Raw genomic sequence first — 113,404 nt, 5'->3', positions numbered from 1 at the left:
TCACAAAATTGATAACAGAATGTCTGCCCGCCGCTATATTGCCATCTTTTTTCGCAAATTGTGAAATAAAACAAATCACATACATGAATACATAATAACAAATATATTCACCATAAATATATGCGTTTCCGATAGTAACTTTTGTATTAATTAATAACATATAAGAAAAGTTAGCATTTGCTGAAATAATATTATTCAGATTAGGATGCCTTTGATTCAACGAATCTGTAGAAGTTCAATCTTTTGCAAATAAGTTAAGTTTTTAAGGATAAAAAAATGAAAAGAAAAGTATTGGCACTTGTCATCCCGGCTCTGCTGGCTGCTGGCGCAGCACACGCCGCTGAAATTTATAACAAAGACGGCAACAAACTGGACCTTTACGGGAAAGTAGACGGCCTGCACTATTTCTCTGATGACTCTTCTAAAGATGGCGATCAGACCTATATGCGTGTCGGCTTTAAAGGCGAAACGCAGATTAACGACCAACTGACCGGTTACGGCCAGTGGGAATATAACGTTCAGGCTAACACTACCGAAGGCGAAGGCGCTAATTCCTGGACTCGTCTGGCATTCGCCGGCCTGAAATTCGGCGACTACGGCTCATTCGACTATGGTCGTAACTACGGCGTCCTGTACGACGTAGAAGGCTGGACCGATATGCTGCCTGAGTTCGGCGGCGACTCCTATACTTACGCTGACAACTACATGACCGGTCGTGCTAACGGCGTGGCCACCTACCGTAACACTGATTTCTTCGGTCTGGTAGACGGTCTGAACTTCGCGTTGCAATATCAGGGTAAAAATGAAAGCCAAAGCGCTGACGATGTAAATATCGGTACCAATAACCGTAATAATGGCGACGATATTCGTTACGATAACGGTGATGGCTTCGGTATTTCTACTACCTATGATATTGGCATGGGCTTCAGCGCAGGCGCTGCGTATACCACTTCCGATCGTACTAATGAGCAAGTCAATGCTGGCGGCACGATTGCTGGCGGCGACAAAGCGGATGCATGGACAGCTGGCTTGAAATATGATGCCAACAACATCTATTTAGCGACTATGTATTCTGAAACCCGTAATATGACGCCTTATGGTAAAACGGATGCGGGTTATGCTGGCGGCGTAGCAAACAAAACGCAAAACTTCGAAGTTACAGCCCAATATCAATTTGATTTCGGTCTGCGCCCGGCGGTTTCTTTCCTGATGTCTAAAGGTAAAGATCTGACCTATAACAACGTTAATGGCGATGATAAAGACCTGGTTAAATATGCTGATGTAGGTGCTACCTACTATTTCAACAAAAACTTCTCCACCTATGTTGATTATAAAATCAACCTGCTGGATGATGACGACCAGTTCTATAAAGATGCCGGTATCAGCACTGATGATATCGTCGCGCTGGGTATGGTTTACCAGTTCTAATTATTCATTAATTCTTCTCAAGCCCGCCGTTTCGGCGGGCTTTTCTTTTTTTATCACCACCGTTCTAAAAACAGAACGCACTGTTCCCTGGGCACAGATTGAACAATTCTTGTTCGCTCTCTATGGTTTGCTTATCGCCCGACAAAAGGAACATGCTAATGATCAGTCTCGTCCCGCCTCTGCTTTCCAGAACCGCGCTTCTCTTTCTGCTCACGGCCACAGGCGCAGCCACCGCCGCCCGCCCGGCAGCGGATATTATTTTGCATAACGGTAATATCATCACTCTGAATGATGCCCAGCCGCAGGCCAGCGCGCTGGTGATTTCCGGCTCGCGGATTGTGGCGATTGGCGATGATACGGCGACAGATGAATGGCGCGGCGACCATACCCGTACCATCGATTTACAGGGTAAAACCGTGATACCCGGCCTGACCGATACCCACATCCACGCCATTCGCGGCGGACAAACCTGGACATTCGAAACCTACTGGTACGACAGCCCTTCGCTTAAAGACGCGCTGGATAAATTACGCGCCGACGCTAACCGTCGTCCCCACGATCAATGGGTAGCCGTAGTGGGATCGTGGATACCGGCGCAATTTGCAGAAAACCGGGCGCCGACGGTAGCCGAATTGAGCCACGCCCTTCCCGATCATCCGGCTTATATTCAGTATCTTTACGACTATGCGTTAGTGAATCAGCGCGGTATAGACGTACTTGGCCTTAACGACACCCCTCCTCCTGATTTAGCGGGAATCCGCGTAGAGCGCGACGCAAAAGGTAGCGCCACGGGGAAATTATTTGGTGACATCGCCGCGTTTAACCAGCTTTTTGCCAGCATAAGTAGTAACGCCGATCGCGAGGGCGGTCTGCGACAATTTTTCGCTGATATGAACGCTCGCGGCGTGACCGGCATCATTGACCCCTCTGCCGGGCCTGCCGCCGCTTATGAGCCTTTATTTGCAATGCGAAACCAGGGGGATTTACCGCTGCGCGTGGGGTATCGCATTCCGGTACAGCCAGAAGCGAAAGGTCATGAAGCGCAGTGGTTCAGCAACCTGATGGCCTTTCGCCCGGCGCGTGCCGATGACGGGCAACTGGCTTTTCTTGGCCTGGGGGAAAGCCTGGTGGCCGGAATGAATGACGGCGTGCGGATGGCCCCAGGGTTTTCTTCCTCAGAGCAGGACAAAACCGCGCTTCGCCAGGTCGCGACATTTGCGGCAAAACGGGGAATACCGCTTGAGATCCACGCCTATACCGATGACAGCGCCGACGCGATATTGACGATTTTTGAGCAGGTAGCGCAGCAGTACGATCTGCGCCCTCTCCGCTGGTCTATTGCGCATCTGAATACCGGTTCGCCACAGACGCTTGAGCGAATGCGTAAGCTGGGTCTGGCATACACTGTGCAAATGGGGCCTTACTTTGAGGGGCTTGCCATCCGTGACGCCAATCCACCCGGCGCGACGGACAATTCGCCGCCGGTTCGACTGGCGCTGGATAAAGGGCTTGTCGTAGCTGGCGGTACCGATTCGACGCGTATTGGCATTGCCGGTGTCTGGCACGCTATCGAATATCATATCACCGGTATAGCGTCAGGCGGTTCCGTGCGTAAACCCGCCAGCGAGCGGCTCACGCGTCTGGAAGCGCTAGCGTTATATACACGTCATGCCGCCTGGCTCGCCTTTGCCGAACAACACCGGGGCCAGCTTCGCGTCGGAAAACAGGCCGATCTGGCGGTACTCAATCAGCCATTTATGACGATGCCGGAAGACAGAATTGATACCATTCGCGCTGTTTTGACGCTTGTCGATGGACGCATTGTTCACGAAAGTCCGGACCTTAACGCCGGACAATGAGGTTGTCAGTTGACGCAAAGCCTGCTTTTATAACCCACCAGCGGCGCTGACGGGAAATCTTTTTCGTCAGCGCGCGATAGAGCTAATGTATTGAGATCCGGTGGGCGTTGATGAAAAAGCTGTTTGTGCAGTTTTACCTTTTGCTGTTCGTCTGTTTTCTGGTCATGACCTTATTGGTCGGACTGGTGTACAAATTCACCGCCGAACGCGCGGGCAGGCAATCGCTCGACGATCTGATGAAAAGTTCGCTCTATCTGATGCGCAGCGAACTGCGGGAAATTCCGCCGCGTGAATGGGGGAAAACGTTAAAAGAGATGGACCTGAACCTCTCTTTCGATTTACGCGTTGAACCGTTAAATCACTATAAGCTTGATGCCGCCACCACGCAGCGACTGCGTGAAGGCGATATTGTCGCGCTTGACGATCAATACACCTTTATTCAGCGTATCCCGCGCAGCCATTACGTCCTGGCGGTTGGCCCGGTTCCCTATCTCTATTTCCTGCATCAAATGCGACTGCTGGATATCGCCTTAATGGCGCTCATTGCCTTTTCTCTCGCCTTTCCTGTGTTTATCTGGATGCGCCCGCACTGGCAAGAAATGCTCAGGCTCGAATCCGCCGCGCAGCGCTTTGGCGAGGGTCATTTGACTGAACGCCTGCACTTCGATAATGGCTCCAGTTTCGAACGTCTGGGCGTCGCGTTCAACCAGATGGCGGATAACATTAATGCCCTGATCGCCAGTAAAAAACAGCTGATTGACGGTATCGCCCATGAGCTTCGCACGCCGCTGGTACGTTTACGCTATCGGCTTGAAATGAGTGAAAATCTGACACCGCCGGAATCACAGGCGCTCAATCGCGATATTGGTCAACTGGAAGCGCTGATTGAAGAACTGCTCACCTATGCGCGCCTTGACCGACCACAAAATGAACTGATGTTGACCGAACCCGACCTCCCCGCATGGTTGCTCGCGCATTTGCAGGATGTGCAGAGCGTGACCCCGGAACGTGCCGTAAACCTTCTCACATGTGTAATCGGCGATTATGGCGCGCTTGATATGCGGTTAATGTCGCGAGTGCTGGATAACCTGCTGAATAATGCGTTGCGCTACAGTCGTACCACCGTTCAGGTCAGCCTGTTACTCGACGGCAGTCAGGCAACGTTGATAGTCGAAGATGATGGCCCCGGCATTGAAGCGGATGCGCGTGAGCGCATATTTGAACCTTTTGTCAGACTCGACCCCAGTAGAGACCGGGCGACAGGCGGCTGCGGGCTTGGACTCGCCATCGTACACTCTATCGCCCTGGCGATGGGCGGTAGCGTCGTCTGTGACGAGAGCGAACTGGGCGGCGCAAAATTTAGTTTTCGCTGGCCGGTCTGGCACGCGATGCCCGACATGACCGCTGCCTGACGCATTTTGCACGCTGGTTGAGCGGCGGGAACTGTGCTATATAGATAGTATGTTGTAACTAAAGTGAGTGATACCATGTCCCGCTACGATCTCGTTGAACGCCTGAATGGCACTTTTCGCCAGATAGAACAACACCTGGCGGCGCTGACGGATAATCTACAGCAGCATTCGCTACTTATCGCCCGTGTCTTTTCACTGCCGCAGGTGACCAAAGAGGCGGAACATGCGCCGCTGGATACTATCGAGGTAACGCAACATCTGGGGAAAGAGGCCGAAACGCTGGCGCTACGTCACTATCGCCATTTGTTTATTCAACAGCAGTCCGAAAACCGCAGCAGTAAAGCCGCCGTCCGCCTGCCTGGCGTTTTATGCTATCAAGTGGATAATGCGACACAGCTAGATCTGGAAAATCAGGTACAGCGCATTAACCAGTTGAAAACCACCTTCGAGCAGATGGTTACGGTAGAGTCCGGTCTTCCCTCAGCGGCACGTTTTGAGTGGGTGCATCGGCATCTACCCGGCTTAATTACGCTGAACGCTTACCGCACGCTGACGCTTATCAATAACCCCGCCACCATACGTTTCGGTTGGGCAAATAAACATATTATTAAAAATTTAAGCCGGGATGAGGTTCTGAGCCAGTTGAAAAAAAGCCTCGCGTCGCCGCGCAGCGTCCCGCCGTGGACGCGCGAACAATGGCAATTCAAGCTGGAACGGGAATATCAGGATATCGCTGCCTTACCGCAGCAGGCCCGACTCAAGATTAAGCGTCCGGTTAAAGTACAGCCGATCGCCCGCATCTGGTATAAAGGCCAGCAAAAACAGGTGCAACACGCCTGCCCCACGCCGATTATCGCATTAATCAACACGGACAACGGCGCTGGCGTGCCGGATATTGGCGGGCTGGAAAACTATGACGCCGACAATATTCAGCACCGTTTTAAACCACAGGCGCAGCCGCTGCGACTGATTATTCCGCGACTGCACCTGTATGTGGCGGATTAACGTCCCGGCGTCATACTGCCAACCATCAACTCCGGACGTACCCAGGCGTCGAACTCCTCGTCGCTAAGGTATCCTAATGCCACGGCTGAGGCTTTGAGCGTCAGCCCTTCTTTATGCGCCTTCTTCGCAATCTCCGCCGCTTTATCGTAACCGATGTGCGTATTGAGCGCAGTGACCAGCATCAGCGACTCATTCAGCAACTGCGTAATACGCTCGCGGTTTGGCTCGATTCCTGACGCACAGTGTTGATTGAAACTCGCCATGCCATCGGCCAGCAGGCGCACCGTTTGCAGAAAATTATGAATAACCATCGGACGATAGACGTTGAGCTCAAAGTTGCCCGATGCGCCCCCCATATTGATGGCCACATCGTTACCCATCACCTGGCAACATAGCATCGTTACCGCTTCACACTGGGTCGGATTCACTTTACCAGGCATAATGGAACTGCCTGGCTCATTCTCCGGGATAGCAATCTCGCCAATGCCGCAGCGCGGGCCGGACGCCAGCCAGCGAACATCGTTGGCGATTTTCATCAGCGAGGCCGCCAGTCCTTTTAATGCGCCATGCGCCTGTACCAACGCGTCACAGGTCGCCAGCGCTTCGAATTTATTCGGGGCGGTAACAAACGGCGCCGCGGTAATCGTCGCCAGTTCCTCGGCCACGCGCCGGGCATATTCCGGGTGGGTATTAAGCCCTGTCCCTACTGCGGTTCCGCCGAGCGCCAGTTCCGCGACGTGCGGTAAACTGTGCTCAATATGCCTGAGGTTATGTTCCAGCATGGCTACCCAACCGGAAATCTCCTGGCCTAAGGTGAGCGGCGTCGCGTCCTGCAGGTGAGTACGGCCAATTTTGACAATATCGGCGAAAGCGTGGGATTTATCGCGAAGCGTATCCGTTAATGCGGATAATTGCGGGATAAGGTGTTCGCGTAACGCCAGTAACGCCGCCACGTGCATGGCGGTTGGGAACACATCGTTTGAGCTTTGACTCTTATTGACGTCATCATTGGGATGCACCTTGCGTTCCATACCGCGAACGCCGCCCAAAATTTCACTGGCGCGGTTCGCTAACACCTCATTCATATTCATGTTGCTTTGCGTACCGGACCCGGTCTGCCAAATCGCCAGCGGAAACTCATCAGCATGTTTTCCCGCCAGCACTTCATCAGCCGCCTGGATAATCGCGCTGGCTTTTTCCGCCGCCAACAACCCTAAGTCCTGGTTGACCTTCGCAGCGGCGCGCTTGGTCAACGCCAGAGCGTGAATGAGCGAGACGGGCATTTTCTCCGTGGAAATCCGAAAATGCTCCAGCGAACGTTGAGTCTGCGCCCCCCACAGTTTATCTGCCGGGACTTCAATCGCGCCCATTGAATCTTTCTCGCGGCGTACCGTTACCATTACCTGCTCCTTACTCAAGTTGATGAGATCATGTGTCGACATTGCTCACATGTTTGCGGTCTTATGAGTATTAACGATAACAACACAACGGTGTAGACCGGATAAGGCGCTTGCGCCGTTCTCCGGCAAAATAGCGAATCATGTTACCGCCCCGCAGGGCGGCGACATTACTTAACGCAGCGTGCGCACTGCGATGACTGAATCTGCTGGAAGAAATCGTTGCCTTTATCATCCACCAGAATAAAGGCCGGAAAATCCTCCACTTCAATTTTCCAGATAGCCTCCATACCCAGTTCAGGATATTCCACGCACTCCAGGCGCTTGATACTGCCCTGCGCCAGAACGGCTGCCGGGCCGCCGATACTGCCCAGGTAGAAGCCGCCATGTTTCTTACAGGCATCGGTCACCTGCTGGCTGCGGTTGCCTTTCGCCAACATGATCATACTGCCGCCCTGCGACTGGAGCTGATCAACATAAGAGTCCATCCGTCCTGCGGTAGTCGGCCCAAGCGACCCGGAGGCGTACCCTTCCGGCGTTTTTGCCGGCCCCGCATAATAGATAGGATGATCTTTGATGTACTGCGGCAAACCTTCGCCGCTGTCCATCCGTTCTTTCAGTTTAGCGTGCGCGATGTCGCGGCCCACAATAATTGTGCCGTTCAGCGACAGGCGCGTTGATACCGGATACTGCGACAATTGTTGCAGTATCTCGCTCATGGGACGGTTAAGATCAACGCGCACCGCCTCGCCCTCTCCCGCCTGGCGCAGCGCCTCAGGAATATATTTACCGGGATTGCGCTCCAGCTTCTCGATCCAGATCCCTTCCCGGTTGATCTTCGCTTTAATGTTTCGATCCGCGGAGCAGGACACGCCCATACCTACCGGACACGATGCCCCGTGACGCGGCAATCGGATGACACGAATATCGTGAGCGAAATATTTGCCGCCGAACTGCGCGCCTAAGCCAAGATTTTGCGCCTCAAGCAACAATTCTTTTTCCAGCTCAATATCGCGGAAGGCCTGCCCGTGTTCATTGCCTTCGGTTGGTAGCGCATCATAGTATTTTGCCGAGGCCAGCTTAACGGTCTTCAGGTTCGCTTCCGCCGAGGTGCCGCCAATGACAAACGCAATGTGATACGGCGGACAGGCGGCGGTGCCCAGCGTACGCATCTTATCGACGAGATAATTTTTGAGCTTACCCGGCGTCAGAAGCGCTTTTGTCTCCTGATAGAGGTAGGTTTTATTCGCCGAACCGCCGCCTTTAGCAATACAAAGGAATTTATATTCATCGCCATCGACGCTGTAGAGATCGATCTGCGCCGGCAGGTTAGTACCGGTATTGACCTCTTTGTACATATCCAGCGCCGCGTTCTGCGAATAGCGCAGGTTATCTTCGATATAGGTGTTATATACGCCGCGAGCCAGCGCCGCTTCATCACCTCCACCAGTCCAGACGCGTTGGCCTTTTTTGCCGACAATAATGGCCGTACCGGTATCCTGGCAGGTGGGCAACACGCCCTTGGCCGCGATATCGGAGTTTCGCAGGAATTGCAGCGCGACATATTTGTCGTTTTCACTGGCCTGCGGATCGCGCAGAATATCCGCCACCTGCTGCTGATGCGCGGGACGTAGCATAAAAGACGCATCGTGGAAGGCCTGACGCGCCAACAGCGTTAGCGCTTCCGGCGCGACTTTCAGGATCTCTTGTCCTTCGAATTCGGCGACGGAAACATGTTCGCTGGTCAACAAGTAGTACTCGGTATCGTCCTTTTTGAGGGGAAAAGGGTCTTGATAAAAGAAGGGTTTGTTTGACATTGTGCTCTCACTTACCGCTCGGTATGGTTATTCTCTGGGCAGGTGTTCCATTGCCCGACTCAAAGCGAGTAACACTATCCTACACAATTTTTTAACAAAAACTGAGACAAGTACGACTTTTTACGCCCGGAGGTTACTTCATGCGGGTTTCTTGGTTTAATACCTCCCATTGATCTCCACATTGAAACAGGGCTTGATAATGCAAAAACTCATTAACTCAGTGCAAAACTATGCCTGGGGAAGTAAAACTGCGTTAACGGAACTTTATGGCATCGCCAATCCGCAGCAGCAGCCAATGGCTGAACTCTGGATGGGCGCGCATCCCAAAAGCAGCTCGCGAATCACCACCGCCAACGGCGAAACCGTCTCCCTGCGTGACGCCATCGAAAAGAATAAAACCGCCATGCTGGGCGAAGCGGTAGCCAACCGTTTCGGCGAACTGCCGTTTCTGTTTAAAGTACTGTGCGCCGCGCAGCCGCTCTCTATTCAAGTGCACCCGAATAAGCGCAATTCCGAAATCGGTTTCGCGAAAGAAAATGCGGCGGGTATCCCCATGGATGCCGCAGAGCGGAACTATAAAGATCCTAACCATAAACCAGAGCTGGTTTTTGCCCTGACGCCTTTCCTGGCGATGAACGCGTTCCGCGAATTTTCTGACATTGTCTCTTTACTGCAACCTGTCGCCGGCGCGCATTCCGCTATCGCCCACTTTTTGCAGGCGCCGAATGCTGAACGTCTGAGCCAGCTTTTCGCCAGCCTGTTGAATATGCAAGGCGAAGAAAAATCCCGCGCGTTAGCCGTACTCAAAGCGGCGCTTAACAGCCAGCAAGGCGAACCGTGGCAAACGATCCGCGTGATTTCAGAGTATTATCCTGACGACAGCGGGCTTTTCTCTCCTTTGTTGCTGAATGTGGTCAAACTGAATCCCGGCGAGGCGATGTTCCTGTTTGCCGAAACGCCTCATGCTTATCTGCAGGGCGTTGCGCTGGAAGTCATGGCGAACTCCGATAACGTTCTGCGCGCTGGCCTTACGCCAAAATATATCGACATCCCTGAGCTGGTCGCGAACGTGAAGTTCGAACCTAAACCTGCCGGCGAGTTGCTGACTGCCCCGGTGAAAAGCGGCGCGGAGCTGGACTTCCCAATTCCGGTTGACGATTTTGCTTTTTCACTGCACGACCTGGCGCTTCAGGAGACGAGCATCGGCCAACACAGCGCCGCGATTCTGTTCTGCGTTGAGGGTGAGGCGGTGTTACGTAAAGATGAACAGCGTCTGGTACTGAAGCCGGGTGAATCGGCCTTTATCGGCGCGGATGAGTCTCCGGTTAACGCCAGCGGCACAGGCCGTTTAGCGCGTGTTTATAACAAGCTGTAGCAACGTACTGAATTTTTTAACAACTCTTGCTAAGCTTATAACAGACGTAAAACTCCTCCAGGCGGTTTAATCCGCCTGGTTTCATTTTTATGGACAATTGATATGAAAAAAACACTGGTAGCTGCAGGTGTAGTGATTGCACTTGGCATCGTCTGGACAGGCGGCGCCTGGTATACGGGGAAAAAGCTGGAGAACCATCTTTCAGAAATGGTGACTCAGGCCAATGAACAGCTCAAGCGTACTGCGCCGGAGGCCGGTGTCGAATTAAGTTATCAAAACTACCAGCGTGGCGTGTTCAGTAGCCATCTGCAACTGGTTGTCAAACCGGTTGCCGGCGCAGACACTACCTGGTTGAAGCCCGGGCAAAGCATTGTGCTGGACGAGTCCGTTTCACATGGCCCCTTCCCGCTCGCCCAGCTCAAAACGCTCAATCTGATCCCTTCTATGGCGTCGGTAAAAACCACGCTGGTGAATAACGATGCGGCAAAACCCCTCTTTGATATCGCGAAAGGCGACACGCCCTTTGTTATCAATACCCGCATTGGTTATGGCGGCGATACCCGCTCCGATATCTCTCTCAAGCCGTTAAACTACGAGAATGCCGGTGAAAAGGTCGCCTTTAGCGGCGGCGAGTTCCAGCTTAACGCCGATAAAGACGGTAATGTGGTTTCGCTGTCGGGCGAAGCGCAGAGCGGCCTGGTCGATGCCGTTAACGAATATAACCAGAAGGTCCAACTCACCTTTAATAATTTGAAAACCGACGGTACCAGTAAACTGGCAAGCTTTGGCGAACGTGTGGGCGACCAAAAGTTAACGCTGGATAAACTGTCCATCGCCATTGAGGGTAAAGAGATGGCGGTGCTGGAAGGGATGGAAATTGCCGGCAAGTCCGATCTCGTCAACGACGGAAAAACCATTAACAGCCAGTTGGATTACTCGCTTAACAGCCTGAAAGTGCAGAATCAGGATTTGGGCAGCGGTAAATTAACGCTGAAAGTCGGTCAAATCGACGGCGAAGCCTGGCACCAGTTTAGTCAGCAATATCATGCACAAACGCAGGCGCTGCTGAATCAGCCGGACGTGGCGCAGAATCCTGAGCTTTATCAGCAAAAAGTCACTGAAGCGTTCTTTAGCGCTCTCCCCGTGCTGTTAAAAGGCGATCCGGTACTGACCCTGGCGCCGCTTAGCTGGAAAAACGCCAAAGGGGAAACCACGCTGAATCTGTCGCTGTTCCTCAAAGATCCGGCAACCACAACGGCACAACCGCAAACGCTGGCGCAGGAAGTCGACCGCTCCGTGAAATCGCTGGATGCGAAACTGGCAATTCCGATGGACATGGCGGTCGAGTTTATGACGCAGATAGCAAAGCTGGAAGGCTATCAGCAGGATGATGCGGAAAAACTGGCAAAACAGCAGGTGCAGGGGCTGTCCGCAATGGGTCAGATGTTCCGACTGACAACGCTGAAGGATAATACTATCGCCTCCAGTTTGCAGTACGCCAATGGCCAGATCACGCTCAACGGACAAAAAATGCCGTTGGAAGACTTTGTCGGCCTGTTTGGGATGCCGGCGCTTTCCGTACCGGACGTTCCGGCGCTGCCTCAACAATAATCGCCTTGCCGGGTGTCGCGACGCTGCACCCGGTCTGCGCCGAACGACGCGCAGCCTCTACTTTTGCGTTACCAGGCGAGCGGCTATCGTTTGACTCCGCACATGGTGCTCGTCGTGAGCATTAGGCGGCACGGAAAACATCGTGAGTCTGGACAACTGCATCCCCCCCTACGCCTGTCAGTGAAAGATATGTCGTTTGTCGATGTCCAGGCATTGAAGGACAATCACGCGACAGGCATCGTACAGCTCAATCAGCATAATTTGCAGGTAATTATCGGCCCGCAGGTTCAGTCGGTAAAAGATGAAATGGTTGGCCTGATGAATACCGTTCAGGCATAAAGAAGGGATATGTTCGATTTTTCACAGGAAGTTGACCGACGCGGGACATGGTGTACGTAGTGGGATTATGTCGCCGATCGTTTTGGCGAAGCCGATCTGCTCCCCTTTACGATCTCGGATATGGATTTTGCCACCGCACCGTTCGCTGATACTGTCTACAAGCGGGGGGTTGACCCTTTATCCTGAGAGGCGATAACAGAGACGGCCCCCGTGAGCTGACTGGGGGCGCGTTAAAGAGAATGATACAAAATTTCTCCCGCGCTCTCGCGAAGTTGCAACGTAATGACTCCGTTTTTGCAAAATTTCCAGAGCATTATCAATCTGTAGTATAATGGTGCGCACTTTTATTAAAAATTGAGTGCGCCCATGATTGATATTACGCTTCCTTTGACTGACATCCACCGCCACCTTGATGGCAACATTCGCGCCCAAACAATTCTGGATCTTGGTCGGCAGTTCAACATCGCCCTTCCCGCCCAAACGCTGGAAACGCTGATTCCGCATGTCCAGGTCACCTCAACCGAACCCGATTTAGTGAGCTTTCTCACGAAGCTCGATTGGGGGGTAAAAGTCCTGGCATCGCTTGACGCCTGCCGCCGTGTGGCCTTTGAAAATATTGAAGATGCCGCACGTAACGGCCTGCATTACGTCGAGCTTCGCTTTTCGCCCGGCTATATGGCGATGGCGCATCAGTTACCGATAGCAGGCGTGGTTGAAGCCGTTATCGACGGCGTACGCGACGGCTGTAACACGTTTGGCGTCGAGGCGCGACTCATTGGCATTATGAGCCGTACCTTCGGCGAGGCGGCATGTTTACAGGAGCTTGATGCGCTGCTGGCGCACAGAGAGAACATCACCGCGCTGGATTTAGCCGGTGATGAGCTGGGCTTTCCCGGCAGTCTGTTTTTGTCGCACTTTAATCGGGCGCGCGATGCGGGCTGGCATATTACCGTTCACGCTGGCGAAGCCGCAGGGCCGGAAAGTATCTGGCAGGCGATTCGCGAACTGGGGGCCGAGCGTATCGGACATGGCGTAAAAGCTGTCGAAGATCGCGCGTTAATGGATTTTCTTGTACAACAGCGTATCGGTATTGAATCCTGTCTGACCTCGAATATTCAGACCAGTACCGTCGCATCGCTGGCAGATCATCCGCTCAAAACCTTCCTTGAGCATGGCGTTCTCGCCAGTCTTAATACGGACGATCCGGCTGTTCAGGGCGTAGATATTATCCATGAATATCACGTTGCCGCGCCAGCGGCAGGATTGAGCCGCGAACAGATTCGCCAGGCGCAGATTAACGGTCTGGAAATCGCCTTTTTGAGCGATGGCGAAAAACGTGCGCTGCGCGAAAAAGTGGCCGCGGCGTAAGATTGCTTTATTGATGCTAACGCCCTCTCTCCGCCTGCGATTTAATGCTATCCCAGGCGGAGAAATGCGACATCTCAGGCAAGACACAGCGTCGCGCGATGTTTTGCCGATTCCATGCCCAGTTCAATCAACTCCATAATTTGAATCGCCTGGCTTGCCGGCACGGGATTTTCACCGTTACCGTTTAACGCATCGCGGATGGCGGCATAATATGCCGGGTAGTTACCCGGCAACGTAAGCCAGTTCTCTTCTTTGCGCGTCTCTCCCTCAACCAGGGTCAATACGCCGTCACGCATGTCGTATCCCCAGTCTTCCTGCGGTAAACGCTCGCCGTTTTTTAACCGTTCTTCCTGGGGATCGAGGCCATATTTAACATAGCTACCGCGCGAACCATGAACGATGTATCGCGCGGATTCCGCCGCGGCCAGCATCGTACCGTGCAAAATCACGCGGCGCTGGGGGTAGGATAAAATCGCGTGGAAATAATCTGTAGATTGCGCGCCCGGACGCAGTTGCGCTAAATCCACCGTCATGCTGACCGGCAGGCCAAAAAGCTGAATGGCCTGATCCAACAAGTGCGGCGCCAGATCGTACCAGATACCACTTCCCGGCCCGCCTTGCTCGCGCCAGCGGTCGCGCACCTGGGGACGGAAGCGATCAAAGTGGGATTCAAACAAGGACACCTCGCCGAGCACGCCATCCGCCAGCAAGGCTTTCAGCGTCAAAAAATCGCTGTCCCAGCGTCGGTTGTGGAAGACGGAAAGTACCCGGCCAGTGCTCCGCGCAAGCGCATCCAATTCTCGCGCCTGTGACAGTGTCACGGTAAAGGGTTTATCAACCACCACATGTTTACCGGCTTCCAGCGCAGCTTTCGCCAGCGGGAAATGGGTATCGTTGGGCGTCGGGATCACGATAAGGTCGATATGCGGATCGTTAAATAAATGTCGGGGCTCAGAGACCACGGAAACCGCCGGCCAATCTGCTTTCACTTTTGTTTCATCGCTGCTGGATACCGCCGCAAGCTCTAGCCCTGGCGTTCCCATAATTAAGGGCGCATGAAAGGTTTTACTGGCGTAGCCATAACCGATTAACCCAACGCGGATTTTGTCATTCATCTCACTGCCTCCGGTTTTAGATATCGCTATTCCACACCATCGTGCGATTAGCCGCAATAGCGTCCTGACCATCAACGTAGCATCAAATGATTAACTTGTTACAGAACAGAGGCTGAAAACGTTTCCCTCCCTCTTGCCGACCGTTCGCCAGGAAAGTAACATTTACCCCCTGTGTTTATGGATAAATCAAAGCAAATGTCGTCAATAATGAATCGTCTTATTGAATTAACTGGGTGGATAGTTCTCGTTATCTCAGTCATTCTTTTAGGTATTGCCAACCATATTGACAATTACCAACCACCAGAGCCCACGGCTTCCGTTCAGAAGAAGTAAGCGTCAGATAATGTAAAGGCATTTTCGCGTGGCACGGTAAGCGGCGCCCCGGGGGGGCAAAGAAAAGTCAAAAACCGGCAAAAAAAACGAAAGTATGTCCTATCTGGTCTGACGTTTATTGCCTGTTGTAGGAAAGCGCGTTAACCTTTCGCCCCAGGCGCCATGTGGCGCCTGACTCTTTACCGGTAAGAATATTCCCTTTTTACCTGCACCCCTGACCTCTCACTGGTGCGGTTTTGTTTATTTTTTATCAGTGACTACTCCGTTGGCATTATATTTAATATGGATCAACTTTATATGACTGTTCAGGATTATCTATTAAAATTCCGCAAAATTAGTTCGCTCGAAAGTCTGGAAAAACTGTTCGACCACCTTAACTATACCCTTACTGATGACATGGACATTGTTAATATGTATCGCGCTGCAGATCACCGCCGTGCCGAACTGGTTTCCGGAGGACGCCTGTTTGATGTAGGTCAGGTTCCGCAATCCGTCTGGCGCTATGTGCAATAAAGAAAGTAGCGTTTAACATCAAAAACCTTATAATATTTGCCCCAAAATGAGCGGCATGACCGTTAATGCGCGTAACCCCGGAGAAGATATGACTACAACACCGCCACAACGAATTGGAGGCTGGCTTCTTGGCCCGTTAGCCTGGCTGTTAGTCGCGTTGTTGAGCGCCTCGCTGGCGTTATTACTCTACGTTATGGCGCTTGCCACACCGCAAACGTTCAAGACGCTTAGCGGACAGGAAACCGGTAATTTACTGCTATGGGGCATTTCATTTATTACCGCTATCGCCATGTGGTACTATACCCTGTGGTTGACGATCGCATTCTTCAAGCGCAGACGCTGCGTGCCGAAGCATTACATTATCTGGCTGCTGGTGTCGGTGTTACTGGCGGTTAAAGCATTTGCCTTTTCGCCCGTCTCAGATGCCTTTGCCGTGCGTCAGTTACTCTTCCCACTGTTGGCGACGGCGCTCATTGTGCCTTATCTCAAACGTTCAGCGCGCGTTAAAACAACGTTTGTTAATCCGTAATAACCCTACAGTTAACCTGTTGTCGCCTGTGGTAGTTTGACAGATAATAGGCGGCTTTTTTATTTCAGGCCGAAACATGACTGATTACCTGCTGCTCTTTGTCGGAACTGTACTGGTCAATAACTTTGTACTGGTCAAATTCCTGGGCCTTTGTCCCTTTATGGGCGTATCCAAAAAACTGGAAACCGCCATGGGGATGGGCCTCGCGACGACCTTTGTCATGACGCTGGCGTCGATATGCGCCTGGCTTATCGACACCTGGATACTTATTCCGCTGGATCTGATTTATCTGCGGACGCTGGCCTTTATCCTCGTCATTGCTGTGGTCGTGCAATTTACCGAAATGGTTGTACGGAAAACCAGCCCGGCGTTATACCGCTTGTTAGGCATCTTCTTACCACTGATTACCACTAACTGTGCGGTTCTGGGCGTAGCGTTACTGAATATTAATCTCGGTCATCACTTTCTTCAGTCGGCGCTGTACGGATTTTCCGCCGCCGTCGGTTTTTCATTAGTGATGGTTCTGTTTGCCGCCATCCGCGAACGCCTTGCCGTGGCGGATGTGCCCGCCCCTTTTCGTGGTAACGCGATAGCATTGATTACCGCAGGATTAATGTCTTTGGCCTTTATGGGCTTTAGTGGTTTGGTGAAGTTGTAATGAATACTATCTGGATTGCCGTTGGCGCCCTGACCCTTCTGGGCCTGGTGTTCGGCGCCATTCTGGGTTATGCCTCCCGCCGATTCGCGGTTGAAGATGATCCGGTTGTTGAAAAAATCGATGCGATTTTGCCGCAGAGCCAGTGTGGTCAGTGCGGCTATCCCGGCTGTCGCCCCTACGCTGAAGCCGTGGGTCTCCAGGGCGAGAAAATCAATCGTTGCGCGCCCGGCGGCGAAGCCGTCATGCTGAAAATGGCAGAGCTGCTAAACGTAGAGCCGCAGCCATGCGATGGTGAAGAACAGCAGGCCGCGCCAGTACGTATGCTGGCAGTTATTGATGAAAATAACTGCATTGGCTGCACAAAATGTATTCAGGCCTGCCCGGTTGACGCCATTGTTGGCGCAACGCGCGCCATGCACACGGTCATGAGCGATCTCTGTACTGGCTGTAATCTGTGCGTCGATCCGTGTCCGACGCACTGCATCGAATTACGTCCGGTGAATGAGACGCCCGACAGTTGGAAATGGGATTTGAACACCATTCCCGTTCGCATCATTCCCGTGGAACAACATGCTTAAACTATTTTCCGCTTTCAGAAAAGATAAAATCTGGGATTTCGACGGTGGTATTCATCCGCCCGAAATGAAGACCCAGTCAAACGGCACGCCGCTGCGTCAGGTGCCTTTAGCGCCGCGCTTCGTTATCCCCTTAAAACAGCACATTGGCGCTGAGGGCGAGTTGTGCGTTAGCGTCGGCGATCGCGTGCTGCGCGGCCAGGCGCTGACCCGTGGACGTGGGAGAATGCTGCCGGTACACGCGCCCACCTCCGGGACGGTTATCGCTATTGCCCCCCACTCGACGGCACATCCTTCGGCGCTGGCGGAGTTAAGCGTCATCATTGATGCCGACGGCGAGGACCGCTGGATTGAACGCGAGGGCTGGTCTGATTACCGCGCCCACAGCCGTGAAGCGCTCATTGAACGCATTCATCAGTATGGCGTTGCCGGGCTTGGCGGCGCAGGGTTTCCCACCGGCGTTAAATTGCAGGGCGGCGGCGATAAAATCACCACGCTTATTATCAATGCCGCAGAGTGCGAACCTTACATTACGGCGGACGATCGTCTGATGCAGGACTGCGCCGCGCAGATTGTGGAAGGTATTCGCATCCTGGCGCATATTCTGCAACCGCGTGAGGTATTAATCGGCATTGAAGATAACAAACCGCAGGCTATTTCCATGCTGCGCGCCGTACTGGCTGACGCTCACGACATTTCGTTACGTGTGATCCCAACCAAATACCCTTCCGGCGGCGCAAAACAACTCACCCAAATACTGACGGGAAAACAGGTTCCCCACGGCGGGCGCTCCTCTGATATTGGCGTGCTGATGCAAAACGTCGGTACGGCTTATGCCGTTAAACGCGCCGTGGTTGACGGCGAACCGATCACAGAACGCGTCGTCACCTTAACGGGTGAAGCGGTAAGCCGTCCGGGTAACGTCTGGGCGCGGCTCGGCACTCCCGTTCGTCATTTGCTTAACGATGCCGGATTCTGCCCTTCTGCTGACCAGATGGTCATCATGGGCGGCCCGTTGATGGGATTCCCCCTTCCCTGGCTTGACGTACCGGTCGTAAAAATCACCAACTGCCTGCTGGCGCCATCCGTGACTGAAATGGGAGCGCCTCAGGAAGAGAAAAGCTGTATTCGTTGCAGCGCTTGCGCTGACGCTTGCCCTGCCGACCTTTTACCGCAGCAGCTTTATTGGTTCAGCAAAGGGCAGCAGCATGACAAGGCTACCGCTCACCATATTGCTGATTGTATAGAATGCGGCGCCTGCGCCTGGGTCTGCCCCAGTAATATTCCGCTCGTCCAATATTTCCGTCAGGAAAAAGCGGAGATTAATGCGATCAGGCTTGAAGAAAAACGCGCCGCCGAAGCCAAAGCGCGTTTTGAGGCTCGTCAGGCAAGACTGGAGCGCGAAAAAGCCGCCCGCCTTGCACGTCATAAGAGCGCAGCGGTACAACCAGCGGCAAAAGATCAGGATGCCATTGCCGCTGCGCTGGCGCGGGTAAAAGAGAAACAGGCGCAGGCCACGCAACCGGTGGTTATTCAGGCGGGTAGTCTGCCAGACAATAGCGCCGTCATCGCGGCCCGTGAAGCGCGTAAAGCGCAAGCGCGCGCTAAACAAGCCGCTCATCCGGTGGCTGACAGCGCGATATCCGGCGGCGACCCGCGTAAAGCCGCAGTGGAGGCGGCTATCGCTCGCGCCAAAGCCCGCAAACAGGAGCAGCAGGCCGGAAGCGAACCTGCCGAACCGGTCGATCCGCGCAAAGCCGCGGTGGAGGCGGCCATCGCCCGCGCCAAAGCCCGCAAACAGGAGCAGCAGGCCGGAAGCGAACCTGCCGAACCGGTCGACCCGCGCAAAGCCGCGGTGGAAGCGGCTATCGCCCGCGCCAAAGCCCGCAAGCAGGAGCAGCAGGCCGGAGGCGAACCTGCCGAACCGGTCGATCCGCGTAAAGCCGCGGTGGAAGCGGCCATCGCCCGCGCCAAAGCCCGTAAGCAGGAGCAGCAGGCCGGAAGCGAACCTGCCGAACCGGCCGACCCGCGTAAAGCCGCGGTTGCTGCGGCTATCGCCCGCGTTCAGGCAAAAAAAGCAGCACAGCAGCAGGTTGTTAACGAGGATTAAATGGTATTCAGAATCGCAAGCTCGCCTTATACCCATAACCAGCGCCAGACATCGCGAATCATGTTGCTGGTAGTAATCGCCGCTCTGCCGGGGATTGCCGCGCAGACGTGGTTTTTTGGTTGGGGAACGCTTTTCCAGATCGTTCTGGCTGCTATCACGGCGCTCGTCGCAGAAGCCATTGTCCTCAGGCTGCGCAAACAATCGGTCGCCAGTCACCTGCAGGATTATTCCGCGTTATTGACGGGGCTTTTGCTGGCGGTCAGCATCCCTCCGCTTGCGCCCTGGTGGATGGTCGTGCTGGGAACCGGATTCGCCATTATTATCGCTAAACAGTTATATGGCGGGCTGGGACAAAACCCCTTTAATCCGGCAATGATCGGTTACGTGGTGCTATTAATTTCCTTTCCGGTACAAATGACAAGCTGGTTGCCGCCTTATGAAATAGCCGCAACAACGCCCGATATGCTGGACACGTTACGGATGATTTTTAGCGGGCATACCGCCAGCGGCGGCGATATGACGCTGCTACGTATCGGTATTGACGGTATCAGCCAGGCGACGCCGCTGGATACGTTTAAAACGTCCTTGCGCGCCGGACATTCCGTTGAGCAAATTATGCAGTACCCGATATACAGCGGCGCGCTGGCCGGCGTGGGCTGGCAGTGGGTTAACCTCGCCTGGCTTGTCGGCGGCGTATTCCTGCTGTGGCAAAAAGCTATCCGCTGGCATATCCCGGTCAGTTTTCTGCTGACGCTGGCGCTATGCGCCGCGTTAGGTTGGCTTTTCTCGCCCGCTACGCTGGCCTCGCCGCAGCTTCATCTGCTGTCAGGCGCCACCATGCTGGGTGCATTTTTTATCTTAACGGATCCGGTTACCGCCTCCACGACCAACCATGGACGTTTAATTTTCGGCGCGCTGGCTGGGGTATTAGTGTGGCTGATTCGTAGCTTCGGCGGCTATCCGGACGGCGTTGCTTTTGCTGTCCTGTTGGCGAATATCACGGTTCCTCTGATCGACTACTACACGCGCCCCCGCGTCTATGGACATCGCAAAGGATAAACCATGCTGAAAACGATTCGTAAACACGGTATTACGCTGGCGCTTTTTGCCGCAGGCTCTACGGGATTGACCGCGGTGATTAATCAGATGACAAAATCAACCATCCACGAACAAGCGCTGCAACAACAACATGCCCTGTTCGATCAGGTATTGCCGCCAGATCGTTACAATAATAATCTGCAAGAGAGTTGTTATCTGGTCGATGCGCCCGCCCTCGGCAAAGGCACACACCGTGTTTTTATCGCTCGCAAGGATGATAAACCCGTAGCGGCCATCATTGAGGCCACCGCGCCAGATGGCTATTCCGGCGCTATCCAGCTTATTGTTGGCGCAGATTTCAACGGTACCGTCCTGGGGACGCGTGTGACGGAACATCATGAGACGCCAGGGTTAGGTGATAAAATTGAGCGCCGTTTGTCTGACTGGATTACCCACTTTAGCGGTAAAACCATCAGCGGTGAAAATGATACGCACTGGGCGGTGAAAAAAGATGGCGGTGATTTTGATCAATTTACCGGGGCGACAATAACGCCGCGTGCCGTAGTGAATGCGGTTAAACGCGCCGGGCTGTACGCCGAATCACTGCCCGCTCAGCTCCCCCATTTAACCGCCTGTGGAGAATAGCCATGAGCGAAATAAAAGACATTGTTGTTCAGGGGTTATGGAAAAATAACTCTGCTCTGGTGCAGCTACTTGGCCTGTGCCCTTTACTGGCAGTGACGTCTACGGCAACCAACGCTCTGGGGCTGGGTCTGGCCACAACGCTGGTATTAACGCTGACCAACCTTACGGTGTCCGCACTACGTCGCTGGACGCCGGCAGAAATCCGTATCCCGATTTACGTTATGATCATTGCCTCGGTGGTAAGCGCAGTACAGATGCTGATCAATGCGTATGCGTTCGGTTTGTATCAGTCTTTAGGGATTTTTATTCCGCTGATTGTAACGAACTGCATTGTTGTTGGTCGCGCCGAAGCGTTTGCCGCGAAAAAAGGACCGTGGCTTTCCGCGTTGGACGGTTTTTCTATCGGCATGGGCGCGACAGGCGCGATGTTCGTGCTGGGTTCGCTGCGCGAGATCCTCGGGAATGGTACGCTTTTCGATGGCGCGGATAGCCTGCTGGGAGGCTGGGCAAAAGTATTACGGGTCGAGATATTTCACACCGACTCGCCTTTCCTGCTGGCGATGCTGCCGCCAGGCGCGTTTATCGGCCTGGGGCTCATGCTGGCGGTAAAATATCTTATTGATGAAAAAATGAAGAAACGCCGCGCCGAAACCGCGCCTTCCGCTGTTCCGGCAGGTGAAACAGGGAAAGTCTGATGAACAAAGCAAAAAGGCTGGAAATTCTGACGCGCCTGCGCGACAACAATCCGCACCCCACAACGGAACTCAATTTCACGTCGCCGTTTGAGTTGCTGATTGCCGTGTTGCTTTCCGCGCAGGCAACCGACGTCAGCGTGAACAAGGCTACCGCCAAACTTTACCCGGTCGCCAATACGCCAGCCGCGATGCTGGAACTGGGCGTAGAAGGCGTGAAATCCTATATCAAAACCATCGGTTTATTTAACAGTAAAGCGGAAAACGTGATTAAGACCTGCCGTATTTTACTGGACAAGCATAATGGCGAAGTGCCGGAGGATCGGGCGGCGCTGGAAGCGCTTCCCGGCGTGGGGCGAAAAACCGCTAACGTAGTACTAAATACCGCCTTCGGCTGGCCGACCATCGCCGTTGATACGCATATATTTCGTGTATGCAACCGAACACAGTTCGCGCCGGGTAAAAATGTCGAACAGGTAGAAGAGAAGTTGCTGAAAGTGGTGCCGAATGAGTTCAAAGTGGACTGCCATCACTGGTTAATTTTGCATGGCCGCTATACCTGTATCGCCCGAAAACCCCGCTGCGGCTCCTGCCTCATTGAAGACCTTTGCGAATACAAAGAAAAAGTCGATATTTGATATGGTCGGAGTGCGTCCGTCACACCAGCGCGCTCCCACCTTCGGCCTGGATCTATTTTAGCCATCAATCATTCCAGTCTCTGTCCTTTTTCTGATGTAATGTGCTTTCGTTTTCCCTCCACGTCAGGTTAATCATTTTTTAATCGCAAAAATTTCTATCTATCCGTGATCAGGATCACTTTGATAACTTCATGTGAAATTTAATGACATCTAAGGTTACATTTACAACCGGATAGACTGACGCCCCATTTTCACTACAAAACATTACTCTGCCATTTTTTCAGATAATGGCCTATATCACTGCTTTTTACCTTAAATAGCAGAAGATATCGCCTTTCACCCAAACTAATGGCCTTTTTGCAGTGTAAAAATCTGCCATTCTTCAAATGAAGAAATTTAACGCTGGATAACATTTCTGACATCGGACGATTCAACCAGAAGAGTTATATGTAACAGATTATTACAAAGCTCTTGTCTGGAGAGGAAAGATAGTGAACATTACCTGCCGTTTCCCCTCCAATATAACAATCGGACGGATGAGTCTGACTCATCACGCGCCAGACAATCCCTGTTAATACGGGGCGTAAAAAAGAGGTAAAAGTGTCTACTGCAAACAAAAAACCAACTGAAAGCGTCAGTTTGAACGCTTTCAAACAACCGAAGGCGTTCTATCTCATCTTCTCGATAGAGTTATGGGAGCGTTTTGGTTATTACGGCCTGCAAGGCATTATGGCCGTCTACCTGGTAAAACAACTGGGTATGTCAGAAGCGGATTCCATCACCCTTTTCTCTTCCTTCAGTGCGCTGGTGTACGGCCTGGTCGCCATTGGCGGTTGGTTAGGTGATAAAATTCTGGGCACCAAACGCGTTATTATGTTGGGTGCCGTGGTGCTGGCTATCGGTTATGCGCTGGTCGCATGGTCTGGTCATGACGCTGGCATCGTCTATATGGGCATGGCGGCTATCGCTGTGGGTAACGGTCTGTTTAAAGCTAACCCGTCCTCCCTGCTGTCTACCTGCTACGCGAAGGATGATCCGCGTCTCGACGGCGCATTTACGATGTATTATATGTCCGTCAACATCGGCTCCTTCTTCTCTATGCTGGCGACGCCGTGGCTGGCGGCGCGTTATGGCTGGAGCACCGCGTTTGCGCTTAGCGTCGTCGGTATGCTGATAACCGTCGTTAACTTTGCTTTCTGCCAGCGCTGGGTGAAAAGCTACGGTTCCAAACCCGACTTTGAACCGATCAACTTCCGTAATCTGCTGCTGACAATCGTGGGTATTGTCGTTCTGATTGCGGTCGCCACCTGGCTGCTGCACAACCAGGATATCGCGCGTATGGTGCTGGGCGTAATCGCTCTTGGCATCGTCATTATCTTCGGTAAAGAAGCGTTTTCCATGCACGGCGCGGCTCGCCGTAAAATGATCGTCGCCTTTATTTTGATGCTGCAGGCGATTATCTTCTTCGTACTGTACAGCCAGATGCCGACGTCGCTGAACTTCTTTGCCATTCGTAACGTCGAGCACTCTATTCTCGGTATCGCGTTCGAACCGGAACAGTATCAGGCGCTGAACCCATTCTGGATCATTATCGGCAGCCCGATTCTGGCCGCTATCTATAACAGGATGGGCGATACGCTGCCGATGCCGATGAAATTCGCCATTGGTATGGTGCTGTGTTCCGGCGCGTTCCTGATTCTGCCGCTGGGCGCCAAATTTGCGAACGATGCCGGCATCGTATCCGTAAACTGGCTGATCGCAAGCTACGGCCTGCAAAGTATCGGTGAGCTGATGATCTCCGGTCTGGGACTGGCAATGGTCGCACAGTTGGTTCCGCAGCGTCTGATGGGTTTCATCATGGGTAGCTGGTTCCTGACAACGGCAGGCGCTAACATCATCGGCGGTTATGTCGCCAACCTGATGGCTGTGCCGAGCGACGTGACTGACCCACTGATGTCCCTGGAAGTCTATGGTCGCGTATTTATGCAGATTGGCATAGCAACCGCCGTTATCGCCGTCCTGATGCTGCTGACAGCGCCTAAGCTGAACCGTATGACCCAGGACGATGATACCGCTGAAAAAGGCTCTAAAGCCGCTACAGTTTAATTTTCCAGGAAACAACATTCAGGCCGCTAACTGTGCGTTAGCGGCTTTTTTTTTGCTCGTCCCCGCACTACCATACTTTAAACCTCAGCAAAAAGGAGTTACCGATGAAACTGTTCTACAAACCGGGTGCCTGCTCTCTTGCTTCCCACATTACCCTGCGCGAAATTGGCAAAGACTTTACGCTTGATGGCGTCGATCTCGCAAAAAAACGCCTGGAAAACGGTGATGATTACCTGGCAGTCAACCCTAAAGGACAGGTTCCGGCTCTGCTGCTGGATGACGGCACACTGTTGACTGAAGGCGTCGCCATTATGCAGTACCTCGCCGACAGCGTTCCCGACCGCCAGCTTCTGGCGCCGGTAAGTAGTCTTGCTCGCTATCATACGCTGGAATGGCTCAACTATATTGCAACGGAACTGCATAAAGGCTTTACCCCGCTGTTCCGCCCTGACACGCCGGAAACTCTTAAACCCGCCGTTCGCGCCGCTCTGGAAAAGAAATTTCAGTATGTGGATGAATCGCTTTCAGACGACCAGTGGATTTGCGGCCAGCGTTTTACCATCGCAGACGCTTATCTGTTTACCGTATTGCGTTGGGCCTATGGCGTAAAACTGAATATGGACGGGTTAACGCATATTGAAAGTTATATGCAGCGTGTCGCAAAAAGACCGACCGTTGCGGCAGCGCTTAAAGCGGAAGGACTGAATTAATGTCATGTTGCCGGATAGCTCGCTGTACCGCCATCCGGCCTCTTTTTAGCAGCAATAATTACAGCCGCGTTGCGCTGAAGTAATGTTCAGGGTTAGCGATCCTGTCCTGGGCCGCCACGACCTGCAGTTCGTACTCCTGCATCGTTTTGGTGGCGATCATAATCTCATAGACTGCCGCCGTAACGTGCTCCAGCGCCTGCTGCAACGTCGCGCCCTGCAAAAGTTTGACCAGCAATAAACCACTGGTGACATCGCCAACGCCAACCGGCTGACGTGAACCGAAATCCACCAGCGGACGGCTAATATGCCAGGCTTCCTGCGCTGTCACCAGCAGCATTTCAAAGCGTTCTGAACTGTAACCGGCGCGGGCGAGATGTTTTACCAGTACAATTTCTGGCCCCTGAGCAATCAGTTCTCGCGCCGCCTGCACGGCGTCATTCACATTATTCACGCTATGTTTGCTGAGAATTTCCAGTTCAATCAGGTTAGGCGCGATAATATCGCTGGCGGGTAGCGCATAACGCACATGGAACTCTGCGACGCCAGGCGCCACGATACAACCCTTTTCCGGATGCCCCATCACGGGATCGCAGAAATATTTTGCCTGCGGATTTGCTGCTTTAACCTGGCGCACAATACCGAGAATGTGTTCTCCCTGCTCGGCAGATCCCAGGTAACCGCTAAGTACGGCGTCGCAGTGCGCTAACTGGCCAATGTCCGCAATCCCCTGGACAATCTCAGTCAGATGGCTGGGCGGCATGACACAGCCGGTCCATTTACCATATTGCGTGTGGTTAGAAAACTGAACGGTATTCAGCGGCCAAACATTCGCGCCAAGACGGCGCATGGGAAATTCGGCGGCGCTGTTGCCCGCATGTCCGAAAACAACATGGGACTGGATAGCGAGGATATTCTTCATTTTTTTACCTGAACATCAAAAATAAGGGAGTGATTTCTCACTCCCTGTTACTTAATGCCTTATTTCCAGCAAATCAGACAATAGTTCTTTTTGCCGCGACGTAATAAGGTATAGCGGCCAAACAGACGGTCCTCATCGTTAAAGATGTATTCAGGATCGGATTGTTTTTCACCATTGATAGTGACAGCGTTGGAGGCGATAGTCTTACGCGCCTGACCACGCGACGGCTGGAGTTCGGCGTCTACCAGCGCCTGCATCAGGTCGGCGCCTTTTTCCATTTCAACCATCGGTACGCCGTCCTGCGCCAACTGCTCAAAGTCAGCTTCGCTCAGCGCGCTCAGTGAACCGCTGAACAGGCATTCAGTGATCCGTTTCGCCGCGACCAGCCCCTCTTCACCATGAACCAGGCGCGTCACCTGCTCGGCCAGTACATACTGCGCGCGCGGCGCTTTACCGCTGTTTTTATCTTCTTCTTCCAGGGCATTGATCTCCTCAATGTCCATAAAAGTGAAGAATTTCAGGAAGCGATAAACATCGGCATCTGCGGTGTTAATCCAGAACTGGTAGAATTTGTACGGACTGGTTTTCTTCGGATCCAGCCAGACAGCGCCGCCTTCGGTTTTACCGAATTTCGTGCCGTCAGCTTTGGTGATCAGCGGAACGGTCAAACCAAATACCTGATTCTGGTGCAGGCGACGGGTCAGGTCGATACCGGAAGTGATGTTCCCCCACTGGTCAGAACCGCCAATCTGTAAGGCAACGCCGTGCAGTTTATTCAGACAAGCGAAGTCGTACCCCTGTAGCAGGTTATAAGAGAACTCCGTGAAAGAGATACCCTGATCGTCACGGTTCAGACGCTGCTTCACCGCTTCTTTGTTGATCATCTGATTAACGGAAAAATGTTTACCGATATCGCGCAGGAAAGTCAGCACATTCATGCTGCCGAACCAGTCATAGTTATTGGCCGCGATGGCGGAGTTTTCGCCGCAATCAAAGTCCAGGAATGGGGCAACCTGTTTACGAATTTTCGCCACCCACTCCTGAACGGTCTCTTCAGTGTTCAGTTTACGCTCGGCGGCTTTAAAGCTCGGGTCGCCAATCAGACCGGTCGCGCCGCCTACCAGCGCAACAGGTTTGTGCCCTGCCTGCTGGAAGCGTTTCAGGCATAACAATGGAACCAGATGCCCCAAATGCAAGCTGTCAGCGGTAGGATCGAAGCCGCAATAGAGCGCGACCGGGCCTTGCGCCAGTCGCTCTGCCAACGCGTCTTCGTCCGTCACCTGGGCTACCAGTCCCCGCTCTTGCAATTGTTTAATCAAGTTACTGCTTGCCATCAAAATCTCCATGTATAAAACGACTGCACCTTTGCCGGTACACGACTTTTCGCCAGACGCGAAAGAGACATAGCATAAAACGGCGGATTCATCCGCACCAGTGCTTAAAACAAGATTTTTGCATCTTTAGGGCGCAAGACGGTCGATTTTCCATGCGCCGTCGTCGCGTTGGTATAAAAAGCGATCGTGCAGACGATGTTCACCGCCCTGCCAGAACTCCATCTGTTCGATACTCACGCGAAAACCACCCCAAAAGCTGGGTAACGGCACTTCGCCCTGTTGAAACTTCTGCTTGAGCTCCAGGAATTTGCTTTCGAGGATACCGCGCGCGGAAATGCGGCTGGATTGTTTAGAAACCCATGCGCCGATCTGGCTGTCGCGCGGACGGCTGTGGAAATACCTCACCACCTCAAGTGTGGAGAGACGCTCGGCTTTGCCTGTCACCATCACCTGGCGTTCAAGCATATGCCAGGGAAATAACAGGCTGATACGCGGATTGTGCTCAATTTGATGCGCCTTGCGGCTTCCCAGGTTGGTATAAAAGACCAGGCCTTTTTCATCATAATGCTTGAGCAATACAATACGCTGGTACGGTTGCCCCTTGTCATCTACGGTCGCCACGACCATTGCCGTCGGATCGGCCAGTCTGGCGTCGCACGCTTGCCCAAGCCAGCGCTCAAATAAGGTTAACGGTTCAGCGGGTAAATCGCGGCGACGCAAGCCGCCTTTCGTGTATTCACGGCGCAGATGCGCGATCTGCTGCAATTGGTCGTTATCAGACATGGAGTTGATCAGAAATAATCAGTGGGTGGCGCTATTGTGCGCCCCCATACTGAAAATCTCAACGCTTCGGATTTTGTAACTGACAGTTATTAAGCACAATTCTGTCTCGTTTATAGACCGTGGCGCTCTCGCCTTGCGACCAGAAAACATAAATCCCGTCGGTATAACGCGCGCCCGAGGCCGAGATTCCTTGCTTCAGGGTCAGCAGCTTATTGTCATAAACAAAACTGACCTCTTCACGCGGGTTATTGACTTTAACGGTAAGCGGCTTCTCATCACACTGGTATTCCAGCGTATCCGTTTGCATACGTTCAACAAATTGTTGATAAACGCTACAGCCGGTCAGCAGCACAGGTAAACACATTATTGCGATCTTTTTCATAGGCATATCCCGAAAGCTCTCCTGCTTCTGGAAGGGCAAACGCCCCTTCCTGACCTTGCTAGTTTACCGATATAGGGTCCGGGAAAAATTCAGTTAACTCTGAGTTATTGGGTTAGCCGGGTAAATAGCGCCTAAAACACTGGCTTCTGTAGCCCCCGTCACGGAAGGTAAATTTCCCGGCAGGCCCGCGAGCGTTCGCCAGGCAAGCCATGCAAAGGCCAGCGCTTCCATATCATCGCCGCTGATCCCCGCCTTATCGGTGGTCGAAACCTCGATACCGGGCAACAGCGCCGCCAGACGGGCCATCACTAACGGATTCCGGCTTCCGCCGCCACAGACCATCAGCCGCTCGCAGCCGCCATTGAGCAGCACCTGTTGGGCGATGGAGACCGCCGTCAGCTCCGCCAGCGTGGCCTGTACATCGCGCGCGTCTGCGCCAGGGAAAGCCGTAAGATGACGCTCTAACCAGCCATAGTTGAAATATTCGCGTCCTGTACTTTTGGGCGCCGACGCAGCAAAGTACGGATCGCGCAACATCTTTTGCAGCAATGGAAGAATAACCTGACCTTCTTTCGCCCATGCCGCGTCTTTGTCGTAGGGCTGCGCGCATTGTCGCCAAATCCACGCATCCATCAACATATTACCCGGCCCCGTGTCGTACCCGCGCACCGCCTGTCCGGGGAAAAGCAGAGATAAATTGGCAATGCCGCCGATATTCAGGACCATACGTTTTTCCGTCGGATGTCCCAACAGCGCGTGATGGAAAGCAGGCACCAACGGCGCGCCTTGTCCGCCCAGCGCAATATCCCGCCGCCGAAAATCGCCGACCACTGTAATCCCCGTATGGGCGACGATGTGATTATTATCGCCAATTTGCAGCGTATGCGGGGCCTCGCCGGTCGGTTCATGCCAGACCGTTTGCCCATGACAACCAATGGCGACGATATCCCGCGGCTGCAAACGTTGTCGCGCTAACAGCGCATTAACCGCCTGTGCAAAAAGCCGGCCTAACTGGGTATCCAGCTGGCCGAGTTGCGAGAGCGTAAGCGGCTGTCCCTGGCAAATATCGAGAATGCCTTTTTTCAGATGAACGGGAATAGGCCAGGTGAGACTTGCCTGTTGCGCAACCATAGTTTCATCAATTGCCGCCAGTACAACATCCACGCCATCAAGGCTGGTTCCGGACATAACGCCAATAAAACGGCCCGATTTCATACCTCTTCCTTTTAAGCTGGGTTAAGCCTTAACACTCGGCATAACGTATTTTGTAATGCTATGCCCACGTCACGTTTTTTGCCGTGTCGTCCACGGATATCAATGACCTATCTTTTCTTGCTTCCGACTTCGTTTAAGATTGGTTAATTAACTTCTGATTATGATTTTTACATTCTTTCAGCAGAAGATATGACCTTAACTGCATAAATGCCATATAATTTAGCTATAGGGATGCTGACATAGCGTTTCGTGAAGAACAGGAGATGGGTAAATGATTAAACGTGTACTGGCCGTTTCACTGATGGGGTTATCCTTAGCTGGGTGTGTTAACAATGATAGCCTTTCGGGTGATGTTTATACCGCATCCGAGGCTAAACAAGTTCAGAATGTAACGTACGGTACTATCGTTAACGTTCGTCCGGTTCAAATTCAGGGCGGTGATGATTCTAACGTGATTGGCGCTATCGGCGGCGCGGTGTTGGGCGGATTCCTCGGCAACACTATCGGCGGCGGTACGGGTCGTTCACTGGCGACCGCGGCAGGCGCGGTGGCTGGCGGCGTAGCGGGCCAGGGCGTCCAGAGCGCAATGAATAAAACCCAGGGTGTGGAACTGGAAATTCGTAAAGACGATGGCAACACCATTATGGTTGTGCAGAAACAAGGAAATACGCGTTTCTCGGCAGGTCAGCGTGTCGTGCTGGCCAGCAACGGCAGCCAGGTTACCGTCTCTCCACGCTAAACCAGGCTTTACGTGTGGTCACATGGCCACACGTATGCCCCTGCACCTCAATCGTGAGAGTGCAATTCCATAATATTGTGTTCAAGTTTGGCGATAAGTTTAATCAGAAGCTCAATCTCCTCTGAAGAAATCCCAGCCAAAATTTCACCGCGCGTTTTATGAATGACCGCTTCCATCTCAGCGATCAGCGGCTCCGCTTTCTCGGTCAGTTTAATGCGCTTAGCGCGACGATCGCTGGCGCAGGTTTGCCGCGAAATTAGCCCCTTATCTTCAAGTTGATCCAACGTGCGTACCAGCGATGGCTGCTCAATGCCTATCGCTTTAGCCAATTGAATCTGCGACTGGTCAGGCGGCAATTGATGAATATTGTGCAACGTGACCCAATGTGTCTGCGTCAATTCCAGAGGCTTGAGGCGATGGTCAATCAGAGCACGCCAAATGCGCACCAACCGTGCCAGATCAGAACCTAGTGGCGATTCCAATTTCATCTCCTTATAATTAGCTTGCTAAGTTATTATGCTGATTTTAGAATAGTGTGCAGTATTTGTATTCTCAAAACAAATGTATTGCTAAATTTGCTTACCAATAGACATTTTTTCAGACATAGTGCGCACCTGGCACCTGTAGCTTCAGTTTTGGCTAAAACTAAAGCATCGATGTCTGACGCAAAGGAACATTGCTTGTGAAGTGTATACTCAACGCCACAGGATTGCCCTTACAAGATCTCATGTTGGGAGCATCTGTTTACTTTCCGCCATTCTTTAAAGCCTTTGCGCTTGGGTTCGTTATCTGGTTGTTTATTCACCGACTCCTGCGTGACCGGATATACTCTGATGAAATCTGGCATCCCCTGTTAATGGATCTCTCCCTCTTTACGCTTTGCGTATGTCTGGGCCTCGTTTTACTGATCGCGTGGTAAATATGTCGTTAAAAACAATAAAATATTTTTCTACTCTCATTGTCGCCGTCGTCGCCGTTCTGGCCGCATGGTGGTTATGGAATTACTATATGCAGTCACCGTGGACGCGCGATGGTAAAATCCGCGCGGAACAGGTCAGCGTAACGCCGCAGGTTTCTGGCAGCATTACCCAACTCAATATCAAAGATAATCAGTTCGTCAACGCCGGGGACGTTCTTTTTGTCATTGATAAAACGCCCTTCCATATTGCAGAACTTAACGCGCAGGCGCAGTTGGCCAAAGCGCAGTCCGATCTGGCAAAAGCGAATAATGAAGCCGATCGACGTCGACATTTATCGCGTAACTACATCTCTGCTGAAGATCTGGATAGCGCCAATCTGAATGTTAAAGCGATGCAGGCCAGCGTAGATGTCGCACTGGCGACGTTAAAACAGGCGCAGTGGCAGCTTAGCCAGACGGAAGTAAAAGCGCCGGTATCCGGCTGGGTGACCAACCTTTCCACGCGTACCGGTGATTATGCCAGTACCGGTAAGCCACTTTTCGCCCTGGTAGATAGCCATTCATTTTATGTAATGGGATATTTCGAAGAAACCAAACTACGCCATATCCGCGAAGGTGAGCCTGCATTAATAACACTGTATAGTGGCAATGTTAAGTTACAGGGTCACGTTGGCAGTATCGGGCGCGCTATTTACGACCAAAGCGTGGAAAGTGACTCCGGTTTAGTGCCCGATATTAAACCCAACGTACCGTGGGTACGTCTGGCGCAACGCGTACCGGTACGTATCGAATTTGACGCTTTGCCGCAGGATATCACGCTCGTCTCCGGCACTACCTGCAGCGTAGCCATTGGGCAGCGGTAATGAAACTCTCCCTGCCAGCCCTGCGAAATACGCCCTGGTTTAAAGCGACCTCCGGCCAGTGGCGTTACGCGTTGCGCAATACCATTGCCATGTGTCTCGCGCTGACATTCGCTTATTATCTCAATCTGGATGAGCCCTACTGGGCGATGACTTCGGCCGCAGTGGTGAGCTTTCCGACCGTAGGCGGCGTAATCAGTAAAAGTCTGGGGCGTATTGCCGGGAGTTTACTCGGCGCGACCGCCGCGTTGATTATTGCCGGCCATACGCTGAATGAACCCTGGTTGTTCTTATTTAGCATGGCCGCCTGGATCGGTTTTTGTACCTGGGCCTGCGCGCATTTTACCAATAATGCCGCTTATGCTTTCCAGTTGTCCGGCTACACGGCGGCGATCATCGCGTTCCCGATGGTTAATATTGTAGAAATCACGCAGTTGTGGGATATCGCCCAGGCACGTGTATGTGAAGTTATCGTCGGCATCCTCTGTGGCGGCATGATGATGATGATCCTACCCAGCACATCGGATGGTACCGCCCTGCTCACCGCGTTGAAAAACATGCATGCGCGCTTGCTGGAACATGCCAGTCTACTGTGGCAGCCGGAGACTACCGACGCTATCCGCTCCGCGCATGAGGGGGTCATTGGGCAAATCCTGACCATGAACCTGCTGCGTATTCAGGCCTTCTGGAGTCACTACCGTTTTCGCCGCCAGAATGCATTGCTAAATGCATTGTTACACCAGCAATTACGGCTAACCAGCGTGATCTCCAGTCTGCGTAGAATGCTTTTAAATTGGCCGACGCCGCCGGAAAACAGCCGCGAAGTCATTGAACAACTCTTAGCTGAGTTGGCAAAACCGCGCGCGGACAGCTACACCGTGGCGCGGATTATTGCGCCGCTACGCCCGCAGGATGAACAGGATTATCGTCACCTCGCGTTCTGGCAGCGATTACGCTATTTTTGCCAGCTATATCTGCGCAGCAGCCGTCAGTTATATCTGATCGAAAGCGGCGCGCCGGTAGATCAAATCCATATCCGCCGCACTCCCGGCCTTGCGCGGCATACGGATAACGCAGAGGCCATCTGGAGCGGCGTGCGTACCTTTTGCACGCTCACGGTAATTGGCGCCTGGAGTATTGGCGCGCAATGGGAATCCGGGCCCGGCGCATTAACCCTGGCGGCGATCAGTTGCGTCCTCTACTCCATCGTCGCCACGCCGTTTAAGTCGCTTTCCTTATTGATGCGTACTTTAGTGCTGCTGTCCTTATTCAGCTTCGTGGTGAAATTTGGCCTGATGGTGCAAATCACCGATCTGTGGCAATTCTTGCTTTTCCTTTTTCCGCTGTTCGTCACGATGCAACTGCTTAAACTGCAGATGCCTAAGCTGGCGGGACTGTGGGGGCAGCTTATCGTTTTTATGGGCTCATTCATCGCCGTGACCAATCCACCGGTGTACGACTTCGCCGACTTCCTTAACGATAATACCGCCAAGATCGTCGGCGTCGCGATTTCCTGGCTGGCGTTTGCGATTTTGCGCCCCGGTTCCGATGCCGTAAAAAGCCGCCGCCATATCCGCGCGCTACGCCGCGATTTCGTCGATCAGCTTAGCCGTCACCCTTCCCATAACGAAAGCGAGTTTGAATCGCTGACCTATCATCACGTCAGTCAGCTCAGCAATAGCCAGGATGCGCTGGCGCGCCGGTGGTTATTACGTTGGGGAGTGGTACTGCTGAACTGCTCGCATGTGGTGTGGCAGCTGCGCGCCTGGGAGTCGCGTTCCGATCCGCTTTCCCGGGTGCGGGATATTTGTATATCCCTGCTGCGCGATGTGATGAGCGAGCGCGGCGTACAGCAACGCCCGCTTGCCGTTACGCTACAGGAACTACAGCGTATCTGCGACACGCTCGCACATCATCATCAACCCGCCGCGCATGAACTGGCGGCGATTATCTGGCGTTTACACTGTTCGCTGTCGCAGCTGGAACAGGCTCCAGCGCAGGGAACACTGTCTCCGGGTTATTTAATGACGCCGCAGGCGTAACGCGTTCCGCCGCCGCCGAGCGGTTTCGGCTGATCGGACATGTTATCGCCGCCCACATGGATCATGAGCGCTTTATCTTTCACTTCATCAAGAGACTTCAGACGCGGCGCAGTAACCGGTTCGGTGGCGATACCATCATTATTAACGACTAACACCGGGAGGTCGCCCAGATGCCCCTGGCCTTCCGGTCCTTCATGCTTGCCGGTATTTTGTGGGTCCAGATGACCACCAGCGGCTTCTGCGGCAACCGCTTGGCCGTCTTTAATCGCTGGCTGGCAGCTACCGTTGGCATGAATGTGAAAACCATGCTCGCCCGGCGGCAACGCTTTAAGGTGTGGGGTAAATTTTAAGCCGCCTTCGGTTTCATCGATGACGACGGTGCCGATAGACTGTCCTACGCCTTGCGCCGTCACCAGATTCATCTCTACTTTCTCGCTGGCAGCCTGCGCACCCGCACAGGCCAGCAGCGTCACCATCGCTAAACTTAATCGCTTCATAAAACCTCCGTTACATGTGGTCGCCTGTTAAGTGTAAACCACTGGCGAAAACATGTACGGAAAGTCAACGAGTTGGCGATTACGGCACGTCATAACCCAGTGCCGCCTTGCGGATTCGGAACCACTGTTGACGCGACAATGACAGCGTTTCCGCTTCTAGTGCGGCACGTACGCGTTCGATTTTACCCGAGCCAATAATCGGCAGCGGCTGCGACGGCAAACGTAAAATCCAGGCATAGACCACCTGTTCAATAGAACTGGCGTTGAGTTCTTGCGCGATAACGGAAAGTTCCTGGCGCAACGGCTGATAAGCCTCATCATTAAACAGCCGACCGCCGCCAAGACATGACCAGGCCATCGGACGAATACGCAGTTGCTGTAATTGATCTAATGTGCCGTCCAGCAACAAAGGCTGGTGAACCGGCGAGATCTCCACCTGGTTGGTCGCCAGGGTGAAAGGCAGGCGCGATTGCAGCAACGTAAATTGCGCTGGCGTAAAATTAGAAACGCCAAAATGGCGCACTTTGCCGCTTTGGTGCAGATGTTGAAACGCCTCGGCGACGTCATCCGCATCCATTAACGGATCGGGACGGTGAATTAACAACATATCCAGATAATCTGTCGCCAGATTTTTTAATGACTGTTCGGCGCTCAGAATAATATGGCGGCGATCGGTAATATAATGACCGAGCTTATTTTCCGCTCTGGCAGTGGTGGCAATACCGCATTTGGTGACGATTTGCAGTCTTTCCCGCAAATGCGGCGCCAGCGTTAGCGCCTCGCCAAATGCCGCTTCGCACTGATAACCGCCATAAATGTCCGCATGGTCAACGGTAGTGACGCCCAAATCCAGATGTTCTTCGATAAAACTCACTAACTGACGCGCGGACATATTCCAGTCCATCAAACGCCAGTAACCCATGACAAAACGCGAAAACTCCGGGCCTTGTGGAGCGATGGTGACACGCTGAACCATAACAGATTCCTCATAGAGAATAATGAGGTTGAGTATACGCAATTCCGCGTTTAAAAGAGTGAAGGTTGTTGAGGATCTTCCGATGGGAGAGGCTTGTTTGCGCGTATTTTACGCAAGAAACGCTGGCGACAAAGCCGCAGTACATTTTGTTTCTCGGCATCGCTCATTTTTTGCCAGTTAAACCGTTCGTCGCGGCTGCGCATACAGCCCCGACAAAAGCCACGCTCATCAGACTGGCAGATACCGCGACATGGGCTTGCTACAGGAAAAAACTCCAACTGCTCGGCCACATCCCCTCCTCAACGTTTGGCGCTTATGACTATTGAAGACGCTAACTGACATTATGGCAACTCTGCTTGCAGTAGACCGACTGGTCTACTATACTGCCTGCTATGAATAAGCAAACCGAACATGATACCCGCGAACATCTGCTGGCCACCGGCGAGCAGCTTTGTATGCAACGGGGTTTTACCGGCATGGGGCTTAGCGAATTGCTCAAAACCGCCCAGGTGCCTAAAGGGTCGTTTTATCACTACTTTCGCTCGAAAGAAGCCTTCGGCGTCGCCATGCTTGAGCGACATTACGCCTGCTATCATCAGCGTCTTACGGCGCACTTCACCTCCGGTCCCGGTAATCATCGCGATCGCCTTCTCGCCTGGTATCAGGAAACGTTAAAGCAGTTTTGCCAGCAAGGCGCCATCAGCGGTTGCCTGACGGTGAAACTGTCAGCGGAGGTCTGCGATCTGTCGGAGGATATGCGCTCTACGATGGATAAAGGGGCGCAGGAGATCATGGCACTGCTTGCACGCGCGCTGGAAGATGGCCGTAATAGCCACTGTTTACATTTCACCGGCCAGCCGTTGCCACAGGCGCAGGTACTTTATGCCCTGTGGCTGGGCGCCAATTTGCAGGCCAAAATATCCCGTAGCGCCGCGCCGCTGGAAAATGCGTTGGCGCATGTTAAGACCATCATTGCAACGCCTGAGCAGTAACAGGCGTTTTTATTTCCTTTATTACAAGACGACCGGTCTACTTATATCAGGAGCCACTATGTCATCAGCAAAACTGTTTACCCCCCTCAAGGTGGGTGCCATCACGGCGACAAATCGCGTATTTATGGCGCCTTTGACGCGTTTGCGGAGTATTGAACCGGGCGACATTCCTACGCCGTTAATGGCGGAATATTACCGTCAACGCGCCAGCGCCGGATTGATCATCAGCGAAGCCACACAAATCTCCGCACAGGCGAAAGGCTATGCCGGCGCACCGGGATTACACAGCGATGAGCAGATCGCCGCCTGGAAAAAAATCACTCAGGGAGTTCATGCTCAGGGCGGCCATATGGCGGTGCAACTGTGGCATACGGGCCGTATTTCACACGCCAGCCTGCAACCAGGCGGACAAGCGCCCGTTGCGCCATCCGCTATCAATGCGGGAACTCGCACTTCTTTGCGTGACGAAAACGGCCAGGCCATCCGCGTAGAAACTTCCACGCCGCGCGCGCTGGATACTCACGAGATCCCCGGGATCGTCAACGATTTCCGCCAGGCTATCGCCAATGCCCGAGAGGCAGGCTTCGACCTGGTGGAGCTGCACTCCGCGCACGGTTATCTGCTGCACCAGTTCCTCTCTCCGTCTTCTAATCACCGTACCGATCGGTACGGCGGCAGCGTAGAGAATCGCGCCCGTCTGGTGCTGGAGGTGGTTGATGCCGGCATTAAGGAATGGGGCGCCGACCGTATCGGCATCCGCCTTTCTCCTGTCGGCACTTTCCAGAATGTCGATAACGGCCCGAATGAAGAAGCTGACGCCCTTTATCTGATTGAAGCGTTAGGCAAACGCGGCATTGCTTATCTGCATATGTCTGAACCAGACTGGGCGGGCGGAGAACCGTACAGCGACGCATTCCGTGAAAAAGTGCGCGCGTGTTTCCACGGCCCCATCATCGGCGCTGGCGCCTATACGCCAGAAAAAGCGGAAGATCTGATCGAAAAAGGGCTGATTGACGCCGTGGCGTTTGGTCGCGATTACATCGCTAACCCGGATCTGGTGGCGCGTCTGCAACGTAAAGCGGAACTTAATCCACAGCGTCCCGAAAGTTTTTATGGCGGCGGCGCGGAAGGCTACACTGACTACCCTACTCTGTAATTTCATTGATAGCGGCCGCACATCGCCGCTATACTTTGAATATCTTGACTATTTTAAGGACAACGAAAATGCGTTTATTGCATACTATGCTGCGCGTCGGCGATTTGCAGCGTTCCATCGCTTTTTACACCAACGTTCTGGGCATGAAATTGCTGCGTACCAGTGAGAATCCGGAATACAAATACTCGCTGGCCTTTGTGGGATATGGTCCGGAAACGGAAGAAGCGGTCATCGAACTAACCTATAACTGGGGCGTTGAGAGCTATGACATGGGCAATGCGTACGGGCATATCGCGCTGAGCGTTGACAATGCCGCTGAAGCCTGTGAACGCATTCGTCAGAACGGCGGCAACGTGACCCGTGAAGCGGGGCCGGTAAAAGGCGGTTCGACTATCATCGCCTTCGTTGAAGATCCGGATGGCTATAAAATCGAATTGATTGAAGCTAAAGACGCAGGCCGCGGTCTGGGTAACTGATCCCCCGCCGGGCGCAGGTCACTGCGCCCGTTGTTTTACTGCATCCCGGCGTAAAATTTGCCATAATACGCGCTGCATTTTTTCGTATTAAGAGACTCAGATGTCCGATAACGCTCAACTTTCCGGTCTGTGCGACCGTTTTCGTGGTTTTTATCCTGTCGTCATCGACGTTGAAACTGCAGGATTTAACGCTAAAACCGATGCGCTGCTCGAAATCGCCGCCATCACGCTGAAAATGGATGAACAAGGCTGGCTGATGCCGGACATGACGCTGCATTTCCATGTGGAGCCGTTCGCTGGAGCCAACTTACAGCCGGAAGCGCTTGCGTTTAACGGTATCGATCCCTCTAACCCGCTACGCGGCGCGGTGAGTGAATATGAGGCGCTACACGCTATTTTCAAAATGGTGCGTAAAGGTATCAAAGAAAGCGGTTGTAGCCGCGCCATTATGGTCGCGCATAACGCCACTTTTGATCACAGTTTTATGATGGCCGCCGCAGAGCGCGCCTCGCTGAAACGTAACCCGTTTCATCCGTTCGTCACCTTTGATACCGCGGCATTGAGCGGACTGGCGCTGGGGCAAACGGTGTTATCAAAAGCGTGCCTGGCGGCAGGTATGGAGTTTGACGGCGAAAAGGCCCATTCCGCTTTGTATGATACCGAGCGGACAGCGGTGCTGTTTTGTGAAATCGTCAATCGCTGGAAGCGCCTGGGCGGCTGGCCGTTACCTTTGCCGACGGATAAATAACGTGGCTAACGACGCCGCTTTTGCTCACGATGGCGGTAAAAAAGCGACCTTTACAGGTCGCTTTCCCCTTTCACAGATTACTCTGCGTCCGGCTCCTGAGTTTTATATTTTGCCGCAGTTTCTTTAATAAGCTGCTGCAACTCACCACGCTGATACATCTCAATCACAATATCACACCCGCCGACCAGCTCGCCGTCCACCCACAGTTGTGGGAATGTCGGCCAGTTGGCGTATTTCGGTAATTCAGCGCGAATATCCGGGTTTTGCAGGATATCAACATAGGCAAAACGTTCCCCGCAGGCTGAAAGCGCCTGAACGGCCTGCGCAGAAAAACCACAGCTTGGCAGTTTCGGTGAACCTTTCATATACAGGAGAATCGGGTTTTCAGCGATCTGGCGCTGAATTTTTTCGATAGTGGTGCTCATTGTCTCGCTTCCTTAAACTACTTTTACGACTGAAGCCTGTCATTGTAACGGGTCAGGCTGGCAACGGAAAATAACATTTTCATCATGCCTTATTATTTTACCGTCTGCGGGAATAAGTTGTATACAAAATATCTTTTAAGCGGGTTGCCACGCAGTGATTCGTCGATAACGCGTTCGTGTTTAGCATTAATTGCTATTTTTTTTACATCTGTTAACGAAACACAGCTTCAGAAACCAAAAGCAATTACCAATCTGTGCTTTTGTAGATTAGAATTATCAGGTTTTGTAAATCATACGCAGGCATGAATCGCCTGCCTTTAACAGAGGATTGCTCAGTGGCGCGGATAAACAAAATCTCGATCACGCTCTGTGCTTTACTTTTTACTACTCTCCCTTTTACGCCAATGGCCCATGCTTCCAGGCAAGCCAAAGCGACGCCTGCTGTTTCTCATGTCACGAAAACGGCAGATAAAAAGAAAAGCACAACGAAAAAGATCAGTAAGACCAGCAAAAAAAACGTAAAAAAAACCTCAAAAACCAGCCGTTCTTCTTCCGCTTCTACGCCAAAACGTACCACCGCCGCCACGAAATCTCGTCATACGACGCATCGTCGTAACAGAACCGCGCCCGCGTCAATCGCCGCCCTCGACGTAACGGAAAAATGCACGACGCGTAAAGGCCGTAAGCCGCACTGCGTGAAGGGGAAAGGAACATTGCCGGTCTCTATTGCCGATGCGCATCGTGCAAAAGTACAAAAAGCGACGAAAACCGCGATGTCCAAACTCATGAACCAGATTGGTAAACCGTATCATTGGGGAGGCGCGTCGCCGCGTACCGGTTTTGATTGCAGCGGTCTGGTTTATTATGCCTATAAAGATTTAGTGAAGATCCGTATCCCCCGAACGGCGAATGAGATGTATCACCTGCGTGACGCGGCGCCCATTGAGCGTAGCGAGTTGAAAAACGGCGATCTGGTGTTCTTCCGTACGCAGGGGCGCGGCACCGCCGATCACGTTGGCGTCTATGTCGGCAACGGTAAGTTTATCCAGTCTCCGCGCAGCGGTCAGGAAATTAAGATCACCTCACTGAACGAAGAATACTGGCAACGTCATTATGTCGGCGCCCGCCGGGTGATGACGCCTAAAACAATTCGCTAATATTTTATCCTGTCGTTTAACGACAGGATAACTTCTTCTTTTGCGCCACCGCTCAATTTGCTACCCTATCCTTACGCGCACCAGGGGTATTGTGCGTGCGCAATATTAATAATAAGGAGAGAAGCAATGTCGTTCGAATTACCTGCATTACCGTATGCCAAAGATGCTCTGGCGCCGCATATTTCTGCTGAGACGCTGGAATATCACTATGGCAAACATCATCAGACTTACGTGACCAATCTTAACAATTTGATCAAAGGCACGGCGTTTGAAGGCAAATCGCTGGAAGAGATCGTGCGCACTTCCGAAGGCGGCATCTTTAATAACGCCGCTCAGGTGTGGAACCACACCTTCTACTGGAACTGCCTGGCGCCAAACGCTGGCGGCGAACCGACCGGGAAACTGGCTGATGCTATCGCGGCATCTTTTGGCAGCTTCGCGGAATTTAAAGCGCAGTTCACCGATGCCGCTATCAAAAACTTTGGTTCCGGATGGACATGGCTGGTAAAAAGCGCTGATGGCAAACTGGCTATCGTTTCTACCTCAAATGCCGGTACGCCGCTGACTACGGATGCAACGCCGTTGCTGACGGTTGATGTGTGGGAACACGCGTATTACATCGACTACCGCAACGCCCGTCCAAACTATCTGGAGCATTTCTGGGCGCTGGTTAACTGGGAATTTGTTGCGAAAAATCTCGCCGCATAAGTCTGAGTACGCAGAAGGTACGCCTTCTGCGTTTTAGAGAGGGATAGAATAGAGGAGACGCCCACCCTCAGAAGAGAGGAAATCAGTGCAGAGCGGCCGTTAATCCACCTGCGACAATCACGCCCAGAACAATCAGCGTAGTAATCAACGAAAATTTCAGGTCGGTACTCATCAAGTTTTCTCCTTTTTATTCCCACACAAAAAGTGATATAGCGCATTTTTGCACATTCCCGCACAAAAATCTCTCATGTTTTATATTGATAACTGTTTTTAACGCTTCCCCTTTTCCTCAAGATCAGACAAAATTCCAGGCTTACTGAATTAGCGTAACGGCCATTGACCCCTTCCTGACGTTCCGTGTCGTTTTTCCGGCGTGCCGCAACCCTGATGTTGCGATTAGGGTGTGTGTAGGCAAACGTTTACCTGGCGTTTCTCAGGAGCTTAGCGAGGGTCTGGAGTGAAATGTAATGGCAACAATTAAAGATGTAGCGAAACGAGCAAACGTTTCCACTACAACTGTATCACACGTAATCAACAAAACGCGTTTTGTCGCTGAAGAAACGCGTAACGCGGTCTGGGCGGCAATTAAAGAGCTGCACTACTCTCCCAGCGCCGTCGCGCGTAGCCTGAAGGTTAACCATACCAAGTCGATAGGCTTACTGGCGACCAGCAGCGAAGCGGCCTATTTTGCCGAAATTATCGAGGCGGTTGAAAAAAACTGTTTCCAGAAAGGCTATACGCTGATTTTAGGCAACGCCTGGAATAACCTGGAAAAACAGCGCGCCTACCTGTCCATGATGGCGCAAAAGCGCGTGGATGGCCTGCTGGTGATGTGTTCTGAGTATCCAGAACCTCTGCTTTCCATGCTGGAAGAGTATCGCCATATTCCGATGGTGGTGATGGACTGGGGTGAAGCGAAGGCCGATTTTACCGACACGGTGATTGATAACGCCTTTGCAGGCGGCTATATGGCGGGTCGTTATCTGGTTGAGCGCGGCCACCGGGATATCGGCGTTATTCCCGGCCCGCTGGAGCGCAACACCGGCGCGGGCCGGCTGGCAGGCTTTATGAAAGCCATGGAGGAGGCGCTGATCAACGTGCCGGACAACTGGATTGTTCAGGGCGACTTCGAGCCGGAATCCGGTTACCACGCGATGCAGCAAATTTTATCGCAGTCACATCGCCCTACCGCCGTTTTCTGCGGCGGCGATATTATGGCGATGGGCGCGCTTTGCGCGGCTGACGAAATGGGGCTTCGCGTACCGCAGGACGTTTCGGTGATCGGTTATGACAATGTGCGTAACGCCCGTTACTTTACCCCGGCGCTGACGACGATTCACCAGCCCAAAGACTCTTTAGGCGAAACCGCATTTAATATGCTATTGGATCGCATCGTCAATAAGCGCGAAGAGTCACAGTCTATTGAAGTTCATCCACGCCTGGTTGAGCGTCGCTCGGTCGCTGACGGCCCGTTCCGCGACTATCGGCGTTAATCCCCGCTGTCGGGAGCCTCTTCTGGCTCCCGCAGCCACTCCCGATTCAACGTTTCGCTATCGCCCAAATAGTCCAGCAGCCATGCCAGCGCGGGCGAGGCTTCGTTTTGCTGCCACGTCACGCAACAGGCCGCATCGGGAAACGGATTCTCTAACGTCAGCGCCACCCATTTTCCGCTGTCTATCCACTGTCGGGCAAAATGCGTCGGCACCATTCCCACGCATAGTCCTGCCGACAGGCAGGTTGCCGATGACTCCCAGTCCGGTACGACGACCCTTTTTTGGTTATCCAGCAGCCAGGTAATCCGTTTCGGTAAGGTTCGCGAAGTGTCTTCCCTGACCAGCGACGGCCAGTTGCGCAGGGTATCATCGCTTAACGGCCCAGGCATCGACGCCAGCGGGTGATCGCTTGCCACTACGCAGCTCCAGCTCAGGGTCCCCATATCCCGAAAAGCGTAACGCCCCCCTACCGGAATCGCCTGCGTCGCCCCAATCGCCAGTTCGACACGCCCGTCGGAGAGCGCGTCCCAGACGCCGTTAAACACCTCCTGAAAAACCAGCAGTTCCACATCGTCAAAATGGCGATAGAAATCGACGATCATCTGCCGGGTACGTTCTGGTCTGACGATATTGTCCACCGCAATAGCTAACTGCCCACGCCAACCATTAGCAATTTGCTGACACTGTTGGCGAGTGATCTGCATTTTTTTGATAACAGAACGCCCTTCTTTTAAAAACCAGACGCCAGCAGGCGTCAGTTCAACATCACGGTGACGTCGTACAAAAAGCGGTACGGCCAGCCACTCCTCTAACTGACGAACGGTGTAACTGACTGCTGAAGGCACACGGTGCAGTTCCTGCGCCGCCGCGCTAAAACTGCCATTGCGCGCTACGGCGTCAACCACTTCAAGCGAGTATTCCGACCACATAATTTGCCTACAAAAATTTTGAATTCACTGGACAAATATTAACGTTTCACAACCGTAATTTCACTCCCTACACTCTGCGACAATGTCTGTCTGATAAGAAAGAGAAACAAATATGCAACCTGGAAAAGGTTTTTTAGTCTGGTTAGCCGGTCTTAGCGTGCTGGGATTTCTGGCTACGGACATGTACCTGCCCGCGTTTGCCGCCATACAGGCGGATTTACAAACGCCTGCCGCCGCGGTCAGCGCCAGCCTAAGCCTGTTTTTAGCTGGCTTTGCCGTCGCGCAACTCCTCTGGGGACCGCTATCGGATCGTTATGGCCGTAAACCGATTTTACTGCTAGGGTTATCTATCTTTGCACTCGGAAGTCTGGGGATGCTGTGGGTAGAAAGCGCGGCAGCACTGCTGACGCTGCGCTTCGTGCAGGCCGTCGGCGTTTGCGCGGCAACGGTAATCTGGCAAGCGCTGGTGACCGATTATTACCCTTCGCAAAAAATTAACCGTATCTTCGCCACGATCATGCCACTGGTGGGATTATCCCCGGCGCTTGCGCCCTTACTGGGAAGCTGGATACTGACGCATTTCTCATGGCAGGCGATTTTCGCCACTCTGTTCGTGATTACGTTGTTGCTGATGTTGCCGGCGCTGCGTTTAAAACCATCGGTAAAAGCGCGTACCGAAGGACAGGATAAACTCACTTTCGCGACGTTGTTACGCTCTAAAACCTATCGCGGTAATGTGCTGATTTATGCCGCCTGTTCCGCCAGCTTTTTTGCGTGGCTAACAGGGTCCCCGTTTATTCTCAGCGCGATGGGTTACAGCCCGGCAGTGATTGGCCTGAGCTATGTTCCGCAAACCATCGCTTTTCTGATTGGCGGATATGGTTGCCGCGCGGCGCTACAAAAATGGCAGGGCTACCAATTGCTTCCGTGGCTGTTAGGGCTGTACGCGCTGAGCGTTATCGCCACCTGGGGAGCGGGCCTTCTGAATAATGCCTCACTGGTGGAGATCCTGATTCCTTTCTGCGTAATGGCGATTGCTAATGGCGCCATCTACCCTATCGTCGTCGCGCAAGCGTTACGCCCTTTCCCTCAAGCCACGGGGCGCGCTGCGGCGCTACAAAATACGCTGCAACTGGGGTTATGTTTCCTGGCAAGCCTGGTGGTTTCATGGCTCATCAGCACGCCGCTGCTGACCACCACCAGCGTAATGCTCTCTACCGTTGTTCTGGCGGCGTTAGGCTACAAAATGCAGTCTCATGCAGATTGCGCTGAGACCGGATTTCCCCATGCCAATGTCGCCCACGACAAGTCTCACTAAAGACTTGTTAACCGCTGGTAATTAGCACGCTAACAATTTTCGGTTGAATCATCAAAAATTGCGGCCTATACTGATTCCCGGTTGTTTATATTACGATAATTATTAGGCATTAACGGGAACCGGAGCGTTCCCGATTCACCATGGATGGCCTTTTCGGCAAGGGTTCCTCCCTTCCTCTGTTCTACGTCGGATAACTGGCTCACGGAATTGTCCGTGGGATTTCTCACAAAGCCAAAAAAGCGTCTACGCTGTTTTAAGGTTCTGATCACCGTCCAGTGATGGAGAAACTATGAGTTCATCGTGTATAGAAGAAGTCAGCGTACCGGATGATAACTGGTACCGAATCGCCAACGAATTGTTAAGTCGCGCGGATATTACAATTAATGGTTCCGCCCCGTCTGACATTCGTGTTAAGAATCCCGATTTTTTTAAACGCGTCCTTCAGGAAGGATCGTTGGGGTTAGGTGAGAGTTACATGGATGGCTGGTGGGAATGCGAGCGTCTGGATATTTTCTTCAGCAAAGTCTTACGTGCCGGTCTTGAAAATCAACTCCCCCACCATGTTAAAGATACGCTCCGTATCCTCGGCGCGCGTCTGATTAATCTACAAAGTAAAAAACGCGCCTGGATTGTCGGCAAGGAACATTACGATCTTGGTAATGACCTTTTTTCCCGTATGCTCGATCCCTATATGCAATATTCTTGCGCCTACTGGAAAGATGCCGATACGCTGGAAGCGGCACAGCAAGCCAAGCTGAAATTAATTTGCGAAAAGCTACAGCTACAACCGGGGATGCGTGTGCTGGATATCGGCTGCGGCTGGGGCGGTCTGTCGCAATATATGGCGACCCATTATGGCGTTAGCGTGGTGGGCGTAACGATCTCCGCTGAACAACAAAAAATGGCGCAGACGCGTTGCGAAGGTCTGGATGTCTCCATTCTCCTGGAAGATTATCGCGACCTTAACGATCAGTTTGACCGAATCGTCTCCGTCGGCATGTTCGAACATGTCGGGCCAAAAAACTACAACACCTATTTTGAGGTTGTTGACAGGAATTTAAAACCGGATGGTCTTTTCCTGCTCCATACTATTGGTTCTAAAAAAACCGATCATAATGTCGATCCGTGGATCAATAAGTATATTTTCCCCAACGGTTGCTTGCCGTCTGTTCGTCAAATCGCCGAGGCCAGCGAATCACACTTTGTAATGGAAGACTGGCATAACTTTGGCGCCGACTATGACACGACTCTGATGGCGTGGCATGAGCGCTTTATCAATGCCTGGCCAGAGATTGCGGGCAATTATAACGAGCGCTTTAAACGTATGTTCAGCTATTATCTCAACGCCTGCGCGGGTGCGTTTCGCGCGCGTGATATCCAGCTTTGGCAGGTGGTATTTACGCGCGGCGTTGAAAACGGACTGCGCGTTCCTCGCTAATCATCTCCCCCGCATTTCATGCGGGGGAATCTTATTTTCCGTTAGCCAATGTCGGCCTGATTTCTGACCGCATTTTCTCGCGCAGCCAGTACGCGTTCTACGGTATCGACAACCGCCTGCGTTTGCGGATCGATCTCGATATTCACACGCTCACCCAGTTTTTTTCTGCCAAGCGTAGTACGTTCCAGCGTTTCCGGAATGAGATGCACGCAGAAGCGCGTTGGCGTTACCTCGCCGACGGTCAAACTGATGCCGTCGACGCCGATAAAGCCTTTGTACAGGATATACTTCATCAGGGACGCATCCTGCACTTTAAACCACACCTGATGGTTATTTTCGGAGGTCAGGATTTTCGCGATCTCCGCCGTCGTAATAATATGCCCCGACATCAGATGACCACCGATTTCATCGCTGAATTTAGCGGCACGCTCTACGTTGACCTCATCACCTACCCTCAACGTGCCCAGATTGGTGATGCGCAACGTTTCTTTCATCAGATCAAAACTTATCTGGTTGCCGTTTATTTCAGTCACCGTCAAACAGCATCCGTTATGCGCTACCGACGCCCCCGTCTCCAGCCCCTCCAGCATGTAGTCCGGTAACGTCACCACATGGGTGCGAAAGTTGGGTTTTTCATCAATCGATACCAGTTTCGCGGTACCCTGTACGATCCCCGTAAACATATCTTCAACTCCTGAAATAAATAAAAGCAGAACTGTTCAGCACAATAGCAGGTGGAAAAACAGCTTGCCAGCAATGCGCCGTTAACAACTGTTTTTTCACTGGAGAAATAGTAATACCCCGCTACAATAGACTGAAATTTCCCCTGCTATTTCTTTTGGCTGCCACTACGGCGGCTTTTTAGTCTTTCATATAACAACAAAATAAAAGGTGAATACGTGCAGAAGTATACCAGTGAAGCGCGTCAGTTATTAGCGTTAGCGATACCGGTGATCCTTGCGCAAGTGGCACAGACCGCAATGGGATTCGTCGATACCGTCATGGCGGGAGGCTATAGCGCTACGGACATGGCTGCCGTCGCTATCGGCACCTCTATCTGGCTTCCCGCCATTTTGTTTGGTCACGGCTTACTGCTGGCCTTGACGCCTGTGATTGCGCAACTCAATGGCTCCGGCCGTCGTGAGCGTATCGCGCATCAGGTTCGACAAGGGTTCTGGCTGGCGGGCTTTGTCTCCGTGCTGGTGATGATCGTCCTGTGGAATGCCGGATACATTATCCGCTCTATGCATAATATTGATCCGGCGCTGGCCGATAAAGCCGTGGGTTATCTTCGCGCGCTGCTGTGGGGCGCGCCAGGATACCTTTTCTTTCAGGTAGCGCGAAACCAGTGCGAAGGTCTGGCCAAAACCAAACCGGGTATGGTGATGGGATTTTTGGGCCTGCTGGTGAATATTCCGGTGAACTATATTTTTATCTATGGCCATTTTGGTATGCCGGAACTCGGCGGTATCGGCTGCGGCGTTGCGACTGCGGCGGTCTATTGGGTGATGTTTATCGCCATGCTTTCTTACATTAAACACGCGCGTTCAATGCGTGATATTCGTAATGAAAAAGGCTTTGGCAAACCTGATAGCATCGTCATGAAGCGCCTGATTCAACTGGGGTTGCCGATTGCGCTGGCGCTGTTCTTTGAAGTGACGTTATTTGCGGTCGTTGCGCTGCTGGTTTCGCCATTAGGTATTGTGGATGTCGCCGGTCATCAGATTGCGCTTAACTTTAGCTCGCTGATGTTCGTACTGCCGATGTCGCTGGCTGCGGCGGTAACGATTCGAGTGGGTTATCGTCTGGGCCAGGGCTCAACGCTGGATGCGCAAACCGCAGCGCGTACCGGTTTAGGCGTCGGCATTTGTATGGCTGTGGTTACCGCTATTTTTACCGTTACTCTGCGTAAGCATATTGCTTTGCTCTACAATGACAACCCTGAGGTCGTGGCGCTTGCCGCGCAATTAATGCTGCTCGCTGCGGTTTACCAGATTTCCGACTCTATACAGGTTATCGGCAGCGGTATTCTGCGCGGTTATAAAGATACGCGTTCCATCTTTTTTATCACCTTTACCGCCTACTGGGTGTTAGGTTTACCCAGCGGTTATATCCTGGCGTTAACGGATTTGGTGGTGGATCGTATGGGACCGGCAGGCTTCTGGATGGGGTTCATCATCGGCCTGACCTCGGCGGCGGTGTTAATGATGCTACGGATGCGCTATCTACAACGTCAGCCGTCCGCCATCATTTTGCAGCGCGCTGCGCGATAATACGACGATAGCCGTCGCATGGCGGCTATTTTCTCGACATGTTGCATATTTCCACCGCAATCAGGTGATTTCAGGAAGAAAATTGCGATTTCCCTCTTGCCTCATTGCGGTTGTGACGCTAATATTCGTCCCCGTTGTCACCTACAACGTTGCGTTCATAGCTCAGTTGGTTAGAGCACCACCTTGACATGGTGGGGGTCGTTGGTTCGAGTCCAATTGAACGCACCATCATTTTAATGCGTCTGTAGCTCAGTTGGTTAGAGCACCACCTTGACATGGTGGGGGTCGATGGTTCGAGTCCATTCAGACGCACCAATCCATTATCTTGTTTAATTTTAAAATACGCTATCTGGTGCTTGTGCCAGGCTAAAAGCGATTATTTTCAGTCTCTCACCTTTATCGTCAAGCACTGCTCTATACGCTATTACCCTCTTAACCTTCGCAGTGGCCTGAAGAAGCATACCAAAAGCATTTATGGTGTTTCGGTAGAATGCGCATAATCTATCTTCATCACCATACGTAACAAGGCTGCAACGGGTTCAAATAACGTTTCAGGAATTTTATCTCCGCGTTCCACTTCAAAAAATAATGAGCGGGCCAGCTCAACATTTTCAACAACGGGGATGCAGTTGCGTTCAGCGATGTTAACAATATAGTTAGCTTGAGCATCACTGCCTTTTTCCAGGACGCGTGGTATTGGCATATCGGTGGGATGATAGCCAAGACAAACCGCAATATGCGTTGGATTACGCACTACCGCAACAGATTGTTTAACAGATTGAGCTAAACTCCCACTTTGTATTTCACTCTGCATTTCCCGACGCCGTGTCTTCATTTGAGGATCGCCCTCCAGATCTTTATGCTCCTGTTTTACGTCATCTTTACTCATTTTTAGATCTTTTCTAATCTTATAATATTGAAAAGAATAGTCCAGTATGCCAACGACGATATAAAAAGCCATCACCCCAACCCATAACCATTTTATTAAAGAAGAAACCACAAGCAGGCCACAGGCTAACCCACAGTACGGTAGCGCCCGAAAAGTACTGGCATAATAATAAAAGAAAAAAGCAAAGATAAGAGATAGCATGATAACTTTCAGGCTGGATTTACATAATTCTACTACGCTATGTAAAGAGAATATCTGCTTAAAATTACTTACCGGATTTATATGCTCGCTTTTAAAACCTATGGCTTTGCTGGCAATAACCACCCCCACCTGAAGAAACACGCTACCCACAGTAGCAACTATTACCCCAGCGCCCAGAAACAGCAGTGCAGAAGTCAGTGACTCTATTAAAGCATGACTCAATTGCGTTAATGCATAAGAAAATGGTTTATTTACTAATTGTAATGTGAAAGTTATTGACTCAATCAGTATCAAAATCATCTTTTCAGTAAAGAAATGAAAATACAAATAAAGCGCAATCAGCTGAAATAATGATGTTATTTCAATACTTTTGACAACCTGCCCTTCCTTACGGCCATCACGTAATTTCTTTTCTGTAGGCTGTTCTGTTTTCTCGCTCATACAGATGGAAACCAGTCTTTTAGATAAATATAAAATTTATCGCTTTCAACCAAATAGTGATGAAGAGCATAAGGGAATGAGATCAGGAGCGTCAGTAGAACCAATATACTTTTGAGCGGCATTGAGAAGAAAAACACATTCAATTGTTGTGCCGACCGATTTAAAAGACCTAAAGCCAGATCGGCTAATACCATACATATTATGGCAGGAAGAGAGAAGCTGATACATAATTGATAAAGCGTTCTCCACTCTGCCTGGATATATTTTAAAAATTGCTGGTCAAATAATAAAGTACGCCCTGGTGGTAAATATTGATATGACTCATACAGAATGTTTAATATAAACTCCATGCCGCCGCTTATAAAGAAAATAACACACAAGAACTGGCTGAAAAGCAAGCCAAAAAGTGAGGTTTCAGCTTCTATTGTAGAATTGAATATCGTACCCATTGTCGCGCCACGTAAAGTATCAAGCAGAAACCCCGCCATATCAACGGCCCAAAAGGGAACCGCCGCACAAAACCCAATTAAAAAACCAATAATCACCTCTCCGGTGACTAACCCTAACCAGCTGTAATCTTTACCAATATGCATCATAATCTTCTGCTGGTAAATGATTGGTAATATGGGAAAGGTAAGTGACATAAGCACGCCATTACGTAAAATCGCGGACCCTAAACTGCCACTTTTTAATAGGGGAAGTAATAAAGAGAGGCTCAATGGTCGAATAAAAGCCACAGCCAATGCAATAAGCCACTCATTTACCTGTTGTGCCATTCAACCATGCTCTCCAATTCGTAACATTATCTGCCGGGTATAATTCAACAGGATACCGCTAAGCCATGGGTAGCTGACCATTAAGGTTATTGCAATTGCCAATAATTTAATCATGAACTGTAGCGTTTGGTCCTGTATTTGAGTCAAGGCCTGAACAAGGCTTACGATGACACCAACTACCGATGCCACCAACACCACCGGCATAGACGTAAAAAGGACGATCCATAAAAGTTGCGTTACAAATTGCGTCAATTCAGAATCATTCATGAAAAGCTCTGTACCAATTGCGCCAGTGTCAGATCCCAACCGCCTGCCAGTAAAAATATTAGCAGCTTAAACGGTAATGAAATGGTCATTGGCGATACCATCATCATCCCCATAGCCAGCAGTATATTTGAAATAAGCAGGTCAATAGCCAGAAAGGGAAGATAAATAAGTAATCCAATCCGAAATGCCTGCGTCAACTGACTCACCGTAAATGCCGGAATTAATATGAGCAAAGAATCAGGTTTTATCTTTCTTTTTATGTCTTCAGGCCAGGTTCGTTTTATCAAACTCCGAAAATAATTGGCTTCCTTCTCTTCAGAGTTTTTTTGCAAAAACTGTCGATAAGGCGCTAATGCTTTACTGTCCCACTCAGACGTCCAGAAAGGAGCGCCAGCGACCTGAACCGGATGCCAGCGCTCTTTTACAGCTAATAGCGTCGGCCCCATAATGAATAAGGAAAGTACAAGCGCGAGGCCATACAGTGCGATATTTGGGGGAACTTGTTGAATACCCAGAGCATTTCGTAAAATCGAAAATACCACCGCCAGTTTAAGGAAAGAGGTTCCCATGACGATAATGAGAGGCAGTATTGAAAGCAGAAACAATATACCAATCAGTTGCAAAGGCGAATCGGGTAAAGACATACTGTATCTCTCATGACACGACCTGGAACGCTATTATATTGTTCGCATATTATTTTTCTTATCAGGTTTACGCTGTATTTTTGCAAAGATACCAACGTGTAATACGCACCATAAATTCATTGCCACAGGCAATCAACTCACCTTGCCCAATAATACGGTCATTTACTCTTATCGTCACCTCTGGCGCAAAACATCCACCTACAGGCAAAACGTCCCCCGTTTTAAGTTGTCGTAATTGTCCAATTTCCAGACTCGCACGTCCGATCTCAAAGAGCACCTGTTGTGGTATCTGCTCAAGTTCTACTGAAGATGTTCCGTCACTCTTTGACATTGGACTCCCTGACGCAAGTAGCGTTTCGATATCCTGGACTAATTCATCAAATTTCATCGTGTTATCCTCTGTCAGCAACACCCTCGCGTAGATCCCCCCAGGTAGTTGAATAGCAAAAAAACCGAGTCTGATGTCGCCAAAGCAATGAATCCGAACGCCCATGCCGATTTCGATAGACTCAAGTTCAATTAACGTAAGCTGGCACCAGCCTAAATATACAGGGACTACTACAGGAGGGGCAGGATAAATCTGTTGTCGCGCAGCAGAAAGCTCTCCGACTATATTGCGCAAAAAACCCGTTGGCCATGTAAAAATAATGCTATGGAACTCATGTTCTTCAACTGTCCATTTAATATGCAACGCTAGCTGATGTGGTAGATTACTGCAGGATGTTGGCGGTTCGTTCTGACAGAGGGTTGCATCACTGGCTTGCAATAACGGCGCCAGCCCCCATTCAGCTATTCCATATAGCAATTCAGGATCGATAGCCGATCGATTAGCGGTGCCAATTAACCCTTCACACCAGCGCTGCCAGCATTCTTCTGCAATCCACACCCTACCCAGCTCATTATGATAATTTATGGTAAATAATGTCCCTTGCTGTACTGGATATTGTTGCATACTCAATGTCAGCTCACCAATGGTAGCGCCTTGCGTTGGAAGCATCTCCATCCACGGACGCTCTTCATTCGCTATTCTTAACATAGAATATCTCCAGGGAAATTATATACCCCATATGCAGCAACTGAGACTCCAGCCACTGCTTTAGCGCTTTCATCGAACGGTAAATTTCATGATGAGGGACATTGATTCTTAACTGAATTAGCCCCCCTGATTCACAGACTTCACACTCTACACCGTCAAGATAACCGCCACTAACACGATAACGTTGCGTGAAAACCACGTTCTTATTCAATGCTGCAGGAGGATTATTCTCACCAATGGGTAATGCCTGGTGCATGAGTTGTTCAAAGTCCATACGTTCCGCCTCCGCCTCGTTATCATCCTGATAAGACTGGCATGGCAACCCAAGACTTCCCTCAACTTTGGTAATACGCATCGCTTAATACCATAGTAATTTTTTCTTTCTTTTTCATAAGCGCATTAAAATTCTTCTGTAATTCGCTTCGCCGGGAGACAAGCTGCTGATACTGATTCTCTAACTGCTGCCGTTGCGTCAAAAAGCTCTGCGCCTGAGTGAATAACCCGGCCATTTGTTGTTTCTTATCCAACAATAAATGACAAGATAACGTACCTTGCCAGCCCATTAATTCTTTCAGTCTGGTAGACACTGCTAAAGCGCGCGTCTGGCAAATCTGCTGTTCCGTAATAATCGTCTGTTGCTGCTGATCAAGTACGGTAAGCTTGCCGCGTAATTGCTTTTCACGCCGCGCGATTATCTCCAGCAAAGTTTCCATGATCACTCGGTGAGTATTTGGTGTAATTTTTCTATAAGTAGCTCGGGTCCGCATACTTCATCCTTACTTTGTCGCAAAAATGTGCAAATATCCGGATAGGTATCAATGGCTTTGTCAGTATCAGTATCAACTCCTCGCTGGTATTCCCCAATGCGTATTAACAGTTCAACCTCCTGGTAAAGCGCCAGGCGCCGCCGCAATATCGCCGCCAGTTGACGATGCTCATGGCTGGTAACGACTGGAAAAACGCGGCTGAGCGTTGCCAGCACGTCAATGGCAGGATAATGCCCCCTCTCTGCAAGCCGCCGGGATAGCACAATATGTCCATCAAGTAGTGAACGGACTTCATCCGCCAACGGCTCATTCATATCATCGCCTTCCACCAGTACCGTATAAAATGCGGTAATACTGCCTTTTTCCCCCATTCCTGTACGTTCTAAAAGTCGTGGCAATGCACTAAATACGCCTGGCGGATATTCTCCAGAAACTGCGGTCTCTCCGGCGGCCAGAGCGATTTCTCGTGCGGCCCTGGCATAACGCGTCAGTGAGTCGGCAAGCAAGACGACTCGCTTTCCATTATCGCGAAAAAATTCTGCTATCGTGGTAGCCACAAACAGCGCCCTCACGCGCTCTAAGGCGGGTCTGTCAGAGGTTGCGACAACAATGACACAGCGTTTTCGGGTCTCTTCAGACAGTGTAAAATCGATGAATTCGCGGACTTCTCGTCCACGTTCACCAATTAACACCAGAACATTGCTGTCTGCGTCTGGCGCATTACACAGCATCGCCAGAAGCGTGCTTTTCCCCACGCCAGGAGCAGAAAAAATACCCACTCGTTGCCCTTCGCCACAGGTTGCAACGCTATCAATAGCGCGAATCCCCGTCATTAATGGTTGAGTGATAGGCTGTCGAACCATTGCGGGAGGAGGCATTGCATCATAGTCTTTCCAGCAGACGTCGGGCAGTTCGCGGCCATCAAGGGGACGACCAAAACCATCAATGACTCGCCCTAATAACGCTTCGCCCACGGGAACCTGATGGCGTCGCCTTAAGGCCATCACTTGCTGCCCGCAGTGAAGTCCGATTGTACTCGTAAAAGGAGATAGCAAAGCTTTGCTGCCATTAATCCCCACGACTTCAGCAAGTTCTTCTCCAGGCTTTATACAGCACAACTCACCCATAAATACCCCAGGCAACCACGCATTTAACAACGTTGCGCTGACATCCTGAATTCGGCCCCATCGACAATAACCATCGGGGGGCGGATATTTCAGCCTCAGACGTTGCATCAATTCATTCTTCATTGTCCGCCAACTCCTCTTCGCTAAGGTCAATACTTTCTACCACTTGTATAAGGCTCTCCTCTCCTAATTCCTGCCATGACAAAATCGGTACGTCGAACAAGGTGGCTTCTGTAATTTTTCGCAAGAAACGTCGGGTGTCGACAGAAGTGACAATGAATAATTTGGCTGACTGCTTCAGCGCCTGCTCGATAAGTTGCAGGATCTGCGTCTTATGACGAGACGACAGCGCAGTATAGGTCCCCATTGCCGTCTGGCGAATGGATTCACGCACGAGGTTCTCAATACCTTCGCCGATCCGCAAAATCGGCAGCGGTTTTCCTTCCGGATTAAGACGACGCAGAATATGACGGCGAAGCGCGATACGGACATATTCTGTCAACATCAGGACATCTTTTTCACGTGGCGCCCAGTCAATTAAGGTGCCGAAAATAAGACGTAAATCTCTAATAGAAACCCGTTCTGATACAAGCCGTTGCAAAGTTTCAGCGATTTTATTAATGGGTAACTGGCGTTGAAGCTCTTTCACCAGCTCAGAGTAGTTTTTTTCCATCGCATTCATTAGATAACGCGTTTCCTGAACACCAATAAACTCTCCCATATGCCGAAGCAGGACACATTTTAATAAGGCAGAGATACGTTGGCTGCCCGCGAAAACGTCCAGTCCAAAACCTTGCGCCTTATGGGCCATGTCTTTTGTAAGCCAACAGATCTGCCCCATCCCGTTCGGTAACGTCTGGCTGTCACCCACCACACTAGCGTCCGCGCCTATCAATAAATAATCCGCCTGAGCGGGAATAGATAAACTAAATACGGGTTCCTGATATAGCAGTACCGTCAATTTTTCGGTGGGTTCAGGCAAAACCTCAATATTCACCTCAGGGAGAGGGACGCCGGTATCCTCAAATAAAAACCATCTCATGGCGTCAATATCACGAATCAGGTCGGCAGAATGTAACGTCGGGCTAAGACGTAAGATTAGAGGACATGCGCCGGGAACCATACTATCTTTTTCCGGTGCTTCGACGCCATTTGCGGAAACCACAGACTTTTTGCGGCGAATGAGGATAATTGGCAATGCTAACAACGCTGAAAAGAAAGCGAGAGTGATAAAAGGAAAGCCAGGAATTAAAGCGAGGAGCATTAAAACCACAGCGGTTAATATGAGCGACTGAGGTTGTCTGGCAATTTGAGAACTCAACTCTGTCGCCAGGTTCTGGCGTTTCTCACCCGGGACACGGGTGACAATAATTCCCGCGCTAAGGGAAATCAGCAGCGATGGAATTTGCCCACATAAACCATCTCCGATTGACAGTACGCTATAAGTGTGAACAGCCTCACTCATCGACATATCATATTGTACGATAGCGATAATGATACCGCCGATAATGTTCACCAGAACAACAATAATACCGGCAATCGTATCGCCTTTAACAAATTTCATCGCACCGTCCATCGCACCGAGAAAGCGGCTTTCCTGCTGGACATGCTGTCTTAATGTACGGGCATGGTCTGCATCGATAACTCCGGCACGCAAATCGCCATCGATACTCATTTGTTTGCCTGGCATCCCATCAAGCGAGAAACGTGCGCTAACTTCCGCCACCCTCTCGATACCTTTTGTAATGACAATAAATTGCACGATAGTAATGATGGTAAATACGACCAACCCAACGGTGAGATTTCCTCCTACGACAAACTTACCGAAAGCATCCACAATATTACCGGCATTATGTTGTAACAGTACCAGCCGTGATGTGCTGATTGTGAGTGACAAACGATATAATGTAGTAATAAGTAATAAAGACGGAAATACCGATAAATCGAGAGGGTCACTAAGATAAATAGCAATTAAGAGCAGGATCACTGAAAACATAAGGTTGATAGTAATCAGGATATCAACCATCCAGGTCGGCAAAGGTAACAGCATCATCACAATAGCGATTAATAACACCGTCGCCAGAACCATATCCTGCCGACCCGCGCATACACTGAGCCACTGTTGCGCCCTGACTCCCTCACCTAACCATGAACGCATTGCGACTCCAGAAATTTTATTTGTCGATGATGTAATCGTAACCAGAGCTCGGCGGAGCTGGAAAGAGGTGGAGAACAACTCATTGCAAGCCCATCGCGCAACAAAAATAATCGTTGAGGAATACCCTGGAACGCTGCGGGTTTCCAGTTAGCCAACGCTTTAAAAAGCAGTTCTTCGTCTAAGAAGGTTTGCTTGAGTATCTGACATAAGTGAATACGACCGTTATGATAGTTTAGATAGGTTTCATATTGTCCTTGCCGCCAGAACATATTGGTCGCTAAAGGCCGTTCAGCTAATCCTGCTAATTGAATAAAAAGCTGAATATTACGTTCAGTAATGAGATCCCAATCCATCCTGACGCCTCATGATGAGCCAGAAAGCCAATTTACCTAAATATTGAAAGCCAGGTATCAGAATAAAACCTGATTTATCTTTACTTCACGAAGCGTTTCGAGAATTTGTTCACGTTGATCTTCGTCGTTAAAACAGTTATCGGGTATCAGCATAAACTGCGCATCAAGTTGTTGGAGTAACCGATTGAACATCTTCGATGAAGAAACTATAGCGGTAAGTCTATCAAGCAACCAATCACTGAAAAGCCAGCGCTCACAAATAATATCGAGTAGTAGCGGCAGTAATGTATTAGGCGGCAACTGGCAAATCCACTCCTCACGCTGGCACTCTTTTTCAAGGCCAAGGAATAACAGCAAACGACGCAAACGTACTAATGCTGCGGCCAAACGACTTTGCTCCGAGGGTTCGATGCATATGCTAAGTTCAAAGGCTATTGCTCTTAGCAAAATACGGACCCGTTCACAGCGATCCGGCCAGTCTGCCACGCGTCTGAACCACTGCGATAAGGGCATTTCATCGTTGTCTATCGCCTGTTGCATAAAACGCTTCAGCGAGGACAGCGTAGCGGTATCCACTTCGCCAAGTTCCAGTAAACTAAAAACGGCAAGTTCCCATCCCTCCTCCGCTGTAAGCGTATCCAGTTGCGATTGCAAATCGCGTTTTTTCTTTTTTGACAACCCGCCGGCAGTAAGCGCCATTGCAAGAGCGATAATTTGATACGCATTCTGTAAATCAGGATCACTATTCTCTTCGGTAAGCGGACGCAACGCTGCCCCATTATCCTCCTGTATTTGTTTTATCAAACGCAGCAAAGCCTGCTGCCTGCGCTCCAGTTTCTCAGCATCAGTGAATTTATTACTTTCGCGCAGTTTACCACTCAGCGCCATTCCTATTTCTTCCATCGTCTCATAGAGCGCTGCCCCCGTCGTTTCCTGTAACTCCTGGAGAGCTAACATTGAAGGCGAAATAACCTCTTGTTCCTCTATAACCTGGCCAGGGGTAAATGCTGTAGGGGGCGTCATTTTTATCTCATTAATTTTAATATTCATCGCTACCTCTTTTATCTTCACCATTACGTAACCATTTCAGTAACGCGTTGAAATGACGAGAAAGTGAAAACTCAACGGCATATCGTGTTGAGGAAAGTTCAGCCTGATCGGGAGAGAAACCAGGCTCGATAATCAACGTAAACCGCTTGCCAAAAGTTTCACGCATCAATGCCTCTTTTTCAGGATGAATACGCAAATAAAGCGCTCCCTCTTCCGCCATAGCCGTGGCCTGGCGTGCCAGACGATGGCACATAACACTGTCTACCGACTGTTGGTCGAACCAGGCCAACAGAACCTGTTCTATACTATTTTTAATATGATGCGCTGCGTGATCGACCAATGAACGAAATTGATTTTCATCTTCTTGTAAATGTTTTACATGCTGTTCCAGCCATTCCACTTCCATTTTTTCCAGCGTATTTTTACGCAAGCACGCTAGTTCTTGTTGCTGCTCAACTTTCTGTTCACGCTGATAACGATAGGCGTCTCGGATGATTTTTTCAGCCTTACGGTAAGCGGAGCTCACAATAGCATGTGAAACTCTCTTAGCTTGTTGCTCTTGCGCAAATAAAGTTAATTGTAATGTTATCCACTGTGACTCAATAATATTTCGAGCGGGTAGCTTATGGTTAATTTCCGTCAGAGGAAGTGAAGTAAAACTCATAGCAAATGCTCCATGAAGATAATCTCGGTAAGAGAAGTCTTCGGCCAAAGTATACGCTGCGGAGGGGGTAATAATACTAATAGCGCATGTAAAACCGCATCGTCATGCGCTTCCCGATTAAGAATGGCGGTACCGATCTGCAATGCAGTTTGTTGCATCACTTGCGGAGGAAGTAATTTGCCATCTCTTTGCCCCAACCAACCATATAGCTGCCAGATCTCATCCTCGCTAAACCACTGTAGAAGCAATTGCCGATACTCTGGTAGCATAAAATAGTCACTACACCTGAGTTTGAATAATCCCAGCCCAAAGGCAAATGCCGATATACGCGGCGCAAGACGAACCTGCCGTTTTTGCCTGTCATTTAAACAGGCTGGAATAACAGAGCTTCCTCTTAGTCTATTTAACGCTCTGTCAAGAAGACGATCCAACTCGGGCCGATCGCCATAACGCCAGCAGTTTGAAAGATGAAAGCCCAGCTTATCCAGCCATTCCGGTACAGCGTAACGAGCAGGTTGCCAGAAATAACGATAAAGTTGCAACACCTCGGGATCAGGTCGGCTCAAAAACGGCGTCTCAGGCAAAAATAGCCGATCAGGATGCCCACTCCTAATAACAGTCCTGTCAACGATAACATCAACTGATAAGGGTATTTCATCAACCACTTCACCACCTTCCCTTTATTGGCGTTGATAACGTCCATAATCCAGAATGTTTGTCTCGCGGGTACGTCAGCTACCATTCTGAATTCAGCAGGCTGCATCAAGATACTAATCTTACTGTATTGCAACCCAGGGATTGACATCTCTATTAAATCCTTAATTTTTACCCGAAAGGCCTCCATATTGACCTGTGGTGAATATTTTATAAATACGGCAACTGAGCTCGGAGAAGCGTTACTTCCCTCATCATAAGTCGGTAGCGCAATGGTCACTTTTGCATTAATCACGCCCTCCATCTGACTCAGCATTCCTTCAATTCTTTGTTCTTTTAAAAAATTAATCTTCTGCTGTTCTTCCTGGGGTGATACCACTAACTGATTAGCCGGAAACATCTTATCCGCCGTTGTAAACTGACGATGCGGATAACCGTTAAGTCTAAGTAGCTCAACCGCATTAATAAACTGCGACTGCTCGACACGTAAGGTAACACCGTCCTCTTCCTGTTTTTTTTCCGCATCAATATGATGCTGCATAAGTAATGCCAGCATTTGATTCGCCTCATCCTCTGGCAATGAGCGATAAAGATCCACATCACATGCCGTAAGAAAGAACGTAAGGACAGTAAGAAATACTATACGATGAACCTTCATGCCATGTTATCCAGCTTATTAAGCGCTTGCGATGCTGCGCCTGATATTCTGGCAAGATAATCGACGCCTACCGTTAACTGCATATAATCCATTTGTCTGGTCAACATAACCTGCGGTAATAAAGCACTGGCGTTACTGGTGGATGCTTCATCTTTCAGCAATTGTTCAAAAAAATTAATTTGCTCCTGGCTCGGTTCTGCAGAGGACTTTACATAAGATTGAGTGCTTACAGGCACTACGCTCATATCAGAAATATTCAATTTTCAAACCCCTCATTTGGTGCAGGAAATAACAGACGCAGCGCCATAGCCTCTGGCAAATCTATATCCGATAAAATTTTCGCGGCTTTTAGCGGCTCATTTAAACCCGCCAACAATAATGCCAGACATACCAACTGTAATTTTTTATCCGGAACAATAACCGTTAGCGCTGGTAACATCGCATGTACCTGGGAAATCAGGCTATGGTTAACGCCCGCAAACATGATTTCCAGCAGCAACCGTCGAACATCGTCGCTAATAACTTCAGATTTTAGCAATGATTCCACTAAGCATATCCTTGATCATTTTGATCAGTGAACTTTCGTAATTAATAAATGTAGAATACTGCTGTAAGGCAAATTGCGCTTTAATCATCGATTCTGGGTTGAGCAAATCATTACCATTCATTTTGTCATTAATGGCCTGGCCTGCCTGATGCGCCATGTGGGAGAGCATATCCACTAATTGTGCAATATCCATAATGCTTTTCCTTAAAATAAATACATCGTAAGGATACTGGCAACATAGCAAAATTTAGAAAGCAATGAACATCCGGTATATACCTGAAAACGATTACTCCGGCGCACGTTGTTCTGGCGTTACCTGAGCCAGCAAACGATATAATGGGCTGCTGACCTGCATACCGGTCATTGCCATCCCATCCATACCGAAGCGAGTAAAACTCATTAGTCCATAGGTAATATCATTAAGACGCTCTAATAAATGAGGCTGTAGTCCCAAACTACCACTCCAGTATGAATGCGTCATTACCGTCGCGGTTAAGGCTAATCTACCGCCCAGGGAGACGGCTTTAGCAATCGCCATACTTTTGCGTTGATTGGCGAAACAATTAGCAATATAAAAAACGGCATTGCCTATACTGTCGTGAGCCATAGGCAAATGATGTTTATGATGGTAGATAAGACAGGCGACATCCGCGATGGCAATAGCAAGGCCAATCCCTGCCAGGGCTACGAGCGGCGCGCCTCCACCACTTAGCACTGTTAATGCTATTCCAGCGGAACAGCATAAAATCTGTCCGCCCAAAATAACCGTTTGCCAACTAAAAATTTCTTTTGGAAAACACTCTATCACTCGTTTCGCAAGTCCGGCCAATAACCGCTCTTTTCCTTGTTGAGGACCTATTCTACCACTCTCCATATTGGTTTCCGGATGTGGCAATGAGGGACATGGAGGTGATTCCTCAGGCGCGTTAACAGGACGTTGCCCTCCTACCTGAGCATTTGGGCTAACAGGTTTCATGGTTCTCCCCGAGATGTATGACCAGAACTGTCCATTAATGCAGGTGCAGTAGCAGATTGACAGAGCGCTGCCATTTGTTCCGCCAATAACGCACTGGGATCGGCATAAAGTTCATCAACAGAATTTTCCTGATCGTCGCCAGAGGGGCGGGCAAGGCAATAATCCAGTACCGCACCTATCGCCGTCAGGCTAACGGAGGTAATTACACTCCCCATGTCCAAAGAGGCCGCAATATTTTCAGCCGCGGGCAGTGGAAACTGTAGGGGTAAAACCAACATAGAAATAGCGATTCCTGAACGTATTAATAAAGAAAGACAATTAGCAAGGGTGTTAGCGCAGTTAAGACTTGCCCCACATTTTAAGGCCAGCGCACTGACCACAAGAGCAACGCTATCACTGGCGGTTTGTAATGGCTCCTTTTGCTGACATATCGATTGATAATTATGATACGCACAGCAAGCATCCCCAATAGCAATCACGAGCGCCGCCCCCGCAAGAATAGCAATGGGTAATCCTGCCCCGCCAGAAATTACCGCTGCAGCAACCGATAACCCAAACACGACTGTCGCACCCAGCGCACGAATAGTGTATTGCATAAAATGTATAGCATAATCCCTCTGCTGCCTTATTTGTTCAGGCGTAAGCAGCACAGGGGCTGCGGGGGTACCAGGCGCTGGAATTTCAGGGGGAGGAAACGATACCTCCTTCGCTTGTATATCGGAAGGAGGACTATTACCATCGACTATATTACTTGCCGCTGACGGAATATGAATTTTCATATTTCGTTCTGTTATTTAAGCAATAAGAGTATCAACCATTATTTGCGCATTCTGGCGAATCTCACTCCATGAGGCATCCGCATAACTCATCTTGATTGCGGTTTGAAAAGCCTCTCTCGCCAACCCGGGTTCCCCCATCATTTTGAGACAGACGCCCGTTTGGTAAACCGGTTCTGGATGGCTGGCATCCAGCATCAAGGCATGTCCATAGAAATTAATGGCCGTCGTGTATTCTTTAAGCATCATCCAGGTGCCAGCCAATGCAATATGGGCACGCCAACTCCATGGCTGGGCCATCACCAGCCAACTAAAATCGATTACGGCGCGCGAATAATCCCCCTCCTGCCATGAGGCGTAACCACTGGCATAAACGGTTTCCGGATCAACGGATAATAGCTGTTTCAGAATGTCTTCGGGTATTTTATTTTTCTGATCTTCTTTCATCATCATACCTATTGATTGTTATTTTCACGTGATAATGATTTACGTCAGGAAGGTCATTTAAAAACGTCGCTGGATAAGATGCTCGGCGGATAAAACTGTCCAGTTATCGCCATCAAGCTGTGTAAAGGTCGCTCCCATTACTGTCAGGATGCGCAATAATTTCCTGCGTAGCATGGCTTTTTTTTCATCCAGAACGTCGGTGATTATCAACATCTTTAAACATGTTAACTGCGGGTGATGCACAAATATCCCGCGTAAAAGTCCCAGTAAGTGAAACAATTGCTGTGGTCGAGGTTGCCCGGGCGTCAGGCGCCTGAACTCACAAATAATCATTTCTTTTGCCTCAATACGATAGATCACCAGGTAAGGCGATAATATAAACTGCTGCCCAAGTAATATGGCGGTCTCCCCTAAATATGCAGGCTCAGTAAACACCTGATGCCGACGCAACCATTGCTCTATTTCTTGCACCATGTTTACCTCGTTAATGCCCGGAGTATTTCAGCAAGAACCGTGACCAGTGACGACCCCACGCCGATGATTTGCTGCATAATTTCAGTTGCTTTCTCCATAATTTCCGTCAGGGATTTATTATAAGATTGGGCCCCATTTTGTTGCAGGTCGGCAATCGCTTTATCTTGATCACTTTGACGTTGCGCTACACCAGCCCCCAGGCCCATGACGCCCCCAGCTGTGTGGCCTACGGCTTGACCCGCTATAAGACCGGTTTCCCCGCCTACGGCCCCTAATCCTATCGTCAGTACACCCGACAACATTGCGCCACCCGCAGTAATCATTGATGCTCTAAACGCTTCATCAATTGTTTTCATTTGCGTCTGTAAAACATTGACTTGCAGTTCCCAGGCCAGCCGTTGTTTTTCTACGTTATAGCTGCGCATGATATCGCGCAGCTTTTTGGCAAGCTCCATTAGCTTCATCCAGATATCATCAAATAACAGAAGCATTGATTCAGTACCCATTCCCTCCCCGGAGGGAGATGGAGTGGAAGAAGGTGTTAACAAGGAAGGCGCTGGTAATACCAGTGCTACGTTACTCGCTTCCATATTTTTATCCTCAGATTAAGCGCGATAGCCAGCTATTCTCGCCTGAACGCTACTATAGTGATCAATGGTATCTAATACATCTCTAAGCGCGGCACCGCTCCCCTTATAAAGCTCCTCTAAGCGTTTTTGTTCTATCTTTTTCTGGTTTTCTGTTTGTTGCATTATGAAATCCAGAAACCGTTGCTGAGTTATTAATTGCTCTATTTTCTTTTCGATCTTCGCTTTTTCTGTGTTAACCATGCCAGTATTCATCTGACTGGCGCCCTCGGTTGCACATCTGATAGCCTGTAAGCCTTTAAATGAACAATCCCTCAGTAAGGCATACAGGATTTTTTTGAACATATTGAAGAGAACTTTATTACGGAATTTTTTTAACAGGAACTTTCCACCTTCTTGCACACATTTTTCCAGGGCTTCTTTTGCCGCTTCTTTTGCCATGGCTTTCACCCCCTCTTTCGTAAAGCTTTTTCCCGCGCTTCGCGTCATATTATTTTCTACGTTACGAGAAAACTCGGCAGCCTCCTCTGCCATCTCATTCGCCATAGCCATTTCACGTTCAAGCGGCTCAAATTGTTTGGAAAAACTTTCGCTCACTTCTTCGCCAAACTTTTCAGCCAACTCCTCTATTTCTGCTTCCCCTGCACCTACCATACGCTCAACCACTTCCTCGCCAAAACCGGAGTCAAGCACTTTTGCAGCTGCGCCAGATAAACCTCTCGTCGCCATAAAAGCACGGCCAATCTGGAAAACATCCAGTGCCAGCGCGACGGCTTCACAACCAAATTGAATCTTACTTGTCACGTCAATAATTGCCTGACAGGTATCGTGGTCAGCACCGCACATCATTGCCGTTTCGGCTCCGGCTTTAACCATTCCTGCACAACCTGCGGCTATATAAGCTACGCCGCTAGCCATTTCTGCGGGATTACCGGACAGAAAACCCTCCACAACTTTTAAGGCGCCAATCACAGTTTCAAATATGCCGGTAATCCAGTCAAAAATAGCGCCAAAAATGCCCGCTTTACGCGCTTTATCCTCCTGCTCTATCGCTTTCTGGATCTGCTCCTGATACTCCTTTACCTGCTTATCACGTAATGCATTTTGCACCTCAGTTGCCCGCTCAAGCTGTTGGCATAACGATTGAGCGTTATTACCAAAAACGCTGAGTATTAATGTCGTCATCAACATTGATAAAACCGCGGGATTGGTCTGCAAAAAGTCAGGCAATGATGGACGCTTATGATTTCCGGGTACGGCATCAAGCAGTTGCTTCAACGCATTGCTTGCCTCCTGAAGACTAATTTTCCCTGATAACAGGCACGCGGCGTTGCCATCGCCAAAAGTAGAATTCACACGATGCTGGCGCTTTCCCAGCGAACCCGAGGAAACGCAACTGACATTGCTTAAGTGATGATGTGTTAAGGCGGTTACTCCTGCGGCGCTGTCGCTATTACTGTGAATTCGATTCATTTTTAGCTCCTGTCAGAAAGTTGCTGTAACATCTTTTCTGCACGCTGTCGGAGAATTTGATGTTCACTGACCTCGCCGCAAATACGCACCACGGCCTTTAACGCTTTGATTGCATAACAGACGTTATCACACGCGAGATAGCATTCCGCTGCGGCCCATGGCGCCTGCGGCGCATCAATCTTAATTTGTGCCGCGCGTCCATAAGCGTATATCGCTTCCCCCCAATGTTTTTGAGCCTGGCAGCATTCCCCTAACCTAAACCAGTAGTCAAATGACCAGGCATCATATATCGTCAACAATTGAAAAAGTCGCGCTGCGCCGGCGAACTCTTTTACCTCCATAAGCTGCATGGCATAGCGATACAGAGTATTAAGCGGCTGTGTAACATCGTCATCCAACAACATACGCAGCGAGCCGCCACGCCGGAAAAACCGCATCGTGTCATGTGCCTGTTGTAGGGTCGGGTCTTTTTTCATGAGTACGTTTTCTGCGCTATCATACTGGAAATTTCCCCCCACTTACTGATAAGCCCTGTCAGTTGGGTAAGGACAGCGTTAAGCTCCTGAGACATTTTTTGAATTGTTATCTGCCCCTGACTCATAAGATCGGTATTCCGGTTGGCGTCATTATCCAAAGCCGCTTTGATCGCCTGTAGGCCACCTTTATCCAGCTTCCCATGATCGCCATATTTAGCCATATAATCATCAATGGTCATACCATCGATGAGAATACCATTATCACGCATGTATTTAATTACATCCTCAGGCACCTCCTCTTTGGTTTTAGCATCCCCTTTGGCTGCTTTAGCAATCACCTCATCCATCTCATTTGACTTTTCCTGGGTATTTCTGGCACGTTCAGCGTTCTTCTGGACTTCAATAAATTTATTATTTGCGATAGCCTGAATAACCATAAGGAGAATAAGCAAAACACCATACCCTTCGGCAAACGGATTTTGCTGGGATAAGTCATCCTGGCTCCCGGTATCAGCGTTGCTGACGCCGAAGCTATTTTTAAACACAATAGGGTTTTGACTTCCCCATAAGATGTTTCCTGAAGACATTATGCTTTACCTTTTTGTTTTTCCTGACGGTATCTCCACCGGGGCTTGAGCATTAAGTTGTTTCAGTCGTACTTCAAGTTGTTTAAACAAACTTACTATTTTCTTTAAATCCTTCTCGGCCTCCTGGTTAACCCCGGCAACGCCTTGTGGAAATAGGTTATGAAGAATACTCTCTGTCTCTCTGCTCTTTTTGGGGCTCTCTGCCCTTTCAGCAAGCTGTTGACTCACCTTAGCCCGGATTTGGTGAAATTTTTTAAGACAGTGATTTAGCTGCATGTAACTTTGCTCTAAATCACGATATTCACTAAACGCAGCCTTTTTCTTTATCATCATTCCCCTCCATATACACGATAGATAATTAACGTGCTAACTAAGAGCCTATCCCATTAGGGCTATTTTACTTGCCATTTTGAACCTGGGCAGTGCTCAAAATCCTCACGTACTACGTGTACGCTCCGGTTTTTGCGCGCTATCCGTGTCCAAACTGGCTGCGCCAATTAACGCCTGGTGGGATAGGCTCTAAGATATTTTTACTTTACTCTTGCTCACTCACTACAAGTGCGCTGTTATGGTAACGATAATAAATAATGTTGATGATATTTTCGGCCTGCTCGATCGCTTCAAGCAATAAGGTGTTTTGCTGATATTGCTGCGGATCCTGTAACTTGCCGTTGTTCTCTTCTAACTGTTTCCGGGCAGCCCTTAATTGTAAAATTATGCCTTTGGCCTCTTCACGCGAATGAAGCAGCAAATCTTCTAACCGGGTCAAAGTTGTCATTTTCCACTCACTTAAAATCTAATGGATAGTTAATCAAAGTATCATAATGTTTAATCGTTACCACATCGGCACTCAGATGGACAATTTCTCCCCCATTGGGTAACAATGCCCCTACACGTAAACGCTCTTTATTCGTCAGTAATAAGTAATTACCATGGCGACTCTGTACAAAGCCAGCCACTGGCGCAGGCAGATACTTGCTTTCATCATGGGAAGGCGCAATATCCTGATAAATTAAAGAAAGAGCGGGATCCTTTTTCTTTAATGCTGCTAACGTTTCTTGCAAAATGCGTTGATGAGATTCATCCAGTACACCACTGATAACAAAAGAGCGCCGCATTGGCGTAACATTGACAAGCCCCACTAAACCGTTCTCTATTATCGCAGAAATAATATCATCTCCCTGAGACTGATGAGAGTGACTAATCTGCCAGTGCAATAACCCGGGAATATCTGCAAGTAATGGTTGAACCTTACGCCATTGCTGATCCATTTGTATATCATCATGAATTAACACGCTCCCCGGCCCTTCGCTGGATACTTCAGCATGCGGGTAACCCATTTTTATCAAAACATCCTGCACTTCTCGTACCAATAAGTCATCACAGATTACACCATCCCGATACATGACCCCCCATGATTCGAGAGTCGCTCTCACCTTTTGCATCTGTTCGCTTGACGAGCAATAACCGGACAACTGCAGGCTGCCATCTTCTTTCCATTGCGCCCGCACATAATGAATATTGCTTTTGTCTAATAAAAACTTAACCCGCAAAGGTAAGTCATTTACCGTTTCAGGCTGACCACTAATACTTAACAGGACACCCATTCCACCGATGAAAATCAAGAATACGCCAGCCAACCACCAGTACCCTGATCTGGAAACGGGTATTTGATAATCAGCAAGTTCACAATCCTGTTTACCAAACGCGATAGCCACTCCCGCAACCTGCAAAACCCCACTGGATGGTAGCGGCTTATTTGGATTAAATCTGCGGCCATTAACTCTAACTCTGGCTTTCCCGGCATCAACAAATAAATTATCTGCCTGTTCTCTCAGAATAATTTTTTCATTTATAGTAAGCGGAATACAAATATCGCATCCTTTCTCCCCCAGTGACAGGTTACCTTCATTCAGCCATACTTCCCGGCCTTGTAAAACGTGACCTAAAAAACGTATTTTCCAGGAACTCTTTGGATTAACCATGAGATATGCCATTATTTACTACTGAGGCTTTAATCAAAAAAAGCCTGATTACACTATGTACTTGAGTCGTATCATTGCGAAACAAATGGCCTACGACAGGAATATCGCCCAATAAAGGAATTTTATTTTGCGAGTGGATTTGTTTACCTTGTTTAAATCCTCCCAGCAATAGACTTTGCCCGGCCAATAATGTGGCCTGCGAAGCAATTTCAGAATTTTGCACTTCGGGCAGCGGGTCTGTTTCGCTTTGCGTATCACTTTGTTGTCCATCCTGAATATTAAGATTAAGCATTATTTTTTGCGTGCCATTATCATTTAACAAGCGAGGTGTAACGCGCAACAAAGAACCCGTAGTGATGGATTCAAGTTTAGCCACTTTTTCTCCCTGCAGTTTGGTATAGAAAGTAATATTTTTATCCAGCACAGCCTGGATATTATTTAAAGTCACCACAGATGGCTGGGAAAGTACATAAGCCTGAGAGCTTTTTTCTAGGGCATTCAAACGCACCATAAAGTTTGAGGTATCGCTGATTACCGTTGAAAAACCGCTAGCACCACCGTCATTCAAACCTGTATTGAACGCAATTTTCTTGCCACCCAGCGACACTGCCGTTCCCCAGTCGATGCCTAACTGGTTAATATCTCCAGCATTAACATCGATAATTTTCACCGAAATCTCTATCATCTGCTGGCGTTGATCTAATTCTGTGATAAGTTTCCGATACCCGGCCATATTGGCCGCATAATCACGAACGATCACTGCATTCTGGCGTGGGTCGGCAGCAAACATGGGCAATGCCTGTGTAGCGGGTGAACCATTGTTCATCGATGACGCCGGTACGCTGGTTTTACTCATCTCACGCAATACACTCACGACCCCTGGAACCACGACGGACTGATCGCGATATTGGTATTGGGTATCCATCGCAGTGGCATACTTAAGCGTGTATATACTTACACTCACCGCACTGTCTTTTCGTTTGATTAACGCATTATCCAGCACTGAAGCTAATTGACTAATACGAGTCAGGCAGCTGGGAACACCGCTCACCTCCACAGCTTTGGTACCGGTAATTTCTTTAACCTCGCATCCCGGTGATGAAAGGATATTCTGGCTGCGTAAGTAATGAATGAACCGTCCAGTAGATAAAATATTGAAAGTGATAACCTGATGTTTTAATAACGATGCAGGATATACATATAACATGCTGCCATCAAACCAGGTAAGCAAATCATATTGTGCTGCCAGGTTATTCAAAATATCGACCGGTGGTCCAGGCGGAATTTTTCCACTAAATGTAGCTGTTATCAATGGGCTAATAGTAATAGCCGTATCATAGTTCTCTGAGAGCAGATGTAAAACCTCTGCTAATGGCATTTGTCTGGCATAAAGGGTGAAGTCATTACCTTTCCATGATAACTCATCACTCTTTGCTGTATTGAGTATAAATAGTAAAATTAAGATTAAACGTTTATTTACTACCATTTTATACCCCACCCGAATAAAGTTTATGGTGATTGCGTATTACATTTTTTAAAATGCAAGTTAAAGCCAGGTGTTTTTCTATCTCAATAGCAATAAGCTCAGAGCTACTACTTGTGGTATAATAACCGTTTAACCATCCCCCATCCGCTGTGAGCTGTATAGCATAATCATGGACGTCCGGGTGTGCTGCAAGCAGTAGTGTCACATAGGCAAGACAAGGCTTAGGTAAGCTTTCCAGGTCATTTAAGAACAAAGAAATAGAAAATGCTTCTGAGAAAATTTCTCCTCTGGCAGGATGCCCATCAATAGTCATTATCCAGGATCGGCTATTACCTTCGGCCTTGATATCCTGAATTAATGCAATGCCTTTTAAAACTGCCAGCATGAATCCCTCCTCAGACATAAATGGGAGTTTCTATCAAATTCGCTCACAACCACATCCGTAAAAAGCCTGATTCACATTTATTTCGACTATACTTTTCTTGTACAATATCAGGATGCTGTCTACATATACCTTGTCACAGGCGACTCTATCATTCGGATTTTCCGATAAATTCACAATTACATTTTCAGCACTGACATAAAAACTTACAATTTGAAAAATTATTTATTAAATAAACTGTTACGATGTTTTTACATCGCCATCTTATTAAAAAGTAATTGTAGTCATCGACTGGGTTATATATGAAGAAATTTATCTTCCTAATGATAACACCATCGATTAATCTTCTGATGAAACTATATGTACTGCGATAGTGATCAAGTGCCAAAGATTTTGCAACAGGCAACTGGAGGGAAGCATTATGAATTTGCTCAATCTCAAGAATACGCTGCAAACATCTTTAGTAATCAGGCTAACTTTTTTATTTTTATTAACAACAATAATTATTTGGCTGCTATCTGTGCTTACCGCAGCTTATATATCAATGGTTCAGAAACGGCAGCATATAATAGAGGATTTATCCGTTCTATCCGAGATGAATATTGTACTAAGCAATCAACGGTTTGAAGAAGCTGAACGTGACGCTAAAAATTTAATGTATCAATGCTCATTAGCGACTGAGATTCATCATAACGATATTTTCCCTGAGGTGAGCCGGCATCTATCTGTCGGTCCTTCAAATTGCACGCCGACGCTAAACGGAGAGAAGCACCGTCTCTTTCTGCAGTCCTCTGATATCGATGAAAATAGCTTTCGTCGCGATAGTTTTATTCTTAATCATAAAAATGAGATTTCGTTATTATCTACTGATAACCCTTCAGATTATTCAACTCTACAGCCTTTAACGCGAAAAAGCTTTCCTTTATACCCAACCCATGCCGGGTTTTACTGGAGTGAACCAGAATACATAAACGGCAAAGGATGGCACGCTTCCGTTGCGGTTGCCGATCAGCAAGGCGTATTTTTTGGGGTGACGGTTAAACTTCCCGATCTCATTACTAAGAGCCACCTGCCATTAGATGATAGTATTCGAGTATGGCTGGATCAAAACAACCACTTATTGCCGTTTTCATACATCCCGCAAAAAATACGTACACAGTTAGAAAATGTAACGCTGCATGATGGATGGCAGCAAATTCCCGGATTTCTGATATTACGCACAACCTTGCATGGCCCCGGATGGAGTCTGGTTACGCTGTACCCATACGGTAATCTACATAATCGCATCTTAAAAATTATCCTTCAACAAATCCCCTTTACATTAACAGCATTGGTGTTGATGACGTCGGCTTTTTGCTGGTTACTACATCGCTCACTGGCCAAACCGTTATGGCGTTTTGTCGATGTCATTAATAAAACCGCAACTGCACCGCTGAGCACACGTTTACCAGCACAACGACTGGATGAATTAGATAGTATTGCCGGTGCTTTTAACCAACTGCTTGATACTCTACAAGTCCAATACGACAATCTGGAAAACAAAGTCGCAGAGCGCACCCAGGCGCTAAATGAAGCAAAAAAACGCGCTGAGCGAGCTAACAAACGTAAAAGCATTCATCTTACGGTAATAAGTCATGAGTTACGTACTCCGATGAATGGCGTACTCGGTGCGATTGAATTATTACAAACCACCCCTTTAAACATAGAGCAGCAAGGATTAGCTGATACCGCCAGAAATTGTACACTGTCTTTGTTAGCTATTATTAATAATCTGCTGGATTTTTCACGCATCGAGTCTGGTCATTTCACATTACATATGGAAGAAACAGCGTTACTGCCGTTACTAGACCAGGCAATGCAAACCATCCAGGGGCCAGCGCAAAGCAAAAAACTGTCATTACGTACTTTTGTCGGTCAACATGTCCCTCTCTATTTTCATACCGACAGTATCCGTTTACGGCAAATTTTGGTTAATTTACTCGGGAATGCGGTAAAATTTACCGAAACCGGAGGGATACGTCTGACGGTCAAGCGTCATGAGGAACAATTAATATTTCTGGTTAGCGATAGCGGTAAAGGGATTGAAATACAGCAGCAGTCTCAAATCTTTACTGCTTTTTATCAAGCAGACACAAATTCGCAAGGTACAGGAATTGGACTGACTATTGCGTCAAGCCTGGCTAAAATGATGGGCGGTAATCTGACACTAAAAAGTGTCCCCGGGGTTGGAACCTGTGTCTCGCTAGTATTACCCTTACAAGAATACCAGCCGCCTCAACCAATTAAAGGGACACTATCAGCGCCGTTCTGCCTGCATCGCCAACTGGCTTGCTGGGGAATACGCGGCGAACCACCCCACCAGCAAAATGCGCTTCTCAACGCAGAGCTTTTGTATTTCCCCGGAAAACTCTACGACCTGGCGCAACAGTTAATATTGTGTACACCAAATATACCAGTAATAAATAATTTGTTACCCCCCTGGCAGTTGCAGATTCTTTTGGTTGATGATGCCGATATTAATCGGGATATCATCGGCAAAATGCTTGTCAGCCTGGGACAACACGTCACTGTTGCCGCCAGTAGTAACGAGGCTCTGACTTTATCACAACAGCAGCGATTCGATTTAGTACTGATTGACATTAGAATGCCAGAAATAGATGGTATTGAATGTGTACAATTATGGCACGATGAGCCGAATAATTTAGATCCTGACTGCATGTTTGTGGCGCTATCCGCTAGCGTAGCGACAGAAGATATTCATCGTTGTAAAAAAAATGGGATTCATCATTACATTACCAAACCAGTGACATTGGCTACCTTAGCTCGCTATATCAGTATTGCCGCAGAATATCAACTTTTGCGAAATATAGAGCTACAGGAGCAGGATCCGAGTCGCTGCTCAGCGTTACTGGCGACAGATGATATGGTCATTAATAGCAAGATTTTCCAATCACTGGACCTCTTGCTGGCTGATATTGAAAATGCTGTATCGGCTGGACAAAAAATCGATCAGTTAATTCACACATTAAAAGGCTGTTTAGGTCAAATAGGGCAGACTGAATTGGTATGCTATGTCATAGACATTGAGAATCGCGTAAAAATGGGGAAAATCATCGCGCTGGAGGAACTAACCGACTTACGCCAGAAAATACGTATGATCTTCAAAAACTACACCATTACTTAATATTATCTTAATTTTCGCGAGGGCAGCAAAATGAAAGAATATAAGATCTTATTAGTAGACGATCATGAAATCATCATTAACGGCATTATGAATGCCTTATTACCCTGGCCTCATTTTAAAATTGTAGAGCATGTTAAAAATGGTCTTGAGGTTTATAATGCCTGTTGCGCATACGAGCCTGACATACTTATCCTTGATCTTAGCTTACCTGGCATCAATGGCCTGGATATCATTCCTCAATTACATCAGCGTTGGCCAGCAATGAATATTCTGGTTTACACAGCATACCAACAAGAGTATATGACCATTAAAACTTTAGCCGCAGGTGCTAATGGCTATGTTTTAAAAAGCAGTAGTCAGCAAGTTCTGTTAGCGGCATTGCAAACAGTAGCAGTAAACAAGCGTTACATTGACCCAACGTTGAATCGGGAAGCTATCCTGGCTGAATTAAACGCTGACACGACCAATCATCAACTGCTTACTTTGCGCGAGCGTCAGGTTCTTAAACTTATTGACGAGGGGTATACCAATCATGGGATCAGCGAAAAGCTACATATCAGTATAAAAACCGTCGAAACACACCGGATGAATATGATGAGAAAGCTACAGGTTCATAAAGTGACAGAGTTACTTAACTGTGCCCGAAGAATGAGGTTAATAGAGTATTAACCAGGGGCGTCCGATGGTATTAAGCATTGGTCATATTTTGATGAGCCTTACGCCACGCAGTATTGCTCATCATCGACAAAATCCATACGGATGCCCTGGTATGCCGCACCATTTATCACTACCTTAGTCTTCATTTGATCATGATATAGTAGAATCCCCTTATTTAACGGGCTTTACCATGTCGTATTCTATAGGCGAATTTGCCAGACTATGCGGTATCAATGCCGCCACGCTAAGGGCATGGCAGCGACGCTATGGTTTATTGAAACCGCAGCGTACTGATGGCGGGCATCGCTTATACAGCGATGACGATATTCGACAAGCGCTTAGCATCCTCGACTGGGTGAGAAAAGGCGTACCGATAAGCCAGGTCAAACCCTTACTGTCGCGTCCGGTCATTCGCCTGGGCGATAACTGGATAACGATCCAGGAGACGATGCTCCAACATCTCCACGAAGGGCGAATTGACGCGCTGCGGCTGTTGATTTATGACTGTGGCCGGGAATATCCTCGCGCAGAACTGGTGACCCATTTATTGCGTCCGTTGCGCAGCAAAGTGTCCGCGCACCTTCCCGCCGTGATGACGCTGCGCGAAATACTGGATGGCATCATTATTGCTTACACCTCTTTTTGCCTTGAAGGCGACAGAAAAGCGCCTGGCAACAATGCCTTTATTAGCGGATGGCATCTCTCGGATCACTGTGAAATCTGGCTGGAAGCGTTGACTCGTACCGGACAAGAGCTGCGGCTCAATGTGCTTCCCTCTCCACCAGCCGCGCTGGCGCCCGAGCTGTTCGCCCAGAGAAAATGGTTCCTGGTGACCACCGGAAAGCTCACTGCCGGGCAGAAAAAACAGCTTGCCCAGTGGCGCAACGTGGTCGCTTCGCTGGAGGTTATCACGCTATAAGCGCTGAAATAGATTTCTTCCCTTCATTCTATCTTATTGATATTTAACTACGCAAAAAAAATCTCCGCGAAAACTTAGACAAAAAAACAAAGTTGTGTAAGTTTTAAATAAGCGTGAGATAACATTTTGCGCCATTGGCGTCAGTCGTCGTACTTTCAATAAGGGGGAATCATGAATAACAAACCCGTAGTCGGCATTAGCGGATGTCTGACTGGCGCCACGGTACGCTTTGATGGCGGACATAAGCGTATGGATTTTGTCATGAACTCTCTGGCGCCGTGGGTGGACTACAAACCGATCTGCCCGGAGGTGGCGATCGGCCTGCCCGTGCCTCGCCCTGCGCTGCGTCTTATCCAGACGACCTGTGGCGACATTCGGATGCGCTATAGCCATGCCCCGCACGATGACGTCACCGAGCGAATGAATGCCTTTGCCGATCGGTTTCTGCCAACAATAGGCGAACTGGCGGGGTTTATTGTGTGTGCAAAATCGCCCAGTTGCGGAATGGAGCGCGTTCGCCTGTATGATGAAAAGGGTAACAGGGGCCGCAAAGCTGGCACGGGGCTGTTTACCGCCGCGATGATGGACAAATATCCCTGGCTGCCGATAGAGGAAGATGGTCGCCTGCACGATCCGGTACTACGCGAGAATTTCATCGCACGTATCTTCGCGCTACATGAATTAAATGCGCTACGCGCGCAGGGCTTGAGTCGTCACAGTTTGCTCGCGTTTCATAGCCGATACAAACTTCAGCTTCTCGCCCACCACCAGGCCGGCTACCGCGAAATTGGCCCTTTCGTCGCGCGTCTGCATGAGTGGGGCGATCTGGATGCCTTCTTTGTCCGATACAGAGAAAAACTGATGGCTATCCTGCGCCACCCCGCTTCACGTAAAAATCACACCAATGTGCTGATGCATATCCAGGGCTATTTTCACCGCGCGTTGAACAGCAGGCAACGCGCGGAATTACGCGAGGTGATTCTCGGCTACCGGGCGGGCCAACTACCTATCCTGGCACCGTTAACGCTGCTGAAGCACTATCTGGCGGAACATCCAGATGACTATCTACGCAGCCAGAATTATTTTGAGCCGTACCCTGATACGTTAGGGCTGCGCTTAGCCATCACCTGATAACCCTGCGCATCGCTAACGGCGGGCAACCAGCCCGCCATGGTGACAATCGCGACGATTCAAAGGCGATGCCCACTAGCATTTCGTCATTGCCAACAGGCCGTTCCCACCATGATACCGGCTATGACCGCGCCAGAGCGTTAATCACGGTTTCCATAGCCTGTTTTTCTAACGCGCTACGTTGGATGCGTTGATTCGCCAGCGCGGTTCTTAACACGCCCGCAATAACAATATATTTAGGCTCCTGCCCCAGATCGCGCATTTCCAGCACGACCTTGCCCACCACCCGGCACATCTCGCGGTACAGTTCGTCATCTTTTGTCGGTTTTGTCATACGCTTTACTCGTCGCCAGCTCAAACCAACAGAATATAACAGTCTTCTCAATTAAACAAAATTTGATAAAAATCAAAGAAATAACGCGGTTTATTATTCATGGCTCATACGTTGTTCGTATTCTGGTCTCTGGCGAGGCCATTTTTTCGAAACGCCTAATCAGTTCCGCCAGGCTACCGGCCTGCATTTTTTCCATGACTCTGGCGCGGTGCACCTCTACGGTACGCACCGCGATATTCATCGCTTCCGCAATTTCACGGTTCATAAATCCTTTTGCCACCAGGCTGGCCAGCTCACGCTCTTTCGGCGTCAACTGCTGGTAACACAGTATAATCTCACGACGCGCCACCGCTGCCGATGAAACCGTCAGCGCACGCTCCAGCGCCGCCTGTAGCGGTTTTACCGATACCGGTTTTTGCAGAAAATCGACGGCGCCGCGTTTCATCTGCTCCACGGCCATCGGTACATCGCCATGCCCGGTAAGAAAAACAACCGCCAGGGTACTTCCGCACTGGCGCAACGCATCATGAACGCCCTGCCCATCCAGTACCGGCATTCGCATATCCAGTAATACGACCCCGGCCTGATACAGACTGGCCTGCGCCAAAAAATCCGCCCCCTGCGTCCAGCATTTTACGTCATATCCCAGACTTTCCAGTAAAAACGCGCACGCGTTAGTGACCGCCGTATCATCATCCAGTAGATGAATTGTCGCCATCCCTGCCCCCATTTTCATGTAAGAAATGTATCGTGACCACCGTTCCCGACAGACCGTCCGGCGCGGTCTGGTTCCTGATACTGATATCGCCCCGCCCATACCGCACCAGCCGCTGGCAAATCGCCAGCCCTAAGCCCATCCCCTCTTTGCGGGTGGTCATAAACGGCTGAAACGCCTGACGTAATAGCGCCTCATCGATTCCCCCGGCGTTATCCTGTAAAGCGATACTGATGCCGTGTTCAGTGCGTTCAGCAACGACCCATAAATGGGTGGCGCCCGCCTGAGCCGCATTAAGAATGATATTCGCCAGCACCTGTTCCAGCAGCACTGACGGCAGCGTTACGCGCAGCGCAGCGCTAACCTCGGTATGCAGAGTCACTGTCGGAAACTGTTGCGCCATACGCAACAATTGCCAGACATGATCAATCGCCTCGCGAATGGCTATGGCCTTCCACGCTTCGGTTAGCACCGGGTTGCCCTGCGCCTGGCTGACCCAGTGACGCAGGTTACGCAGAGTATCCGCACCGCGTTGCGCCTGCTGGTCAATCTGCTCCAGCGCCGGCAGCAAGGGATGCTGTTCATCTGCAGCGCGCAGTCGAATCAGGCCCCCCTGGGCATAATGTCGAATCGCGGAAAGCGGCTGATTAAGCTCATGGGCAAACCCGGAGGTCATTTCACCCAACACGCTCATTTGCCGGGCGGTTTCCAGCGCCCGCTCATGCTGATGAAGGACTACATTATTACGTTCCAGTTGTTTTCCGCGTCGACGCACCAGCAGCATGACCCAAATATAATTGAGCGTGAGCAACAGGAACGCCAGAATCACGCCACCGACCATTAGCTGGTGCTGGATTAACCAACTTTTGACATCCAGCCACAGTCGGCGCTGCTGAGGGTGCTGACGAACATCACGCAGCAAAGCTTCCACCTGACTGGTCGACGCTGGCGCGCCCCAGTGAAATGACGCGGCGGCGGGCGCGTTGAATAGCGCTCGCGTTACGCGATCCGCCAGCGCATCGCTTACCGCAGGTAGCGCCGCGAACGACCAGTCAGGATATAACGGCGTACTGGTTAAGCAAGGCAGTGGCGTCGGTCGGGAAAGCAGCGCGATAAAGTCCTTTTTATTAATCAATCCTTCCTGATCCATATTTTCTAACAGGCACACTGGCACAATTGCCGCCTGCACCGCTTTTTCGCGCAGCATATAGACTAAGGCATCGCCAGGAAATCCGGTAAAACGAAGATGAAAATCGCGCTCCGGGCGTAAGCCCGCGTCGCTGAGCGCTTTATAGCCTAATAAATAGCCGCCAAACGCCTGAGCATCAATCGCGCCGACTGTCTTACCGATGAGATCATGCGCCGTGGTGATGCCGCTATCGCGCCGGGTCAAAATCACGCTGCCAATAACATTACTCACCGCTTTCCCATCGCGCGTGGAACGCAGGGAAGCTAACCAGCGCAGCGGCGCATGGCTGTTCAGTTGGACAAATTGCGCCGGGTTGGTTATCACAAACTGCACGGTTCCCTGGTTAACGGCTTCCTGCATTTGATGCAGATCCAGCGGCTGGATATGAAAGGTTTCGCCTGGAAGCTGTTGGCTTAATGTCTTTGCCAACGGTTGCCAGTGGCTACGCGTAGACGCCTCGCCGCGCATGGCCAAAATACCGATATTCCACGTCCCTGCCCACGCGCCATGACAAAGTAGCCCTACTGCCGCCAACACCGCCAGGCGCCTTACGGTTTTACCTCTCACCCCAATATCCCTGTCAATTATGTTGTTTTAGATCAACAACAAGCCGGGTATGTGGTTAACCACAATAGAGCACACCCCGTCTCGATTTTTACACTGTAAATCATCAACATTTTTTATTCATTACACATGAACCAACATCGTGACAAATGTTTCATTGTTGGCAATGTGGACGGGAGTCAATATGGACAGCAGTAAACGGCAATTTCTCCAGCAGCTCGGCGTCCTGACCGCTGGCGCCTCGCTGGTTCCGCTGGCTGAAGCGAAATTTCCTTTTTCGCCGGAGCGGCATGAAGGCTCTCCCCGACACCGTTACGCCATGCTTATCGACCTGCGGCGTTGTATCGGCTGTCAGTCCTGTACCGTAAGTTGCACTATTGAAAACCAAACGCCGCAGGGCGCGTTTCGTACGACGGTGAACCAATACCAGGTCCAGCGTGAAGGTAGTCAGGAAGTCACGAATGTGCTATTGCCGCGTCTGTGCAACCATTGCGATAACCCCCCCTGTGTGCCGGTCTGCCCGGTACAAGCCACCTTTCAGCGGGAAGATGGCATTGTGGTGGTGGATAACAAACGCTGCGTCGGCTGCGCCTATTGTGTCCAGGCGTGTCCTTACGACGCCCGATTTATCAATCATGAAACGCAAACTGCCGATAAATGCACGTTTTGCGTCCATCGTCTGGAAGCCGGGCTGTTACCCGCTTGCGTAGAGTCCTGCGTCGGCGGCGCGCGTATTATTGGCGATATCAAAGATCCCCATAGCCGCATCGCCACCATGCTTCATCAGCATCGCGACGCTATCAAGGTATTAAAGCCGGAAAACGGCACGTCGCCCCATGTTTTCTACCTGGGTCTGGACGACGCCTTTGTCACCCCATTAATGGGCCGTGCGCAGCCCGCGCTTTGGCAGGAGGTCTGAATGACGCATTCACTCATCATTGAAGAAGTGCTGGCTCACCCGCAGGACATTAGTTGGCTGCCGTGGGCGGTACAATATTTCTTTTTTATTGGCATTGCCGCCTGCGCCGCACTGTTTGCCTGTTATCTTCACTGGCGGAAAAAAGACGCCGCAACAGAAGAAAATCGGGCATTACTGATTGCCATTACCTGTGCGATTACCGCACCGCTGGCGCTGACGGCGGATCTGCACCAGACTGCCCGCGTCTGGCATTTCTATGCCTGGCCGACGCCCTGGTCGTGGATGCCCTGGGGAGCGTTGTTCCTGCCGCTGTTTACCGGATTTCTCGCTCTGTGGTTCCTGGCGCAGCAGATTAAACGATTATTCAATAAAAGTTACAACGTCACTAAATGGTTGGCGTTAGCCAGCGCGCTTTGCGCGGTGGGCCTGTTGATTTATACCGGCCGCGAAGTCTCCGTTGTGCTGGCGCGCCCAATCTGGTTTAGCTACGCCTTCCCCGTGGCGATGTTCCTTAGCGCCTTACAGGCGTTCTTCGCGCTGATGATTGTCGCCGCCCGACGCGACTCGGTAAGGCTGCCAAAAATATTGTGGGGACAAATCTGGACGCTGGCGGCGCTGGGGCTGGTTGTGGCCATGTGGGTTAGCGGCGATACGCTTTCCGGCACGGCAATCCGTCAGTGGATTACCGTCGCCCTGTCAGCCAAATATTACGCTGTCGGCTGGCTAGCGCTGTGGGTATTCACGCTGCTGTTCTGTAGCCTGACGCTACGTCATCCGTTATCGCAGCTAAGACGCGTCCTGCTGGTTCTCAGCGCGCTGGCGCTATGTTGGCTGATGCGCTGGACATTGTTGATTCAGGTACAAACCGTCCCCAAGTTCAACGCGCAATTTAACCCTTACTCGTTACCAGGCGGAACGGATGGCTGGCTGGCTATTCTCGGCACCTTCGGCCTGTGGATAGCGCTACTGATTATTATTCGTGAAACGCTGAACGGACTCACCAGGAGATTACAACATGGCTAATTTAACCCGTCGTCAGTGGCTAAAAGTCGGTCTCGCCGTCGGTGGGATGGTCACTTTTGGTCTGAGCTACCGTGATGTGGCGAAACGCGCAATTGATGGCCTGTTAAACGGGACATCCGGCAAGGTAACGCGCGACCGCATCTTTGGCAATGCGTTAATTCCGGAGGCGCAGGCGCAAACGCACTGGCAGCAAAATCCACAACAAACCATCGCCATGACGCAATGCTTCGGCTGTTGGACACAGTGCGGTATCCGCGCCCGGGTTAATGCCGATGGCAAAGTGATACGCATCGCCGGCAATCCCTATCACCCCTTGTCGCAGGAACACCCGATTGACTCGTCCGTCCCTTTTAGCGAAGCCATGGAGCAACTGGCGGGAGAAAGCGGTCTTGACGCCCGCTCAACCGCCTGCGCGCGCGGCGCCACGCTGCTGGAAAGCCTGTACAGTCCGCTACGACTGCTTGAACCGATGAAACGCGTGGGTAAACGCGGCGAAGGGAAATGGCAGCGCATCAGCTTTGAGCAACTTATTGAAGAAGCCGTGGAAGGCGGCGATCTGTTTGGCGAAGGTCATGTGGACGGACTGCGCGCTATTCATGCGCCGGATACGCCAATTGACGCAAAGCACCCCAGTTTCGGGCCCAAAACCAATCAGTTACTGGTCACGAATACCAGCGACGAAGGCCGCGATGCGTTTCTGCGTCGTTTTGCGCTAAATAGCTTCGGCAGCAAGAATTTCGGCGCGCATGGCGCCTACTGTGGACTGGCTTACCGGGCCGGCTCCGGGGCATTGATGGGCGATCTGGATAAAAACCCGCATGTCAAACCCGACTGGGAAAACGTGGAGTTTGCGCTCTTTATGGGCACCTCCCCGGCACAGTCCGGCAATCCGTTTAAACGCCAGGCACGTCAGTTGGCGAGCGCCCGACTGCGTGAGAATTTTCAATACGTCGTGGTTGCCCCCGCCCTCCCCTTATCAACGGTGCTCGCCGATCCTCGCGGTCGCTGGCAACCGGTCATGCCCGGCAGCGATTCGGCGCTGGCAATGGGGATGATCCGCTGGATCATGGATAATGAACGTTATAATGCTGATTATCTGGCGATTCCCGGCGTACAGGCTATGCAGCAGGCCGGCGAGCAAAGTTGGACCAACGCCACGCACCTGGTCATTGCGGATGAACTGCCGACGCTTGCCGGACAACACCTGACGCTGCGCCATCTTACGCCCGATGGCGAAGAGACCCCTGTCGTGCTGAATACCGACGGCGAGTTGGTCGATGCGTCCACTTGCCGACAGGCACGGCTTTTCGTGACGCAGTACGTTACGCTCGCCGACGGCCAACGGGTCACGGTGAAGAGCGGGTTGCAACGCCTGAAAGAGGCGGCAGAAAAGCTCTCGTTGGCGCAATACAGCGAACAGTGCGGCGTACCGGAAGCGCAAATTATCGCGCTGGCGGAAACCTTTACCAGTCACGGACGTAAAGCCGCGGTCATCAGTCACGGCGGCATGATGGCCGGCAATGGGTTTTATAACGCCTGGTCGGTCATGATGCTTAACGCGCTGATCGGCAACCTCAGCTTGTCCGGCGGCGTCTTTGTCGGCGGCGGCAAATTCAACGGCGTTAGCGACGGCCCCCGCTACAACATGAACAGTTTTGCCGGAAAAGTGAAACCGTCCGGGTTAAGTATTGCCCGTAGCAAAACCGCTTATGAAGCATCGGAAGAATACCGCGACAAAATTGCCGGCGGGCAATCCCCTTATCCAGCCAAAGCGCCGTGGTATCCCTTTGTGGCAGGCCAGCTTACCGAACTGTTGACCTCCGCGCTCGAAGGCTATCCTTATCCGCTTAAAGCCTGGATTTCCAATATGAGCAACCCGTTTTACGGTGTTCCCGGTCTACGCGCCGTGGCGGAAGAAAAGCTAAAAGACCCTCGCCGACTGCCGCTCTTTATCGCGATTGACGCCTTTATGAATGAAACGACGGCGCTGGCGGATTACATTGTGCCGGATACGCACAATTTTGAGAGCTGGGGCTTTACGGCGCCCTGGGGCGGCGTAGCCAGTAAAGCCACTACCGCCCGCTGGCCGGTTGTCGCCCCCGCCACTCGCCGAACGGTGGACGGGCAACCTGTCTCAATGGAAGCATTTTGTATTGCGGTAGCAAAACGGCTCCATCTGCCCGGCTTCGGCGACCGGGCGATAACCGATCCGCAGGGCAATACTTTTCCACTGAACCGGGCGGAAGACTTCTATCTGCGCGTAGCCGCTAATATCGCCTTTATGGGCAAGACGCCGGTCGCGCTGGCAAATCAGGAAGATATTTCGCTTACCGGCGTCAGCCGCATTCTGCCAGCAATTCAGCACACGCTTAAAGCTGATGAGGTCGGTCGCGTGGCGTTTATCTACTCGCGTGGCGGCCGGTTTGCGCCCGAGGATAGCGGCTATACGGAGCAACGGTTAGGTAACGCGTGGAAAAAACCCTTACAGATCTGGAATGCAGATGTCGCCGCCCACCGTCACGCCATCACCGGGGAGCGCTTCAGCGGTTGCCCGGTCTGGTATCCGGCGCGTTTGTCAGATGGTCGTGCGATTGACGACCAGTTTCCCATTGGGCAATGGCCGCTGAAACTGATTTCATTTAAATCAAATACCATGTCCAGCTCAACAGCCGTCATCCCGCGCTTACACCATGTGAAGCCAGCAAACCTGGTGGCGCTGAATCCGCAAGACGGCGAGCGTTATGGACTGCAACATGGCGATCGGGTACGGATCATTACGCCGGGCGGTCAGGTCGTGGCGCAAATCAGTTTGTTAAATGGCGTGATGCCAGGCGTCATCGCCATCGAACACGGATATGGCCACCGCGAGATGGGCGCAACGCAGCACTCTCTGGATGGCGTGCCTATGCCGTATGATCCACAAATCAGGGCAGGCATAAATCTTAACGATCTGGGCTTTGCCGATCCGACAAGAACCATTACCAACACCTGGCTCGACTGGGTTTCTGGCGCGGCAGTACGTCAGGGGCTGCCGGCAAAAATCGAGCGTATATAACCCCCGGGCCGGAGAGCGATATCGTCTTATTTCGTCGAGGGTAGCGACTGATAAGCGAACGCTGTCCGGCTGCATATACTCACTGAATCGTGCAAGCCCAACTATTTTACGTTCACCCCGTCATATTACATAGAAAATATATGACAACACTCACAAAACTATTTTCCCCTTCTGTAAGCAATTAATATTTAACACATTAGCTGCGCTTCTGATTATTGACATTCATTTGGGGTTACTTCCGGTTGACCGCATAATCTGTGATTGAATTCACCGCATGACAACATTGCCATAAATACAATTCAACTCACTACCCGGAGGCAATATGTTTAAAGAAGAAAGACGTCATGCCATCATTAATTTACTGATAAAGGATAATAGTGTTAGCGTCAGTAAACTTTCAGACCTTTATAAGGTTAGCCAGGAGACTATTCGTTCCGATCTACGCTATTTCCAGAAATCAGGTATGCTTCAGCGTTGCTATGGCGGAGGGATTTTAAACCGTGACGCGCTGAGTAAGCTTATCACTGAAAATAAGATTGATATCTCCAGCACTATCGCCACGCCAATCCATCAGGATGCAAAACTGCGCCGGGAAAACCCAAAAAAAGCAGGCAAGGTGTGTGTTTTAGGCTCATTCAATATTGATGTTTCAGCAACCGTGCCGTGGTTTCCACAAAGCGGAGAATCCATTCTGGCCAGTCAATTTGGATTCTATCCTGGCGGTAAAGGAGCCAACCAGGCTTTAGCGGCGAACAATGCCGGCGCTGCGGCACATTTTATTTTTAAAGTGGGCAAAGATCAGTTCAGCGCATTTGCTATGAATCATATTATTCAATCAGGTATCGCCTCATACAGCGCGTATCAAACAGATAAAGCGCCCACCGGTAGCGCATTGATCTATGTCTCCGCCGTGGATGGCGATAATATTATCGCCATCTACCCTGGCGCCAATATGATGCTCACCACGCAAGAGATTAACGAGCAACACCGTTATATCGCCGAGTCTGACGTTATGTTAATGCAGCTCGAAACGAACATTGAAGCGTTGACTGAATTTATTCGTCTGGGCAAACAAGAAAATAAAATGATCATGCTGAATCCTGCCCCCTATACGAAACAGGTGACGCATTTATTATCTGATATTGACATCATCACGCCGAATGAAACTGAAGCCTCTTTTTTATCCGGCGTAACCATTACTGATATTAATGATGCGAAAAAAGCCGGAAATATTATTCTGCAATCCGGGGTGAAAAAAGTCATCATTACCCTTGGCGCCCGTGGATCTCTGCTCTGTGAGCACGCCCGCACGTTGTATATTCCTGCGTGGAGCGCCGTGGTAAAAGATGCCGCCGGGGCCGGTGACGCTTTTAATGGCGCCTTAGCCGCCGCGCTGGCGCGACAAGCAGACATGGTCGCAGCCATTCAATATGCCTCCGCTTTCGCTTCTCTGGCGGTGGAACAAGTCGGTGCGTCGAGTATGCCTCAGCACTTGCAGGTTTTACATCGAATGCGTACCCAATCTAATAAAGTCATTCACATTAATTAACAGGTGACATAATGAAAATTTTATTTATTGGCGAATCCTGGCACATTCATATGATTCACTCTAAAGGTTTTGATAGCTTTACATCGAGCAAATATGAAGAAGGCGCAGACTATTTATTATCCTGCTTACGCCAGGGTAATATCGATGTGGACTACATGCCTGCCCATATTGTGCAAACTCGTTTTCCACATACCGCCGAAGCATTAGCCTGCTATGATGCGATCGTCATCAGTGATATCGGTAGCAATACGTTCCTGCTACAAAACAGAACGTTTTATAATATGGACATTATTCCTGATGCATTACAACTTATCGCCGATTATGTTGCTGAGGGCGGCGGTCTGTTGATGATCGGCGGGTATTTATCCTTTACGGGAATAGAAGCAAAAGCCAATTATAAAAATACGGTTCTGGCGGAGGTATTGCCGGTTGATATGCTGGATGTAGATGACCGCGTAGAACTACCGCAAGGATGTAAAGCAGTAAATACTGCGGTAGAGCATGTTATTACCCAGCCATTTAGCGAATGGCCGCCGCTGTTGGGCTATAACAAGCTTATCGCCAAAGAAAATAGTCAAGTCCTTGCTGAAATTAATGGCGATCCACTGTTAGTTATGGGTACTTACCATAAAGGGAAAGTATGTTGCTTTGCCAGTGATTGTTCGCCGCACTGGGGAAGCCCGCAGTTTCTGCAATGGGAACATTACGCCACCTTCTGGTGTAATGTTTTACACACAATAAAAAAATAATATTACCCAGGCGAATATAAATTTCGCCTGCCCTGCCACACACTGAGTCATTAAGAATATGAATGATACTTATCTCTATGGCGAAATGTTTTCTGAAAACATATTGACAAGCTATCGGATTTATGGAGACAGAAAATCATTACTCACGCCGCTCATTATCCTTCATGGCGGCCCTTCTGGCGGCTTTGATTATTTATTAAATTATCGCCGTCTGGCTGATGACGGGCGCATGGTAATATTTTACGATCAATATGGCTGCGGTCGTTCAACGCATTTTCCTCATGCTGACGCGTCTTTCTGGACTATTGCGCGTTATCTCAGTCAATTAACCCAATTAATTCATCACCTGGGTATTGGACACGGGTATTCGATACTGGGACATTCCTGGGGCGGAATGCTTGCCGCAGAGCACGCCTGCTTACAGCCTGCCGGGCTTCGCGGGACGATACTGGCCAGTTCGCCGGCCAGTATCGCCCTGTGGCAACAGGAAGCCATACGGCTCTTTAACGCTCTGACGCCAATGTCCGATGACGATATCAAAAACGTCATTATGCCCGCCGTCATTTATCAAAACCCACCGGAACAGCTGGTCGCTTATTATGCCAGACACGTTTATACCCTCGCGGAAGAAGCCGTTCATGTTCAGCGCTCTAATGCGCAGTTCGCCGCCGACCCTACGGGTTATCACATTTTATGGGGAACCAATGAACTGGCGGCAAATGGCAAACTTGCCGACTGGGATATTACGCCCCATTTGTGCCAGATACGCTGTCCTGTTCTGGTACTGCGCGGCGAAAACGATCAGGCAACCGAGCGCGTCGTCTCTCCGCTTCTCTCTCACATTTCAGACTGCCGCGCGGTCACTATTCCTGGCAGCAGCCATAACCCGCATGAAGAAAATATCGCGCCCTGCCTCGCAGCGGTAAGCGCGTTTTTACGCGATCTGGCATAAAAAGCCATTAAGGTATTTATCATGAAAAAAGTCAAAAAATTGTCTCTTACCGATTTAGTGCTTTATGGTCTGGTGTTTATGGTGCCTATCGCGCCAGTCTCTCTTTATGGCGTCGTTTATAATCTTTCGCACGGTATGGTTGCGCTGGTTTATATTATTGGCGCTATCGCGATGTTTTTTACCGCGTACAGCTACTCTACCTTATCGCAGCATATCTCCTCGTCGGGTTCGGCCTATGCGTATGCTGGCGTATGCATTAATCCCGCCGTAGGGTTTCTGACCGGATGGATATTACTGCTGGATTATCTTTTGTTCCCTACGCTCGTGGCAGTGCTGGGCGGCGTCGCGGTCCACGCTATTTTACCGCAAATCCCGGTCTGGGTCTGGCCGTTGATTTATGTGGCTATCGGCACCGGAGTCAACTATCTCGGGATACAGCAAACGGCGAAATTCGATAAGTTACTGGTCTTTATTCAACTCGGTATTCTGGCGATTTTCGTGCTACTCATTGTCCGTCTGATGCTGCTGGACAGTAGTCAGATAACGCTTTCCTTCCGGCCTTTTTTCGATTCACAGTGGTTCACCCCAGGGCTCATCGCGACGGCGATTTCGGTGGCTGCGCTGAACTTTCTCGGCTTTGACGCTATCAGTACATTAAGTGAAGAAAGCGAAGGCGGGGGACGCGCCGTCAGTAAAGCAACGCTGTTGGCGTTAGTTTTGGCGACGGTACTGTTTATTATCGTTGTGGCGTTTGCGGCGTTCGCCACCGGTAATGTCGACCGCTTCGCGGAAGGCAATGCGACGAATGAAGCATTTTTCACCATTGCCGGCAACGTTGGCGGTATCTGGCTCAAAGTGGCATTTTCCATCATTGTGGCGTTTGTGTGCGCCGTCGGCAACATTATTACCGCGCAAACGGCGGTGTCCAGAGTGCTATTTTCAATGGGGCGCGACCGAATGTTGCCCGCCTTCCTCGCTCACGTCCATACCACGCGTAAAACGCCGGATTATGCCATTCTGTTTACCGGCGGCGTCACCCTGCTGCTCAGCTACCTGTTTTCCGGCAAGATTGAGTCTATCTCCACGCTGGTGAACTTTGGCGCGCTTTTCGCTTTTTTTGTCGTGAACCTGTGTGTGTTTATCCTGTTCAATTTCCGGATGAAAGCCCAGCGGCGCATTTTCGCCCATGTCATTTCGCCGATCATGGGGATGATCGTCATCGGCTACGTCTGTTTAAACATGAACATTCACGCTCTGATACTCGGAATTAGCTGGGCGGCGATCGGGATAGCGATTCTGTGCTATCGAAAAGCACATAACCAAAACATCGCCATCGACCTGGAAGGCAAAAAGTTGCTCGATTGACATTATGCGCAACAACACCCACTGTTGCGCAACGCCGCCCCTGTTCGGGCGGCGTTATCGCCAGCGACATCGTAAACAGCGTAATAACAAACCGTTGTGGATCTGCACAGATGTCTTTTGAAACAGGGTTTTCATTTTCCTTTTTTGTAAATTTCAGCGTATAATGCGCGCCAATTGTCTCTTGAATGGTTTCAGCGCATTGGACTGTAAAACTCAACGACTAAAATTATCCCCTTCCCGTTGGGCTGAAACGCGAGCACACATTCCTCTGCACGCTCTTTCGATGTCACCTATCCTTAGAGCGAGGCATCATCACTTTAGCAACACAGGCTTAGCTTCCGGGCCGTGCGCGCCCGAAGCCAGATTTCCATATCCTCCTCAACTTAAAGACTAAGACTGTCATGAAAAAGACGAAAATTGTTTGTACTATCGGTCCGAAAACCGAATCCGAAGAGATGTTAAGCAAAATGCTGGACGCGGGCATGAACGTGATGCGTCTGAACTTCTCTCATGGCGATTATGCAGAACACGGTCAGCGTATCCAGAACTTGCGCAACGTGATGAGCAAAACCGGGAAAAAAGCCGCTATTCTGCTTGATACTAAAGGACCAGAAATCCGCACCATTAAACTGGAAGGCGGTAACGACGTTTCGCTGAAAGCGGGTCAAACCTTCACTTTTACCACCGACAAATCCGTGGTCGGTAATAATGAAATCGTTGCCGTCACCTATGAAGGCTTCACCAGCGACCTGAGCGTTGGCAACACCGTCCTGGTTGACGATGGTCTGATCGGTATGGAAGTGACCGCCATCGAAGGCAATAAAGTCATTTGTAAGGTGCTGAACAACGGCGATCTGGGCGAGAACAAAGGCGTTAACCTGCCGGGCGTTTCTATTGCTCTGCCAGCGCTGGCTGAAAAAGACAAACAGGACCTGATCTTCGGTTGCGAACAGGGCGTTGACTTTGTTGCTGCGTCCTTTATCCGTAAACGTTCTGACGTTGTCGAAATTCGCGAGCATCTGAAAGCCCACGGCGGCGAAAACATCCAGATTATCTCTAAGATCGAAAACCAGGAAGGCCTGAACAACTTCGATGAAATTCTCGAAGCTTCCGACGGCATCATGGTTGCGCGTGGTGACCTGGGCGTAGAAATCCCGGTTGAAGAAGTGATTTTTGCGCAGAAAATGATGATCGAAAAATGTATCCGCGCACGTAAAGTCGTGATCACCGCGACTCAGATGCTGGATTCTATGATCAAAAACCCGCGTCCGACCCGCGCAGAAGCAGGCGACGTAGCGAACGCCATCCTCGACGGTACGGATGCGGTTATGCTGTCCGGCGAATCCGCCAAAGGGAAATACCCGCTGGAAGCCGTTTCTATCATGGCGACCATCTGCGAACGTACCGACCGCGTCATGAACAGCCGTCTGGACTACAACAACGACAGCCGTAAACTGCGCATTACGGAAGCAGTATGCCGCGGCGCGGTAGAAACCGCCGAAAAACTGGAAGCGCCGCTGATCGTGGTAGCGACCCAGGGCGGTAAATCCGCTCGCGCCGTGCGCAAATACTTCCCGGACGCCACCATCCTGGCATTGACCACCAATGAAGTGACCGCCCGTCAGTTAGTACTGAGCAAAGGCGTGGTATCGCAGCTGGTGAAAGAAATCAATTCTACTGATGATTTCTACCGTCTGGGCAAAGATGTCGCCCTGCAAAGCGGCCTCGCCCAGAAAGGCGACGTCGTAGTGATGGTCTCCGGCGCGCTGGTTCCAAGCGGCACCACTAACACCGCCTCTGTTCACGTACTGTAATAATTGTTGTGTGAATTAATTTGTTTAAAAAAGCGCCCTTCCGGCGCTTTTTTTATTTAATCGATAGCCACTATTAATAAAAAAATCAAATCGGATTTTACTATCTAATTGCGGATTATCTAAGAAGAATCCGATGGAAGCCCCCTGTTTTCTTTCGGTTTTTTAGGGACTTTCATGCATTTCGATGCTTCTTTGAGCGAACGATCAAAAATAAGTGCATTCCCATCAAAAAAATATTCTCAACATAAAAAAGTTTGTGTAATACTTGTAACGCTACATGGAGATTAACTCAATCTAGAGGGTATTAATAATGAATCGTACTAAACTGGTACTGGGCGCGGTAATCCTGGGTTCTACTCTGCTGGCTGGTTGCTCCAGCAACGCTAAAATCGATCAGCTGTCTTCTGACGTTCAGACTCTGAACGCTAAAGTTGACCAGCTGAGCAACGACGTGAACGCAATGCGTTCCGACGTTCAGGCTGCTAAAGACGACGCAGCTCGCGCTAACCAGCGTCTGGACAACCAGGCTACTAAATACCGTAAGTAATAGTACCTGCGTAATAAAAATGGCGCACATCGTGCGCCATTTTTTTTACCCATATAACCACGCAAAGTATAATGTTATTGTTATGAACCGTACTAACCAGCTGATCTTAGGTGCAGTAGTTCTGGGTTCCACGTTACTGGCCGGTTGTTCAAACAACGCTAAAATCGATCAGTTGTCTTCCGATGTACAGACGCTGAGCGCTAAAGTTGAGCAACTGAGTAATGACGTAAATGCAATGCGTTCCGACGTTCAGGCTGCTAAAGACGACGCAGCTCGCGAGAACCAGCGTCTGGACAACAAAGTAGTATCCCACGTCCGTAAGTAATTTGACGCACGATATAAAATGGCGCACATCGTGCGCCATTTTTTTGTCCGTCGTTTGCGCGAAGGCTACTGCGTCGCGCGCGTTTGCCCCTCTTCCCCGACAAAACCGTTCTGAGCGGATTCGACTGCGGTCGTATTTACCGCTGGCGTCTGCCCGGCGCTCACGCTGACTGGATACCCGGCTCGCCGGTATAGCGCCTTATCGACCAGGCGACTATCCACCCCTTGCGCGTTTCTGAACGCGGTAAATTCCGCAGGCAACACGTAGGGCATCGTCTGCACGTTTTGCTCTTCTTCCGGCGATAGCGGCCTGTGCACCTCTACATAACGAATGCCATTCGGCTCGACAGAGAATTTCACCGGCTGGTTAATCACTTTTACCGGCGTCCCCGTTCTGACCTGCGCAAATAACGCTTTGATGTCCGGCGCGTTCATGCGAATGCAACCGGAACTCACGCGCAGACCTACGCTATCCGGCGCGCTGGTGCCATGAATGAGATATTCCCCATTACCGTGCGCCAGACGCAGCGCATAGCGTCCCAGCGGGTTATTTGGCCCGGCAGGGATCACCGGCGGCAGCGTGATCCCCCGCTCAAGCGAACGTTGGCGTATGCCCGCCGTCGGCGTCCACGTCGGGTTGGGGATCTTTTGCCCTATCCGGGTGTCCATGACGGGAGTTTCCAGTCCCTGCAAACCGATGCCGATGGGATACACCTGAACGCGGTTTTCTCCCGGCGGGTAATAATACAGCCGTAGCTCCGCGAGGTTGACGATAACGCCTTCCCTGGGCGCATCCGGCAATAGCATCTGCGAGGGAATGGTAATTAGCGTACCGGGCTTAGGCACCGGCGCAATCGTATTGTTCGCTTCAAGAATGAGCATCGCCGCCGTATCAAAACGCCGGGCGATAGCCTGCAGGTTTTTATCACCTTCCTGTACGGTATAGGTTTGATTCTGACCAATAAGACGGCTGCCTTCGGGCGGTAATGGATAATCAACCGCCCAGGCTGCCTGTAACGCGCTATACGCGCCGATAATAGTTAGCGTAATGAAAGACGCACGTTTCATACCAAACCTCCTGTATTCCTGGTGATGCCCTCTGCGACGACTGGTAGCGCTTCGCTTATCAGAACAACAAAATATACGCTCTGTCCACTCTGGATAAAGCGACGTCGCCGTCCGACAAAGGATTTGACATCAGGTAGAACGCTGTCTGTACAGTTTAGCTAAGAGTGGCGGCCTTAGCGCGAATTGCGCGAATCATTGCTTCCAGCCCCTGAGAACGAGAAGGTGTGAGGTGCTGCGCAAGCGCCATTTTTTCGAACCATGGCCGGACATCAAAATGCACAATATCCTGCGCCGTCATTTGGTGGTACAAAATAAATACCACCGCCATAAGGCCCTTAACGATCGCCGCGTCGCTGTCGCCCTGCAATTCGATAATGCCGTTGGCGTTTCGCCGCATCACGATCCACACCTGGCTCTGACAGCCATGAATCGTATTTTGCGGATTACGATCCTGCGGATTTAACTCCGCCAGGCGCTGCCCCAACTCAATAATATATAAATATTTCTCTTCCCAATTAGCGCAACGCGTAAAGTTACGCAGCAGTTTTTCTTTATCCGGTAGCGCAGCCATAAAACCTCACTGTTATCCCAATAAGCGGTGGATACGCGTTAATCCTGCCACCAGTCGGTCCACTTCTTCATGGGTGTTATACATCGCCAGCGAAGCCCGGCACATTGCCGGCACGCCATACCAGGCCATGAGCGGCATTGCGCAGTGATGTCCCGTTCGTACCGCGATACCGTAATTATCAAGAAAGCTGCCGACGTCGTAAGCATGGTGTTTACCCAGATTAAACGCGATGACGCCCAATCGCTGCGCCGGACCATACAGCGTGATATCAGGCACCTGCGCCAGTTGCTCCAGCGCATAGCGCATCAGCATCTGCTCATAATCGCCAATCTTATCCAGTCCCAGCGACGTCACATAGTCAATCGCCGCGCCGAGACCGATGATGCCGCCAGTATTCGGCGTTCCCGCCTCAAAACGCCAGGGCGCTTTCGCCCATGTCGTTCCCTGCGTCAGGCTGACGGTCGAGATCATCGACCCGCCCCCTTCCCACGGCGGCATTTCTTGCAGCAACGCCTCTTTAACATACAGAATGCCGATGCCGGTCGGCCCGTAAAGTTTATGGCCGGAGAAAACGTAAAAATCGCAGTCCAGCGCCTGGACGTCAACAGCATGGTGCATCACGGCCTGGGCGCCATCCACCAGCACTTTCGCCCCATGCTGGCGCGCCAGCGCAATCATGTCCGGCAGTGGGTTTTCCGTCCCCAGCACATTGGAAACATGGGTAATGGCCAGCAGTCGGGTCCGGTCATCGAACAGCGCAGCTAAGGTCTCCAGCCGCAGCGTACCGTCAGGATGCAACGGGATCACGCGCAGTTCAGCGCCTTTGCGCTCGCACAGCATCTGCCAGGGAACGATGTTGGCGTGATGCTCCATCTCGCTGATGATAATGTTATCCCCGGCGCGAATATTTTCCGTTCCCCAACTGTTGGCGACAAGGTTAATGCCCTCCGTCGTACCGCGCACGAACACCAGTTCTTCTGCGGAGCGGGCGTTAATAAACCGCGACGCCTGCTTACGCACATTCTCCATGCTTTCGGTCGCCTGCGCGCTTAACGTATGGATACCTCGATGTACCGCAGCATAGCCGTGACGGTAGAAGGCAGATTCAGCATCAATCACCTGATTAGGTTTTTGAGCGCTGGCTGCGCTGTCCAGGTAAGCCAGCGGCAGGCCGTTAACTTCACGCTGCAGTATGGGAAAATCCGCCCGTACTTTTTCTACAGGAAATGTCATACCAGGCCTCCGGGCAGTCGCTGGCCGATTCGCGCCAGCACCTGCTGTTTAAGGGCGCTATCATGGATAGCTTCCGTTAACTCTGCGGCAAACGCGTAAAGAATCATGTGCCGCGCCTCCTGCTGTCTGATGCCGCGTGATTGCAGATAAAACATCTGCTCATCGTCAATACGCCCGATCGTCGCGCCGTGGCTGCACTTCACGTCATCGGCATAGATCTCTAATTGCGGTTTGGTATCGACTTCAGCCAGTTTCCCCAACAACAGGTTATTATTGGTCATCTGGCCGTCGGTTTTAATGGCGTGTTGCGCCACGTTAATCAGGCCATTAAAGACCGCGCGTCCTTTGTCGCTGACGATGGTCTTGTGCGACTGGCGGCTGTTACAGTAGCCTTTGTTATGTTCCAGCCATGTCCGCGTATCGCAAACTTCATTTTTCACCGGCATCGCCAGACTATTCAGTCGAAGCGTCGCGTTTTCACCATTCAGTTGTGAGCTGCTGTGGTGACGTAGTACTGCGGCGCCCAGCAGAAAACTGTGGCTAAACGCCGAGGCGTCTGTCGCCAGCAGAAGATCGTTATGCGCAAAGTGATAGCTGGACGCATTTTCAAACGCCAGTTTGATATGATGCAGTTGCGCATTGTCTGCAACGTTCATCGTCAGACGCGCGCCGGTAAAATGTTTTGCCGCTGTAAGGCTGACATAATGCTCAATAACCGTCGCTTCCGCGCCTTCCGCCAGCGCCAGATGGTGGCGATAATGCGCGGTGTTCAGCTCGTCGCCATCCACGCCCTGCGTGATATGCATTAACAGTAGCGGCCTGGTCGGACGCTGATTTCGCCGTACCTGTATATACGTGACACATTGCGCCAGGCTTTCCGTCAGATGCAGAAAAACCTCAGGCTGTACCGGCGCGGCAAGCGTCTGGCGCTCATCCCTGACGCTAACGTCAAATCCGCTGTTTTGCGTGCTATCACTGAGCTCTGGCATAAACCGACCATCGACAAACACCAGCCGCACGGCATCGATTTGCAGCGCCAACGCATCACGCTGTGCGGCGCTGATAGTCGCACACTGCTGGATAAACTGGCTATGGGTTAAGCCCTCCAGCGGCGTGTATTTCCAGTCTTCATGTTTACGCGTCGGCAATCCCAGACGTAACATCTGTTGTAAATGTTGTCTTGCCTGCTCAGTTCGACTTTCTCTTTTTTCCTCAAAGAGATGCTGCCATTGCTGTAGCGCTTTACTGCTGTTCGGTAAGCCAGCCATAACCCTGCTCCTCCAGTTGTTTGACCAGAGTAAAATCGCCGGATCGGACAATTCGCCCCTGATAGAGGACATGGACGTAATCGGGTTTGATATAGTCCAGTATGCGCTGATAGTGGGTCACGATAATAAAAGCGCGTTTATCGTCGCGTAACGCGTTGACGCCTTCCGCCACAATTTTCAACGCATCGATATCCAGTCCGGAGTCCGACTCATCAAGGATGCACAGTTCCGGCTCCAGCACCGCCATTTGCAAAATATCATTGCGCTTTTTCTCCCCGCCGGAAAAACCGACGTTTACCGAACGGGTCAGTAAATCTTCCGGCATTTTCAGCAATGCGATCTTTTCTTCCATCAGATCCTGAAAATCAAAGCGATCCAACGACGTCTGCCCGCGGTAGGCGCGCACGGCATTCAGCGCGGTTTGCAGGAAAAACTGGTTACTGACGCCGGGGATTTCTACCGGGTACTGGAAGGCCATAAAAATCCCTTCGCCCGCCCGTTCCTCCGGCGACAGTTCAAGCAGATCTTTACCCTTGAACGTAACCGAGCCGCCGGTGACCTCATAATCTTCACGTCCCGCCAGGGTGGCGGAGAGCGTGCTTTTCCCGGAACCGTTCGGCCCCATAATGGCGTGAACTTCGCCGGGGCGAATCTCCAGATTCAGGCCACGCAAAATCGCTTTTTCTTCCACACTGACCTGTAAATCTTTAATGCTTAACATGGGTTTTCCTTCATCATTAACCGACGCTGTGCTCAAGGCTAATCGTCAGCAGTTTTTGCGCTTCAACGGCGAACTCCAGCGGTAGTTCCGAGAAAACGTCTTTGCAGAAACCGTTGACGATCATCGAAATAGCGTCTTCTTCGCTGATGCCGCGTTGCAGACAATAGAAAAGCTGATCTTCACCGATGCGTGATGTTGTCGCCTCGTGCTCCAGCTGCGCGCTGTTATTGCGGCATTCAACATACGGGAACGTATGCGCGCCGCAGTCCGCTCCAATCAACATGGAGTCGCATTGGGTGAAATTTCGGGCGTTGGTTGCCGTCGGCATAATTTTTACCAGCCCACGGTAGCTGTTCTGGCTGTGGCCGGCAGAAATGCCTTTTGAGATAATGGTTGAGCGCGTGTTTTTACCGATATGGATCATTTTGGTGCCGGTGTCAGCCTGCTGATGTCCACTGGTCAGCGCAACGGAATAGAACTCGCCGATAGAATTATCACCGCGCAGGATACAGCTCGGGTATTTCCAGGTAATCGCCGAACCGGTTTCCGACTGGGTCCACGACATCTTGCTGTTTTCCCCTTCGCACAACGCCCGCTTGGTCACAAAGTTCAGAATGCCGCCCGTGTTGTTGTCGCCCGGGAACCAGTTTTGTACGGTGGAATATTTTACTTCAGCATCTTTATGGATGATGACTTCCACTACCGCGGCGTGGAGCTGATAACTGTCGCGTACGGGCGCGGAGCAGCCTTCGATATAACTCACATAGCTGCCTTCATCCGCCACCAGAATCGTGCGCTCAAACTGACCGGTTTTCTCGGCGTTAATGCGAAAATAGGTGGATAACTCCATTGGGCAACGCACGCCTTTGGGAACATAGATAAATGTCCCATCGGAAGCGACTGCCGCATTCAGCGCGGCAAAAAAGTTATCGTTCCCCGGCACGACGGTGCCAAGATATTTCCTGACCAGGTCAGGGTGATCGTGTATCGCTTCGCCAAAAGAACAGAAAATAATGCCCTGTTCCGCCAGTTTTTCACGGTATGTGGTCGCTACGGAGACCGAATCAAAAATCGCATCGACGGCGACCTCTTTCCCTTCGCGAACCGGAACGCCAAGTTGCTCGAAGGCGTCTTCAACCTCTTTACTCAAAAAGGTATTCGCGCCCGTTTGCTGTACGGCTCCCGGCTGGGAAACGCAGCTATCGTCGCAGTTTCCGCATGATGGCGCAGAGTAATAGCTGTAGTCCTGATAGTTCAGTTTATCGTAGTGCGCCTTCAGCCAGTGCGGTTCATCCATGTCCAGCCAGGCTCTATAGGCATTGAGACGAAATTCCAGCATCCACTCAGGTTCGTTACGCTTTGCGGAAATCGCGCGCACCACCTCTTCGCTGATGCCTTTTGCCAGTTCATCAGTGGGTAGTTGCGTGAAAAATCCTTCTTTGTAATTAAGGCGTCCGCCTGTCCAGATGCCGACCTCTTCCGTTGCTTCAGTGTTACGAGACATAGTACCGCCTATACCCCAAAACTTTCGCCGCAGCCGCATTCATTCTGGGCTTTGGGGTTATGAAATTTAAATAACTGGTTCAGCCCTTCCTGTACGTAATCCACTTCTGTTCCGTCAATAAAAGGCATCGCCTGTAACGGTGCGAAAAGCTTTGCGCCTTCGGCTTCAAAAACCAGATCGTCTTTATCCGGCTCCCGAACGGTATCCAGAACATAGCCAAATCCGGCACATCCCGTCTGTTTTACGCTTAACCGCACGCCCAACATGCCCGGCTGCTTTTCTGCCAGTTCACGTATGTGCGCTGCCGCCGCTGGCGTTAGCGTCAGCCCTTGCCAGGGGAAGTCCTCCGGGTTAAACGTGTCTGAATGCAATTCCATAGAGTTACCTCGCGTTCTAAATCACCAGGATATAACAACATGTTAGTGATAATGATTATCACTTCAACCCCTTAACCGCAGGGGCTTTCCAACAAATGGTCATATTGAGCGCCTTTTATTAAGCATAGACCCTGTCCGCCAGGTCATACAACAGACAAAAAACAACTTAACTTTTTGATAAGTAATGATTTATAAGATATTAACCGTTCTGGCAGGTCAAAAACGAAAAGATGTATAGAAAATGACTATTTAATTAATAGGCTGTCGACATTGCCGGGCGGCGAGGTCAGAACCCCATTTTTTGTATGGATACCTGGCGTTGCGCTCTTTATAATCCGCTGCGGTTCTATAACTCAGTTTGAGCTATAGGTTTATGTAAACTCTTTCCGGCATTTCAGGTGCTGAATGAGGCAAGAGGCTTAAAATATGGTTGTTACGCTCGCGTATATCGCACTTTTTTTGGTTTTCTCGTGGGTCATCTTGAGAATTAATCAAAAAAGCGATTCCCTGTCGAAAAGCGTTTTTATCGCTATCTTTTTAGGGGCTGTTATTGGTTTATCCCTGCATTTTATTTCAGCAAATCACACTAAAACTATTATCGAATGGTACAGCATCGTCGGCAATGGTTACGTCCACCTGTTAAAACTGGTCGCTATACCGCTAATTTTTATTTCTATTCTTTCCGCCATCAATAAACTGGAAAATAGCGCCGGCATCGGAAAAATGTCGCTGACGATCGTCGGATGCATGTTATGCCTGGTGATGGTTGCCGGTTTTATCGGATTACTGACCGCTCATGTGCTGGGGCTTGACGCCAGCGCTTTTGTGCACATGCCGTCAATGTTAACTACAGAAGAAGTCAATAAGACTGCCGCGGTGTCGATTCCCCAGTTAGTGACATCGCTGATCCCGACTAATATTTTTCTTGATCTTACGGGAGCCAGAAGTGTTTCCGTTATCGGCATCGTTATCTTCACGCTAATAGCGGGGATCGCTCTGTTAAAGGTCAAAAAAGAGGCGCCGGAAGAAGGTCAGAAATTAAGCGCAGGCATTAACGCTATCCAGATCTGGGTCATGAAGATGGTACGTATCGTTATTGCATTAACGCCCTATGGCGTCATGGCATTAATGACTACCGTATTTTCATCATACCACTTTGAACAATTCGCCAGCTTACTTGGTTTTATCGGCGCCTGTTATATCGCGATTTTCATGATGTTTATCGTGCATGCCATCTTGCTGATCCTCAGCGGTAATAATCCAGCGCGTTATTTCAGTATGGTCTGGCCCGTCTTAACCTTTGCGTTTGTTTCCCGCAGCAGCGCAGCCTCTATCCCGCTGGCCATTTCCGCCCAGGAAAAATTTGGCGTACAAAGCACTATTGCCAATATTTCCGCCTCGTTTGGCTCCAGTATGGGGCAAAATGGCTGCGCCGGGATTTATCCGGCTATTATGGTAGCGATGATTGCGCCCACCATCGGCATTGATCCGCTCTCGCTGCATTTTCTGGCCGCGATGTTGCCTGCCATTGCGCTAGGGTCTATTGGCGTAGCCGGCGTCGGCGGCGGCGGTACGTTCGCGGCGCTGATTGTCCTGTCGACGTTGAATTTTCCCGTTGCGCTGGTCGGTATTTTTATTGCCATCGAACCTATCGTTGATATGGCCCGCACGGCTCTGAACGTTAACGGATCGATGATGTCAGGTGTGCTGGCTAACCGTATTTTGAATAATCATACGGCTGACGACATGCCAGCGGTTATTGACAGACCTTAGTTTTTTACGCGCCCGGAAAAGAAAAACCCTTAAGTCTGTTCAATACAGGCTTAAGGGTTCCGGCCCCATCCGGCGCTTATCTCCGGCACTCTTAATGGCTTAGCTCTTGAAGGGGCATAAGAATAATCTCATAAAGAACGCGCGCCTTTTTAGCACAAATGGCGATCTGTATTTTTTTTAAACAAAATCAAGGGGGTTATCTATTACCTGGGGACAGTGTCTGGTGAGATTGCCTGGTAACATAGCCGGATGGCGGCTAACGCCTTATCCGGCCTACACAGACTTTATTAATGCACGCCCAACCGCCAGGCGAAATAGATCTCTTCTTTCAGTTCGGTTGCAGAGAGGGTGAGGAGATCGGCAAACTCTAACTCCAGCTGTTTTAAACGCTTCAAATACTGCGCGGGAGAAAGTTCGGTTTTATCACGGCGTAAAAATTCAATCGCCAGTTGGGTCGGGTCTAAATCAGTAGACATATCATCCTCGCTTATGTGTAAACGTGCACAGTATATCACCTTTTTCTGCGCACATTTTGACCAAAAGCAATATGCATCACACTTTTATGGTGACAACGTCACACAATCGCCGTAGTAAGACGCGAAGAACAGCACAGACGTCCCTGTTCATCAAAGATCTCTATCTGCCAGACCTGATGGCGAGCCCCGGTATGCAACGCTTTACAGACGCCTCGTACGCGCCCCTGACGCGCCGACCGTACATGGTTGGCATTCACCTCCAGCCCCACCACCTTTTGCTCCCCCTGCGTACACAGATAACCTGCGACCGAGCCGATACTTTCCGCCAGCACCACAGACGCTCCGCCATGCAGCAAGCCGAACGGCTGTTTGGTGCGATGATCGACGGGCATTGTCGCTTCCAGCGTATCGTCCCCAATACGCTCAAAGCGGATATCAAGCAGGCCAACCATATTTCCTTCCCCCATCGCATTAAGCGCATCGAGGGTCACTTCACGTTTCCAGATCAACCTATAATCTCCAGTAATGCCTGCAACGGGTGACGCACGCCCGTACCTTCAATGCGTTTAACCTGGCTTCGGCAGGAATAGCCGGTTGCCAGGCAGCGGTTTCGCGGTAGACGTTGCATCGCCTGATGCCAGGATAGCTCATAAATTCCCAGCGAATTTTTATGATTGGTGAGTTCATGTCCATAAGTGCCCGCCATACCGCAGCAGCCTACGCTGACATTTTCCAGCTTCGCGCCAAAATGGGCAAAGATGGCGGCCCACTGCGCAGGCGCGCCGGGTAAAGCCGTGACTTCCGTACAATGACCAAAAAAGTACCACGGTTCGCCGCTCACCTCGACGGACAGTCTTGCATTTATTTCCTGCGCCAGCCATTCATTCACCAGCAACACATGAAAATCGCCGCGCTGTTCACCCAGCGCCAGTTTGTATTCGTCGCGATAACACAGAACCAGCGCCGGATCGACGCCCACCATCGGCATCCCCAACGCGGCGATCCGATTAAGGAACTCAGAGGTTTTTTTCGCCGTTTTCGCAAAGCGATTAAGAAAACCTTTAATATGCTGCGCCTTACCATTCGGCGAGAACGGTAACAATACCGGCCTCCTGCCCAGTTTTTCCGCCAGGCGGATAAAGTCCGCCACGACCCGGGCGTCGTAGTAGCTGGTAAACGGATCCTGAACCACCAGTACCGTTTTCGCTTTTTGCTCGGCGCTCATGCGTTCCAGTTGCTCAAGCGTCATATTGGCAGACGGATGGCCCACCAGTTGCTGTTGCAATGAAGGGGCAGAAAGCAGAGGTAAATCCACCATACCGATATGTTTTTTCGCCAGATTACGAACCACCGGTTGGTTAATAAAAAAGTTAAAGGTCTTTGGCGCACGCGCCATCAGCGGCGCGTAGGTCTCGACCGTCGCCACCAGATGATCGCGTACCGGGCGCAGATAACGCGTATGGTAAAGCTGTAAGAAACGTGAACGAAACTCCGGAACATCGATTTTAATCGGACACTGGGTCGTACAGGCTTTACACGCCAGACAGCCGGACATGGCCTCTTTAACTTCATGGGAAAAGTCATACTCGCCTTTGCGTTTGTGCCAACTATTCCGGGTGCGGGCAATCAGCGTGCGTAAGCTGGCGCGTTTTTCTGGCAACTCCTTTTCCAGCTTCAACGGATCGACGCCGCGATCGGCCAATAGACGGAGCCATTCCCGCACCAGCGTCGCCCGCCCTTTCGGCGAGTGGATCCGGTTAAGGCTAATTTTCATCGACGGGCACATCGGGCTTTTCGCATCGAAATTAAAGCACAGGCCGTTACCATTACACTCCATAGCGCCGCGCCAGGTCTGCCGTACCGCCAGCGGAATTTGCCGATCCCAGGTGCCGCGTTTTACCGCATCCACCTTCATCATCGGCGCCTCTATCCCCTGCGGCGGACAGATTTTACCCGGGTTAAGTCGATTATGCGGATCAAAAGCCGCTTTTATTTTGCGCAGCTCGCCATACAGAACTTCGCCGAAAAAGGCCGGGCTGTATTCCGCACGAAAACCTTTTCCATGCTCGCCCCACAACAGCCCACCGTATCTGGCGGTCAGCGCGACGACCTCATCGGAGATCTGTTTCATCAACAGTTCCTGCTGCGGATCGCACATATCCAGCGCCGGACGCACATGCAGCACCCCGGCATCCACGTGGCCGAACATGCCGTAACTTAAGCCATGACCATCCAGCAGAGCGCGAAATTCGGCGATGTAATCGGCCAGATGTTCAGGCGGCACGCAGGTATCTTCCGCGAAAGGAATCGGTTTGGCAGCGCCTTTCGCATTACCCAGCAGCCCTACCGCTTTTTTACGCATCGCGTAAATACGCTCAATACCCGTCAAATCGGTACAAAGTTGCCAGCCGATCACGCCCGCTTCCGCTCGCGCCATCAGGCCATCCAGCCGGTGGCACAGCGCCTCGACCTGTCCGTCAATAAGCGCTTCATCGTCACCCGCGAATTCCACGATATTCAGGCCAAGCATCTCTTTATCCGGCACATCGGTAATCAATTCGCTAACGGAGTGCCAGACAATATCTTCCCGCGCGAGGTTAAGGACTTTGGAATCGACCGTCTCGACGGATAAGGCGCGCGCATCAACCATAAAAGGGGCGTTACGCAGCGCGGAATCAAAGGAGTCGTATTTTACATTCACCAGACGGCGGACTTTGGGTATCGGGGTAATATCCAGCCGGGCTTCAGTAATAAACGCCAGCGTCCCTTCCGACCCCGTTAAGATGCGGGTGAGATCGAAGCGGGTCATGTCATCGTTAAAGACGTGGCGTAAATCGTAGCCTGTCAGGAAGCGATTGAGCTTTGGAAAGCTATCGAGGATAAGTTGGCGGTTTTCCAGGCAGGACTGATAGACGGTCTGATAGATGCGGCCTGGCGTCGTCGTGTTTTCACCCAGCGTCCGGGCAAGCTCTACGGGCATCGATTGCGTGTCAAGGATATCGCCCCCCAACAATACGGCCCGTATGCCTAAGACGTGATCTGACGTTTTTCCATAGACCAGCGAACCCTGACCGGAGGCATCGGTATTAATCATACCGCCAAGCGTGGCGCGATTACTGGTGGAAAGTTCCGGCGCAAAAAAATAGCCATACGGCTTTAACGCTTGATTAAGCTGATCTTTTATCACTCCCGCCTCTACCCGCACCCATCCCTCTTCAGGATTAATTTCAATAATGCGGTTCATATAGCGGGACATATCAACAATAATGCCCTGGTTTAGCGCCTGGCCATTCGTGCCAGTACCGCCGCCTCGAGGGGTAAATATCAGCGACGTAAAGCGCGGCTCCGCCGCCAGACGGGCAAGAAGCGCGACATCCGCCGTAGAACGGGGAAACACAACAGCATCGGGAAGAAGCTGGTAGATACTGTTATCGGTCGACATTGTCAGACGGTCGGCATAGCTGGTTGCCGTATCGCCCGTAAACCCTTGCTGCTCCAGCGCCTGCAAAAAATTGAGCACCAGCTGAACGACGCCGGGTGCCTGAGAAATTTGTGGAATCATTATATTGACCTTTTCCTGCGGTCTATGTTGTGAACGGTGGCGCCCAACCCGGCGAGCGCGAGCGGTCTACGCACAGGAAGGGATGCTTAATCGTTTGCGTGTTGCGTTATTTGTTGTATCACATTTTTTTCCTGTGCGCCCAACAGAATTACATGCAGAATCGGCCTGTTAAAAACCGCTGAAATTGCTCATCATTATAGGGTGTGGTTTGCATGTTCACGTCGCGCCAACGTTCTGGCGCAAAGACAAAGGTGAAAAGTATTTATGGTAAATGTTCGTCAGCCCAGGGATATTGCGCAAGTGCTGCTATCGGTGCTGTTTTTAGCCATCATGATTGTGGCCTGTTTGTGGATAGTACAGCCTTTTATTTTGGGGTTTGCATGGGCAGGTACGATTGTTATCGCGACCTGGCCCGTTTTGCTGAAATTACAAAAAATATTGTGGGGCCGCCGCTCGCTTGCCGTATTGGTCATGACGCTGCTGTTAGTGCTGCTCTTCGTTATTCCCGTCGCCTTGCTGGTGAACAGCATTGTCGATGGTAGCGGCCCGCTCATCCATGCAGTAACCGGCGGCGATATGACGCTACCCGATCTGGCATGGTTAAATAATATTCCGTTGGTTGGCGCCAAACTGTATGCCGGATGGCATAGCCTGCTGGATATGGGCGGTAGCGCTATTATGGCGAAAGTGCGGCCTTATATCGGCACAACCACGACCTGGTTTGTCGGTCAGGCGGCGCATATCGGACGCTTTATGATGCACTGTGCCCTGATGCTGTTGTTTAGCGCCCTGCTTTACTGGCGCGGCGAACAAGTGGCGATGGGTATACGCCATTTTGCCTGTCGTCTCGCGGCTAAACGCGGCGATGCGGCGGTTCTGCTGGCTGCCCAGGCGATCCGCGCCGTGGCGCTTGGCGTGGTGGTTACCGCGCTGGTACAGGCGGTACTTGGCGGCGTCGGGCTGGCGATTTCCGGCGTGCCTTACGCTACCCTGTTGACGGTAGTGATGATCCTTTCGTGTCTGGTTCAGTTGGGGCCGTTGCCGGTATTGATTCCAGCCATTATCTGGCTTTACTGGACAGGCGACACCACCTGGGGCACCGTGCTGCTGGTTTGGAGCGCCGTCGTCGGCACTCTGGATAACGTGATTCGCCCGGTACTCATCCGCATGGGTGCCGATTTACCGCTGCTTCTGATCCTTTCCGGGGTAATCGGCGGCCTGATTGCATTCGGTATGATTGGTCTGTTTATTGGACCGGTGCTTCTGGCCGTGACCTGGCGTTTGTTCTCCGCATGGGTACATGAAGTTCCGGCGCCGACGAATGAACCAGAGGAGATCCTTGAAGAGCTGGATGACATCGAGGAAGCCAACAAGCAGTCATAATCCCGTCGGGCGGCATCGCCGCCCGATGCTTTAGCGACGTTTATCAATTCAACGCACACCCCATTTTGATTCGCCCGTCTGTTCCCCGCCGCATCTCATTTCTGTCGCAAATCCGTTACAGTTTTTAAACTATTGAGACGAATCTGATCGACGCAAAAAGTGCTCATGCCTACTATTAGCACACGGTTATAAATCAACACATTGATTTATAAGCATGGAAATCCCCTGAGTGAAACAACGAATTGCTGTGTGTAGTCTTTGCCCGTCTCCTACGATGGGCTTTTTTTTTAACTTTTTTCGCTGCATTGTTACATAAGCCAGCTCCCGTTTCCCTTCAACACCGCGATATCTGCAACGAACAAATAATATTGCACAAAATAGTGTGATTCTGTTCAAGTCGAAACGGTGTCGGTGGTGCTATTTATAGCATCACTTTTTTCATATAAAAGCCTAAAAAATGATGAACGCGTTAGAACTACAAGCACTACGGCGTATTTTTGATATGACGATTGAAGAATGCACAATCTATATCACCCAGGATAATAATTCGACAACCTGGCAACGATGGGAAGCTGGCGACACACCCATCTCTCCAGAAATCATTGCCAGGCTGAAGGAAATGAAAGCCAGGAGACAGCGACGAATTAACGCCATTGTTGACAAAATAAATAACCGCATCGGCAATAATACAATGCGTTACTTCCCTGATTTATCTTCTTTTCAGTCCATTTATACAGAGGGTGATTTTATCGAGTGGAAAATTTATCAATCTGTTGCTGCCGAACTTTTCGCACATGATCTGGAGCGGCTGTGTTAGACGTAAACTTTATCGCCGCATCGTATTGATACCGGATAGAAAACCACACAATCACGACATTGACTTGTCACCCTATCCAATATGCTTCCTGCCTGTGTATACCACTGTAACTTTCAGGCGGCATCTCTGAGTCAGATAATATGAAAAATCGTTATTTCCCTACCGCTGTAGGGTTGTATTTTAATTACTTTGTACATGGCATGGGGGTTATCCTGATGAGCCTGAACATGTCATCGCTTGAACAGCAATGGCATACCAGTGCCGCAGGCGTATCTATTGTGATCTCTTCGCTTGGTATTGGCCGGCTAAGCGTTTTGTTAATCGCCGGTATGCTTTCCGATCGCTTTGGTCGCCGTCCTTTTATCATTCTGGGGACCGCCTGTTACCTGATTTTTTTCATTGGCATTCTTTATGCTCAGACGATTTTTGTCGCTTATGCCTGTGGCTTTTTAGCGGGTATGGCCAACAGTTTTTTGGATGCAGGTACCTATCCCAGTTTGATGGAAGCCTTCCCTCGCTCCCCCAGTACGGCAAATATTCTGATCAAAGCATTTGTCTCTGGCGGGCAATTCTTGTTGCCCATTATTATCAGTTTATTAGTCTGGGCTAATATGTGGTTTGGCTGGTCCTTCCTGCTTGCCGGGGCGATCATGCTTATTAATGCTCTGTTTTTATTACGCTGTCCTTTTCCACCCTATCCTGGTCGGATATTGAAGCCCAAAATCTCGCAAGCGCCTGTCGCAGGCGTACATCATTGCTCCCTCATCGATCTTATCAGCTACACCCTTTATGGCTATATCTCGATGGCAACCTTTTATCTTATCAGCCAGTGGCTGGCGCAGTATGGACAGTTCGTCGCAGGAATGTCGTATACCCAATCCATCAAACTGTTAAGTATTTATACCTGCGGATCGCTACTCTGCGTTTTTATAACCGCCCCGCTGGTCAGAAAAACAATTCGCTCTACCACATTATTGATGTTTTATACCTTTATCTCTTTTATTGCGCTTCTGACGGTCTGCCTGCATCCTCAGGCCTATGTTGTTATGATCTTCGCATTCGTCATTGGATTCTCTTCCGCCGGTGGCGTAGTACAAATCGGCCTGACGCTGATGGCGGCCCGTTTTCCACAGGAGAAAGGTAAAGCGACCGGCATTTATTACAGCGCCGGCAGTATCGCGACGTTCACTATTCCGTTGATCACAGCGCGGATTTCAGAAATGAGCATTGCACATATTATGTGGTTTGATACCGGTATCGCCGCAGTGGGATTTCTCCTCGCACTGTTCATCGGTTACCGAAGTCGGGCTGAATCACAACATCACGCTGAAGCAGCGTCAACCGCGCAATAAATGTTAGCGTGCCAGTTGCAATATTATTGCCTTGCTATGCAAAATAAAACGTTAGCCATTATCACCGGGAAACAAAAAATGTAATTTTCGTGTTAATTATTATTCATTATCTTCACACTTATCAGAAAAATTGCGATGAGCATCACGAGTTATATGTATTAAACAACAAATTCGCAGCAATTTTTATATTTCATGGCTAACAAATGAAATGCTATCAATGCAATAAACCTGGCATTTTAAACGCCATGTTATGTACATATAACGACAGTACCGACTTATAGTGTTACTGAACAATCGCTGCATGTAGTAAAGCAGTAATAAGCAGGACATTGAATCAAACCATCAGCAAGGAGCTGTGAACAAATGTCTCAGAACAAGGCTCGCAACATGCCATATTTGCTGGCTGTTATCTGCATTTATTTTAGTTACTTTCTCCACGGCATGAGTGTTATTACACTAGCCCAGAACATGACCTCCCTTGCACAGAAATTCTCCACGGATAGTGCCGGTATCGCCTATTTAATCTCTGGCATTGGTCTTGGTCGTCTGGTCAGTATTTTATTCTTTGGCGTACTGTCCGATAAATTTGGCCGTCGGGCAATAATACTGCTTGGCGCCGTACTATATATGCTATTTTTCTTCGGTATTCCCGCCAGTCCTAACCTGATGATCGCTTTCATATTAGCGGTGTGTGTCGGCGTGGCGAACTCCGCGCTGGATACCGGCGGATACCCTGCATTAATGGAGTGTTTTCCCAAAGCATCGGGCTCGGCAGTTATTCTGGTTAAAGCGATGGTCTCTTTTGGGCAAATGATTTATCCCCTTATTGTCAGCGCCTTGTTAGTCAACCATATCTGGTACGGCTACGCGGTGGTAATCCCCGGTATCCTTTTCGTCCTCATCACGTTGATGCTGTTGAAAAGCCGTTTTCCCAGCCAACTTGTCGATGCCAGTATTGCGAAAGAATTACCCCAGATGAACAGTACTCCCCTCGTCTGGCTGGAAGGCGTAGCTTCCGTTTTATTTGGCGTCGCCGCGTTCTCAACCTTCTATGTGATTGTGGTCTGGATGCCTAAATATGCGATGGCCTTCGCCGGAATGGCGGAATCCGACGCGCTGAAAACCATCTCTTATTACAGTATGGGATCGTTGGTTTGCGTGTTTATTTTTGCCGCATTGCTGAAAAAAATGGTTCGCCCTATCTGGGCCAATGTTTTCAATGCCGGGCTGGCGACACTCACCGCTGCGGCAATTTACCTGTATCCCTCTCCACTGATCTGTAATGCTGGCGCCTTCGTGATTGGTTTTTCCGCTGCTGGAGGTATTTTACAATTAGGTGTATCGGTAATGTCGGAATTTTTCCCTAAGAGTAAAGCTAAAGTCACCAGTATATATATGATGATGGGGGGCGTAGCTAACTTTATTATTCCACTGATCACCGGTTATCTCTCTACTATTGGCCTGCAATATATCATTTTGTTAGATTTTGCCTTTGCACTACTGACATTTATCACCGCCATTATTGTATTTATTCGCTATTATCGCGTATTTAAGATCCCGCAAAACGATGTCCGATTTGGCGAGCGTTATTTCCAGTAAAAATGTTAACGATGCGCAACAGGCATGCGCCCTGCTCTGCACTGTCCACTTATTAAGGAGTATAAAATGGATGTTACCGCAAAATATGAATTAATTGGTCTTATGGCGTATCCTATCCGTCATAGCTTATCGCCCGAAATGCAAAACAAAGCGTTAGAAAAAGCGGGGCTACCGTATACCTATATGGCTTTCGAAGTGGATAACACGACGTTTGCCAGCGCCATTGAAGGACTGAAAGCATTAAAAATGCGCGGTACGGGCGTCTCCATGCCAAACAAACAGCTCGCGTGTGAGTATGTCGATGAATTAACGCCAGCAGCAAAACTGGTTGGCGCTATCAACACCATTGTTAACGATGACGGCTATCTACGCGGCTACAACACGGATGGTACGGGCCATATTCGGGCAATTAAAGAAAGCGGTTTCGATATTCGGGGAAAAACCATGGTGCTGCTCGGCGCGGGAGGCGCGGCTACCGCCATTGGCGCCCAGGCAGCCATTGAAGGCATTAAGGAAATTAAACTGTTTAACCGTAAAGATGACTTTTTCGAAAAAGCGGTTGCCTTTGCGAAGCGGGTGAATGAAAACACCGATTGCGTCGTTACCGTCACCGATCTTGCCGATCAGCACGCTTTTACTGAAGCGCTTGCCAGCGCAGATATTCTGACGAACGGCACCAAAGTTGGCATGAAACCATTGGAGAACGAATCCCTGATCGGCGATGTTTCCCTGCTCCGCCCTGAATTGCTGGTCACCGAATGTGTTTATAATCCGCATATGACAAAGTTATTGCAGCAGGCGCAACAAGCTGGTTGCAAAACAATTGATGGTTACGGCATGTTGTTATGGCAAGGAGCCGAACAGTTTGAACTGTGGACAGGAAAAGCATTTCCATTGGACTATGTGAAGCAGGTGATGGGATTCACAGCCTGACCGGTAAAATTATAATTGCGACGAATGACAATGAAGGGTACCAAATGAAAACCGTAACTGTAAGAGATCTCGTGGTTGGCGAAGGCGCGCCAAAGATCATTGTGTCGCTAATGGGAAAAACCATTACCGATGTGAAATCGGAAGCACTCGCCTACCGTGAAGCGGATTTCGATATTCTGGAGTGGCGCGTTGACCATTTTGCCAACGTGACAACGGCGGAAAGCGTACTTGAGGCCGCCGGCGCCATCCGGGAGATTATTACCGATAAACCCTTGCTATTTACCTTCCGCAGCGCGAAAGAAGGCGGCGAACAGGCGCTAACTACCGGACAGTATATCGCTCTGAATCGTGCAGCGGTTGACAGCGGTCTGGTCGATATGATCGATCTTGAGCTTTTTACCGGCGACGACGAGGTGAAAGCCACCGTCGGCTATGCTCATCAACACAATGTTGCGGTGATCATGTCTAACCATGATTTTCATAAAACGCCCGCAGCGGAAGAGATTGTTCAGCGTCTGCGTAAAATGCAGGAACTGGGCGCCGATATTCCGAAGATCGCCGTCATGCCACAGACTAAAGCCGATGTCCTGACCTTACTTACCGCCACTGTAGAAATGCAGGAGCGCTATGCGGATCGTCCGATTATTACCATGTCGATGTCGAAAACCGGGGTAATATCTCGTCTTGCCGGCGAAGTGTTCGGTTCTGCAGCAACGTTTGGCGCGGTGAAAAAAGCATCTGCGCCGGGACAAATATCGGTAGCCGATCTGCGTACCGTATTAACTATATTGCACCAGGCGTAATACTTTATCGTGTGGCGGAATATTCTCTTTCTGCCACAATAAAATAAATAGTTATCTGATATGAATATGTTCCATATTCATTGAAAGCCGCTGTCTTTATTACCTTAACACGGTTATATCGATATTGCTTTCAGGGATAATAGTGGAGTAAATATGAAAATCAATAAGCCATCACGCATTAATGGCCGCGTTCCCGTGCTCTCTGCACAAGAAGCAGTAAATTATATTCCAGATGAGGCCACTTTATGTATTCTGGGCGCTGGCGGCGGTATTCTCGAAGCGACAACATTAATTACCGCACTGGCAGATAAATATCAAACAACCCAGTCACCACGAGATTTATCTATTATTAGCCCTACCGGATTAGGTGACCGCGCCGATCGCGGCATCAGCCCGCTGGCGCAGGAGGGATTGGTAAAATGGGCGCTATGCGGACATTGGGGGCAATCTCCCCGTATTTCTGAACTGGCTGAACAAAATAAAATCGCCGCCTATAACTACCCACAAGGCGTATTAACCCAGACGCTGCGCGCCAGCGCCGCACACCAGCCGGGTATTCTGAGCGATATCGGTATTGGTACCTTTGTCGACCCTCGCCAACAGGGCGGAAAATTAAACGACGTGACTAAAGAAGATCTCATTAAGCTGGTAGAGATCGATAATAAAGAATATCTCTATTATAAAGCGATAGCGCCTAATGTGGCTTTTATCCGCGCCACCACCTGCGACAGCGAAGGCTATGCATCATTTGAAGATGAGGTGATGTATCTTGATGCACTGGTGATCGCCCAGGCCGTTCACAATAATGGCGGTATTGTAATGATGCAGGTGCAGAAAATGGTAAAAAAAGCCACGCTGCATCCAAAATCCGTGCGTATTCCCGGCTATCTGGTGGATATTGTGGTTGTCGACGCCGACCAGACGCAACTCTATGGCGGCGCGCCGGTGAACCGATTTATCTCCGGGGATTTTACTCTTGATGATAGTACCCAGCTTACCCTGCCCCTTAATCAGCGCAAGCTGGTAGCCCGACGCGCGCTGTTTGAAATGCGTAAAGGCGCGGTAGGCAATGTGGGCGTAGGCATTGCCGACGGCATTGGTCTGGTCGCTCGCGAGGAAGGCTGCGCCGATGACTTCGTGCTGACCGTAGAAACTGGCCCGGTGGGCGGTATTACCTCTCAGGGTGTGGCCTTCGGCGCCAATGTCAATACCCGCGCGATCCTCGATATGACCTCACAATTTGATTTTTATCACGGCGGTGGGCTCGATGTCTGCTATTTAAGTTTTGCCGAAGTGGATCAACACGGTAATGTCGGTGTACATAAATTCAACGGCAAAATTATGGGCACCGGCGGGTTTATCGATATTAGCGCAACGTCGCAAAAAATTATTTTCTGCGGAACTCTGACGGCCGGAAGTTTAAAAACTGAAATTACCGATGGCAAATTAAATATTCTGCAGGAAGGTCGCGTGAAAAAATTCGTCAGCGAACTGCCGGAAATTACGTTCAGTGGAAAAATTGCGCTTGAGCGCGGGTTAGACGTGCGTTACATCACTGAACGTGCGGTTTTCACTCTCAAACAAGATGGCCTGCATTTAATTGAAATTGCGCCTGGCGTCGATCTGCAACGGGATATTCTTGACAAGATGGATTTTTCACCGGTTATCTCACCAGATTTAAAACTGATGGACACAAGATTATTTACCGATAGCACTATGGGATTCACGCTTCCTGACGCAACACATTAAAAGGAGTACAAATATGGATTTTTCATTAACTGAAGAACAAGAACTATTACTGGCCAGTATTCGCGAGTTAATCACCAGCAATTTTCCGGAAGAGTATTTCCGTACCTGCGATCAAACGGGCACCTATCCCAAAGAATTTATGCAGGCGCTGGCGGAAAACGGTATTTCGATGCTGGGCGTCCCGGAAGAATTCGGCGGCATTCCGGCTGACTATGTAACGCAAATGCTGGCGCTGATGGAAATCTCAAAATGCGGCGCTCCGGCCTTTTTGATTACCAACGGCCAATGCATT

At 50.3% G+C, this 113,404-nt stretch carries 115 protein-coding genes, 2 tRNA genes, 1 other RNA gene and 2 pseudogenes (1 of these 120 cut by a window edge); 61 read left to right on the top strand and 59 right to left on the bottom strand.

Annotation, left to right across the window (positions count from 1 at the left end; all coding sequences use genetic code 11):
- Positions 1 to 276 precede the first annotated feature (276 nt).
- The 4 genes from ompS2 to tus all read left to right on the top strand — a co-directional run bounded on the left by ompS2 (position 277) and on the right by tus (position 5,704).
- Positions 277 to 1,428 carry a porin OmpS2 gene (gene ompS2 / locus J1G48_RS10855; RefSeq protein ID WP_000824320.1) on the top strand — a complete coding sequence of 384 codons (1,152 nt, stop codon included), beginning with the start codon at positions 277 to 279 and terminating at the stop codon, positions 1,426 to 1,428.
- 152 nt (positions 1,429 to 1,580) lie between these two features.
- On the top strand, positions 1,581 to 3,287 hold the full coding sequence (locus J1G48_RS10850) for an amidohydrolase (protein WP_000928672.1): 1,707 nt from the start codon (positions 1,581 to 1,583) through the stop codon (positions 3,285 to 3,287).
- A 110-nt stretch (positions 3,288 to 3,397) separates the two neighbouring features.
- Positions 3,398 to 4,699, top strand: coding sequence for a two-component system sensor histidine kinase RstB (gene rstB, locus J1G48_RS10845; protein WP_000732946.1), 1,302 nt, complete (start codon positions 3,398 to 3,400; stop codon positions 4,697 to 4,699).
- A 75-nt stretch (positions 4,700 to 4,774) separates the two neighbouring features.
- Complete coding sequence (tus, locus tag J1G48_RS10840) at positions 4,775 to 5,704, top strand: DNA replication terminus site-binding protein (protein WP_000092497.1); 930 nt, start codon at positions 4,775 to 4,777, stop codon at positions 5,702 to 5,704.
- Here the strand turns inward: tus and fumC are convergent.
- Both fumC and fumB read right to left on the bottom strand, forming a co-directional pair.
- On the bottom strand, positions 5,701 to 7,104 hold the full coding sequence (gene fumC / locus J1G48_RS10835) for a class II fumarate hydratase (RefSeq protein WP_000259117.1): 1,404 nt from the start codon (positions 7,102 to 7,104) through the stop codon (positions 5,701 to 5,703). The two genes, tus and fumC, sit on opposite strands and share 4 nt — an antisense overlap.
- A 167-nt stretch (positions 7,105 to 7,271) precedes the next feature.
- Positions 7,272 to 8,918 carry a class I fumarate hydratase gene (fumB, locus tag J1G48_RS10830; RefSeq protein WP_000066611.1) on the bottom strand — a complete coding sequence of 549 codons (1,647 nt, stop codon included), beginning with the start codon at positions 8,916 to 8,918 and terminating at the stop codon, positions 7,272 to 7,274.
- 199 nt (positions 8,919 to 9,117) lie between these two features.
- Here fumB and manA point away from each other — a divergent pair, with 199 nt between their 5' ends.
- The 5 genes and pseudogenes from manA (at position 9,118) to add (ending at position 13,611) form a co-directional block, all read left to right on the top strand.
- Positions 9,118 to 10,293, top strand: a complete 1,176-nt coding sequence (gene manA / locus J1G48_RS10825) for a mannose-6-phosphate isomerase (protein ID WP_001170622.1) — start codon at positions 9,118 to 9,120, stop codon at positions 10,291 to 10,293.
- 102 nt (positions 10,294 to 10,395) lie between these two features.
- A complete protein-coding gene (locus J1G48_RS10820; RefSeq protein ID WP_000753341.1) occupies positions 10,396 to 11,904 on the top strand; it encodes a YdgA family protein in 1,509 nt (502 codons plus the stop codon).
- Positions 11,905 to 12,022: 118 nt separating this feature from the next.
- Positions 12,023 to 12,243, top strand: a pseudogene (locus J1G48_RS10815) (glucose PTS transporter subunit EIIB); the annotation flags it as partial.
- Between the two features lie 9 nt (positions 12,244 to 12,252).
- Positions 12,253 to 12,384, top strand: a pseudogene (locus tag J1G48_RS10810) (transcriptional regulator); the annotation flags it as partial.
- Positions 12,385 to 12,609: 225 nt separating this feature from the next.
- Positions 12,610 to 13,611, top strand: coding sequence for an adenosine deaminase (gene add / locus J1G48_RS10805; protein WP_000565571.1), 1,002 nt, complete (start codon positions 12,610 to 12,612; stop codon positions 13,609 to 13,611).
- Positions 13,612 to 13,685: 74 nt separating this feature from the next.
- Here the strand turns inward: add and J1G48_RS10800 are convergent, their stop codons facing one another.
- Entirely contained in the window at positions 13,686 to 14,726 is a 1,041-nt protein-coding gene (locus tag J1G48_RS10800) for an oxidoreductase (RefSeq protein ID WP_000998242.1), read from the bottom strand.
- A 207-nt stretch (positions 14,727 to 14,933) separates the two neighbouring features.
- Between J1G48_RS10800 and blr the strand changes: the two genes are divergently transcribed.
- The 12 genes from blr (at position 14,934) to gstA (ending at position 25,273) form a co-directional block, all read left to right on the top strand.
- Positions 14,934 to 15,059 carry a division septum protein Blr gene (blr, locus tag J1G48_RS10795; protein WP_001708800.1) on the top strand — a complete coding sequence of 42 codons (126 nt, stop codon included), beginning with the start codon at positions 14,934 to 14,936 and terminating at the stop codon, positions 15,057 to 15,059.
- Positions 15,060 to 15,356: 297 nt separating this feature from the next.
- A complete protein-coding gene (gene ydgT / locus J1G48_RS10790; protein WP_000217946.1) occupies positions 15,357 to 15,572 on the top strand; it encodes a transcription modulator YdgT in 216 nt (71 codons plus the stop codon).
- Between the two features lie 88 nt (positions 15,573 to 15,660).
- A complete protein-coding gene (locus J1G48_RS10785) occupies positions 15,661 to 16,101 on the top strand; it encodes a DUF2569 domain-containing protein (RefSeq protein WP_000214061.1) in 441 nt (146 codons plus the stop codon).
- A gap of 76 nt (positions 16,102 to 16,177) precedes the next feature.
- Complete coding sequence (rsxA, locus tag J1G48_RS10780) at positions 16,178 to 16,759, top strand: electron transport complex subunit RsxA (protein WP_000133179.1); 582 nt, start codon at positions 16,178 to 16,180, stop codon at positions 16,757 to 16,759.
- On the top strand, positions 16,759 to 17,337 hold the full coding sequence (gene rsxB, locus J1G48_RS10775) for an electron transport complex subunit RsxB (protein WP_001092600.1): 579 nt from the start codon (positions 16,759 to 16,761) through the stop codon (positions 17,335 to 17,337). The genes rsxA and rsxB overlap by 1 nt, the downstream gene beginning before the upstream one ends.
- The gene (rsxC, locus tag J1G48_RS10770; RefSeq protein WP_000915639.1) at positions 17,330 to 19,444 is read left to right on the top strand and encodes an electron transport complex subunit RsxC; all 2,115 of its coding nucleotides are present in this window, start codon (positions 17,330 to 17,332) and stop codon (positions 19,442 to 19,444) included. Before rsxB ends, rsxC begins: the two co-directional genes overlap by 8 nt.
- Positions 19,445 to 20,503: an electron transport complex subunit RsxD gene (rsxD, locus tag J1G48_RS10765; protein ID WP_000231961.1), complete on the top strand. Its 1,059-nt coding sequence runs from the start codon at positions 19,445 to 19,447 to the stop codon at positions 20,501 to 20,503.
- A 3-nt stretch (positions 20,504 to 20,506) separates the two neighbouring features.
- Complete coding sequence (gene rsxG, locus J1G48_RS10760; protein ID WP_000920822.1) at positions 20,507 to 21,127, top strand: electron transport complex subunit RsxG; 621 nt, start codon at positions 20,507 to 20,509, stop codon at positions 21,125 to 21,127.
- A 2-nt stretch (positions 21,128 to 21,129) separates the two neighbouring features.
- Positions 21,130 to 21,822: an electron transport complex subunit E gene (locus J1G48_RS10755; protein ID WP_001289628.1), complete on the top strand. Its 693-nt coding sequence runs from the start codon at positions 21,130 to 21,132 to the stop codon at positions 21,820 to 21,822.
- A complete protein-coding gene (gene nth / locus J1G48_RS10750; RefSeq protein ID WP_001030318.1) occupies positions 21,822 to 22,457 on the top strand; it encodes an endonuclease III in 636 nt (211 codons plus the stop codon). The genes J1G48_RS10755 and nth overlap by 1 nt, the downstream gene beginning before the upstream one ends.
- 600 nt (positions 22,458 to 23,057) lie before the next feature.
- Positions 23,058 to 24,563 (top strand): dipeptide/tripeptide permease DtpA, encoded by a 1,506-nt coding sequence (dtpA, locus tag J1G48_RS10745; protein WP_000100911.1) that lies wholly within the window; start codon positions 23,058 to 23,060, stop codon positions 24,561 to 24,563.
- Between the two features lie 104 nt (positions 24,564 to 24,667).
- Positions 24,668 to 25,273, top strand: a complete 606-nt coding sequence (gstA, locus tag J1G48_RS10740; RefSeq protein ID WP_000765720.1) for a glutathione transferase GstA — start codon at positions 24,668 to 24,670, stop codon at positions 25,271 to 25,273.
- Between the two features lie 58 nt (positions 25,274 to 25,331).
- Here gstA and pdxY read toward each other — a convergent pair whose 3' ends face one another.
- From pdxY to anmK, 5 genes are all read right to left on the bottom strand, one after another.
- Entirely contained in the window at positions 25,332 to 26,192 is an 861-nt protein-coding gene (pdxY, locus tag J1G48_RS10735) for a pyridoxal kinase PdxY (RefSeq protein WP_000789736.1), read from the bottom strand.
- A gap of 59 nt (positions 26,193 to 26,251) precedes the next feature.
- Positions 26,252 to 27,526 carry a tyrosine--tRNA ligase gene (tyrS, locus tag J1G48_RS10730; RefSeq protein WP_000168629.1) on the bottom strand — a complete coding sequence of 425 codons (1,275 nt, stop codon included), beginning with the start codon at positions 27,524 to 27,526 and terminating at the stop codon, positions 26,252 to 26,254.
- A gap of 126 nt (positions 27,527 to 27,652) precedes the next feature.
- On the bottom strand, positions 27,653 to 28,309 hold the full coding sequence (pdxH, locus tag J1G48_RS10725) for a pyridoxamine 5'-phosphate oxidase (protein WP_001282334.1): 657 nt from the start codon (positions 28,307 to 28,309) through the stop codon (positions 27,653 to 27,655).
- 58 nt (positions 28,310 to 28,367) lie between these two features.
- A complete protein-coding gene (gene mliC / locus J1G48_RS10720) occupies positions 28,368 to 28,697 on the bottom strand; it encodes a C-type lysozyme inhibitor (protein WP_001132086.1) in 330 nt (109 codons plus the stop codon).
- 87 nt (positions 28,698 to 28,784) lie between these two features.
- Complete coding sequence (gene anmK / locus J1G48_RS10715) at positions 28,785 to 29,906, bottom strand: anhydro-N-acetylmuramic acid kinase (protein WP_000835028.1); 1,122 nt, start codon at positions 29,904 to 29,906, stop codon at positions 28,785 to 28,787.
- 271 nt (positions 29,907 to 30,177) lie between these two features.
- Between anmK and slyB the strand changes: the two genes are divergently transcribed.
- Positions 30,178 to 30,645 (top strand): outer membrane lipoprotein SlyB, encoded by a 468-nt coding sequence (slyB, locus tag J1G48_RS10710; RefSeq protein WP_000597179.1) that lies wholly within the window; start codon positions 30,178 to 30,180, stop codon positions 30,643 to 30,645.
- 47 nt (positions 30,646 to 30,692) lie between these two features.
- On the opposite strand, the gene slyA is transcribed toward slyB, so the two are convergent.
- Positions 30,693 to 31,133, bottom strand: coding sequence for a transcriptional regulator SlyA (gene slyA, locus J1G48_RS10705; RefSeq protein ID WP_000764551.1), 441 nt, complete (start codon positions 31,131 to 31,133; stop codon positions 30,693 to 30,695).
- A 194-nt stretch (positions 31,134 to 31,327) separates the two neighbouring features.
- Here slyA and J1G48_RS10700 point away from each other — a divergent pair, with 194 nt between their 5' ends.
- Genes J1G48_RS10700 through J1G48_RS10690 form a run of 3 tightly spaced genes read left to right on the top strand, consistent with a single transcriptional unit; the run spans position 31,328 to position 34,466 of the window.
- Positions 31,328 to 31,564 (top strand): DUF1656 domain-containing protein, encoded by a 237-nt coding sequence (locus J1G48_RS10700; protein WP_000649755.1) that lies wholly within the window; start codon positions 31,328 to 31,330, stop codon positions 31,562 to 31,564.
- 2 nt (positions 31,565 to 31,566) lie between these two features.
- Complete coding sequence (locus tag J1G48_RS10695; protein ID WP_001538147.1) at positions 31,567 to 32,427, top strand: HlyD family secretion protein; 861 nt, start codon at positions 31,567 to 31,569, stop codon at positions 32,425 to 32,427.
- Positions 32,427 to 34,466 (top strand): FUSC family protein, encoded by a 2,040-nt coding sequence (locus tag J1G48_RS10690; protein WP_000777625.1) that lies wholly within the window; start codon positions 32,427 to 32,429, stop codon positions 34,464 to 34,466. Before J1G48_RS10695 ends, J1G48_RS10690 begins: the two co-directional genes overlap by 1 nt.
- Here J1G48_RS10690 and sodC2 read toward each other — a convergent pair.
- The 3 genes from sodC2 to J1G48_RS10675 all read right to left on the bottom strand — a co-directional run bounded on the left by sodC2 (position 34,442) and on the right by J1G48_RS10675 (position 36,229).
- Positions 34,442 to 34,963 carry a superoxide dismutase [Cu-Zn] SodC2 gene (gene sodC2 / locus J1G48_RS10685; RefSeq protein WP_000826825.1) on the bottom strand — a complete coding sequence of 174 codons (522 nt, stop codon included), beginning with the start codon at positions 34,961 to 34,963 and terminating at the stop codon, positions 34,442 to 34,444. The two genes, J1G48_RS10690 and sodC2, sit on opposite strands and share 25 nt — an antisense overlap.
- A 79-nt stretch (positions 34,964 to 35,042) precedes the next feature.
- A complete protein-coding gene (locus tag J1G48_RS10680) occupies positions 35,043 to 35,939 on the bottom strand; it encodes an aldo/keto reductase family oxidoreductase (protein WP_000250724.1) in 897 nt (298 codons plus the stop codon).
- Between the two features lie 50 nt (positions 35,940 to 35,989).
- Entirely contained in the window at positions 35,990 to 36,229 is a 240-nt protein-coding gene (locus tag J1G48_RS10675) for a DUF1289 domain-containing protein (RefSeq protein WP_001538148.1), read from the bottom strand.
- Between the two features lie 102 nt (positions 36,230 to 36,331).
- On the opposite strand from J1G48_RS10675, the gene J1G48_RS10670 reads away from it, so the two are divergent.
- From J1G48_RS10670 to rnt, 4 genes are all read left to right on the top strand, one after another.
- Entirely contained in the window at positions 36,332 to 36,931 is a 600-nt protein-coding gene (locus tag J1G48_RS10670) for a TetR/AcrR family transcriptional regulator (RefSeq protein ID WP_001041823.1), read from the top strand.
- Positions 36,932 to 36,989: 58 nt separating this feature from the next.
- On the top strand, positions 36,990 to 38,087 hold the full coding sequence (locus J1G48_RS10665) for an alkene reductase (protein ID WP_000092933.1): 1,098 nt from the start codon (positions 36,990 to 36,992) through the stop codon (positions 38,085 to 38,087).
- A gap of 68 nt (positions 38,088 to 38,155) precedes the next feature.
- The gene (gloA, locus tag J1G48_RS10660) at positions 38,156 to 38,563 is read left to right on the top strand and encodes a lactoylglutathione lyase (protein WP_001237787.1); all 408 of its coding nucleotides are present in this window, start codon (positions 38,156 to 38,158) and stop codon (positions 38,561 to 38,563) included.
- Between the two features lie 100 nt (positions 38,564 to 38,663).
- Positions 38,664 to 39,311, top strand: coding sequence for a ribonuclease T (gene rnt, locus J1G48_RS10655; RefSeq protein WP_001282270.1), 648 nt, complete (start codon positions 38,664 to 38,666; stop codon positions 39,309 to 39,311).
- A gap of 77 nt (positions 39,312 to 39,388) precedes the next feature.
- Here the strand turns inward: rnt and grxD are convergent, their stop codons facing one another.
- Positions 39,389 to 39,736 carry a monothiol glutaredoxin 4 gene (gene grxD / locus J1G48_RS10650; protein ID WP_000108176.1) on the bottom strand — a complete coding sequence of 116 codons (348 nt, stop codon included), beginning with the start codon at positions 39,734 to 39,736 and terminating at the stop codon, positions 39,389 to 39,391.
- 335 nt (positions 39,737 to 40,071) lie between these two features.
- Here grxD and J1G48_RS10645 point away from each other — a divergent pair, with 335 nt between their 5' ends.
- Both J1G48_RS10645 and sodB read left to right on the top strand, forming a co-directional pair.
- Positions 40,072 to 40,893 (top strand): C40 family peptidase, encoded by an 822-nt coding sequence (locus J1G48_RS10645; protein ID WP_001680278.1) that lies wholly within the window; start codon positions 40,072 to 40,074, stop codon positions 40,891 to 40,893.
- Between the two features lie 126 nt (positions 40,894 to 41,019).
- The gene (gene sodB / locus J1G48_RS10640) at positions 41,020 to 41,601 is read left to right on the top strand and encodes a superoxide dismutase [Fe] (protein ID WP_000007299.1); all 582 of its coding nucleotides are present in this window, start codon (positions 41,020 to 41,022) and stop codon (positions 41,599 to 41,601) included.
- A gap of 82 nt (positions 41,602 to 41,683) precedes the next feature.
- Here sodB and J1G48_RS10635 read toward each other — a convergent pair whose 3' ends face one another.
- Complete coding sequence (locus J1G48_RS10635; protein WP_000102277.1) at positions 41,684 to 41,773, bottom strand: YnhF family membrane protein; 90 nt, start codon at positions 41,771 to 41,773, stop codon at positions 41,684 to 41,686.
- Positions 41,774 to 42,068: 295 nt separating this feature from the next.
- Between J1G48_RS10635 and purR the strand changes: the two genes are divergently transcribed.
- Positions 42,069 to 43,094 carry an HTH-type transcriptional repressor PurR gene (purR, locus tag J1G48_RS10630; protein WP_000190993.1) on the top strand — a complete coding sequence of 342 codons (1,026 nt, stop codon included), beginning with the start codon at positions 42,069 to 42,071 and terminating at the stop codon, positions 43,092 to 43,094.
- Here the strand turns inward: purR and punR are convergent.
- The gene (punR, locus tag J1G48_RS10625; RefSeq protein ID WP_000269523.1) at positions 43,091 to 44,023 is read right to left on the bottom strand and encodes a DNA-binding transcriptional activator PunR; all 933 of its coding nucleotides are present in this window, start codon (positions 44,021 to 44,023) and stop codon (positions 43,091 to 43,093) included. The two genes, purR and punR, sit on opposite strands and share 4 nt — an antisense overlap.
- 112 nt (positions 44,024 to 44,135) lie before the next feature.
- Between punR and punC the strand changes: the two genes are divergently transcribed.
- Both punC and cfa read left to right on the top strand, forming a co-directional pair.
- Positions 44,136 to 45,341 (top strand): purine nucleoside transporter PunC, encoded by a 1,206-nt coding sequence (gene punC, locus J1G48_RS10620; protein ID WP_001182316.1) that lies wholly within the window; start codon positions 44,136 to 44,138, stop codon positions 45,339 to 45,341.
- 289 nt (positions 45,342 to 45,630) lie between these two features.
- Positions 45,631 to 46,779, top strand: coding sequence for a cyclopropane fatty acyl phospholipid synthase (cfa, locus tag J1G48_RS10615; protein ID WP_000098879.1), 1,149 nt, complete (start codon positions 45,631 to 45,633; stop codon positions 46,777 to 46,779).
- A gap of 41 nt (positions 46,780 to 46,820) precedes the next feature.
- On the opposite strand, the gene J1G48_RS10610 is transcribed toward cfa, so the two are convergent.
- Positions 46,821 to 47,462 carry a riboflavin synthase gene (locus tag J1G48_RS10610; protein ID WP_000493976.1) on the bottom strand — a complete coding sequence of 214 codons (642 nt, stop codon included), beginning with the start codon at positions 47,460 to 47,462 and terminating at the stop codon, positions 46,821 to 46,823.
- A gap of 216 nt (positions 47,463 to 47,678) precedes the next feature.
- Here J1G48_RS10610 and mdtK point away from each other — a divergent pair, with 216 nt between their 5' ends.
- The 3 genes from mdtK to J1G48_RS10595 all read left to right on the top strand — a co-directional run bounded on the left by mdtK (position 47,679) and on the right by J1G48_RS10595 (position 49,367).
- Positions 47,679 to 49,052 (top strand): multidrug efflux MATE transporter MdtK, encoded by a 1,374-nt coding sequence (mdtK, locus tag J1G48_RS10605; RefSeq protein WP_001175071.1) that lies wholly within the window; start codon positions 47,679 to 47,681, stop codon positions 49,050 to 49,052.
- 151 nt (positions 49,053 to 49,203) lie between these two features.
- Positions 49,204 to 49,280, top strand: a tRNA-Val gene (locus J1G48_RS10600).
- 10 nt (positions 49,281 to 49,290) lie between these two features.
- A tRNA-Val gene (locus J1G48_RS10595) sits at positions 49,291 to 49,367 on the top strand.
- Positions 49,368 to 49,524: 157 nt separating this feature from the next.
- On the opposite strand, the gene ssaU is transcribed toward J1G48_RS10595, so the two are convergent.
- The 30 genes from ssaU to spiC all read right to left on the bottom strand — a co-directional run bounded on the left by ssaU (position 49,525) and on the right by spiC (position 70,954).
- Entirely contained in the window at positions 49,525 to 50,583 is a 1,059-nt protein-coding gene (ssaU, locus tag J1G48_RS10590) for an SPI-2 type III secretion system apparatus protein SsaU (RefSeq protein ID WP_001291714.1), read from the bottom strand.
- Positions 50,580 to 51,359 (bottom strand): SPI-2 type III secretion system apparatus protein SsaT, encoded by a 780-nt coding sequence (gene ssaT / locus J1G48_RS10585; protein WP_000068766.1) that lies wholly within the window; start codon positions 51,357 to 51,359, stop codon positions 50,580 to 50,582. The genes ssaU and ssaT overlap by 4 nt, the downstream gene beginning before the upstream one ends.
- A complete protein-coding gene (ssas, locus tag J1G48_RS10580; RefSeq protein WP_000999982.1) occupies positions 51,360 to 51,626 on the bottom strand; it encodes an SPI-2 type III secretion system apparatus protein SsaS in 267 nt (88 codons plus the stop codon).
- Positions 51,623 to 52,270, bottom strand: coding sequence for an SPI-2 type III secretion system export apparatus protein SsaR (ssaR, locus tag J1G48_RS10575; RefSeq protein WP_000056368.1), 648 nt, complete (start codon positions 52,268 to 52,270; stop codon positions 51,623 to 51,625). The genes ssas and ssaR overlap by 4 nt, the downstream gene beginning before the upstream one ends.
- Before the next feature lie 67 nt (positions 52,271 to 52,337).
- Entirely contained in the window at positions 52,338 to 53,306 is a 969-nt protein-coding gene (ssaQ, locus tag J1G48_RS10570) for an SPI-2 type III secretion system cytoplasmic ring protein SsaQ (RefSeq protein WP_000944182.1), read from the bottom strand.
- Positions 53,287 to 53,661 carry an SPI-2 type III secretion system apparatus protein SsaP gene (ssaP, locus tag J1G48_RS10565; protein ID WP_001223304.1) on the bottom strand — a complete coding sequence of 125 codons (375 nt, stop codon included), beginning with the start codon at positions 53,659 to 53,661 and terminating at the stop codon, positions 53,287 to 53,289. Before ssaP ends, ssaQ begins: the two co-directional genes overlap by 20 nt.
- Positions 53,642 to 54,019, bottom strand: coding sequence for an SPI-2 type III secretion system apparatus protein SsaO (gene ssaO / locus J1G48_RS10560; RefSeq protein WP_000449094.1), 378 nt, complete (start codon positions 54,017 to 54,019; stop codon positions 53,642 to 53,644). The genes ssaP and ssaO overlap by 20 nt, the downstream gene beginning before the upstream one ends.
- Positions 54,020 to 54,021: 2 nt before the next feature.
- Positions 54,022 to 55,323, bottom strand: a complete 1,302-nt coding sequence (gene ssaN / locus J1G48_RS10555; protein WP_000787216.1) for a SctN family type III secretion system ATPase SsaN — start codon at positions 55,321 to 55,323, stop codon at positions 54,022 to 54,024.
- On the bottom strand, positions 55,313 to 57,358 hold the full coding sequence (gene ssaV, locus J1G48_RS10550; RefSeq protein WP_001258231.1) for an SPI-2 type III secretion system apparatus protein SsaV: 2,046 nt from the start codon (positions 57,356 to 57,358) through the stop codon (positions 55,313 to 55,315). Before ssaV ends, ssaN begins: the two co-directional genes overlap by 11 nt.
- Positions 57,343 to 57,711: an SPI-2 type III secretion system apparatus protein SsaM gene (gene ssaM, locus J1G48_RS10545; protein WP_000383702.1), complete on the bottom strand. Its 369-nt coding sequence runs from the start codon at positions 57,709 to 57,711 to the stop codon at positions 57,343 to 57,345. The genes ssaV and ssaM overlap by 16 nt, the downstream gene beginning before the upstream one ends.
- Positions 57,712 to 57,768: 57 nt before the next feature.
- Positions 57,769 to 58,785, bottom strand: a complete 1,017-nt coding sequence (gene ssaL, locus J1G48_RS10540; protein WP_000238880.1) for an SPI-2 type III secretion system apparatus protein SsaL — start codon at positions 58,783 to 58,785, stop codon at positions 57,769 to 57,771.
- A complete protein-coding gene (gene ssaK / locus J1G48_RS10535) occupies positions 58,751 to 59,425 on the bottom strand; it encodes an SPI-2 type III secretion system apparatus protein SsaK (RefSeq protein ID WP_000011203.1) in 675 nt (224 codons plus the stop codon). Before ssaK ends, ssaL begins: the two co-directional genes overlap by 35 nt.
- Positions 59,422 to 59,970, bottom strand: coding sequence for a type III secretion system domain-containing protein (locus tag J1G48_RS10530; protein ID WP_001526945.1), 549 nt, complete (start codon positions 59,968 to 59,970; stop codon positions 59,422 to 59,424). The genes ssaK and J1G48_RS10530 overlap by 4 nt, the downstream gene beginning before the upstream one ends.
- A gap of 17 nt (positions 59,971 to 59,987) precedes the next feature.
- A complete protein-coding gene (ssaJ, locus tag J1G48_RS10525; RefSeq protein WP_000862876.1) occupies positions 59,988 to 60,737 on the bottom strand; it encodes an SPI-2 type III secretion system apparatus lipoprotein SsaJ in 750 nt (249 codons plus the stop codon).
- Complete coding sequence (gene ssaI, locus J1G48_RS10520; RefSeq protein WP_001574409.1) at positions 60,734 to 60,982, bottom strand: SctI family type III secretion system inner rod subunit SsaI; 249 nt, start codon at positions 60,980 to 60,982, stop codon at positions 60,734 to 60,736. Before ssaI ends, ssaJ begins: the two co-directional genes overlap by 4 nt.
- Positions 60,983 to 60,993: 11 nt before the next feature.
- Positions 60,994 to 61,284 carry an EscG/YscG/SsaH family type III secretion system needle protein co-chaperone gene (locus J1G48_RS10515; RefSeq protein WP_000444713.1) on the bottom strand — a complete coding sequence of 97 codons (291 nt, stop codon included), beginning with the start codon at positions 61,282 to 61,284 and terminating at the stop codon, positions 60,994 to 60,996.
- A complete protein-coding gene (gene ssaG / locus J1G48_RS10510; protein WP_000350226.1) occupies positions 61,262 to 61,477 on the bottom strand; it encodes a type III secretion system needle filament protein SsaG in 216 nt (71 codons plus the stop codon). The genes J1G48_RS10515 and ssaG overlap by 23 nt, the downstream gene beginning before the upstream one ends.
- A 93-nt stretch (positions 61,478 to 61,570) precedes the next feature.
- On the bottom strand, positions 61,571 to 62,260 hold the full coding sequence (gene sseG, locus J1G48_RS10505; protein ID WP_000805846.1) for a pathogenicity island 2 effector protein SseG: 690 nt from the start codon (positions 62,258 to 62,260) through the stop codon (positions 61,571 to 61,573).
- Entirely contained in the window at positions 62,257 to 63,039 is a 783-nt protein-coding gene (sseF, locus tag J1G48_RS10500; protein ID WP_000690719.1) for a type III secretion systems effector SseF, read from the bottom strand. Before sseF ends, sseG begins: the two co-directional genes overlap by 4 nt.
- A 15-nt stretch (positions 63,040 to 63,054) precedes the next feature.
- The gene (sscB, locus tag J1G48_RS10495; RefSeq protein WP_000979963.1) at positions 63,055 to 63,489 is read right to left on the bottom strand and encodes a SycD/LcrH family type III secretion system chaperone SscB; all 435 of its coding nucleotides are present in this window, start codon (positions 63,487 to 63,489) and stop codon (positions 63,055 to 63,057) included.
- Between the two features lie 51 nt (positions 63,490 to 63,540).
- Positions 63,541 to 63,957, bottom strand: a complete 417-nt coding sequence (sseE, locus tag J1G48_RS10490) for an LcrR family type III secretion system chaperone SseE (protein ID WP_000249606.1) — start codon at positions 63,955 to 63,957, stop codon at positions 63,541 to 63,543.
- A gap of 2 nt (positions 63,958 to 63,959) precedes the next feature.
- The gene (gene sseD, locus J1G48_RS10485; protein WP_000388323.1) at positions 63,960 to 64,547 is read right to left on the bottom strand and encodes an SPI-2 type III secretion system translocon protein SseD; all 588 of its coding nucleotides are present in this window, start codon (positions 64,545 to 64,547) and stop codon (positions 63,960 to 63,962) included.
- A 15-nt stretch (positions 64,548 to 64,562) separates the two neighbouring features.
- Positions 64,563 to 66,017 (bottom strand): SPI-2 type III secretion system translocon protein SseC, encoded by a 1,455-nt coding sequence (sseC, locus tag J1G48_RS10480; protein WP_001079746.1) that lies wholly within the window; start codon positions 66,015 to 66,017, stop codon positions 64,563 to 64,565.
- A 2-nt stretch (positions 66,018 to 66,019) separates the two neighbouring features.
- Entirely contained in the window at positions 66,020 to 66,493 is a 474-nt protein-coding gene (gene sscA, locus J1G48_RS10475) for a SycD/LcrH family type III secretion system chaperone SscA (protein WP_000711025.1), read from the bottom strand.
- Complete coding sequence (sseB, locus tag J1G48_RS10470) at positions 66,490 to 67,080, bottom strand: SPI-2 type III secretion system translocon protein SseB (RefSeq protein ID WP_000094422.1); 591 nt, start codon at positions 67,078 to 67,080, stop codon at positions 66,490 to 66,492. Before sseB ends, sscA begins: the two co-directional genes overlap by 4 nt.
- A gap of 6 nt (positions 67,081 to 67,086) precedes the next feature.
- Positions 67,087 to 67,413: an SPI-2 type III secretion system chaperone SseA gene (gene sseA, locus J1G48_RS10465; protein ID WP_000972855.1), complete on the bottom strand. Its 327-nt coding sequence runs from the start codon at positions 67,411 to 67,413 to the stop codon at positions 67,087 to 67,089.
- Between the two features lie 202 nt (positions 67,414 to 67,615).
- Complete coding sequence (gene ssaE, locus J1G48_RS10460; RefSeq protein ID WP_000210202.1) at positions 67,616 to 67,858, bottom strand: YscE family type III secretion system co-chaperone SsaE; 243 nt, start codon at positions 67,856 to 67,858, stop codon at positions 67,616 to 67,618.
- 7 nt (positions 67,859 to 67,865) lie between these two features.
- Positions 67,866 to 69,077 (bottom strand): SctD family type III secretion system inner membrane ring subunit SsaD, encoded by a 1,212-nt coding sequence (gene ssaD / locus J1G48_RS10455; protein WP_000323791.1) that lies wholly within the window; start codon positions 69,075 to 69,077, stop codon positions 67,866 to 67,868.
- The gene (gene spiA / locus J1G48_RS10450; protein WP_000261277.1) at positions 69,058 to 70,551 is read right to left on the bottom strand and encodes an SPI-2 type III secretion system protein SpiA; all 1,494 of its coding nucleotides are present in this window, start codon (positions 70,549 to 70,551) and stop codon (positions 69,058 to 69,060) included. Before spiA ends, ssaD begins: the two co-directional genes overlap by 20 nt.
- Position 70,552: 1 nt before the next feature.
- Positions 70,553 to 70,954: an SPI-2 type III secretion system protein SpiC gene (gene spiC / locus J1G48_RS10445; protein WP_001676553.1), complete on the bottom strand. Its 402-nt coding sequence runs from the start codon at positions 70,952 to 70,954 to the stop codon at positions 70,553 to 70,555.
- A 400-nt stretch (positions 70,955 to 71,354) separates the two neighbouring features.
- Here spiC and J1G48_RS10440 point away from each other — a divergent pair, with 400 nt between their 5' ends.
- From J1G48_RS10440 to mlrB, 4 genes are all read left to right on the top strand, one after another.
- A complete protein-coding gene (locus tag J1G48_RS10440) occupies positions 71,355 to 74,117 on the top strand; it encodes a two component system sensor kinase (protein ID WP_001050774.1) in 2,763 nt (920 codons plus the stop codon).
- A gap of 30 nt (positions 74,118 to 74,147) precedes the next feature.
- Positions 74,148 to 74,786, top strand: a complete 639-nt coding sequence (locus J1G48_RS10435) for a two component system response regulator (RefSeq protein ID WP_000666335.1) — start codon at positions 74,148 to 74,150, stop codon at positions 74,784 to 74,786.
- Positions 74,787 to 74,964: 178 nt separating this feature from the next.
- Positions 74,965 to 75,693 carry a MerR family transcriptional regulator gene (locus J1G48_RS10430; RefSeq protein ID WP_000122311.1) on the top strand — a complete coding sequence of 243 codons (729 nt, stop codon included), beginning with the start codon at positions 74,965 to 74,967 and terminating at the stop codon, positions 75,691 to 75,693.
- 171 nt (positions 75,694 to 75,864) lie between these two features.
- The gene (gene mlrB, locus J1G48_RS10425) at positions 75,865 to 76,824 is read left to right on the top strand and encodes a transcriptional regulator MlrB (protein ID WP_001060733.1); all 960 of its coding nucleotides are present in this window, start codon (positions 75,865 to 75,867) and stop codon (positions 76,822 to 76,824) included.
- 121 nt (positions 76,825 to 76,945) lie between these two features.
- Here the strand turns inward: mlrB and fumD are convergent, their stop codons facing one another.
- The 3 genes from fumD to ttrS all read right to left on the bottom strand — a co-directional run bounded on the left by fumD (position 76,946) and on the right by ttrS (position 79,629).
- Positions 76,946 to 77,158, bottom strand: coding sequence for a fumarate hydratase FumD (gene fumD, locus J1G48_RS10420; RefSeq protein WP_000165779.1), 213 nt, complete (start codon positions 77,156 to 77,158; stop codon positions 76,946 to 76,948).
- Between the two features lie 97 nt (positions 77,159 to 77,255).
- On the bottom strand, positions 77,256 to 77,876 hold the full coding sequence (gene ttrR / locus J1G48_RS10415; RefSeq protein WP_000190927.1) for a tetrathionate respiration response regulator TtrR: 621 nt from the start codon (positions 77,874 to 77,876) through the stop codon (positions 77,256 to 77,258).
- On the bottom strand, positions 77,851 to 79,629 hold the full coding sequence (gene ttrS / locus J1G48_RS10410; RefSeq protein WP_001214411.1) for a tetrathionate respiration histidine kinase TtrS: 1,779 nt from the start codon (positions 79,627 to 79,629) through the stop codon (positions 77,851 to 77,853). Before ttrS ends, ttrR begins: the two co-directional genes overlap by 26 nt.
- A gap of 181 nt (positions 79,630 to 79,810) precedes the next feature.
- On the opposite strand from ttrS, the gene ttrB reads away from it, so the two are divergent.
- From ttrB to J1G48_RS10360, 10 genes are all read left to right on the top strand, one after another.
- Positions 79,811 to 80,545 carry a tetrathionate reductase subunit TtrB gene (ttrB, locus tag J1G48_RS10405; protein ID WP_001523928.1) on the top strand — a complete coding sequence of 245 codons (735 nt, stop codon included), beginning with the start codon at positions 79,811 to 79,813 and terminating at the stop codon, positions 80,543 to 80,545.
- Complete coding sequence (gene ttrC / locus J1G48_RS10400) at positions 80,546 to 81,568, top strand: tetrathionate reductase subunit TtrC (protein WP_000149758.1); 1,023 nt, start codon at positions 80,546 to 80,548, stop codon at positions 81,566 to 81,568.
- On the top strand, positions 81,561 to 84,623 hold the full coding sequence (gene ttrA / locus J1G48_RS10395; RefSeq protein WP_000002347.1) for a tetrathionate reductase subunit TtrA: 3,063 nt from the start codon (positions 81,561 to 81,563) through the stop codon (positions 84,621 to 84,623). Before ttrC ends, ttrA begins: the two co-directional genes overlap by 8 nt.
- 322 nt (positions 84,624 to 84,945) lie before the next feature.
- On the top strand, positions 84,946 to 86,172 hold the full coding sequence (locus tag J1G48_RS10390; RefSeq protein WP_000471803.1) for a PfkB family carbohydrate kinase: 1,227 nt from the start codon (positions 84,946 to 84,948) through the stop codon (positions 86,170 to 86,172).
- A gap of 11 nt (positions 86,173 to 86,183) precedes the next feature.
- On the top strand, positions 86,184 to 86,921 hold the full coding sequence (locus J1G48_RS10385; protein ID WP_000697179.1) for a glutamine amidotransferase: 738 nt from the start codon (positions 86,184 to 86,186) through the stop codon (positions 86,919 to 86,921).
- Between the two features lie 58 nt (positions 86,922 to 86,979).
- Positions 86,980 to 87,873 (top strand): proline iminopeptidase-family hydrolase, encoded by an 894-nt coding sequence (locus J1G48_RS10380; RefSeq protein WP_001000514.1) that lies wholly within the window; start codon positions 86,980 to 86,982, stop codon positions 87,871 to 87,873.
- 21 nt (positions 87,874 to 87,894) lie between these two features.
- A complete protein-coding gene (locus J1G48_RS10375; RefSeq protein WP_000756089.1) occupies positions 87,895 to 89,238 on the top strand; it encodes an APC family permease in 1,344 nt (447 codons plus the stop codon).
- A gap of 401 nt (positions 89,239 to 89,639) precedes the next feature.
- A complete protein-coding gene (pykF, locus tag J1G48_RS10370) occupies positions 89,640 to 91,052 on the top strand; it encodes a pyruvate kinase PykF (RefSeq protein WP_000751447.1) in 1,413 nt (470 codons plus the stop codon).
- 310 nt (positions 91,053 to 91,362) lie between these two features.
- On the top strand, positions 91,363 to 91,599 hold the full coding sequence (gene lpp / locus J1G48_RS10365) for a murein lipoprotein Lpp (protein ID WP_001082307.1): 237 nt from the start codon (positions 91,363 to 91,365) through the stop codon (positions 91,597 to 91,599).
- A gap of 82 nt (positions 91,600 to 91,681) precedes the next feature.
- Positions 91,682 to 91,924 carry a major outer membrane lipoprotein gene (locus J1G48_RS10360; RefSeq protein ID WP_001679885.1) on the top strand — a complete coding sequence of 81 codons (243 nt, stop codon included), beginning with the start codon at positions 91,682 to 91,684 and terminating at the stop codon, positions 91,922 to 91,924.
- A gap of 65 nt (positions 91,925 to 91,989) precedes the next feature.
- Here J1G48_RS10360 and J1G48_RS10355 read toward each other — a convergent pair whose 3' ends face one another.
- The 7 genes from J1G48_RS10355 to sufA all read right to left on the bottom strand — a co-directional run bounded on the left by J1G48_RS10355 (position 91,990) and on the right by sufA (position 98,665).
- Positions 91,990 to 92,991 carry a L,D-transpeptidase family protein gene (locus J1G48_RS10355; RefSeq protein ID WP_000817059.1) on the bottom strand — a complete coding sequence of 334 codons (1,002 nt, stop codon included), beginning with the start codon at positions 92,989 to 92,991 and terminating at the stop codon, positions 91,990 to 91,992.
- Between the two features lie 154 nt (positions 92,992 to 93,145).
- A complete protein-coding gene (gene sufE, locus J1G48_RS10350) occupies positions 93,146 to 93,562 on the bottom strand; it encodes a cysteine desulfuration protein SufE (protein ID WP_000729468.1) in 417 nt (138 codons plus the stop codon).
- A 12-nt stretch (positions 93,563 to 93,574) separates the two neighbouring features.
- The gene (gene sufS, locus J1G48_RS10345; protein WP_000143859.1) at positions 93,575 to 94,795 is read right to left on the bottom strand and encodes a cysteine desulfurase SufS; all 1,221 of its coding nucleotides are present in this window, start codon (positions 94,793 to 94,795) and stop codon (positions 93,575 to 93,577) included.
- Complete coding sequence (sufD, locus tag J1G48_RS10340) at positions 94,792 to 96,063, bottom strand: Fe-S cluster assembly protein SufD (protein ID WP_000907942.1); 1,272 nt, start codon at positions 96,061 to 96,063, stop codon at positions 94,792 to 94,794. The genes sufS and sufD overlap by 4 nt, the downstream gene beginning before the upstream one ends.
- A complete protein-coding gene (sufC, locus tag J1G48_RS10335; RefSeq protein WP_000948904.1) occupies positions 96,038 to 96,784 on the bottom strand; it encodes a Fe-S cluster assembly ATPase SufC in 747 nt (248 codons plus the stop codon). The genes sufD and sufC overlap by 26 nt, the downstream gene beginning before the upstream one ends.
- Before the next feature lie 16 nt (positions 96,785 to 96,800).
- Positions 96,801 to 98,288, bottom strand: coding sequence for a Fe-S cluster assembly protein SufB (gene sufB / locus J1G48_RS10330; protein WP_000089384.1), 1,488 nt, complete (start codon positions 98,286 to 98,288; stop codon positions 96,801 to 96,803).
- Positions 98,289 to 98,296: 8 nt separating this feature from the next.
- Positions 98,297 to 98,665 carry a Fe-S cluster assembly scaffold SufA gene (gene sufA / locus J1G48_RS10325; protein WP_000418970.1) on the bottom strand — a complete coding sequence of 123 codons (369 nt, stop codon included), beginning with the start codon at positions 98,663 to 98,665 and terminating at the stop codon, positions 98,297 to 98,299.
- Between the two features lie 426 nt (positions 98,666 to 99,091).
- Here sufA and J1G48_RS10320 point away from each other — a divergent pair, with 426 nt between their 5' ends.
- Positions 99,092 to 100,438 (top strand): L-cystine transporter, encoded by a 1,347-nt coding sequence (locus tag J1G48_RS10320; protein WP_000261863.1) that lies wholly within the window; start codon positions 99,092 to 99,094, stop codon positions 100,436 to 100,438.
- Positions 100,439 to 100,725: 287 nt separating this feature from the next.
- On the opposite strand, the gene J1G48_RS10315 is transcribed toward J1G48_RS10320, so the two are convergent.
- The 3 genes from J1G48_RS10315 to J1G48_RS10305 form a co-directional block, all read right to left on the bottom strand.
- On the bottom strand, positions 100,726 to 100,914 hold the full coding sequence (locus tag J1G48_RS10315; protein WP_001537749.1) for a YdiH family protein: 189 nt from the start codon (positions 100,912 to 100,914) through the stop codon (positions 100,726 to 100,728).
- Positions 100,915 to 101,012: 98 nt separating this feature from the next.
- Complete coding sequence (menI, locus tag J1G48_RS10310; RefSeq protein WP_000637930.1) at positions 101,013 to 101,423, bottom strand: 1,4-dihydroxy-2-naphthoyl-CoA hydrolase; 411 nt, start codon at positions 101,421 to 101,423, stop codon at positions 101,013 to 101,015.
- Positions 101,420 to 104,476, bottom strand: a complete 3,057-nt coding sequence (locus tag J1G48_RS10305; protein ID WP_000612922.1) for an FAD-binding and (Fe-S)-binding domain-containing protein — start codon at positions 104,474 to 104,476, stop codon at positions 101,420 to 101,422. Before J1G48_RS10305 ends, menI begins: the two co-directional genes overlap by 4 nt.
- A 264-nt stretch (positions 104,477 to 104,740) precedes the next feature.
- On the opposite strand from J1G48_RS10305, the gene ydiK reads away from it, so the two are divergent.
- The 9 genes from ydiK to J1G48_RS10260 form a co-directional block, all read left to right on the top strand.
- Positions 104,741 to 105,859, top strand: coding sequence for an AI-2E family transporter YdiK (gene ydiK, locus J1G48_RS10300; RefSeq protein WP_000248615.1), 1,119 nt, complete (start codon positions 104,741 to 104,743; stop codon positions 105,857 to 105,859).
- A 182-nt stretch (positions 105,860 to 106,041) separates the two neighbouring features.
- Positions 106,042 to 106,149, top strand: an RNA gene (gene rprA / locus J1G48_RS10295) — antisense sRNA RprA.
- A gap of 167 nt (positions 106,150 to 106,316) precedes the next feature.
- A complete protein-coding gene (locus J1G48_RS10290; protein ID WP_000980459.1) occupies positions 106,317 to 106,676 on the top strand; it encodes a YdiL family protein in 360 nt (119 codons plus the stop codon).
- A 140-nt stretch (positions 106,677 to 106,816) separates the two neighbouring features.
- Positions 106,817 to 108,028 (top strand): MFS transporter, encoded by a 1,212-nt coding sequence (locus J1G48_RS10285; RefSeq protein WP_000797667.1) that lies wholly within the window; start codon positions 106,817 to 106,819, stop codon positions 108,026 to 108,028.
- Positions 108,029 to 108,391: 363 nt separating this feature from the next.
- Entirely contained in the window at positions 108,392 to 109,627 is a 1,236-nt protein-coding gene (locus J1G48_RS10280; protein WP_000081209.1) for an MFS transporter, read from the top strand.
- Positions 109,628 to 109,693: 66 nt separating this feature from the next.
- Entirely contained in the window at positions 109,694 to 110,560 is an 867-nt protein-coding gene (gene ydiB, locus J1G48_RS10275) for a quinate/shikimate dehydrogenase (protein ID WP_000383488.1), read from the top strand.
- 44 nt (positions 110,561 to 110,604) lie between these two features.
- Positions 110,605 to 111,363, top strand: a complete 759-nt coding sequence (aroD, locus tag J1G48_RS10270) for a type I 3-dehydroquinate dehydratase (protein ID WP_000860224.1) — start codon at positions 110,605 to 110,607, stop codon at positions 111,361 to 111,363.
- A 153-nt stretch (positions 111,364 to 111,516) separates the two neighbouring features.
- Positions 111,517 to 113,112 carry an acyl CoA:acetate/3-ketoacid CoA transferase gene (locus J1G48_RS10265; protein ID WP_000700599.1) on the top strand — a complete coding sequence of 532 codons (1,596 nt, stop codon included), beginning with the start codon at positions 111,517 to 111,519 and terminating at the stop codon, positions 113,110 to 113,112.
- Between the two features lie 13 nt (positions 113,113 to 113,125).
- Positions 113,126 to 113,404, top strand: the beginning of a protein-coding gene (locus tag J1G48_RS10260; protein WP_000347819.1) for an acyl-CoA dehydrogenase. The gene runs 873 nt beyond the window's last position; the window shows 279 of its 1,152 coding nt (coding positions 1–279); the start codon lies at positions 113,126 to 113,128; its stop codon lies beyond the right edge, outside the window.

Origin of the sequence: Salmonella sp. SAL-020 (assembly GCF_017372215.1) — a bacterium.
In the GTDB taxonomy this organism is placed as follows: domain Bacteria; phylum Pseudomonadota; class Gammaproteobacteria; order Enterobacterales; family Enterobacteriaceae; genus Salmonella; species Salmonella enterica.
The sequence above is the reverse complement of the archived record's forward strand: the minus strand, read 5'-3'. Positions and strand labels throughout refer to the sequence as shown.

What these genes read in the sequence shown, in the direction of transcription:
- spiC (WP_001676553.1), bottom strand. Translation starts at nt 70,954, where the DNA reads ATGTCTGAGGAGGGATTCATGCTGGCAGTTTTAAAAGGCATTGCATTA.
- ssaJ (WP_000862876.1), bottom strand. Translation starts at nt 60,737, where the DNA reads ATGAAGGTTCATCGTATAGTATTTCTTACTGTCCTTACGTTCTTTCTT.
- ttrC (WP_000149758.1), top strand. Translation starts at nt 80,546, where the DNA reads ATGACGCATTCACTCATCATTGAAGAAGTGCTGGCTCACCCGCAGGAC.
- ssaK (WP_000011203.1), bottom strand. Translation starts at nt 59,425, where the DNA reads ATGAGTTTTACTTCACTTCCTCTGACGGAAATTAACCATAAGCTACCC.
- tus (WP_000092497.1), top strand. Translation starts at nt 4,775, where the DNA reads ATGTCCCGCTACGATCTCGTTGAACGCCTGAATGGCACTTTTCGCCAG.
- sodB (WP_000007299.1), top strand. Translation starts at nt 41,020, where the DNA reads ATGTCGTTCGAATTACCTGCATTACCGTATGCCAAAGATGCTCTGGCG.
- ttrB (WP_001523928.1), top strand. Translation starts at nt 79,811, where the DNA reads ATGGACAGCAGTAAACGGCAATTTCTCCAGCAGCTCGGCGTCCTGACC.
- purR (WP_000190993.1), top strand. Translation starts at nt 42,069, where the DNA reads ATGGCAACAATTAAAGATGTAGCGAAACGAGCAAACGTTTCCACTACA.
- fumC (WP_000259117.1), bottom strand. Translation starts at nt 7,104, where the DNA reads ATGGTAACGGTACGCCGCGAGAAAGATTCAATGGGCGCGATTGAAGTC.
- add (WP_000565571.1), top strand. Translation starts at nt 12,610, where the DNA reads ATGATTGATATTACGCTTCCTTTGACTGACATCCACCGCCACCTTGAT.
- J1G48_RS10280 (WP_000081209.1), top strand. Translation starts at nt 108,392, where the DNA reads ATGTCTCAGAACAAGGCTCGCAACATGCCATATTTGCTGGCTGTTATC.
- slyA (WP_000764551.1), bottom strand. Translation starts at nt 31,133, where the DNA reads ATGAAATTGGAATCGCCACTAGGTTCTGATCTGGCACGGTTGGTGCGC.
- gloA (WP_001237787.1), top strand. Translation starts at nt 38,156, where the DNA reads ATGCGTTTATTGCATACTATGCTGCGCGTCGGCGATTTGCAGCGTTCC.
- J1G48_RS10355 (WP_000817059.1), bottom strand. Translation starts at nt 92,991, where the DNA reads ATGAAACGTGCGTCTTTCATTACGCTAACTATTATCGGCGCGTATAGC.
- sseB (WP_000094422.1), bottom strand. Translation starts at nt 67,080, where the DNA reads ATGTCTTCAGGAAACATCTTATGGGGAAGTCAAAACCCTATTGTGTTT.
- rsxC (WP_000915639.1), top strand. Translation starts at nt 17,330, where the DNA reads ATGCTTAAACTATTTTCCGCTTTCAGAAAAGATAAAATCTGGGATTTC.
- mliC (WP_001132086.1), bottom strand. Translation starts at nt 28,697, where the DNA reads ATGCCTATGAAAAAGATCGCAATAATGTGTTTACCTGTGCTGCTGACC.
- ssaE (WP_000210202.1), bottom strand. Translation starts at nt 67,858, where the DNA reads ATGACAACTTTGACCCGGTTAGAAGATTTGCTGCTTCATTCGCGTGAA.
- rstB (WP_000732946.1), top strand. Translation starts at nt 3,398, where the DNA reads ATGAAAAAGCTGTTTGTGCAGTTTTACCTTTTGCTGTTCGTCTGTTTT.
- ssaG (WP_000350226.1), bottom strand. Translation starts at nt 61,477, where the DNA reads ATGGATATTGCACAATTAGTGGATATGCTCTCCCACATGGCGCATCAG.
- fumB (WP_000066611.1), bottom strand. Translation starts at nt 8,918, where the DNA reads ATGTCAAACAAACCCTTCTTTTATCAAGACCCTTTTCCCCTCAAAAAG.
- pdxH (WP_001282334.1), bottom strand. Translation starts at nt 28,309, where the DNA reads ATGTCTGATAACGACCAATTGCAGCAGATCGCGCATCTGCGCCGTGAA.
- J1G48_RS10390 (WP_000471803.1), top strand. Translation starts at nt 84,946, where the DNA reads ATGTTTAAAGAAGAAAGACGTCATGCCATCATTAATTTACTGATAAAG.
- sufE (WP_000729468.1), bottom strand. Translation starts at nt 93,562, where the DNA reads ATGGCTGCGCTACCGGATAAAGAAAAACTGCTGCGTAACTTTACGCGT.
- ssaL (WP_000238880.1), bottom strand. Translation starts at nt 58,785, where the DNA reads ATGGTGAAGATAAAAGAGGTAGCGATGAATATTAAAATTAATGAGATA.
- anmK (WP_000835028.1), bottom strand. Translation starts at nt 29,906, where the DNA reads ATGAAATCGGGCCGTTTTATTGGCGTTATGTCCGGAACCAGCCTTGAT.
- J1G48_RS10380 (WP_001000514.1), top strand. Translation starts at nt 86,980, where the DNA reads ATGAATGATACTTATCTCTATGGCGAAATGTTTTCTGAAAACATATTG.
- ttrR (WP_000190927.1), bottom strand. Translation starts at nt 77,876, where the DNA reads ATGGCGACAATTCATCTACTGGATGATGATACGGCGGTCACTAACGCG.
- J1G48_RS10385 (WP_000697179.1), top strand. Translation starts at nt 86,184, where the DNA reads ATGAAAATTTTATTTATTGGCGAATCCTGGCACATTCATATGATTCAC.
- rsxB (WP_001092600.1), top strand. Translation starts at nt 16,759, where the DNA reads ATGAATACTATCTGGATTGCCGTTGGCGCCCTGACCCTTCTGGGCCTG.
- sufB (WP_000089384.1), bottom strand. Translation starts at nt 98,288, where the DNA reads ATGTCTCGTAACACTGAAGCAACGGAAGAGGTCGGCATCTGGACAGGC.
- ssaO (WP_000449094.1), bottom strand. Translation starts at nt 54,019, where the DNA reads ATGGAAACTTTGCTGGAGATAATCGCGCGGCGTGAAAAGCAATTACGC.
- J1G48_RS10265 (WP_000700599.1), top strand. Translation starts at nt 111,517, where the DNA reads ATGAAAATCAATAAGCCATCACGCATTAATGGCCGCGTTCCCGTGCTC.
- J1G48_RS10610 (WP_000493976.1), bottom strand. Translation starts at nt 47,462, where the DNA reads ATGTTTACGGGGATCGTACAGGGTACCGCGAAACTGGTATCGATTGAT.
- sseC (WP_001079746.1), bottom strand. Translation starts at nt 66,017, where the DNA reads ATGAATCGAATTCACAGTAATAGCGACAGCGCCGCAGGAGTAACCGCC.
- sseA (WP_000972855.1), bottom strand. Translation starts at nt 67,413, where the DNA reads ATGATGATAAAGAAAAAGGCTGCGTTTAGTGAATATCGTGATTTAGAG.
- aroD (WP_000860224.1), top strand. Translation starts at nt 110,605, where the DNA reads ATGAAAACCGTAACTGTAAGAGATCTCGTGGTTGGCGAAGGCGCGCCA.
- J1G48_RS10320 (WP_000261863.1), top strand. Translation starts at nt 99,092, where the DNA reads ATGGTTGTTACGCTCGCGTATATCGCACTTTTTTTGGTTTTCTCGTGG.
- sufD (WP_000907942.1), bottom strand. Translation starts at nt 96,063, where the DNA reads ATGGCTGGCTTACCGAACAGCAGTAAAGCGCTACAGCAATGGCAGCAT.
- ssas (WP_000999982.1), bottom strand. Translation starts at nt 51,626, where the DNA reads ATGAATGATTCTGAATTGACGCAATTTGTAACGCAACTTTTATGGATC.
- J1G48_RS10800 (WP_000998242.1), bottom strand. Translation starts at nt 14,726, where the DNA reads ATGAATGACAAAATCCGCGTTGGGTTAATCGGTTATGGCTACGCCAGT.
- rsxA (WP_000133179.1), top strand. Translation starts at nt 16,178, where the DNA reads ATGACTGATTACCTGCTGCTCTTTGTCGGAACTGTACTGGTCAATAAC.
- sseE (WP_000249606.1), bottom strand. Translation starts at nt 63,957, where the DNA reads ATGGTGCAAGAAATAGAGCAATGGTTGCGTCGGCATCAGGTGTTTACT.
- ssaN (WP_000787216.1), bottom strand. Translation starts at nt 55,323, where the DNA reads ATGAAGAATGAATTGATGCAACGTCTGAGGCTGAAATATCCGCCCCCC.
- pykF (WP_000751447.1), top strand. Translation starts at nt 89,640, where the DNA reads ATGAAAAAGACGAAAATTGTTTGTACTATCGGTCCGAAAACCGAATCC.
- ydiK (WP_000248615.1), top strand. Translation starts at nt 104,741, where the DNA reads ATGGTAAATGTTCGTCAGCCCAGGGATATTGCGCAAGTGCTGCTATCG.
- manA (WP_001170622.1), top strand. Translation starts at nt 9,118, where the DNA reads ATGCAAAAACTCATTAACTCAGTGCAAAACTATGCCTGGGGAAGTAAA.
- ydgT (WP_000217946.1), top strand. Translation starts at nt 15,357, where the DNA reads ATGACTGTTCAGGATTATCTATTAAAATTCCGCAAAATTAGTTCGCTC.
- ssaR (WP_000056368.1), bottom strand. Translation starts at nt 52,270, where the DNA reads ATGTCTTTACCCGATTCGCCTTTGCAACTGATTGGTATATTGTTTCTG.
- J1G48_RS10440 (WP_001050774.1), top strand. Translation starts at nt 71,355, where the DNA reads ATGAATTTGCTCAATCTCAAGAATACGCTGCAAACATCTTTAGTAATC.
- ssaI (WP_001574409.1), bottom strand. Translation starts at nt 60,982, where the DNA reads ATGAGCGTAGTGCCTGTAAGCACTCAATCTTATGTAAAGTCCTCTGCA.
- J1G48_RS10285 (WP_000797667.1), top strand. Translation starts at nt 106,817, where the DNA reads ATGAAAAATCGTTATTTCCCTACCGCTGTAGGGTTGTATTTTAATTAC.
- J1G48_RS10785 (WP_000214061.1), top strand. Translation starts at nt 15,661, where the DNA reads ATGACTACAACACCGCCACAACGAATTGGAGGCTGGCTTCTTGGCCCG.
- sufC (WP_000948904.1), bottom strand. Translation starts at nt 96,784, where the DNA reads ATGTTAAGCATTAAAGATTTACAGGTCAGTGTGGAAGAAAAAGCGATT.
- rsxD (WP_000231961.1), top strand. Translation starts at nt 19,445, where the DNA reads ATGGTATTCAGAATCGCAAGCTCGCCTTATACCCATAACCAGCGCCAG.
- sufS (WP_000143859.1), bottom strand. Translation starts at nt 94,795, where the DNA reads ATGACATTTCCTGTAGAAAAAGTACGGGCGGATTTTCCCATACTGCAG.
- J1G48_RS10690 (WP_000777625.1), top strand. Translation starts at nt 32,427, where the DNA reads ATGAAACTCTCCCTGCCAGCCCTGCGAAATACGCCCTGGTTTAAAGCG.
- ssaT (WP_000068766.1), bottom strand. Translation starts at nt 51,359, where the DNA reads ATGGCACAACAGGTAAATGAGTGGCTTATTGCATTGGCTGTGGCTTTT.
- ssaM (WP_000383702.1), bottom strand. Translation starts at nt 57,711, where the DNA reads ATGGATTGGGATCTCATTACTGAACGTAATATTCAGCTTTTTATTCAA.
- J1G48_RS10375 (WP_000756089.1), top strand. Translation starts at nt 87,895, where the DNA reads ATGAAAAAAGTCAAAAAATTGTCTCTTACCGATTTAGTGCTTTATGGT.
- J1G48_RS10670 (WP_001041823.1), top strand. Translation starts at nt 36,332, where the DNA reads ATGAATAAGCAAACCGAACATGATACCCGCGAACATCTGCTGGCCACC.
- tyrS (WP_000168629.1), bottom strand. Translation starts at nt 27,526, where the DNA reads ATGGCAAGCAGTAACTTGATTAAACAATTGCAAGAGCGGGGACTGGTA.
- J1G48_RS10315 (WP_001537749.1), bottom strand. Translation starts at nt 100,914, where the DNA reads ATGTCTACTGATTTAGACCCGACCCAACTGGCGATTGAATTTTTACGC.
- J1G48_RS10290 (WP_000980459.1), top strand. Translation starts at nt 106,317, where the DNA reads ATGATGAACGCGTTAGAACTACAAGCACTACGGCGTATTTTTGATATG.
- ssaP (WP_001223304.1), bottom strand. Translation starts at nt 53,661, where the DNA reads ATGCGTATTACCAAAGTTGAGGGAAGTCTTGGGTTGCCATGCCAGTCT.
- ompS2 (WP_000824320.1), top strand. Translation starts at nt 277, where the DNA reads ATGAAAAGAAAAGTATTGGCACTTGTCATCCCGGCTCTGCTGGCTGCT.
- punR (WP_000269523.1), bottom strand. Translation starts at nt 44,023, where the DNA reads ATGTGGTCGGAATACTCGCTTGAAGTGGTTGACGCCGTAGCGCGCAAT.
- sscA (WP_000711025.1), bottom strand. Translation starts at nt 66,493, where the DNA reads ATGAAAAAAGACCCGACCCTACAACAGGCACATGACACGATGCGGTTT.
- sodC2 (WP_000826825.1), bottom strand. Translation starts at nt 34,963, where the DNA reads ATGAAGCGATTAAGTTTAGCGATGGTGACGCTGCTGGCCTGTGCGGGT.
- J1G48_RS10755 (WP_001289628.1), top strand. Translation starts at nt 21,130, where the DNA reads ATGAGCGAAATAAAAGACATTGTTGTTCAGGGGTTATGGAAAAATAAC.
- ssaU (WP_001291714.1), bottom strand. Translation starts at nt 50,583, where the DNA reads ATGAGCGAGAAAACAGAACAGCCTACAGAAAAGAAATTACGTGATGGC.
- J1G48_RS10850 (WP_000928672.1), top strand. Translation starts at nt 1,581, where the DNA reads ATGCTAATGATCAGTCTCGTCCCGCCTCTGCTTTCCAGAACCGCGCTT.
- lpp (WP_001082307.1), top strand. Translation starts at nt 91,363, where the DNA reads ATGAATCGTACTAAACTGGTACTGGGCGCGGTAATCCTGGGTTCTACT.
- J1G48_RS10435 (WP_000666335.1), top strand. Translation starts at nt 74,148, where the DNA reads ATGAAAGAATATAAGATCTTATTAGTAGACGATCATGAAATCATCATT.
- J1G48_RS10680 (WP_000250724.1), bottom strand. Translation starts at nt 35,939, where the DNA reads ATGGTTCAGCGTGTCACCATCGCTCCACAAGGCCCGGAGTTTTCGCGT.
- spiA (WP_000261277.1), bottom strand. Translation starts at nt 70,551, where the DNA reads ATGGTAGTAAATAAACGTTTAATCTTAATTTTACTATTTATACTCAAT.
- sufA (WP_000418970.1), bottom strand. Translation starts at nt 98,665, where the DNA reads ATGGAATTGCATTCAGACACGTTTAACCCGGAGGACTTCCCCTGGCAA.
- punC (WP_001182316.1), top strand. Translation starts at nt 44,136, where the DNA reads ATGCAACCTGGAAAAGGTTTTTTAGTCTGGTTAGCCGGTCTTAGCGTG.
- rnt (WP_001282270.1), top strand. Translation starts at nt 38,664, where the DNA reads ATGTCCGATAACGCTCAACTTTCCGGTCTGTGCGACCGTTTTCGTGGT.
- ssaV (WP_001258231.1), bottom strand. Translation starts at nt 57,358, where the DNA reads ATGCGTTCATGGTTAGGTGAGGGAGTCAGGGCGCAACAGTGGCTCAGT.
- pdxY (WP_000789736.1), bottom strand. Translation starts at nt 26,192, where the DNA reads ATGAAGAATATCCTCGCTATCCAGTCCCATGTTGTTTTCGGACATGCG.
- rsxG (WP_000920822.1), top strand. Translation starts at nt 20,507, where the DNA reads ATGCTGAAAACGATTCGTAAACACGGTATTACGCTGGCGCTTTTTGCC.
- gstA (WP_000765720.1), top strand. Translation starts at nt 24,668, where the DNA reads ATGAAACTGTTCTACAAACCGGGTGCCTGCTCTCTTGCTTCCCACATT.
- mlrB (WP_001060733.1), top strand. Translation starts at nt 75,865, where the DNA reads ATGAATAACAAACCCGTAGTCGGCATTAGCGGATGTCTGACTGGCGCC.
- J1G48_RS10635 (WP_000102277.1), bottom strand. Translation starts at nt 41,773, where the DNA reads ATGAGTACCGACCTGAAATTTTCGTTGATTACTACGCTGATTGTTCTG.
- sseG (WP_000805846.1), bottom strand. Translation starts at nt 62,260, where the DNA reads ATGAAACCTGTTAGCCCAAATGCTCAGGTAGGAGGGCAACGTCCTGTT.
- J1G48_RS10695 (WP_001538147.1), top strand. Translation starts at nt 31,567, where the DNA reads ATGTCGTTAAAAACAATAAAATATTTTTCTACTCTCATTGTCGCCGTC.
- grxD (WP_000108176.1), bottom strand. Translation starts at nt 39,736, where the DNA reads ATGAGCACCACTATCGAAAAAATTCAGCGCCAGATCGCTGAAAACCCG.
- J1G48_RS10820 (WP_000753341.1), top strand. Translation starts at nt 10,396, where the DNA reads ATGAAAAAAACACTGGTAGCTGCAGGTGTAGTGATTGCACTTGGCATC.
- fumD (WP_000165779.1), bottom strand. Translation starts at nt 77,158, where the DNA reads ATGACAAAACCGACAAAAGATGACGAACTGTACCGCGAGATGTGCCGG.
- J1G48_RS10665 (WP_000092933.1), top strand. Translation starts at nt 36,990, where the DNA reads ATGTCATCAGCAAAACTGTTTACCCCCCTCAAGGTGGGTGCCATCACG.
- J1G48_RS10360 (WP_001679885.1), top strand. Translation starts at nt 91,682, where the DNA reads ATGAACCGTACTAACCAGCTGATCTTAGGTGCAGTAGTTCTGGGTTCC.
- sscB (WP_000979963.1), bottom strand. Translation starts at nt 63,489, where the DNA reads ATGATGATGAAAGAAGATCAGAAAAATAAAATACCCGAAGACATTCTG.
- slyB (WP_000597179.1), top strand. Translation starts at nt 30,178, where the DNA reads ATGATTAAACGTGTACTGGCCGTTTCACTGATGGGGTTATCCTTAGCT.
- J1G48_RS10430 (WP_000122311.1), top strand. Translation starts at nt 74,965, where the DNA reads ATGTCGTATTCTATAGGCGAATTTGCCAGACTATGCGGTATCAATGCC.
- ttrA (WP_000002347.1), top strand. Translation starts at nt 81,561, where the DNA reads ATGGCTAATTTAACCCGTCGTCAGTGGCTAAAAGTCGGTCTCGCCGTC.
- nth (WP_001030318.1), top strand. Translation starts at nt 21,822, where the DNA reads ATGAACAAAGCAAAAAGGCTGGAAATTCTGACGCGCCTGCGCGACAAC.
- sseF (WP_000690719.1), bottom strand. Translation starts at nt 63,039, where the DNA reads ATGAAAATTCATATTCCGTCAGCGGCAAGTAATATAGTCGATGGTAAT.
- blr (WP_001708800.1), top strand. Translation starts at nt 14,934, where the DNA reads ATGAATCGTCTTATTGAATTAACTGGGTGGATAGTTCTCGTTATCTCA.
- sseD (WP_000388323.1), bottom strand. Translation starts at nt 64,547, where the DNA reads ATGGAAGCGAGTAACGTAGCACTGGTATTACCAGCGCCTTCCTTGTTA.
- J1G48_RS10305 (WP_000612922.1), bottom strand. Translation starts at nt 104,476, where the DNA reads ATGATTCCACAAATTTCTCAGGCACCCGGCGTCGTTCAGCTGGTGCTC.
- ssaD (WP_000323791.1), bottom strand. Translation starts at nt 69,077, where the DNA reads ATGGCATATCTCATGGTTAATCCAAAGAGTTCCTGGAAAATACGTTTT.
- cfa (WP_000098879.1), top strand. Translation starts at nt 45,631, where the DNA reads ATGAGTTCATCGTGTATAGAAGAAGTCAGCGTACCGGATGATAACTGG.
- ssaQ (WP_000944182.1), bottom strand. Translation starts at nt 53,306, where the DNA reads ATGTTAAGAATAGCGAATGAAGAGCGTCCGTGGATGGAGATGCTTCCA.
- ydiB (WP_000383488.1), top strand. Translation starts at nt 109,694, where the DNA reads ATGGATGTTACCGCAAAATATGAATTAATTGGTCTTATGGCGTATCCT.